This window comes from Brassicibacter mesophilus, from assembly GCF_050433385.1.
Classification (GTDB): Bacteria; Bacillota; Clostridia; order Tissierellales; family Proteiniboraceae; genus Brassicibacter; species Brassicibacter mesophilus.
In genome coordinates, this window is record NZ_JBNPXI010000002.1 from 1 (window position 1) to 115,343 (window position 115,343).

Consider the following 115,343-nt stretch of genomic DNA (forward strand, 5'->3'; position numbering starts at 1 on the left):
CTCCTCAGGTTCGCGAAGTGATGCGGGGTCAAAGCCCCAACCAGCTTAATCGAGGTAACAAGTCTAGCCTAGGCTTGAACACTTTAAACGACGGGGTCTAGGCCCCAACAAACTATACGTTCTTTACATAGTTTATATCTAGATTATTGACAAAAAAAGACTTATACCAAGACTAAACTGGTATAAGCTAATAATACGAACAATATATTTCCGTTCGCTACGCACATCTCTTCACTGGGTGCGAGCACCGCCAGGGAGAAGGGCTTCAAGGGTCCAGTTCAGAGATGTCGGAAATACGGAGCGTTAGGTGAAATTTTCTGCTTAGCCCCTACATCTAGATTCGAGATTGTAAGAATAAAGTTTAAAAAATAATATAGAAAAGAGGTTAAAAATGAATAAGGTAGACAATAAAGAAAAGTACTTATCACTGTTTAATGAGTATACACATAGTATCCCAGTGATATATTCATCTTTGGAGGGTCAGTATGATGGACAACTATTTGTTGATTCAGAGAATGACACTCATGTTGCAATACTGTTTACACCTTTTGCATTTCACTATGTAGCCGGAAATCCTGAAGCAGATAATATTATAGATATGTTGGATAAAATAATTTTCAAGCAATATTTAGCTGAAACAGGACAAAAAGAAGCAGTTGTATTTTGTCCTAATAAAAAGTGGGATATAGTACTTAATGAAGTATTTGCAAGACATAATGGATTAAAAGATAATAGAAAGGTATTTTGTTTAAACAGGGATCGATTTAAAGAAGTGCAAGCCGGACAGGTACCACTAGATGGCGTGGAAAATAAGTTGTTATATGAACAAGGTAACGGAGCAAAAAAAGAATATCCAGTAAGTCGTATTTTCGAGGGAACAGAATGTATAAGTTTCTGTTCAGGTTTTATGTTAGGCAAGGGACATGCAGAGATTGATGTTTCTACTGAAGAAGCATATCGTGAAATGGGATGCGCAAAAGAAACTTCAATCATTTTAATAAATGAGTTGTTAGAAAGTGGAATTGAACCGGATTGGTGTACATGGCCATACAGAATAGAATCCCAGAAGCTTGCACTTTCTTTAGGATTTGAATTTAAGGAAGAAGTCCCGGCATATATTTGGGTGGAAGAAGAATGCGGTAAAATTCAATTTTAATACTGAACTTATATACTCATATAATTGGTATTATTATTGATAAAGGTTCAGCTATCCTGGTTGATTTTGACTCCGTGGGGCAGAAACTTCACCTAACACAGGATTTACGGTTCCACTCCTATCGTCGTTCCACCCAAATTGATTCACCAAGCCAGATCTGTCTAAAGTTCATTAGCTTCGTAAACCCATAACCGTTATGTGAAATCAGCATGTCGGATTACTCTATAAGGTTGATAAGGGGAGGAGAGTTTTCTTTGATATCAAATAAAGTGAGATTATTTATTTTATTACTAGTCGTGTTGTTATTAGTTTTCGGTTGTAACAAGAATAATTCGGATAACACTAAGCATAACCTTTCAATATATTTAGTTAAAGATTTATCTACAAAAGAAGCTATGAGCAAAAATATTGATGAACTACCATTAGAGACTGTACCAGTACTAACTGATAAGGAAATTGAAATATACAATTGGAAAGAGCAAACTTTTTCAATTAAGGATGGTATTAGTCTAGAACAAAGATTAGAAGGAAAAGTACCATTAGACGGTAAGCCTTTTGTTTTTGTTGTGGACGGCACAAGAATGTATTTAGGAAGCTTCTGGACCTTAATATCTTCTCTATACTATCCTGATATTCCAACAATTAATTCCGTATGGTCAGGGAAAATAAACAAAAGTAAATATACAATCCGATACGGACTTGAACAGCAAGATTCTAGAAATGACAAAAGAATATATGAGGCTTTAAAAAGTTTGGGAAAATTAGATTAATAAGATACGTTATACTATACGGAGTCCTGATTTCACATAACAGCGTATTCCCAACGCTTAGCCAAAAGGTACCAAAGCTGTATTACGTGAAGCAATAAATAATCCAAATAGTGTTACTGCTGAGTCAATTCAGAATTTGGCTATTGAGCTAAACAAGGATATTGGAAGATATGGGGAAGACTTTAAAAAATACCCGGTGTTAGAAGTACATAATCATATTTTTCAGAAATACCTTTATGAATACTTTGATATTGAATTGACAAAATCTCATGAAGAAGTAGAGCGTATTTTTAAAAGTGCTGCCTTTACTGTAGAGTCAACAAAAAATATTGGCAATGTTTTGCTGTATCTTAAAAAGAATGAAATAAGGACAAGTGTAATAAGTAATGTATCTTTTAGTGGATCTGCGTTAAGGGAGAGTATTGATAAATATATTTCATCACATAACTTTGAATTTATAATAGCGAGCAGTGAATATGTGTTTAGAAAACCATATAAGCGAATATTTGAACTTTCACTTAGAAAAGCAAAGCTTGAATCAAGTGATGTTTGGTACTGTGGGGATAACGCAGTATTTGATGTTGATGGCGTAGCAGATTGCGGGATATTTCCTGTTTGGTATAAGGGGGCAATAAGAGACACAAATAAAACAGTGCCTAAAAGAAAATGCTTAGAAATAAATGATTGGAAGGAATTAATAGATATACTAGATACAATGTAATACTGACTGTTATTATGTAATTTATGTTAAATTGTTAGTATTAAAATAAAAAGGCTACTACCTCCATGAGATACTACCAGTCTGGAAGGAAATCCATCCAATAACAAAGTAGTCTCGATATCTTACTAGAGCCTTGTAAGATATCGAGACTACAAGGATTGTTATGTGACATGCTTAGTAAAAATTTAAAGCATTATAAAATAAATAAAAGAAGGTGTTTCTATAGATAGTGATCTTAGTTATTATTATGAATGGTTAGATAAATATGTTGAGCCATTAATGAAAACTCCAGAAGATATACGTGTGAATTATGAACTAAAATTAGAACACACTTACCGAGTTAAAGATAATATTTTAGAACTTGGTAGGTCATTGAATCTAGATAAAAAAAGCTTGATGCTATGTGAACTAATTGGATTATATCATGATTTAGGAAGGTTTAAGCAATATTCTGAGTATGGTACATTTTCTGACGCAATAACTGGGAGTCATGGGGAATTAAGTATACAAGTATTAATGGAGCAAGATGTGCTTAGAAGTTTAGAAAAAAGTGAAAGAGAAGTAATATTAAAGGCAATTAAATACCATAATTATTTTTTAGTGCCTGGTGATGAAACAGAAGAAATCAAATTATATAGCAGACTAATTAGAGATGCTGATAAACTGGATGCTTTTTTTTTAGAAACGAAGCAAGATGAAAGAAGAAAATATAATTTAGGAAATTTATCATTAGAAAAGAATTATTCACAAGAAATTATTAATGACATACTAAATAATAGGCAAGTGGATTTTAAAAAAATAAAGTATCAATACGATAGAAAATTATCTCTATTAGGATTAATTTTTGATTTGTTTTATGATGAATCATTCAAAATATTTGAAAGTAATAACTACATATATAAAATATTTAAAGATATACCAGATAACACACAACTAAAAGAAATCAAAGACCATTGTGAGAATTATATTAAAGATAGAATAAAATTAGTTAAGTAATCAGTATACATAGGCACGCCACATAACAAAGCATTGCAGTTCGTGCTGGCAAGGGTCAAGCTTTGGGGTAGTCCAGCAGACCTTTCAATTACTAAGCCAAGTCTGGCTAAGTAATTGAAAGGTCTGCAATGCGTAGACGTTAGATGAAATCCTAAAGGAAGAGAGTACTAATTTGAGGGATTAGAAAAAGAATTAGAGTTTCAATTGTAAGAAAGTGCGAACTAGAGATTATTTATATTATATGAAGGGGGACGATGATGAAAAAATCACTTAAGCTAATTATAGGAATTGTAATGGCTATATCATTTTGCTTAATTATTTACTCATATTTTAATGTTTCAGGTGACGAAATTACTGGCGTGTCAAATATCACAACATCAAGCAATGTAGTGATCAGAAAGAGTTATCAGGGTGTCGCAAATGAGCAAGAATATGTACTTAATGCTAATCAAGTTGAGATGTTAAAAATATTGATCCTTCAGTCTGATTTTACCAGAAATTTATCAACCATGGTAAGATTTAATGATAAAGATATGTATGAAATCATTATAAACGATAATGAGTCTGGTGTTTGGTTAAATATCGATTGTATTGGAAATGAGTGGATTTCAATTGCAGATCAATTTAATGGGAAACATCTAAAAATAAATAACCCAAATTGGAAAAACACTCTTGAAGAAATAATCGCATTATCAAATTGAATATTATGAGCATAATGTGTAGTTGAGTTATTTTACATTCTTTATTTATGAAGTAATGAAGTCTGAGGGATAATTATCTAGTGTGACGACGTCCTGTCGCAGATTATATAAGTAGATACTTTGAAGTCTATATTGGTTCATATTGATAGAATTATGAGAATTAAAGATATTTTATATTTCATGAGAAGTAGTCTTATAAAAACATCAAGAAAATGGGATCGTTTATGTATCCAATTGTCTAGTTATAGTCTTAGGTCTGTTATTTTTAGCGTCTTTTCTGAAGAAATTCTTATATGTTGTAATAGCATTCATGTTTATAGCATTCGCAATTAAATACACTAAATTAAAGTATCAATATTGTTTCTGGAGAGAAATTCCTACATAGTGGTCTAAAAGCATAAGAGTTCACTGTCTAAGATGTTGGAAAGTTATGGAATGAAACACATTATTTATAGATTGAGCAGTAAAGGCATGATATTATCAATCAAAGGAGGATTATTGTATGCAAGCTATCGGAGGAGTTTATTATTTATTAATGATTAGCAAAGAAATACTACAAGTATTGCTCTATATAGCAAGTATTGTAGTATTATATAAAGTTTTGCAAGCACTAAATGTATATATAAATAAAAATTCAAATTAAAAAGTGCATATATCTTCACAACTCAAATCAAGTAGATATGTTTAAGGGTACGACGTCCTGTCGTTACGGGACGCTTGGTTTCGGAGAACAATGTATTTGTGTAAAGGTGCACTAGGGCGTAATTCTAGGGCGATGTGCACCACTAAGAAAACGGTTGATGGACAGCCAATATGGTGGGATGAATATGCGATATTATCAGATGAATGGTGTGATTATGAGTATAAATTTACTGAATTCATATAAAAAAGGAATTCCACATCCTACAACAATGTATTATAGTCATCCTATGAAAAATATATACGACAACTATAATACGAGAAACGTTACTCGAAATCAGATGCAAAGGAATGTGCGTCCTTGTGCTTTATTGTCAGGACAGGCTCCCTGGAGTTTTTTTAATATAAGGAGAAATCATGGAAAGAAAATTTGTGGATAGACCTAACTGGAATAGGATATTGGAAAGAAGATTTAAGCTATCATATGTTGAAAACGACGACTTTGAAGGGGTATGTATCAGTTATTTATCTGGACAAAGTCAGAGAGCCGCTCATTGTAGAAGTTGGAGGGCGACCATTACACATAGTAGACAATAAATACATATGGTTGCAATGCTTACCGAATGATGAAAACTACTCTTTAACTATGATGTATAATTCCCAAGGCAATGTGATTTATTAGTATATTATGAAATTCTGTTAATTCATAATATTTCCTTATACTGCAATAAAATATTGGTATTGAATTAAACATGGGAAGATAATTGCCACAGCATATAACGCAGCATGTGAGTTCGCGCTGGTGAGGGTTAATCTCTGGGACAGTCCAGCACACATTTCAAAGACTAAACCAGGTTTGGCTAAGACTTTGAAACGCCTCAAATGCAGGACGTTAGAGTACAGATAGTGCATTATCACATGTCCATGCGCGGGGCTGATAGGGATTAACTATTTTATTTTTAATATCATATTTACTCTATATGATGGAAGAATTGAATTGTTTATTTTAGGGGGAAGACTATATGATTGAACTACGTTATCCAATAATAGAAGATGCGGAAGCATTTTTTAGGATACTTACAGAAGGAAAATTCGAATTTTATTATGCAACAATTCCTGAGAGTGTTGAGTTAGAGCGAGAATGGATTAAGAGACGGGAATATAAAAGGGAAAATAACCTTGAATACAATTATTCAATTATTTATAACGGTGATGTAGTAGGAGGGTGTGAGATAAGAATACTTCAAGATAATTCCCATATTGGAGAGTTAGGATATTTTATAGATAGAAATTTCTTTAATAAAGGCATTGCTACTGAAGTTGTAAAAAAGTTAGAGAAAATTGCATTTGATGAGCTGAAATTGATAAGACTTGAAATTCGTATGGATCCACAAAATAAGGCAAGTGAAAAAGTTGCTATAAAAAATAACTTTGTACAAGAAGGAATATTAAAAAAGGCAATAAAGTTTCAAGATAACTGTTTTGATAGCCTGCTGTATGCAAAAATTAGATGAAAAATATCATAGCATCTTCACATTGTTTAATAAAAGGAGTTTACGTCCGTGTCAGATTTTAGCTCTGCGGGTCACTATATATCCTCTAACACAGCATGACCGTTCATGCTGGAGGGATAGACTTTGGATTAGCACCAGTACACATGCCTCCACTAAGAAAAGAACTATCTTAGGCTCAGAATGTCGGACATGCAACAACGTTAGGGATATACCTTTTGATACATAGGGCATTTTATATAGAATAATACAAAAATAAAAAATCATGTGTAGAGTTATTGGAGGAAAAATGATTTCAAGTGAAGTTACATGCAAAATTGCAAATTCATATCCGTATGTGTTGACTCGAGGCAAAAAGTATAAAGTAATTGATGTAAATGAAGATAAGACATTAATAGGAATAGTTAGTGATAATGGGAGAAGAAGATGGTTTTCATATTATGATTTTGATTTAGAAGGTAAGGAAATACATATGCTAATTGACTGGAAGTTTGACGATAATATTGAACTGGTTGAAAGAGATGATTATTTAACATGGGTTGAGGTTAGTTTTAATCTAAGTGATTATACAAAAAGATGGTGTAAATTACTTACTCTTAAATTACTGTCAAAAATTTTAAATTAACCTAACGTTAATCTCCCAGGGATGCATATTCCTAATATAATATTGGTGAGAAGTTTTGAAATCCAAGGCGTTGATAAAGTTCTAAAAGACCTAGATGATAATAATGAACTGATAGAAGCATCATTAGAGTTCAAAATGGACGAGACTGAGTAAGATTATTTGTTTTTTATAGTTCAGTGAAAAGTGGAGGGTACACCGCCTAGCAATGTGTCCACATTCGTTGTGGCTGGCGAGGGTCAAGTTTTTGTAGAAGTCCCAACACATTTTCTGAGCACATGAATGGCTTGGAAAACGTCAGGGACACGTAAAAGTTAGGCGAAAGACCATGAGCAGATTTTGAAAGTAGTAATTAGAAGCTTTGGACAATGCATAATGTAAGAGTTTCAAATAAGATTATTTTGTAAAGGAGAAAGATATATGATTGTTACGCCGAATTTTCATTTTCGTGGGAATTGTAAGGATGCAATAGAACTGTATAAGGAAGTTTTTAACATTGATATTCTTTGCATGTTTAAAAATAAAGATGCGAACCCAATTGATTATGTTTCAGATAACAAATATTCTGGGCGTGTATATCATGCTGAAGTTATGCTCGGAAATACTCGTTTAATAATGTCTGATATTTCAGAGGAAAATGAACATATACCTGGGAATTCACTTTCACTGGTTGTTACTTTTGATACCGCTAATGAAGTTAAAAAGGCATATAGCCTCTTAAAAAATGATGCGATTATTCTTGCTCCAATGCAAAGTACTACTTATTCATCATGTTTCATTTCACTTATAGATAAGTTTGGAATGAGATGGGAATTGATGACGGAGCAAACTGAGCGATAATTTCAATTATTATGATCTTAGTCCGATTTAACTTAATAGGCACTTAAATAAAAGTCAAAGTGTTTGTATAAGACCACAGTAGCTGTGTTATGATCCATCGCCTAACAAAATGTTGCCGTTCGCCTTAGCAGGGAAAAGTGATTGAATCTGATAGGTATTATATTGAATAGTATCATTTAAATAATAAATTCTAAAAAAACGCCAAGGCACATTTCTTCACCGGTGCAAGCACATCAAGTAGTATTCCTTTTGGGTCCAGTTCAGGAACGTCGGTGGCATGGAACGTTAGGTGTAATTTTATAAAATAGAGTATTAGCTTGGAAGTTTTAAGATTAATTTTGCTGAGACATAATCGAAAAATATAGCGATACATTTTTACTATTGAAAAATTAGGAGGGTTAAATATGCAAAATTTGATATTAACATCTACTGGATTTACTAATAAAAACATTAAAGATAAATTTTTAGAATTAGTAAATATATCTAATGATAAAATTAAAGTTATTTTTATTCCAACTGCTGCAATAACAGAGGATGCAAAGGTGTGGATTCCAGCGTGTAAAAATGACCTTTTAGATGCTGGTATTTTGGAATATAATATAGTTACATATGATTTAGATAGAATTATGAGCTGTGATGAAATTTGTAATTTTAATGTGATATATGTTTGCGGTGGAACTACACAACATTTATTTAACAAAATGAATGAAACTAATTTTAACATTCCATTGAAAGAATTTTTACAAAACGGTGGGGTATACGTAGGAGTAAGTGCAGGGAGTGTTGTTATGTCACAAAATTTACCTAACAATTTAGGTTATATCAATTGTACACTCAATGTTCACGCAGAAGAAGGTACAGAATGTGGATATTTAAATACAAGCGACTGTCCGAATATTAAATTAACGGACAATCAAGCCATAATAATTAAAGATAATGAAATTGCTATAATAGAGTAAATGAATAATTAGTATTTTTCTTATAGTACGAAACAAATCAATAAGTATTTAGATTAGACTAAGCTTAAGGTGAAGTGGCGAAAACTACACCTAACATTACACTCAAGTTCGCTTTAGTAGAAGTGTGGTCAAGCCTTCGAAGAGCCAAAGCACATCCTTACGCCAAGTCAGATTTGGCTAAGGCTCAAGGACGTCTTGAGTGCGAAACGTTAGCTGAAATCCTTTAGAAAGAGGACAATGGTTTTTATGGATGGAAAAAGATTTAAATCGCAACAGTAAAATATTGTAAACTAAAAGATTATTTTAACTAATGGAGGGGTAATAATGAGATTAGGAACAATTGGATTATACGTAAATAATATGGAGGTTATGGTTAAATTTTACAAAGATGTAATGGGATTAAATATAAATTGGGATGGTAGTGGATTTACAGCCGTTGAAATGGAAGGACAAATTCATCATTTTATTCTATGCACAAGAGAAGGTTTTGAAAATTCTATACCTGAGGTATTTCATTGGAATAAAGGCATAAATGGTAATATGGAGTTATGTTTCGATGTTCCTAAATATTCTGATGTAGATATAGAATTTGAACGTGTCATAAAGGCAGGAGCAAAACCAGTTTATAAGCCTACTACTGAGCCTTATGGTATGCGTGTCTGTTATGTTGCAGACCCAGAAGGAAACCTAATTGAAATATGTTCAGGTAATGACGATACCAGCCATACAGAATAATTATAATTAGATGTTTAGTTAGTTTATTATCTTCATATATTGTGAAATAAAAATAAGTTTTAGGTAGTGCTGAATGCAACTTTGATGGTGTCGGATTCCAGCTAACCAAGTCAGAAATTTGAAAATCTAATATAAGAGCTATGTAAAGCTTTTTAAAATTCTTGTAAAGCTGGCTGACGTCTTGGATGTGGAGCCGTTATGCAATACAGATGCCTTGAGTATTTTTTCGAGTGAAACTAGGTTTTATTAATATATATTACTATTCATAAGTAGAATAGATTTAATGAATCATTGAATGTTTAGGAGGAAAACCTGAGATTGCGAAAAATAATAATCTGTTTTATTATGATTGTATTTATTATATTTACTGGGTGTAGCAGGAATACGCTTGAATTTGAGAATATAGCAAGTCATAAAGATATAGTAGAAGAATCAGAATATGGAAAAATAAAGATGGAATTCTCAAGGTTAGATGGCGAGGATATTAGATCATTTAATACTAAACAAGGAAAAACATATAAAATTGGATATAAATATCTAATTACAGAAGGAGCTATAGTATTACAATTTAGAGATTCTAAAGATAATATTATTACTGAAATTATTTTATCTGAAGATGAATATAAAGACGCAAAAAAAGAAACTGAAAAAGATGATGGAGAGCAAGTGAAAATACACGAATTTGGAAGCAATATAAAAATTAAGAGTAGTGACCAGAAAATTAAAATTGCTATTATTGGGAAAGAGGCTAGTGATAAGATTAAAATAACATGGTAGGTGTCTTTATTAAAGGTATGAGTGAATGCTTTGGTTACAAAGGCTTTGCATCTGCACCGTATAACACTGTAGTACTTATATTTTATAAGAGCCGAAGATAACTTCAAAGCCTTGCCTATGCCCATAGTTTCAATTCCTAAATGAGTTTTTTCACAGCAGCAGAATATTATAAAGGTCATTTGTATTTTATATTGGTTGGAGGTTTACAGATATGGATACCATTATCGACTTAGGAAAAGAAAACGATATTGATGAATTAGAGCAACTTTATAACGATTTGAATGACTATTTGGAAAAAGGAGTAAACTATCCTGGATGGAAAAAGGGTATATATCCTGTTAGACAAAATGCAATTGATGGAATAAAACATGATAATCTCTATGTAGCAAAGCACAAGGGTAGAATTGTTGGTTCAGTTATTTTAAGTCATGAACCTGAACCTGCATATTATAAAGCAAAGTGGGGAGTTGAGTCTGATTATTCAGATGTTTTTGTTGTACATACATTTGTAGTACATCCAAAATTTTTAAAATGTGGTATAGGTAAAGCATTAATGGACTTTTCAATTGAACACAGTATTAAGTCACAAGCTAAATCAATTAGATTAGATGTTTACGAAGGTAATATACCTGCAATTAGGTTGTACGAAAAATGTGGGTTTAAATATATTGATACAGTTGACTTGGGGCTTGAAAACTACGGATTGGACTGGTTTAGACTATATGAGAAATTGCTATGAGATAATGAGAATAATACTTTTAAATGAGTAGTAAATGTTGAAAATTCAGATTAATATCGAAGGGTATAATTTGAATAGACTGAAGCAAAGTGAAGTGAGCACTGCAACTAACACGGGATTTTCGTGTCTACAATATTATACTAACATCAAAGTGCATTTTATTTTTTGTGACTTAACCATTCATGATTAAAATTAAGATGCGATTTTCTTATATCTTGCAATAAAATATAAGTTTTTAATTTGTAGTATAAATAACATTATAGCTATTAACTTATTTCATAGAGAAAATCCTTCAATTACATAGTGAAAATAATATAAAATAATTCTAAGCAGCCAAGGCTCTAAATTTAAGAGACTTGGCTGCTAAATTTTTTTATAGACTAATAAAAAGAATGGAGATAGTAGTTTAAGTCTCTAGAAGCTTATTGAGTGTATGTATAACAATATTTTTATTCAAATAAGTTGGATCTTACGAACTTATGTTAGCACAAAAGTCAAAAAATTTATTCTATTGGCGTATATCCGTAGAATTCTCCTTTGTAGTAAGTTATCATATTAAGATATTGTCCAAATATTAAACTTAATCTATTTATGTTCATATAAAATGGAATTAGCTTTTTTCTCAAGATAGTTTACATTTTGATTAAGTATAACTTCTGATAAAGTCATTGAGTCCCTCCAATATATATGCGTTGTTATCATATTTTATATTAAAAATGGCTATTCATTTTCTTTATCCATATCTTCAAACTGTTCATTAATGAAATCTCAAGTTCTTAGAAGTTGCTTAAAATTCTTTTTAGGAGCTGATTTCAAATCATTAAAAAGGATGCTTAGGTCAGGATCTGATTGAATTTTCCTTAATAGTTCTAGTTCACTCTGAGTTAAATTAGAATCATTATTGTGGAGATGAATAATGTCACTATTTTCAAGTAGATAATTTGTAGTAATATCTAAAACTTCCGCAATTTTGTTAGCAATTTCAATTCGTGGCTTTCTTCCACCATTTATGTATCTAGAAATAGTTACTTCAATTAATACCCATTTTTTTAGTAAGTTATTTTTGGATTATGTTTTTTGCTCTAATAAAAACTGAAGTCTTCTTATAAACTTATCCATTTACAAAACCCCCTATTAACCATTATTATAATGGTTTTGTAGAAAAGTTAAAAAAATAACCAAAATTATAATTAATCTATTGACATTAACCAAACGGTATATTGACATATAGTTAATCGAGTGGTAAGTAAAAGGGAGGTGAAGTCATGAATAGTGCAAAACTAAGAGGTATAAGAGTTGAACAAGGTTATACTCAAGAGTAGCTTTCGATTAATCTAGGTATGTCGTTAAAAACTTATAATAGAAAAGAGGTAGAGCTAGTTGAATTTAACCGCAATGAGATATTAAAGATTGCTAAAATTCTAAATATGTCTTTGCAATTAGTTAACGAGATTTTTTTGAGAACAAACTTATCGATAGGTTAATAAAGAGTTAAATATCTTAATAGTAATATCTTATTTTCAAGCTTTGACATAACTCTCTTTAAGGAAAATTTTATCATAGTAAAGTGTAATGGGACAACCATTTGTTGCTAAGACAATCATATTTGGGTTTAATCATAGGACAATTTTTCGTTTTCATATAATGAACTAACAAAGAATTGGGGGTGGTTCCTTGGAAATAGTAGTACATTATCCAGAAACCGAAGAAGGAAAAAGGATGCTGCAAGAAAGAGTGACAGAACTTCATGCTCAATTAATAATAAACTGTATTGATAAATTATCTTGGGATAAAGATAAAAAGATGCGTTTATTTAATGAAGTAAAAAAAGAAATAAAGCGTAGAGCAAACAATGAGCAAATTTTATTAGATAAAAACTATTATGTGGAATGAAGCAACATATTTTGAAAGGAGGAAATACATTGACCATAGGCATCAATAAAGGCAGTACTTATACAAAAACAAGTAAGGGAGCAATTCTTAAAAGTACTGTTAGATCATACAATGACAGCGAGATGAATCTTAATAATGATAAGAAAATACAGGATCATTCTATACACAGAATGAGAAAGATGGATTAGTCATTGATATAGATGGACTAAGTGTTGATACTGCCTTATTCAAGGATGGTAAGTTAATTAAATATTCAACATACAGTATGGGAATGATGAAGCTGTATTCTAAGATAGCGAATGATATAAATTCTAAGTATGATTTATCATTAACAGAATGGAATGTTGAAGACATATTGAAAAATGGGTTATTTATTTACGGAAAAGAGACAGATATAGGAGAAGAAGAGCTCACAACTGCACATGTAAAAGCTATAATTGCCCTAGTATTAAATTAGCAGATAATCATGCTATAATAATTACAGATAATAATATTGCTATAATAGAGTAAATGAATAATTAATATTTTTCTTATAATACGAAACAAATCAATAAGTAATTAGATTAGACTAAGCTTAAGGTGAAGTGGCGAAAACTACATCTAACATTTTTGATTAGAGTTAATAAAAATTGGGGAGAATTTGCTCTTGTAAGAAAAATAGGAATTAATCTAGAAGATAATAATGTTTACTCAATTGCAGAATTTTTTGTTGTGAAAAAGTATAGAAAATTAGGAGTTGGCAAAGGAGTAGCAAAAATGATATTTGATAGATTTAAAGGAGAATGGAAGGTAGGGCAAATTGAAAATAATGCTCTTGCTCAGTATTTTTGGAGAAGTCAGAGAACCAGAATGGGATGGACCAATTCAGAAATCAATAATATATATAAAATATAAATGAAAAACTATATAATGAAATAAAATTAAATAGTACTTTTGGGATTAAAGCATGATCGCCTTCGTATAAAAAGATAGTACCGATATTTCATAGAAAACGCGGATAACATGGGTACTATCAAAAACGTTAGGTGAAATAAATGCTATAATCGTATTCCTTATGGGTCTGTTAAATTAAGGGAGTTATACTTAATTAGTTTATATAAAGAAAGAGGAAGTGAGTAGATAGATAAAATACTAGATATTAATCATCTATCTAAAGTTGAAATTAAAATTGCAATTGAAAAAAATTTTTTTGATTTTTTTATTGAGGTTAGCAAATTGAATAAAAATGAAGTATATATTGGTAATGATTATAAGTGGGTAAAAGGTAAAAATTTAAATTGGCCTACTGGAATTTTTGATATAAGATTAGAACAACAAAATATAGATGAAAAATTAATACAAATTGTAGACGGAATAAAATTTGGAAAATTACCGAAGCTAGTAATGACTGGGCCATCGACAAGACCTGCTGATATTGATTTATATTTAAAAAAATATGGCTTTATTAAGAAATCGGAAGCTATTGGTATGGCATTATATTTAGACGAGATTAATAATTCTAATTTTTGTAATGTGAGTTTGAAATAAAGGAAGTGAAAGATGAACAATCATTACTTCATTGGGCTGATGTTGTTTGTATAGGATTGTTTAATGTGAAGAAAACACAAATGAGAACTTTTTATGATACAATTAGAAATTTGAACTTCAATAATAAGTTTAAATTTTATCTAGGCACTTATAAAGGAAAGCCTGTTGCTTCATCATTATTATTTTTATCTAATGGAGTTGCCGGTATATATCATGTTGCAACTTTACCTGAGTATAGAAGCAAAGGGATTGGAAAACAAATCACATTAGCACCATTGTATTATGCTAAAGCAACTGGTTATAAAATTTCAACTCTTCAAGCTACTTCATTAGGAGAAGTAATCTATAAAAAGATAGGATTTAAACAATACTGTACATTAGGGAGATATAGAATTACTGGTTAATATAAATAGATTTTATAGGACATTTCTGAAAGGTCAGCGTTTACAACACTTAAACCAGCTAATGGCTGTCAAGGTTTTTTTGAAAAAAATAGAATATAATAAAAATAGGTATAATAAATAGACCTATAAAAAATAGGTTTTAAAAATACTACTGCATGGTAAGAATCAAGTAATAATTAATGATTTAAATTAAATGCTTTACCGCTGAATGGATAGGAGAAGCTCATATTGAGGAGAACGCTTAGCCAAAGTAATCATTTGATCCCGTACATCAGTCAATATACTTTGTATGCAAGTGAGTAAATTAATATATTGCTCTAAAGCATAAACATTAGACTGCAAGGACGTATTATTAGGTAAGCTTTCTTTGGCAGTTTCTATTATTAACTTAGCTTTTTCAGCAGGCCAGGATTTGGCTCTACCACGCACTCTTAGAGATTGTACAAGCTCTTTAAAATTAGCATTTAATACATCCTCAGGAGTTTTAAAATTAGAAAGAAAATTAAGAAAAATTTTACTGGAGACAGAAGAAAAGAGCTTATCGTAATTAGGAAAAATAACATCTAAAATATTTCTTAACCTAAGAATAGCTTCAGTGTAGAGAATATTAAAATCCTCATAATGCCGACAGACAGTTCTTTGATTGCTAATAATACTGTCAGGCAATCTAGCAGGCATGAAGCTATTAAAGTAATATACTTTAGGGATTCTATTAGCATCAACGGCTCCTCAGGTTCGCGAAGTGATGCGAGGTCAAAGCCCCAACCAGCTTAATCGAGGTAACAAGTTTAGCATAGGATCTAACACTTTAAGCGACGGGGTCTAGGTTACAACAATACATACGTTCTTTACATAGTTTATATTTAGATTATTGACAAAAAAAGACTTATATTAAGATTAAACCGGTATAAGCTAATAATACGAACAAACTATTTGCATACAGTCTACGAAAAACGTATGAATATTGCAACGATAGCATTATTGAATTTTTTTACTATTAAACTAGGCGAGTCGAAAGAACAGATGTAGGATTAATTAGACACTTTAGCGTTGAGGGTCATGCAAATGGTTTTTATGACTATAGAAAATTTTAAGCAATGTTTCAAGGAGGAATATAAAATGAAAATTATAAAAAGGGTGAGTGTATTATCAATACTTGTATTAATAAGTTTCTTATTTGTATGCTGTAATAATAAAGATGAGTGGATGAGTGAATTTAAAACATATTCTAATGGTAATTATACTATACAATATCCATCAAATTGGCTAGAACCTGAATTAGTTATAAATCAAGATGGTACAAATACAGTAGTTTTTTCAAAGGAGGATAATCAATTTTCATTGAAAGTAAAGGCAACTCGTTTCTATGAAAATTATCTTGAAGAAAGTGTAAAAGACATTGAAGAAGATTTTGAAGAATGTATTGTTGGCGGAAATAAAGGATATAAAATTAAACTTGAAGAGAATGATGAGATAATAAGCACTTTTTATTATGTTCAAGAAAAAGATATGCTTTTCGAAATGAATTTTGAATGTCAAGCTAATGACTATAATAATTGTCAATCTTTAATGGATCAAATAAAAAACACCTTTGAGTTTAATGACTTTGGGTCTTTGAGTGAATTAGAATATAGTAATAAATATACTAGCAGTCAAAAAGTTAATGGTGATAGAGACGCTAAATGGTTAGCTGATATTGAATTTATATGGGAACAATTGCCTATGAATCATAAGAATTTATTCTTTAAAGTAGAAAAAGAAGAATTTTTAACTAATGTAGAAAGTATAAAAGAAAAAATACCTTCACTAACAGATGATGAAATGATTGTTGAAGTGAGTAAATTGATAGCATCTGTAGGTGATGCACATACACGATTTGAGTTTAATCCCATAAAAGGATACCCTTTTATATTTTACTATTTTAATGATGGAATTTACTTATTAAACACTGTACCTGAATATAGTGAATTCATTGGCCTTAAACTAAAGAGTATAAATGGTAAAAGTGTTGAAGAAATTGTAAAGTTATTTCAACCCATAATTTCTCATGAAAATGAATATCTGTTTAAAAACTTAATTGCAAAAGAAATGATTATCCCAGAATTTTTAAATGGTTTAAAAATCACAAAATTAGAAACAGCAAAATTTATTTTTATAGACAAAAATGGAAATGAAAAAAGTGTTGAAGTTGAACCTAGCATATTTAATAAGACGGATTTACAAAATAGCTATATGGATAAACCTGAAAGAATGCTATATTTGAAGAATAGTGATAAAAATTATTGGTACGAATTTCTTGAAGAAGAAAAGTTATTGTATTTTCAATATAATTCTTGTGTAAATATGAACGGTAAATCTTTTTCAGATTTTAACAAGGAGCTCTTTGACTTTATTGATAACAATTCTATAAATAAGCTTGTAATTGATTTAAGGAATAACGGAGGAGGATCTTCTCCTATATTAGATCCTTTTTTTGTTGAACTTAAAAAAAGAGAGAGACTAGATCAACCCGAAAAATTGTTTGTAATAGTTGGAAGACAAACATTTTCATCTGCAATATTAAATGCTTTAACATTTGAAAATGAAACTAATGCGACTTTTATTGGAGAACCTACAGGTGGCAAACCAAACAGTTATGGAGAAGTTAAGAAGTTGAACTTAATTAACACTCATACTAAAATTAGTTATTCCACAAAATATTTCACACCCTCAAGTGAAGACCTAGACTCATTTGTTCCAGATATAATTGTTGAACCAAATGCAGATGATTATTTTAACAATATAGACCCAGTAATGCAAAGAATATTAGAAATTAAATAGTGTTATAGAGAAATTATTTGAGACTTCCACATCCCACCACATAAGTCCGTCGGACAGTTGGCATATTTGCCCTTATCAGGGCATGCGCGCCTCCTTCTAAGATGATGGGACATCGCAGATGCGAAACGTTTGCTGAAATTGAACAAAAAACTGAATACCATGCTTTTAAATTATAGAATGTAATAATGTTAGTCTAAAGTCGAATGGGGGCATAATGATAAATAGATATATATTGGTTGGTATATTAATTATATTTGTTATATATAGCATATTTACTTCTGCAATTCCAATAAATAAAGAATTACCTGCTGTGAAATATAAACTTGGAGGAGAAGGAATTATTCAAAATACTATTATAAAGATAGGTGGTAAGTATAGGAGAAGTATATTTTCATCTGATGTTTTTATTGACACGATCTATATTGAGGGTTGTTAGTTTACTAATGATAGTTCAGGTTTTTCAAACTTAAAGAATACCTTTAAGTAGCAGATATATTTAGTAAATATGGCCAAGCCTATAGAGAAAAATACAAACTGCCATTAAATATTCTAAAAGCTATGAGTGCAATAGAATTCTGCCGTACAGCTAAACTGGGTAGACATATAGATAAATGTAATGAATGTGGACATACAAGGATTTCGTATAACTCCTGTCGGAGTAGACATTGTCCAAAGTGTCAAAGTCTTAATAAAGAAAGATGTCTAGAAGATAACAAAGTTACATTTAAGTGGAGAGATTATTGAAATGATAACAAGAATAAGACTATGACTCTAGATGTATTTGAATTTATACGCAGGCTTTTACTGCATATATTACCTCGTGGATTTGTTAAGATAAGGCACTATGGAATATTAAGCAATAGAAATAGAGTAACTAACCTAAAAAAATGCAAACAATTACTTAAAGTATGTAAAAAGACAATGAATACAAAAGACAAAAAAAGCTGGCAGGAATTAATTCTTAGATTAACTCGAATTAATTTCACCATATGTCCATGTTGTAGTAAAGGACATATGGTTAGAAAAGAAAGAGTTAAACTAAGGTGTTATTCGCCGCCAGGCGTAAAGATATCAGTAGCTCCATTAAAAATATGAAAGTTTTAAAGGGGACAGGTCCTTAGGAGAAATATGTTTATTTTTAAGAAGAGCTGATGAATAAATAATAAATTATTGTAAAATTAAAGGAATAATACAAAAAATATCAAATATATTATCTAAACTATATAGAAGTTTGAAAGAAATAAAAGAATTTCTCAAATACAAAAAAATAGGAAGGATTGAAACCCCATAGCATGGTGATACGAGGCACCGTTAAACTGAATTGTATCTGAAATTGAAAAAAGTATTGAGTGGTTATAGCTCCTGATTAATAATCTAGAATATTGTAGGTTATTTATTTTGTATTTTCAACTTAAGATACAATCCTGAGAGTTTGGTGAAAAACAATGTATAGATGCACCGTCCATGGTGCAATTAGAAACGTAATCGTACTGATATTATGGCAAAATTGTTGATTCATGGTTGGAAAATTAAATGATATAAAAGGTTTTTAAGAAGTAGAAGGTGATGGCGATACAACAATAAATAGATAAAAAGGTGCTAAAGAAAAATCATACAAAAGAGGGGTATCTACATGAAAGAGAGGAGATATTTATGCTTAGAAATAATTACAAAATTCTTTTTTGCTTTTTATTACTACCGTTTTATTTTAATTTAATTATTTTATTAATAGCGTTTCAAGTAGGTTCACTTGAATGGGGGTTATGGTCTATAGACATAGTAACCAATTTTATTGGGGCATGGCTACTAAGTTCCAAAAAAAATATATTATACAATGCTATTGGTTTCTTATGTTTTTTATTAAAAGGAGGTTATTGGTTTTCAAGACTCTTTATTGAATCTATGCGTACTAGTGGTTTATGGATATACGAGGTTTGGATAGGTGTTTTTATTTTAGCAATTGGATTTATAGGATTTGTGTATGTAATACTAAGTCGAGTTCACAGCAAAAATATCAACTTATAGTCATGGTAAAGCGGTTTTGTGGAATTGAGTTTTCATTTTATAAAGATAAGTGGGTTATATTTATGGAACTTAAAATAAGAAAGTATTAAAACTTTAATAAATCCATATTTTAAAATTGAAGTATACAAGGATATTATATTTAAAGAATATAATACTGAGAATCGATTTATTATATACTTAATAAGAGATCAGTATAGCTAAGGTTAGGACCTGAAGTAAAATATTTGCCTCAGAGGCTGACGTCCATGTCATCCTCTGAGGATTGGGACATCGTCCATCACCTAACATACAGTTTCTAATATCATATAAAAAGCCATGTAGGACATCAGAAGCTGTAAGAACGTTAGGTGTAATTTTTAAAACATAGCAGCAGCTTAAAAATTTTTAGATTTATTTTTATAGAGATAAAATATTAATATAATACGAAAGGAACGTATTTTTATGTATGGATATAATATAAAAGAGGCCTTGCTTTCTCAGATAAAGTTACCAAAAGAAATTTTAATTAGACAATTTGTTGAAACGGATTTTCCTTTGGTCAAAACATTATATGCACAAGAAGGCTGGATGACTTTTATAAATAGAGAAGGCGATGCATTGGAAGCATGGAATAACTCAAATATTACTCTCGTTGCAGTTGAAGGTGATAAAGTGATAGGACTAGTTCGTGCATTAACAGATGGAAAAATAACAACATATATAGCAGAAATTATAGTTGATACTAGGTATCGTGGAAAAGGGATAGGTAAAGCATTACTTGATGTATGTCATGGGTTATATCCTCACACAAGATTAGATTTGCTATCAACTGAAGGGGCAGATGAGTTTTACAAAAACAATAAATTTAGGGAGATTACAGGTTTTAGAAAGAGTTATTATTAAAGTTAAGACACAATTTTTATGAAAACGAATAAATCAATAGATCTAGAGTCTAAACTTAAAGTAAAATGGTGAAAACTACACCTAACAAAGCACTCAAGTTCACTTTGGCATTAAAAAGACTGTCAAATCACATTCCTTCATCAAGTCAGGTCTGGCTAGGCTCAGGAACGTCTTGAGTGCAAGACGTTAGTATGCCAAGCGAAGCTTGGAACTTCTGATATGGTGAAAGTCCATATAAGTCAAGGTTTAGCCAACCAACTTTATCGAGTGTTGCGCTATGTCTGGCGGCAGTCATGGTGAAGTGTACACATAAGCAGTGAACTAAAAGTCGGCTTCTTAACTTTTAGGTGAATTGCTTAGTTTCTTTATCAGAGAATCATATAAACCATAGGGGAACCGTATCCCTGAAGCATATACAGCCTTGTTAATCGTGTCCCCTAGCACTCTGAGGTCAGGAGAACTGTCTACATATGTAAGCGGATAACAAATATACGTAGTTCTCAAAGAAAACTTTAGTCGGACATGTAGGGTTAGACAACTAAAGCAAATCTCACTGAGAAGAATAGCAAGAAAGTTATATAACATATGGTTTTAATTCATCTATTAATAAGATCAGTAATGAGAACGAAATTAAAGCGTATTATTGAAGTAAATAAATTTTGGAGGTAAAAAGATGAAAAGAAAATTAGTGTGTTTTTGTATAACGTTATTATTTTTGTTGGTTTTTTCTGGATGTGGTGTTTCTAAGAGTACAGGAAAAAACTATACGGCATTTACTAAAGAAAATAATTTGAATGAACAACACGGATTTAAGGTTAATTATGGGAAAAAGCACGTGAAATTGTCACTTCAAATTGAAATTCAAGAAGGAAAATTTATATGGGAAGTCAAAAATCCAAAGGACGAGATTGTTTGGAGTGGTACATCTGAGGGGGATAAAAACTTTAAAGAGACAAAACTATTTGAGACAGTTGAGGGTGATTGGTTGCTTTCAGTTAAAACAGAAAATTCAACAGGTAACTATGATTTTAAGTGGGATAATTAATAAAAATTAAATTATGTTATAACAAAAAAGAGTTTAGCATAATTAAACTTAGAGAAATAGCAGATAAAATAAATAGGCAGTTTGATTAAAATCGTTGTATATTATTTATTTTATGGAGTGTTATAAATGGCTATCTAGGAAGATCTATGATTAGATATGATTATGAAAACTGGAAATTGCATGATGTTAAATTAATTAAAATAGATTATATAGGGGACATTTTCGAAGTTTCAATCTAGCTTAAATGCGAAGTGTGTAGAAATATATAATAATAGAATTATTAGACTTATGGTTGGACAAGAACTAGGTTTAGAATATTTAATTCAATTAGCTATAGAAGTACTTGAGCAAAACAATCTAGCTGAAAGAGATTTTTATGCAGGGGATTTATTAAAAAGTGTATTATCCATTAATAAAGATTATTGGAAGATTAAAGAAGAACAAAAAGATAGATTAATGAGAGTAATAAACAGTCATATTAGAGAGATCAAAAGCATTATAAATGAATTTTTAGGAAGCAAATGAAACACATGCTAACATACTAGTTAGTCGATATGATGATGCAAATTTTAGGAGGGGTACTCTATGAACTGCTTTGGATTAACAGAGGTAGGAGCTTCTAGTATTAATGCTGATAGTTATTATATATCACGAGATAATAATGTATTTGCAATATCAGATGGAGCATCAGGTGCTTTTGATAAGGTTGGTGCAGGAGTTATATGTATGAATACAGTCAAAGAATTTGATTACTCTTACCTAAATCTGAAGCCACTTGATTACATCATTCACTGTATTAAGGAAGCTAACGATAGATTGGTTAAGAAATCTCAAAAGGATGGATGTTTATCTTTTGGGACAATGACTATGGCAGTAATTTCTAACCAAGGAAGAAATAGAAAAAGCTATTTTTTCTCTACCGAATGAAATGTGCTCTCTTTTTGATAATTTCCTGCCCATGATTATTCCCCAAATTGCATTAGAAGAATATTTGATCACATGCGGTGATGTTTTAATTATTTGTACTGATGGAGTTTCTGACTGGATAGACGAAAGTGAGTTTGTTAGTGCATTGAGAAATTCATATTCTATTGAAGACTACTGTAGAAATCTTTTCTCGATGGTAAAAAAAAGATGTCCTGCTAATAGGCTAGATGACATGACGATAATTGCAGCGGAGCTTTGAGGGCCATTACCACAATCGACTAATACAAATATTCTTCTAAAGGTGTAGCGGGAAAGGCTTAGGGGTGAGATCGTACCCCACTCCTAAGAGGCGCCGTTTTAAGGACCTTAGTGTCAGAAACATCAAAACATTAGTACGCCAAGCAAAGTGAAAGTCCTTGTATGAAAAGATCTATTTAACTACCATTTCAGAGGTGATGAGCCATCATTGGCTTTATGGTAACGGAAAAAAGCTAAAGTAGATAGGAAGTGAAAATAATTGGATTCAGTAACAATAAAAAGAAGTAATAAGATAAATAACATAATTGCAAGTATTCCACATGGTTCTTCACGTATAACAAGAGAAATGAAAAAGAAAATGAGAGAAAAAATAATATTGACAAATAATGACTGGTTCTTAAATGAACTATATAGTTTTTTAATTAAATTGGATATAACCAGTTTATCAACAAATTATAGTCGGTATGTTATAGATGTAAATAGAAATATAGAGAAAAAATTTAATTGTGGAGATTATAAAGAATCATTAATATATACGAGGACTACATTTAATAAAGATATTTATAATAAACCATTATCGATGGAAGAAATTGAAAATAGGATTAATGATATATACTTACCATATCATTCGTTGTTAATAAGTGAGATAAATAGGGTCTTACAAGAAATGAAAAAAGTATATTTATTTGACCTGCATAGTTTTTATGCACAGTCTACAGCCGATGTAGTTCTTGGAACGAAGGAAAGGAGTGCCTGTTCACACAATTTTTTAGATATTGTTTATAAAGCTTTTGTTTCAGAAAAATTTAAAGTGAAGGTTGATGAGAAGGGACTTAGAGGTGGTCATATTGTTTCTAAATATAGTACTTTAGATAATGTTGAGGCTTTACAAATTGAGTTAAGATATACTACTTATATAGAAAATCGTTTTTTTGGGGAGGAAGAGTTGAAAAGTAAAAATGATGTTTTATTTAATAATACTAAAGAGAGATTAGAAAGAGTTTTTAAAAAAATAAGAAATGAGTTAGGTAAGCAGAGTGTATATAAATAGAGTCCGCACTTCACTTAACATAGGGTTATAGTTTCGCTATTGCTTCACCAAAATTTATGATCCTAAGCCAAATCTGGCTAAGATTCATGAACTTTGTAAACTCTTGGGACGTTAGTGCGCCAAGAAAGCTATAAAAGAAATATAGCTGATTACAGAAATGAGTATATTTGAAGACCTAAGGATGAATTAAAAGAATATATCAAAGAGAATAGTAAAGTAGTAATTATACGTTAGAATGTATTTCTAAAGTATTAAAAGAAAGGTTAAATAAAATTTATGCAATTGGTAAGAATGGTGAGTTATTTTTGAAAGATAATTTAATTAAAACTTATAGTGAAGTAATTTTGATTGAAAATAATTTAAATGATTAGAATATTGAATCAAAGGAAAAATGTGTGGATTAATATTTATAAATATATGAATATTAAAGTTAATATTCGGAAAATATTCTCCATCTGCTAACAAAGCATTCAAATTCGCTTTGGTTTAAATAGGGTCAAGCCTTCGCAGAAACTAAATTACACCTTAACCCCTAAAACCAATTTGACTAAGGAATTAAGGCATCTTGAATGCGTAGGCGTTAAGTGAAATTTTTTTACTATTAAAATGCAGGTAGTATACTAGAATAAAACAATTAGAGGAAATGCTAATTTTACAGACAAAAGGAGAGATATTGATGCAAATTGGATGTAATTATTCTGTAGAACTTTTACAATTACTAGATGAGAAAAGAGTAGATGTAGATTATATTAAGATTGCTATAGATGATGTATGTAAAGATCATTTAGAGATTGCAAAAGCTGCTAAGCCTATAATGGTTCATTATATGGGTCATGAAGAACGAGCTACCATGAAAGATTTTAATAGAATAGACTTTAATTGGATTAATGAGAGATTAACATACTTAAAATCACCAATTAGTGCATTACACTGTTATGTTGAGAAGGAAGACTTCGATACAGAAGACCCATCTTATGAAGAAGTAATTGCACGTCTAGAATATGTTCTTGGGCATTGGAAAAACAAGCTCTGTGTTCCACTTACAATAGAAAATTATCCTTATTCAGCATATTACGACTCATTGGGAAATCATTCTCTGACTTCAGAGCCGCAATTGTTTCATGAAATGTGTGAACAAATAAACCTTAACATAACTTTAGATATTGGACATGCAAAGGTAAGTGCGTCACATAAGGGCAAAACATTAAAGTCATATTTATCAGAGTTTCCACTTAATCGAGTTATAGAATTACATGTTAATGGTACTTTCAATGACCCTGTACATGGGATAAAAGATAAACATTTAGAAATGGAAGAAGATGATTATGAAATTATTGAATGGTTACTAGCTAAGTGCCAGATAAAGTATTTAACTTTGGAATATGGTGGGGTAGGACGACCAAAGCTTTCTGGACGAAGTGATATTAATGCAATAGAAAGACAATTAAAACGGTTATATGGACTAGCTAAATGATGGAGAATAAAGAAACCTTACTTAACGTAGTATTGGCAGATAGTCCACGGAAAGCATATGAGAGGAGATTTTAATGAAAATTGATAAATATTCAGTTAAAGAGTTGAAATTAATTATAAAACATATAGAAGAGAAGAACTTACAAAACATTCATATTATGCAAAAAACACCCAAGACATAAAATAAGAGAAACAGCTGAAATATTTTCAAAAAAAAATAATGTCGAAGCTAAAATTAGTCCTGAACTAATATTGTTATCAATAATTATGTCTATCCATACAAATTATACAAAGCAAGTAGAACCTAACATAAATAGAACTAGAAAAAGGGGACTCAAAGTTTTAATGATTTGAGATTAAAGTTATCTAACTTTGAAGAATTTAGTACGTTTTTGAGATGAAATCACTAAATAAGTATAAAACTCTTCAAAAGTTAATGAATATAATAGATATAAAATGAAGTTTGAGTCTAGAGTTTTTGGTGATTATAAGGTTATGGAGTGGTGGCAAAAGAGCATAGTTATCATGTGCTGTTGCAAGCACGCCGAGCGAATATTCCTTTTGGGCCCGGGGGTGGAACTTTAAGAGATAGATTAAAAGAATTTAATAGTACTGAGTTTGAAAAGTGGGTGGAATATCATTTGATGACTTGCCAAGATGAAAGTTTAATTAGATATAGTCAACATGGTTTATATATATGTAAGAAAGTATAATTACACATCACCTAACAAAGCACTCCAATTCGTAGTAGCAGCAGGTAATCAAACATTCAAAAAAACGTAACATATTGCTTTTACCACCTAAATGTCATCAAGTACGTCGAGAGTATGAGAATGTTATCTGTCATCTAATCTAATAATGTTCAACAGAAATATAATAAATGACTTAAAATGTGAAAAAATTCTAGTGGAAAGCAGAGGGAAGAGGAATGGCTGTAAGAGAAATTTTATTATTAGGAAATGAAAAATTATATAATGTGTCTAGCGAAGTAAAAGAAGAAGAATTAGAGAATATTAAAGAAATTAAAGAAGATTTGCATGATACATTAATGAACTTTAGAAATGAATATGGAGCAGGTAGAGCTATAGCCGCACCTCAAATTAATGTATTTAAAAGAATAATATACATGAGCATAGAAAAGCCAATAATTTTTATAAATCCTATATTAGAATATATAGGGAATGAAAAAATAGAAGTATTAGATGATTGTATGAGTTTCCCAAAATTAAAAGTGAAGGTTTTAAGATATAGACAATGCAAGATTTATTATAAGGATTTATTATGGAATGATTGTATGATTGATTTGTCAGATGATTTATCAGAACTGCTGCAGCATGAATATGACCATTTAAATGGGATATTAGCAGTTCAAAAAGCAATTGATAATAAATCGTTTAAAATAGAAAAATAACATTTGTAAATTTATAGAAAATAGATAGAGAAAGACTACAGATAACAATGAATTGCAGTTCGTTGCGTTAGGTCATTTCTTAAGGGAGAATCTACAACACATGCCTTTGATCATGACAGGGTCAGGCACGTTTGCAATTCGAAATGTTAGTGCACCAAACAAAACTTGGTATTACTGGCAAGATGAAAATCTTTGTATGAAAAAGTTTAGTCTACCACCAATATTAAGTGTTGTGCTTAGTTTCTTCATCGGAGAATTATACAGACCATAGGGTAAACTGCAAACCCTGAAGTATATACAGTCCCGTAAATCGTGAAGGACTTTATTATCTACATACTATAATATACATAGTAGGAAAACCGTACATCGGGAACCGTGCAGGGTATGCCGGACGGCCATCATTACCTACCTTGACTGAGAAATTTAGTAAAGCTGGAGTAAGAGGAGGAATATAAGTAAAATGAAAAGAAATATATTGAATTTAATAACATTAATAATGATAATTACATTGTTAACATCATGCACTGAATCAGGAAATGAAAAACAGGTGCTAGATGACATGGATACGAATAAAAATATAGATGGGTACATAATCAGTCAATCTCAGGATGGAGAGAAAGAGATTTACTGTACTGAAGATAAAAAATTGGTTTTATTATATGATAAGCATAAAAAAGTTATATATGAAAATTACAGAGATATAACTACAAATCCATATTCTATATGGAGCTTCGATGAATATAAAGTTCAATGGAGTAAAGATAGTAATTATGTATATGTTATTGATAGTATATATGATATAAAAAACGATAAATTAATTCCTATAAAGGATTGTGTTGTTTTTTCATGGATTGAAAATAAAGGTGTATATTTAGCTGATGGTACATACTACGAAATATCTTATGACGGAGGACTTCAAAATGAGATGGCTGTAGGGAAAAAGATTAAAATTATAGAAAACGGCGAGGTGAAAGAAGAAACTAAACAGACGGATGATAGATATTTTGTGTTAGATCACTTTATTAGTGTAGAAAAATTATTTAGAGTCACTGGAGATTATATAACCATAAATGCGGCTTCATTAAAATATAAAGAAGATGAATTGCATGATATAATTAAAAAGGATTTCCGTTCAAATGAGTTTAAAGAGTTTTTAAAGCAAAATCATAATGAATCCTTAAATTTGAAATATATAGAAATTATTAATACAATAAAGAAATCGAAAGAGTTCCAAGACCTACAATATCAAATAAATGATTTAGAAAAAAGTTATCCGATAGAGTTTGAAGGAAACATTAAAGAAATAATGAAAATTATAAATGATACTACATATTTTAGTTACAATATTAGTGGAAAATACTACTTGAAAGATATAAACGAAGAAGAAGTGAAATTCAGGTAAAAGAATGAATTCCAAATAAACTTCTTATAACAGAGCCCTAACAGACGTCGGAAAGCAGCCAACTAGGGAAAATTCGATGTCGCTAAGTTTTAGGACGTCATATGACATTGTACACTAATCGTAAACATAGATTGTATATATTTTGGAGGGAGAATAGTGGCTTCAAGAATGGTCCATTTAGCTATAAATAAACAAATGGAAGAAGTTTTGGAAGTAAGGGATTCTAATAGATTTAGAGTTGGACATGTATTGCCGGATGCTATTATTCGCGGACATAAGGCGCATGCGGCTAGTCATTACAAGTTAACTGTTTGTGAAGGAAAGAAAAAAATGATGGATTTTACTGGCTTTTACAGACAGTTTTCAACAAAGTTATTAGAAGATAGTTTATACTTAGGATATTATTTTCACTTGATTGAAGATGCAATTTATAGAAAGTTTTTATATTGCGATTATCAATTGGGTGGTAATAGTGGACAGGAATTCTTGGAGGCACTACATAATGATTATGCAATACTAAATGGATATCTAGTAAAAACTTATAAATTAACCAATACTCTGAAGGTGCCGGAGCATTTTGCAGAGGATGAAATAAATAAGATATATCCGTTTATATTGGAAGAGTTCTTATTAGATATGACTAATGATTTTACTTCTTCATTAGATGAAAAAGCTAAATATTTCACAGAAGATATGGCAGAAGAATTTATTAGGAAATGTATTAACATTTGTATAACGGAATTTGAAAAAATTCAAATCGGTAAATCATGTCTTAATCCATTTGAGTTTGCCTGGGACAAATAATGAGTATTGATTATGATTGTTGAAAATTTCCATTGAGGAGCCCAATGATGGGATATGCTCCAGAGCGATGGATGACTATCGGCTTTATGGTAACACTGAAAGCTTATGCAAATTAAGTCATAGAAAGAATAGAAGAAAATAAAGGGGAGGAGTATCCATGGATAGTAGACGATCTCTATGGAATGAGCAGCAGAGTCACTTAAGAAAGATATTATTAAAACCAGATAAATTTGACGAGGCAATAAAGTTATGTTTAGAGCAGCATTGCATGGTACATTCTTCAGAAATGAGTGGAATAAATGTCGAGACTTTTGAGGATGAACTATGGAAAAACCTTGACGATAAAACATTTCGAGCTGCAATTGGGGTTAAGGGACGTACTATCGCATATGGGATATGGCATTCATCACGAATAGAGGATATTACAATGAATATTTTAGTTGCAGACAGTAATCAGGTTATCGATTCAGATAATTGGCTTATTAGGATAAACTCTAATATATATGATACTGGCAATGAGATGAAACCAGATGAAATACTACAATTTAGTTCAAATATCAACATGCAATAATTGCGGAACTACAGAATTACTGTGGGCAGAAGAACTAGAGAGATTATACAAGGGTTTAAACCGAGTGATTTAAAAAGAAGGTTTGATGATATAAAACTAAAAAAAATTTTTGATATAGGTGCGGTTTCAAAGGATGAAGCAGCAGGTTGGTTAGTTGATTTTTGGGGTAGGAAGAATGTTGCAGGAATATTACTAATGCCAGTTACCCGCCATCATGTTGTGCATATAAATGAGTCTCTTAATACCAAGAGCAAAGCGAGTTCAAGACATAAATCGAAAGATTACTAGTATATGATAGGAAATGTCTCCGTGGGGGAGATATCAGTTAACAAGCTATTTGCAGACAGTTAACAAAAAACTTGTTGACCATCTCAAGATATCAAAGACGCTATGTGCTATTTTACACAAACAGAGTGATAACTTTAAGATGAAGGAATAGTTATTTATATAGTATCATAATAAGAGGTGTTAAGAATGATTATTAAAGAAATTGCTCCATGGGAGTTATTACAAAAGAAAATGACATGGGAGCAACTAAAATTCATACATAATAAAAGAGTTTTGGATTTTGGGAGTGGAAATGGTATGACAGCTGACCATTTTGCTATAGACAATGAGGTTATAGCAATTGAGCCAGATGAAAAGATGCTTCAGGATAGATTTACTGAAAATGATTATATACAAATAAAAGGAGATATGAGGGAACTTAAGAATTTTGAAGATGAATCATTTGATGTGATATTGTGCCACAACGTTTTTGAGTATGCAGATGGTAGCGCTACTGAATAATTTTGAGCATGCAAATGAATTATTAAAAGGTGAAAATGGACATGCTCAACAGTTTGGTACAATTAATTACTATGAAAATACAGAAATCTTAGAATGGTCAGATAAATTTAAAATAGAAAGAATCATGGGTATGAGAACATTTTGGGATTTGCAGCAAAATCAAGAAATACATAAGGATAAAACTTGGCAAGAACAGATGTTGGAAATGGAATTAAAGGTAAGCAAAATAGAAGCCTATAAAGCTGTGGCATCCTTTCATCATGTTATTTTACGAAAAAAGTAATGAAAGTTATGAGCATATTCGTTAGTGCACATTCTCTTTATAATAGGAATAAATAAAAATTAGCTAATGTGAACTAAATATTTGAAGAAAGCGAGCTGAGAAGCGAATGGTAAAAACGATTGTCGGAGTATTTGCTCATCCTGATGATGAGATTAGTGTAGTTGGATTGTTAGGACGAGCAGCCTTAATTCTAACAGAGGGGAAAATTGCCTATATGTAGGGGTATAAGTGAGGAGAGCATAAATGGACAAAACAAGTAAAATAAAATTAGTACAAGAGCGACTCGCTATCATTGGAAAATACGATTCCAATGTTTTTAAATATGATAAGAATATATTTGTTAAATCAACAAATTCTTTTTTTGAAATAGTTACATTTGGTAGAAATGCAGTAATTAGAGCGGATAAATTAATATATGATTGGTGTGTAGAACATTTTTCATCAATGCCAGCGTGTGAAATTATGGATGGAGAAAATCTATTTCTAATTGAAATGAAACTACGAGAATATAGTAAAAAGCTTGCTGGAGAACATGCTAGATATTTGTATTTAGATAAGAATAAAACTGTCCATCAACCTTCTGGCTTTGAGTATAAACTTTTTAATAAAAGTAATATAAATGTTTTGTACAGGAACCAAGGGTTTAATAATGCGTTAAACTACAAAAATGATGTTATTGCCATTGGTGCATATCATGAAAATCAACTTGTTGCCTTAGCTGGAGCTGATGATAGTTTAGTAGACTTATGGCAAATTGGCATAGATACTTTATCATCATATAGAAACAAAGGACTTGCACCTTTCCTTGTCAAAACTTTAGCGGATGAAATTGAAAAACGTGATATATTACCATATTATACTACATGGAGTTCCAATATTGCATCAACAGCAGTTGCTCTTAAAGCAGTTTTTTTTCCTGTGTGGGTTGGATACTATGCAGAGGATATATAAATGAGGTTGTTTTAATTAAATGGTTATAATAAGTGCTGTGGCACATTTTATATTTACATATATTAGAATAGAGTCTGAATGTAATTGTAGCTAGCAAAGTTTTAAAACGTTTAAATACAAAAGAATCTAAGGATATACTTCGAAGTTGAATGAGTAACATGTTATAACAATATGTTTGCGCAAGGTTGCCTAGAAGAAAGTTTTTGGGTCTTGCCATTTGGCACCATATTTTTTCACTGAAACGGAGTACTGTCGAGGCAGTATGTCCAGTTCAGGAACGTTGCAAAAACGAGACGTTAGGTGACATTTTAAAAAGGAAAGTGAGGCGAAAATATGGCTGAATATCTTATAGGCATGCATTGTCAATTTGATGATGAAAAATATAAAAGGGATTATATATATGATGAATTTACTGGAATAGAGTTTTGTAATTTTGTAAGTAGAGCAGAAATAGAAAAAATGACTGCAATTGCAAGAAAAGATAAATTTAAAATTGGTATTCATTTTCCCTTAGATAGATCAAATTACATGCATAGAGACCCATTATTAGTATCTCTTAATGAAGGGGGTAAAATTTTATGAAGAATTTTAAATTGAGTAGAAATTTATGGCTATTTTCTGGATTTTGTTTTTTATTAGCTTTTATATTTAAATTGCCATACAATAAACTATCAATATTACCTATTTTAAATGGAATTACATGTATTCTCTGTTTTGTTAACGCTTATATTAGCCATAAGAAAATTATCAAAGATAATAAAGACTAGATTAATGGACAATATTATTTAAAGCGAATTAAAAGACGCTAAAATGACTTACCTTAAAAATTAATATATTTTCACCATTGTTTTAAAACATTGCTTTTTATTAAATGATTATAATGTAATGGTGCAAAAGGTATTTAAAAATACATTATTAATTATTATGGAAAAGAAAATTATTGATGCAATCATCTAATCTTCATAAATTATCAGGAAACTATAGACATGAAATACTAGGAAAAGACGCTACTGCACGTCTATGCAGGGCGGATAATTCCGATATTTTTATAGGGTTTAGTACTTGATGTTAATTCTAGGCTACATGAACAGTTAAAGCTAAAGAAAATTTGAAGTAGTCCAATATAATGATATTAAGGAGAGCCTCTGTGGGACAGGCTGAACAGTTAACAAAGTATTGTACAAGAATGCACATGGAAGTATCTTAGGGCCATGTGCATCACGTCATTTTACCGGAAGCAAAGCTCTACCAATAGATACTCAATTAAAGTCGGGTTTAGGGACATTGTAAATATTTGAACGCTATATGCCATTTTTCTGAAAATATATTTGTAATAGCAAAAATTTATAATTTTTATTTAGGGAGTGTTTGATGTGGTCAAAAAATGGTTATAATTTCTCTATTTTACGAGGTCAATAAATAAAGGAGTGTTAGATATGGTGAGCATTACTTATAAAAATATAAATAAGTTTAGTGAAGTAGATATAAAAAGCTTATATGAAGATGCTGGCTGGACAAGTTATACAGAAAACATACCTAAGTTGCTGGAAGCAATCGAAGAATCTCTAATGGTTGTTTCAGCATGGAGTGATGACAAACTTGTTGGTTTAATAAGAGTTGTAGGAGATGGACTAACTATAATATATATACAGGATATTTTGGTATTAAACAAATTTAAAAGAAATGGCATAGGATCACAACTCTTAAAATATGTTTTAGAAGCGTATAAAGATGTTCGTCAAAAGGTTCTATTAACAGATGATAGAAAAGCAACAAGAGGTTTCTATGAAGCAAATAGATTTTTTTCATGTGATAAGGGAGATATAGTTGCATTTGTTAGGGTTGACTAAAACTAGTTCTTTTATTTTGACTAAATGTATGGTTGTAGGAACAGCATATAACACAGCATGACCATCTATGCTAGTAGGAAATGCTTTGAAGCAGGATTAGCACATGCGTCTTCACCAGGATAAGAATTATCTAAGGTTCAAGCGTATCGGTCATACCAGTACGTTATATGCCATTTCTAAGTAAGCGTTTAAATTTAAAAATAGTATATTTATAGAACAGCTGTAATTAATTCTTATTACATCATAGGGGAGAGTTGACATGGGGACAATAGTAGCAATCGGAGGAGGGTAAATGCGTAATCTTGAGATATTTCCGATAGATGAGTGTATTGTTAAATTATCAAGTAAAATACAGCCTAAGGTACTTTTTATATCTACTGCAAGTGGAGATGCGCAAGGATATATAGATTAGTTCTACTAAATCTATGAAAAAAAGTTAGGATGTGAAACTGATACATTACTTTTGATAAATAGTACATTATCAAATACAGAAATAAAAAATAAAATTTTATCTTCAGACATAGTGATAATAATTTATCACGAAATAAAGATGTTGGTGGGATTATAAACGTCCTATTGGTCTAGGGATTATCAATGCTATTTATTGTCCACATTATAATCATGAGGATAAAGAAGGTTTTGGTGAAATGATGAGTACAGTGGATGAAGTAGGAATTGCAATTGAAGATAATTATGCTGTTGTGGTTAGGGAGAACAGTTTTAAGATATTAAAAAGTGATAAAAATGCAAATGCGTATAAAATATTCAAACCAAATGACAAAATACAAAAACAACCTTTAATAAACTATGAATTTATTAATATCGCTAAGTTATTCAAGCGTTGATAATAGAAGAATAAAATATTATAAGTATTGCATTTTTCAAACTCATGAATGGCATGAAGAAAATGTCAGGGATGCGGAACATTAGAAAACAGTTATTATAAGGGGATTATTGTAAAACTGATTATCAAAGAGGGAGAAAACATAATGAGTAAAATTAATTTTGAATTTGACAAATTTCCTCAGCTTGAGAGTAAAAGATTTATTCTAAGGGAAGTTAAGGAACGAGATTATATATCACTATATGAAATATACTCAGATGAAGATGCAGTAAGATATCAGCAAATAAGTACTATGAAAACAATTGAACAAGCGCAGAAATCTGTACAAGCTTTTTTACAAGGATTTAAGAATAAAAAATTTATTAGATGGTGTATAGCTACAAAAGAAAATGATAAAGTTATAGGATTAATTACTCTTCATGATTTTAATATTTGGAACTCTCAAGCAGAAATAGGATTTATGCTTAATAAAGGGTATTGGAGAAAGAATGTTATGGGAGAGGTAGCACATGAAATCATTAGATTTGCATTTGAAATAATTGAGTTAAATAGGATAGAAGCATTAATACACCCAGATAATATCGCTTCAATAAAATTAAGTGAGAAGTTAGGGTTTCATAGAGAAGGACTTAAAAAGGAAGCTGCTTATAATAGGCGGACTGATGAATATGAGGATAGATTAATATTTGGTATAACTAAAAATAATAAGAAATAAACTTTAATTTTTAATGGCACTATCTTCTAACAATAAACTCAAGTTTACCTTGGCTTTAAAAGATAACTAAAGCATATTTCTTTGCCTAGCTAGGAACTAGCACGACTTAGGAACGTCTTGAGTGCGAGACATTTTCACAAGTATTAGAAAAAGAATTTGAAATCACAATAGGATGGTGAATAAATGAGAATAGGAGTTTTTGATTCAGGTATAGGTGGACTAACAGTATTAAATGAAGCAATGAAAATGATGCCGAATGAGGAATATATATATTTTGCAGATACTTATAATGTACCATATGGAACAAAGACAAAAGACGAAGTAAAGAAGTCAATATTTGAAATTACTGATTTTCTATGCTCAAAAGGCATCGATGCTTTATTGATAGCATGTAATACTGCGACTAGTATTGGTGTAGATGAGGTTCGACAAAAGTATAGTTTCCCGATTATAGGAATGGAGCCAGCTGTTAAATATGCGCTTAATTATAATAAAAATAAGAAAGTCCTTGTACTGGCAACATCTTTAACTTTGAAGCAAGATAGGTATACAAAATTAGTCAATAATATTGATTCAAAGAGGATAGTCGAGTCTTTAGCTTTACCGGGGTTAGTTGAATTTGCTGAGAACTATATTTTTGACAGAAATGTAATTTTGGATTACTTAAATAATGAGTTTTACCATTATAATCTTGAAGAATTTGGCGTTATTGTTTTAGGATGTACCCATTTTATTTATTATAAGGACTATATAGAAGAACTTATTCCAGAACATGTTTGTGTTGTAGATGGAAACTATGGAACAGTAAATCATATGATCAGTATTTTGAAGGATAAATTGTCTAGTAATCACGGAGGACAGATTGAGTTTTATCAATCTGATAAAGACGGCATAAGAGTAGCACAATTCAAGAAGTATATGCAATTATTAAAATAAAGTTGTGATAACAAACAGGTTATTGTCAAAATTATCAGTATCATTTTATTGAAATCAGAAGAAGAATGGCTGATAATTTCGTTAACAACGAAGACTTTACTTGGAACGCATGATTACGAGAGGCGCTAGACGTCATCTAAGGAGGTAAAAATATGTTAATTAAAGATTTTGAGAATTTTATTGTTGATATATTTACAAAAGAAAAATTAGAGGTTGTAAAAGAAAAAAATGAATATGGGTTCACGAATACAGGAATAGAAGAAATTCTAAAAGTAGGTTATTGTACCAATTTAACTATTGAGTCTGCACAAGAAGCAGTAAAAAGTAATGTTAATTTGTTAATAACTCATCATGATGCTTGGGAGTGGATGACAGGAATAAAGGAAGAAGCGCTTGAAATTTTAAAACAAAGCAATATAACACATTTCTATATTCATTTACCATTAGATGATGCTGAATTTGGAAATAACACTTCAATATTGAAGAAACTTGGATTTAAAGTTATAGACAAATTTTCAAATGATGAAGGAATGTATTGTGGAAGAATAGGAGAAGTAGATAACCCAATAGAGTTTGAAGAACTTGTAAAAAGAATAGAAATTCTGTTAGAAGAGCCAGTCCGAAAATGGAAAAACAATGAACGATTAGTTAAGAAAATAGGAGTAGTAACGGGTGCAGGTTTTTCTGCTATAGATATAAAAGATGCAGTAAACTTAGGTTGTGATGTGTATTTTACCGGGGAAAAGATACTTTATACTGTTCAGTATGCGAAATACAGTAAAATAAATCTAGTTGTTGGAAGTCATACATTTACAGAGATATTTGGATTGGAAAGCTTAGTTAAAATACTAAATAAAAGATATCCTTCGGTAGAGATTATTAGGATTAATGAAGAGCATATTGAGTAATCATGGCATCTAATATGATATGACAAGAAGTTATTTAACAAAAAGGAGTAGTTAGGATAGCTTTGGAGTCTATTATGTTTAATGTAATTAGGGGTCAAAGTTATGATATGTTGAGGAGAGATAAAAAATGAAAAAATTTAGAGTAGTTTGTTTCGATATGGATGGAACCTTGATTACAAATATTAATTCAGTAGAGTATCTTTGCATTTTGAATGGGAAAGTTGATGAAGTCAGAGATATTGAAATAAGAGAAGAAAACGATGAGATTTCTTGGATAGATGCAGATTACATAAAAGCTAAATTATTTAGCGGATTAGAAATTAAAAAAGTAGAGGAAGAATTTAAAAATTACATAAAATTCATTAATAACATTGGAGAAGTATTAACAGAATTAAGAAATAATAAAATTTTAACCATTTTAGTAACTGCTGGACCAATACAAGTTGCAAAAACTTTAGAAATGATGTTTAATTTCGATAAGGTCTACGGAAGTGTATATGAGGTTGAAAACGGAGCTTTTACTGGGAGAATATTAAATCATCTTGGAGATAGTGGAAAATTAGAGAGCTTGATGTCATTTTGTAATGAAAATAATATTGCATTAGAAGAGGTTGTTTCAGTCGGAGATAGTGCATCAGACATAAAAATATTTGAGAAAAGTGGAAAATCAATAGCGATTAATTATTCAAATAAATTAATTGGAAAAGCTGATGTATACATGAGAACTAGTAATTTATTTGATATCATAGAACATATAGTTGCATGACGCTTTTGTAGAAGTGATAACTTCATATATTACATATATTCTTGCAAGGAAGCTGAGTGAAAGGTTTTGAGTGTGAGCTAACTACACTAGAATTATTAATCATATTTAGGCTTATTTAGATGTATTGTAGGGGTGATTATAATATGGCGATTATTGTATGTCATAGAAAAACAAATAAAAAATACATATTGTTAGGAGCAGGATTTGGAGCTTATAAATCTTCAAGGCCTAGTTTTCTAGGTGGTAATATTTTTCCTAATGAACAAGAAGGAACATTTAAAATGGTATCAGTTTGTGATAGATTTGGAAACATAAAATGGTTTGAGTATAGCAAGTTAAAAGTTATAGAAGTAGATGGTGTTAGGGTGTCAGAGTATAAAATTCTTTATGAAGAGAATGAAACAAAACATCAAGGTAATACTCCGCAAGATATTGAGATGTGTCCTGCGTGTGGTTATAAAGTTCCAATAGACCAAATGAAATGTCCTAGTTGTGGGCTTACTCTAGTTGATAATACATATAAAGAACTTTCAGATTTAGCAAAGCGAAAGAGAAGGTAGTACTGTTTTAAATTGTAATGACTAAGAGTTATAATGAGGTAATAGTGATTACTTCACTTAACATGGTATTTTAACAAGGAGGCTTGTGGGGCATTTTTAGGACAAAATCAGCGCGCCACATCCCTTTACCGGAAGCAAAGGTTCCGCATGATGGGGTATTCCTTTTAGATATTAAATAAAAACTAGGATGATTTTAAGTAAATAATTGAGACATAAGAAAAGAAGAGAGTTATATGATGAAAGTTTTAGTTGAGAAATTGCATTATGAAAAGAAATTAGTTCTAAATCATTTAATGGAACTCTATAACTATGATTTTAGTGAATTCGAGAATACTGATGTAAATGAATTTGGCTTATACGGATATAAATATATAGATCAATATTGGACTGATGAGGATAGATATCCTTATATTATTAGAGTAGACGGAAAAATTGCTGGATTTGTTTTAGTGCGTATTATAGGCATAAACTCAAATGGAATAAAACAATATTCAATAGCTGAATTCTTTGTACTAAAAAAATATAGACGTAAATCAATAGGAAAAAAAGCTGCTTTTGAAATTTTCAATACATTTTATGGCGAATGGAAGATTGGACAAATTGAAAGTAATATCACAGCATATAGATTTTGGGTAAATGTTATTAGTGATTATACAAATGGAAATTTTAATGAAATTAGAGAAGTGGATTGGGATGGACCAATGCAAATTTTTATGTCTAAAAAATAGTATAGAAAGTTACAATTCAAGTGTTATTGATTTGATATTAAAAATAAGAGGTGTTTTTCCAATGGAGAAAAATGTAGGGGTGTGCGGATGTATTTGTAGTGATTGTAGGCTTTACGGGTTAAATTGCAAAGGATGTCATGCTATAGAAGGAAAAGCATGTTGGTTGAATGAAGTAGGACTTGATATCTGCGATTTTTACGAGTGCAGTGTAATTAAAAAAGGATTAATCCATTGTGGTGAATGTACAGAAATTCCCTGTCAAAAGTTTTGGGAGAACAAAAACCCTAAGTGGACAAAAGAAGAACATAAAAAAATAGTAGAAGAGAGGGTTGTCTTACTAAAAGGATTAAGACAGAGCAAAAAATAGGTCATTAGAAAAACGGCGTATTTCTGTCATGATAATTACAGAGAGCAATGTAGCAGATTCCCAGTTCATTAAGGCGATTTAGTGTGATAAAGCGGAGTAACCTCCTGAGAAAGGAAAGCAAAAGAGCAGTCCGCAACATAAAGTGAATTCTGTAGCGTCGTAATGTTAATCCGAATTGGAGGTTAAGTATGATCATTGAAGACAAAAGAATAGAAGGAAAAAATATAACATGGGTACTTCGCTGTCCAATAAAATATGATACAATTGAATTATCTAAATTAAGAGTCAAAATTGATGGAGAAACAGAAAATCTTGATAGGGAACCTGGGGCGAAGATTTATTGACACCAGAAGATTTTGAAAAACTTATTTATGAAGATTCAATAGCAGAAAAAACTATATTTTTAGTTGCAGAAGTAGAAGGTAAAATTGTAGGATTTACCCGTTGTAAAGGAAGCAGACTAAGTAGATTTAGACATAAAGCAGAATTTGGAATATGTATATTAAAGGAATACTGGGGTCATGGAATTGGTAAAGTACTACTGGAAAATATTCTGATGTGGGCAGATACTGTAGGGATTGAAAAAATTTCATTAACTGTGGTGCAGACAAATACAAAAGCAATTCAATTATATAAAAATTATGGATTTGAAGAAGAGGGATTATTAATAAAAGATCGTATTCATAAAGATGGAAACTACTATAATACAGTAATAATGGGAAGAGTATTAGAAGAATAGATTAACAACAAACATAATATTCTTTTATTTATATCAAATTTCTGGCTAATGAAGAGGCTACACTTGTCAATGCACATAGCATTGCAGAATTGTTTGTGCTGGTGTAGTTTAAGCCTTAGAAGAAGCAAAGGTTGGCATTTTTTGCGAGGTGAAAGGTAGGGGTTAGCCGACCATCCATACGGAGCGTTGTGCCGCTTGATGAAACAAATGAGCGAAGCGTTATTTGGAATAGAGGTGAACTAAAAAATATTGGGATATTACAAATAATAGGACATACTCCTTGTAAAGAAAATGAGCCTTTTTATGATGAAAAAAGTAATACTTGGAATATAGATACAGGAGGAGGGTATGGAGGAAATTTGACAGCACTACGATTAAGTGTTGATAGTTCACAATATCGTACTAAAAGAATGTAGGATATCGTGAACTGTAAGAACGTTAGTGAAAATAGTACATCAATTAAAGTTTCAGTTTAGCTCTAAATTTTTTATCAATGTGAATTTGTATAGCCTGATGTAAAAATGAAATACTATGGACACTTTGTGAAAAAAACAGTTGTTGCCAACGAGACTATTGAAGAAAATGTTAAATTATTGAAATGGGGGAGTTATATGGAAAAGTCAATAATAAGAAGTTTTGAAATATTAAGATTAGAAGAAAATTTAAAACTAGGAAGTACTGAGGCTTTGGAAAGATTTTGGGCGAATATTGAAGAAAAAGGCTCACCAATAATAGAAACCTTACCAGAAGATTTAGAGCATAGCCTAGTGACTTTTATTTATAAGGAAGATGATAAAGTAGAAAATGTTTTACTTATACCTGAAATTGAAGATTGCAAATTTTTAGACTATAAATTGGAAAGATTGTTAAATACAAATCTATGGTATTTAAGCTGTAAGATTAGAAACGATATACGCTTTCAATATTGTTTTTCTGTAAATGATCCACTTGATGATGATTGGGATAGTAGATTTGAAAAAATTATACATGATAATCTTAATAAAAATTTTTTATTTATTGAAGATGAAGAAGAAAACGAGATATTATCATATGTTGTAATGCCTCATGCAGAAGAATTTTTTTGGGTAAAGGAAAATATTGATGTTCCTAAAGGGGATTTGAACGAATATAGATATAAAAGTGAAAGTTTAGATGAAGAAATGAGACTAAGAATTTATATTCCACATGGATATAAAGAAACTAATAAGCCGTATAAGTTTTTAGTATTAACAGATGGGGATGAATATATTAACATACTTTCAGCAAAATTAGTATTAGACAACTTAATATCAGATAATAAAATACCACCTATTGTTGTATTATTTATTGATTCTACTGATTCAAGAGAAGAAGAATTATCTTGCAATGACACTTATGTGAATGCTATTGTTAGTGAAGTTATTCCTTGGTTTAGGAATAATTATAACATATCAACCGAAGCTAAAAATGGAATAATTGGAGGACTTAGCTTAGGAGGGCTTACTGCTGCATATGTAGGTTTAAAACATTCAGAAATTTTTGGCAATGTGCTTTCTCAATCGGGATCATTTTGGTACAAGCCTGATGAATATAAAGAACCCGAAAGTACTTGTTGGATTAGTTCAGAATTTAATAAGCTAGAAAGGTTGCCTCTTAAATTTTATTTAAATGTAGGCATACTAGAAGAAAAAGACAATATGATTGGTGTGAATAAAATATTAAGAGATGTGTTAGAAACAAAGGAATATGACGTTGAATATGAAGAATTTAAAGGTGGACATGATTACTTATGTTGGGGAGAAACTTTGGCAAATGGTTTAATCTCACTTATTGGAATAAAATAAAATTTTAAAAATTCTCATATAACAAACAAAAATCAAAAATAGTTATAGGTACAGCCAACGAATAAAGGATAGTACAAATATGCTACTCCTATTAACAAAACCTTGCTGGCTACGCTAACGCTAGGCACTTTCGAAAGCTAAATTTTATACGTAATTTGAGATTAAACAAGTGTAGCTTAAATTTTTTGAAAGTGGTGATATTATTGAAGCAAGTATTTGTATCAAGCTTAAGGGAAGAATCAACTAGAATATTTGAAATTGCTGAGGAATTTAATTTAGGAGTTGAGATATTAGGATTTATACAGCCTTACATGATAGAGAACTATAGAGAGAAAATTGAGATAACTAAAAATAAATTGATTAATGTTAAACAATGTTCCTTGCATGGACCGTTTCTTGACTTATCTCCAGCTAGCAAAGACCCAGAGATAGTTGATGTAGTAAAGAAAAGATTTATGAAAGCCTACAATACCGCTAAAAGGTTAGATGCTAAGCACTTGATATTTCATGCAGGATATATTCCTAAAGCATATTTTCCAGAAGATTGGTTAAAGGCATCAATAGATTTTTGGAAGGATTTCTTATGCCAACTTGATGGTAATATTGAAATACATATAGAAAATGTATGTGAAGATGATTATTTGCTAATTAACGATTTGATAGAAGCTGTAGATAGTCCGATATTTTCAGCTTGTCTTGATATTGGCCACGTGAACGTTAATTCACAAAAAACAATTGTTGATTGGATTAAAGGATTGAATACAAAAATAAAGTATGTTCACCTTCATAATAATGATGGTATAAATGATGGTCATTTTGGATTATGTAGAGGAATGATTAATATCTTTAATGTATTGGAATCACTCGAAATATATGCACCTAACTCAAAATGGTCACTTGAAACGAAACTTAGTGAAACTGAAGAATCTGTTTTATGGCTCGAGGCAAATAGCTTTATTAAAAGATAGTATTTGTGTTCATAAATAATGTCTCTGAATACTCTTCTATTCTGGAAGAATAGTAAAGAATACTAGATTAGCCTATGCTTTAATTGAAATGACTAAAACTGTGCATAACAATTCATTCCAATCCGCTAAGGCTTGTGGGATGTCTTGAACGGGAGACGTTGAATGAAATTTGTAGTTCGTTAATATAGATTAGTTGAAGAGGAGAAGAAAATGATAGAATTAAATACTTTCGGCAAAGAAATAAATGGTGGTTTTAGAGAAAGAAATAGAGCTGCAGGCGTAGTGTTAAATGATAAAAAAGAAATAATTCTAATGAATTTAACAAACATGTATTTTCATATGTTACCAGGAGGTGGAGTGGATTCAAATGAAAATATGGAAGAAGCATTGTATAGAGAGTTAAAAGAGGAAACAGGCGCAAATATTAAAATTATTAGTGAGTTAGGGATAGTTGTTGAAAACTTAGAACAAAGGAAAATGAAGCAAATTACATATTTTTATCTTACAAAAGTAGTTGGAGAAATTCATGAGCCTAATTTCATGCCAGATGAATTAGAACAAGGGTATCAAGTAGAATGGTATTCCATAGATAAGGCTATAAAAATCCTCGAGGAAGAAAATGAGTATGAGGAGTACATAAAACAAAGAGAATTAGAGGCAATCAAAGAAGCAAAAAAATACTTAGAGGAAAATAATTTATAATTTAAACTTTGTCAAACAAGGCAGCTCCGTTCGTTTCGTACTGAAAAAATGTGGCATACAATTGCTTCATTGGGTGAAATGCACCTCTTACGAATAGGGGTTATATGAGTCCAGTGCAGAAATGTTAGAGATGCTAAACATCAGTGCACTAAACAAAGCTTGGTATTATTGACAAGGTGAAAATCCTTGTAAGGAAAGATCTAGATATTTACCATACATTAACTTTATATGAAGTAACTTAAATTAAAAGGGGTATATTAATATGAAATATGATAATAAACAAGGTGTACCATCACTGGAAGAAGCAAAGGTAACTTTAAAAGAGGCTGAGAAATTAAATCATGGTGGTTGGTTCAAGCATTCAATTGCACGAAATGATTGATAAAGACGGAACTCCAATTAAGGAATATGTTAATAACTAAATTATGGATTATCGTAATTCTTTAGGAATATAAATCAAAAAATAATATAGAAACAACACTGAATACATTTCAAACTTGAAAGAATCATTACTAAAATTGTTAAGCCATCCATAGACAAGAATAGGAACAATAGTAACTACAAACATAGTTAGGTTATATCTACGAACTGTTTTAAATTTTTTAATAAGTTTTGCTTTAAGTTTAAATTGTTTATCTAATAGAAAAACGATTAAAACTGGTAGTACAACAAAGAGAAAATTCATATGTACAACACATCCTTATTAACTAATTACCAAAATATTATATAAGTAAAAGAATAAGTTGTCTACATTAAGTTTACAATTAGCGCCAAATAGCTTAACTTCTCCTATTTTGCATGCATTTAATTATAACATTTTGCAAGTAATGCAAATACTAATTAAAATTGATTTCGGAGGACTAAGAAAGAACAAAGAAGTTGTCTCTGAAAAACAAACTATATATTCAATAGCTTTATTTATAGTAGCTGAGACTTTTGTACTTTCAAGGGGGATGGAGGTTAAAAAAGGTTTTTGGATTGCAATAATTTTTGGAATGCTTATTTCTGCGCCGCTTATGTTAATATTTGCTAAACTTCTTACATTAAAATAAAGAAAGTATTTCCTTCAATAGAACTTAAATAAGACATAAAAACAGATGGTACAAACGAATATATAAGAGTGATCCAGGACATTACTTGCAAAGCTTTTCGCTAGCTACAGATATTTTTCATGACATTGGAAAAGCAAAGATCGAAAAAAGAATTCTAGGTAAAAAAGGAAAGCTTACAGAAAAAGAAAAAAACTTATTGATATGCACCCAATCCATAGTGAAAAATACCTAGAGAATGTAAATAACCTTAAGCATTTAAAAAATGTAGTTAGGGCACATCATGAAAGATGGGATGGGAATGGATATTAGAAGTGATTTCATAGCGTAGTTTTTTAGGAGGTATTTTAATTGACAGGCAAAACACATATTACAGTAGGAATTGTAGCAGGATTAACATTAGCAACAGGATATTCATTAGAAAGTGGAATAATTTTGACAGCAGCTTCAGCTATTGGATCATTAATACCAGATCTAGATCATCCAAGAAGTAAAATAAATCAGCGGGTACTTTTATTTAAAAATAGGCTGTTTAAAATAATCACCTACTCGTGCACCGGTGCAGGGTTAATATATTTAGGAAGTTTATTAGATCCATCAATTAACAAAATGTTAAGACTTTTAGGTTTTGCATTAATTCTTGTAGGCATATCACGTCACAGGGGATTTACACATAGTCTTTTAGGACTTGTTCTCTTTTCAACTGTAGTTTATATTGGAACGTCAGAAATTAACGTACACGAGGCTTATGTAGGCTTTATAGTAGGATATGTTTCACACCTTGCTTTAGATATTATAACTACACAAGGAATAGAGTTGTTATTTCCAATAAAGAAGAACATAAGACTGCCATTAAACATAAGAACAAACCCAGCAATAGAGCGGATTATTGTGGCCACTTCAGGCATTTATTTAGGATATGTTTTGTTGCAGTATATATAAAATAATAGTAATCTGAGACCAAAGGTTAGAAAAAGAGCCTTTGGTTTTTTTATGTCATAAAACAGCAGATATCATATGAAATGTCATCATAAATGATAATAAGTTTTTTTAAAATACCATATCTATTTAATAAGCATTATTACTACTTTTATATTAAAACTAGGTAAAACTATAAAACATAATAAGAAATGGAACAGGAAAAGAAAGAGGATGGCGGTAATGGCGTATCCTGATTGTGATGGAGATTCTTTTATTTTCTAAAAAATTAAGGGGTTGATACACAGCTAACTGTTAAGTTAGTTGTGCAACAACCTCCTAAATAGAGTGGCTTACCACTCTATCACTAAAATATTCTTACTTCAGGCATTCCCTCATTGTAATCTGAGTACTGTAAATGTTGGATAAGCCATTTTTCATTTTTTCTCACTAAAACTCCTGAGAATCTCATTGGTACAATAATGGTTTCTCCTTTTTCAATATGGTAAATATATTCTATAGTGTCATAAAGAGCTGTCAATAGCTTTTGTTTTGGTGACTCCTCGGAATTAAATGTATATTCATTTGAATTATTAATCCATTCAAGTATTTTTTTATCAGGTGCAATTCTTTTTAAAAATGCTTTCGTAGTAAAATAAGCAACATCACCACTAACAGATATTAATGCGTTATCTACATTAAAGTTAAAGTCCCCCCAGTATTTCCAATCTGATTCAACAATTCCTTTAGCAGCATCAACACCAAAGCAAAGCTCACCTGCATCTGTTCCTATCACTAGTAGATCCTCATTTAAAAGAAAAACTTCTTTCATATATTTATCAACATAATTTACATCCCTATTTATATATCCATCTTGAAATACCTGAAGTGTTTTTCTTACTTCTTCATACGCTTCATTTGAATTTACTTTAGGCATTTCAAATATATGTTTATCATAGGTTTTATCATTTAATCTATATGGCCATGTCTCTGAATCAAAGGAGAACTGCATTTGATGAAATTTCCAAGTATCATTTTCCTTTATAAGTACGCAAGTAAACCTAAAAGGCCATGTATAATTTTCACCATATTCTGCTTGTCTTAATGTATTAGCCATCTTGCTTGCTACTTTAAGTGCACTTGTCTTACACTTTTTTTCTCCACCTAAGATTTCTTTTACTTTCTCAATAGTATCTTTAATGTGTTTATCTTCAGGTATTGTATTTTTAATAATTCCAATTGAAACAACCCAAGCTACATTTTCATTTGCAAAAACCTTAGCTTCTTCAAATTTGAAATTTATATCTTTCCAGTAGTTATTCTCATTAGCCAGATGAGAATTTATAAGTGTTTTTATATCATCAGTATTAAAACACCACTGTTCCATGCTACTTCCAAATACTACAAGTCCATCCTTTGAAGAAAATACTTTATTTACATAATTATTGATCTTTCTCATATCTTTTTCCTTGTACAATTCTTGTAAACCTCCAAGAACTTCTTTTACTTCATTGATTGAATTTATATTTTTATATCTTTCCATAATTAATTCCTCCAAATTATTTTTTTGATTTTCATTACATGCCTTCATATTTCTTACTGCAATACAAAAAAGGACTGCCGATAAAATTACCTTATCTACAGTCCTTTTTATTAATATAGAGGTAGAGAACAATTTAAATAAAGGTTATAATTGTTTTTCTCATAACTCTATATTAAATTAGAAAATAAAAAAGCTGTACCACAAAGACAGTACAGCACTATTTCCCAAATAAAACAATTAGGATTTCCTTAAAAGGACTGTAAATGTTGTTGTTCTTAATTTTAAATCTAAAAGGTTAAATTTACCCACAACAAAAAAAGCTAACTAAAAAGTAACTTTGCAAATTAAGCGGATAACAAGTCGTGAATAAAAATCACACTTAAAAAATTATTTAGTTTAACATACATACCTTTGTTGTATCTGTAGTATATGTTTTTATAACTAAATTTCAGATTTAAAATTATAACAACCTCATCATCATTTCAGCAATCCTCCAAAAATCATTTGTTCGATATAAACTACACTGTATAATTTAACATAATTTAACACTATTGTCAATGTGTTAATAATAGTTCATTAAAGGTATTGGAAATTCCTCAATAATATCATTTGATGTAATAGATAAACAAACAGATCATAGGGTTCTTCTATCCTTAACAGAAACAGTATCCATGAGACTAAGAGACTCAAGATGCTTATGTCAGTTAGTTTCCGTAAGTATAAAAAACAGTGGATTTAACTCCTACACACATCAAAAAAAGCTTAATTATGCCACAGATTGTACCAAAGAGATATACGAAGTTGCAAAAACACTATTTAACGAAGCATGGCAGGGTGAGCCTATCAGGCACTTTGGCGTGAGAGTCTCAGAGCTGTGCTCAAATGAGTTTCATCAAAAATCATTATTTGAAGATAAAAACAACGAAAAGAACAGAGCGTTAGATGCAGTAAAAGATAAAAAATCTAAGATAATATCTTGGTCTTCAAATACTAATAGCCTAAAAAATTAATAAATAATACAATTTAGAAGGAATTTATTAGGTTTTGTTGAAACTTAAACTTGAGATAAAAACAGGAGTGATTTTATGTGTATATATAGTGTTATAAATATAGATATGATTAATTCAAGAAAATTACATAATAGATCAAGTATGCAATCTGCTATTAAAAATTATGTACAAACAGTGAATATGCAAGAACAAGAACATCTTTTGGCTCCGATAACCTTTACATTAGGTGACGAGTGGCAAATTGTTTTAAAAGATTCTTCTGATAGCTATAGATTCATTGAAAAATTTCAGGTGTTTCTTAAGAAACATGGAATTGACATTTATGCAGGGATTGGAATAGGAACATTGAGTACTAATATTTATGAAGATACAAGGCTCATGGATGGAGATTGCTTCATTAAAGCTAGAGAAGCCTTAAATATAGTGAAAGATAAGAATAGATTTTATAATGAGAACTTAAATAGCAAAGAGAATAATGTTTATTTCAAAGCAAATGAGATCTTTATAAGAAAACAATTAGATTGGAGAAGTGACGATAGTGAAGTAACTTCTTTAAAAGAAGTTGCTGTTGCAAGAGATGTAACTACTGCATTTGAATGCTGTAGAGGGGTTAGCGATTACAATAATGAATTATCTATAAATAGAATTATCAATGCATTAATTGAGAATACAGAAGTATTGAAAAAGAGAATTACTAATAAACAAGCAGAAATGATAGAGCTTTATCGGCAAGAAGGTTCATATGGTAATATGATAAGAAAAAGACCTGAAATATCAAAGGCAAGTATAAGTCAAAAAATAAATGATTCAAACTATTTTCTTATAGAAAGTAATAAAGCTATAATAGAGAAGCTTTTTAAACTGTATTGTGAAATTAGGAAGGACAACTAAGATGAGGTTTAGAGTTCTATTATTACTAATTCTTGGCCATTTAATAGGAGATTTCATTTTACAATTCAAATATATTCTTAATAAAAGATTTAGCAACAACAAAATAGATGTTTTGTTTGGTAATTTGATACATAGCTTAATACATCTAGCTTTAGTTTTTGTGTTTCTGCTATTTTACTTATTGCTAGATAGTTTTTTTGAAATTTCAAGGTATCTTAAGACCTGTGTTTTACTAGTATTCTTTCATTTCTGCATAGACACAATAAAATCATTCCTTGTTTTAAGGTATCCTTCTTTTGACAATAACATTTTTATATTTATTTTAGACCAAGTAGCTCATATTATAGTGATAGTTTTGGTATTGTTTAAGTTTGATATTAATGACATTTTAACAAAGGCATCAATTTTTATTGATGCATATCCTAGCAATATAAATATATTTGATAAATATCTAATAATATCTATAATAGTATTATTAACTACATGCGTAACTGGTATTTTCATTAAAAAGTTCATTAACTATGTTCTCTTTAAAAATGCTACAACTTTTATAAACAGAGGAAATATAATTGTGAAATCCAATGACAATATTACGGGTATTAATAATGGTGGCTATATTATTGGTATATTAGAAAGAATCATAATACTACTCGGCATGGCGATTATGCAGCCAGGAATAGCAGGATTTGTTCTTACAACAAAATCAATTGCCAGATTTAAAAAATTAGATAACAACAGTTTTGTAGAATACTTTATAATAGGGACCTTTCTCAGCTTTATTTCTGCTATAATTGGAGGAATAATTATTTATTCTTTAAATATCATTCCAGTCATCAAATAAGATAACCATAGGTGAATCCATAGACTTAGCTAATTCTATTGCTTTTCTTGCTCTATAGAATGATGGGCCGTCTAGTTGATTTACTGTCAATTCAAAATTATGAATACAAACATCACCTATTCCAATTCCTATATAGAATTTTATGCCTGGAATATTCTCTTTGAAAAAATTTATTATTTTGAAGTAATCGCACGGGTATTTTAATAACCCTTGCCATTCATCTCCAATAGTAATAAGAAAAGGTGATATTATTAAATCTTTAAATATTCTGTTTGTTTCTTTTAGCATGTCAATAATCTTATATTGTATTTCTTCTCTATTTTTGATTTTTCTCGATGATCTAATGTCGCATATTATTGTACAATAGGCCATATTATCCTCCTATCTACAAAGTTAAGTAAAAAACCTTAACTAATATGGAGTTAAGATTAGAATATTAACTGACAAGGAGTTAAGGTTTTAAGCTTAATCTGTATAATAAAAAATTATCTGTATTATTTCCACATAAAACTATTTTAGACAAAAAATATTATAATATTAATTCAGATACTTAATAATATGAAAATTAAACATATATTGTGAATATAACATAGCTATAATTAATAGAAACTTCAAAAACAATTAGTCTGGTCAAAATTATGCAATATTATAGCAAAGAATAGTATCTCTAATGTCACTTATAAGGTATACAGTTATATACATATAGATGAAACAAGTTCTATAAATATATAAATTAGTATAATCATGCCAAATAATGATAGTCATTTCCATGATTATACATCCTTAAAAACCGCAAAAAGCTTATAGTGTTTTAGAGTTTTATTTCCTCGTTAATTAACTATTTAAAATGGAGAAACAGAGAAGAAATAAAGGGTATAGTAGATGGATATTTTTACGTCTGAGGAAACATATCAAGGACTTAAGTATGTGTGGTTGTGTTGACAGATTAGATAACAGCTGTTTTTTTTAGGGGTTGAGAAGCATAATAAATCATATGATGATGGATTTGCAAATAACTTACCATGTGTTATAATTTTGGTTATAGATAAAGCATTGTGGAGGTGGCGACTTGGCACAGCAATATACCAGAAAAATGATTCGCGATGTATTCATCAAGATGCTGAATGAGCGTCCACTTAACAAAATCACAGTTAAGGATATTGTTAGAGCATGTGGGGTCAATAGAAATACTTTTTATTATTACTACACAGATGTATATGCAATTCTGTCAGAGATCTTCCAAACAGAACTTCAGACAGCTATTGATGAATATAATGATACACTCTCCTGGGAAGAGGGCTTCCTTGTGGCTACTAAATTTGCTTCAGAAAACAGAACAGCTATTTATCATGTGTATGATTCCATGCAGAGAGAAGAATTAGAGAACTATATATACAATGTATCAGGAACTGTCATGATCCGATATGTTGAAAAAGTAAACGATGGTATCTCAGCCTCTTCGGAAGACAAAAAACTAATTGCTTCCTTTTATCAGTGTGCCCTCACTGAAATGGTACTACGCTGGATTGCTTCCAGAATGAAGGAAGACCCTGATACTATCATCAGACGAATCGGGCAGCTTTTTGATGGAAACATTGCCCTATCCCTTAAGCGAAGTGCTAGTTTAAATGATTCCTGATAAAAAAAGGAATCTCTGATTGCTTTTTTATCAGATATTTTAATCTTAATGCCTAAAAATTGACAAAAGATTAGACAAATTAACTGCGGTGTTCGAAATTCGAACACCGCAGTTAATTTGTCTAATGCAAAAGACATAAAAAAGCGATATTATAAGTTTAAATAAATCTTACAAACTAGCAAGTATTCACAAAGTTAAAGGAGGATTTATTACATCGCTATGTTGGCACACTAATAGAGTGAACATAAAAAAACTCTAAATATAATAGTCGGATTTAGAAGGCTATAAAAAATTAAGAAAGAGGGAGATAGTAATGAAATTAAAAACACATGATGATAGACTTACTCTTACAAATGGAAGTTATCATGCTTTAGTAAATGCAAGAAAGCCTAAAGGAATTGAAGATAAAAAAGCTTATTTAATTGGTACTGGAATTGGAGCTTTGGCCGCTGGTTGTTTTTTAATTCGTGATGCTCACATGGATGGTAGTAAGATTACTTTTCTAGAACAATTAGATATTCCAGGGGGATCATTAGATGGTCAAGTTCGTCAGAATATGGGGTATGTAGCACGTGGTGGACGTGAAATGGGACATCATTTTGAGGTTTTATGGGGCTTATTTAGTTCATTACCATCTACAGAAGATCCTAATATGACTGTTTTAGATCATTTTTATTATACAAACTACGATGATCCAAACTTTAGCAATTGTCGTATCACTAAAAACCAAGGTGAGCGTTATGACAATGGAAAGTTCAATTTGGGTCAAGACTTAGCAAAAGAATTGGCTGCTTTTGTAAATATACCAGATGAAGAACTTGAAGATAAAACTATAGAAGATATTTTTTCTGAAGAACTTTTAAACACTGATTTCTGGACATATTGGAGAACAATGTTCGCTTTTGAGAATTGGCATAGTGCTTTAGAGATGAAATTATATATGAATCGTTTCATCCACCATGTTGGAGGTTTACCAAATCTTTCAGCTTTACAGTTTTCAAGACATGATCAATACACTTCATTTGTAAAACCTATGGTTAAATATTTGGAAGACCATGGTGCTAAATTTGAATATGGAGTTACTGTTGACAACGTTGAGTTTTCAATTTCAGATGATAAAAAGGTTGCAAAGAAAATAGTTGCAACAGATAAAAATGGAAAAGATATTTCTATTGACTTAACAGAAAATGATTTAGTATTTATCACGAATGGTTCTATGACTGAAGGTTCTGGATATGGTGATGACAATACTCCTGCTCCATTTAACAAGAAACCAGAGGGATGCTGGAAGTTGTGGAGAAATATAGCGGCTCAATCAGATGAATTTGGAAATCCAGATAAATTCTGTACAGATCCAGAAAAGTCTAATTGGGAGTCTTGTACAGTAACTTGTCATAATGAACGTGTTCCTGAGTACATTGAAAAGATTACAAAACGTTCACCATATGGTGGATGCACTGTAACCGGCGGTATAGTTACAGCTGTTGACTCTTCATGGTTGATGAGTTGGACAATAAACCGTCAAGAACAATATTATGGACAACCAGAAAAAGATGTTGCTGTTTGGGTATATGGGTTGTTCTCTGATGTTCCTGGAGACTACATTAAAAAACCTATGAGAGATTGTACTGGTAAGGAAATTACAAAAGAATGGTTATACCATATAGGTGTTCCTACAGATCAAATCGAAGAATTAGCAGAATCATGTACAGCAGTTCCTGTTATGATGCCATTTATCACATCTATGTTTATGCCTCGTGCAGCTGGGGATCGTCCATATGTTGTACCCAAGAATGCAGTAAACTTTGCTTTCCTTGGACAATTTGCTGAAACATTGGATGATCCAGGACGTGATACTGTATTTACTATTGAATACTCAGGACGTACAGCCATGGAAGCAGTATATGTTTTAACCGGGGTTGAAAAAGGAGTTCCTGAGGTATATGCTTCAAGATATGATATCCGCTATTTATTAAATGCAGGTACAATGTTACTAGATGGCGAAAAACCAAAACTTGATTTACCTCCATTGGCTAAACGTAAAATTTTAAAACAAGTAGCAGGAACAGACATTGAAGAGTTATTGAAAGAACATGGAATAATTTAATGACATCTAGTATTAGATAATTTGATTAAAATCCCGAGTTTAAAAAAATCGGGATTTTAATTTATATATATTTATTACTCATATTACTACTTAATATATTGTTAATATAATAGAACATCATACAAAGGAGGAAACTTCTGTGAAAGAACAAACTAATCTTAAGCAAGCTTATATTCCTACTATAGAAGAAATGCAAAGTTGGTATGAAGATGATTTACGTAGGGAAGCCTTAAAATCATCGGAATATGATAATAGTAAAAAAATAGAAGAACAAGGATTATTTTTTAAGGCTTTTAGAAAATATAAAGTAAGGGACAAAAAATTTCCTTATGATTCTAAAAAAAATAATATTTATTACGAAAAATATAGAGTATATGTAGAAGAAGAAACAGCAAATAAAGGTAAAAAAATACATGAAATTGAAAATTTAATTGAATATGAAAAATTTTTTCTTCGTTGGGAAAGAAAGGTCAATAGTGAGGAGAATAATTACGGTCATTTTGGTAGTAATTCAGCTACAAGATATCGAGTTGATTGCATAGAAAAATTGGAAAAAGAGTTAGAGAAACTCTTAGAAAACTCTCCGGAGGCATGGGAATTTTATTATAAACGTCAATTGATAAGTGACATAGACACCCAACACCAACAGCGTTTGGTAACCGTCCCTTATGTAGTTAAAGCAAAACAAAAAGTAATTGATTCGTTGAATTTAGGTGTTCCTGTATATATTGTAGGACACTTAGGAAGTGGGAAAACACAATTAGCAACTGAAGCAGCTTTAGATTTTACTATTCAAAATAAAATACAAAGTGAATTGAAAGACAAAATGGAGGATTGGTTTTCTGCAAATACCAACGCGACAGAAAAAGATGCTATTCAAAAATTTAGTAAATTTAATGAAGAAAGAAAGCTTTACTATAAAAATATTTTAACTAATGGAAGTAAAGAGGAAATAGAATCTTTACAGCCATTGTTTATATCTGGTTCACATAATTTAACTTATGAAGATATGTTTGTAGAGAAAACTTTGTCTCTTAAACACAGTTTTTCCCGAGGTTCTTATGCGGATTATCTGAATATGATTATAGAAGATTTTTATGAGTGGATGGATGAGCATAAAGCAAGACTAGAGCAGATGACTGATGAAGAGCAGTTGCAGCTTAAGATTCAAATATGGAAAAGCTTCTCTGACTTATTGGTAGCAAGTAATAGTGCTTTTGGAACTGAAATCAAAAAAATAGAAAGAGAAATTTTGATTGCGGTAAAAGAAGGTCGTCCTGTAATAGTAGACGAATTAAATACTATTGCTATGCAAAACTTAATTGCTTTAAATGATATCTTGCAGCGTCATGCGGGAAATACAGCATATATTACAGGAGTTGGTCCTGTTTTGATTAAACCTGGATTTGGATTCATTGGTACAGGAAACCTTTCAACTCAAATGGTCAATTATGAAGGAACAAATGAGTTAAATCCAGCCTTTAAATCGCGCTTCGTAACGATTGAATACAATTATGTACCTCAAAAGATAACGGGTTCGCTAGAAGACCAAGAGTTTCCAGAAAAAAATGAGCTTTTTAGAGTAATAATAGCACAATTAGCTGATAAAAATGGTAATATTCACATTCCTGATTCAAAAAGGACACTAGAAGAATTATTTCGATTTTCTCAGTTGTGTAGGGTAACTCAGAACGTTTTTATGGGTAGGTGGAAAGATAAGGAAGTTCAAAAAGATTCTGGAATGGATGAACTAGAGTTGAGAGAATCTGTATTATCAATTCGTAATATTTTGCACGTTTTAGATAATTGGAATCAAGGTGAAGAAAAAGATTTGAGCAAAGCTTTGTGGGATGGTTTTATTAGTTCAATCACTTATCCTGACGATCAAAACTATATCCTATCACAAGCGGTGCGTTTTGGATTTTTTCCTATAGGAGAAGGATGGAATATTGAGACGAAAGGGATAGGAGAAGCAACTACAACATATGAAGAAATTCGTACTCGACCATATCACTATGTTCGCTCATCAATAGATATTTTAAGTCATTTAGATGTAGTTCATTTGTTATTTGGGAAAGGAACTCTTAGAAAAAATTTGCCAAAAGTACTGAAAGAAAATTTTGAAGCTGATATTGATGATTCATCACGAATTGATATGAAAAAATATCAAAAACTAGACCAACAATTATCTCATTTAGAGCATTCAAAAGATCTACTTGAATATATAGAAGATAATGGAGAAGAAAAATGAAAATGAACTTGTCAGTAGACGGAAAGGATTTTAAGAGTCAAGTTAAAGATCTAAGAAAAAAACTGAATGAATGCCAAATGAATGGAATTTTGTATGATGGTTTTGAAGAACAATTAGACAAACTTTTAAAAGTAGAAGAAGAGTTATTGACTGATTTAATTCCATATTATCGAGTTTATGCAAATGATATTAAGAAGACTTCAATGAGGATAAATCCCATAAAACAATTAGGAACTTTTAGTTTTGATAGTTTTTTACAAACTACATTGAGGATTAATAAAAATCTTTTTATTACAAGTAGTATAGATAGAAAAGTTCAATTTTTTTATATAGATATTCCAGATGATTTTTCTGATCATAATCAAATTGAAGGAGAGTGGAGTCCTCCTATTAAAGAAATAAAAGAGACAATTTTGTTTATATATAAATTAAATGATAAAGAAATTTTGCTTTGTGGGGTCAGAGGAGGATACTACCTGCTTTCAACCAATAATTTTGATAAACTGCCTAATGCTAATGGACAGATTAAAGTTAAAAGGATTCAGACAGATCATGATTTTAATGGATTTGGAAGGTGTTTAGCAATTAATGATGGTTTATTTGTAATGGAAAATGGAGATGAAAAGCTAAATTTATGTGAAATAATAAAACAAAAAGATGAATACCATTTGGTTTTTCATAGAGATATATATTGCACTATTCTAAATTGGACTGCATTGGAAAAAATAAATGACGATTATTTTGTAGTTGGAACGAAGACGGGACAATTATATTTTATCAAATATGAGAAGAGACAATTTACTATTGCAGAAAAAATTGATTTTTTAAATGATGAAATAAGGGGAATTAGATGCTTAGAGGGTGAAAATGGTAATAAAAATTCTCTTATGGTGATAGGAAATAAAGGGAATCTTAAGATAATTTTTTTAGATGAAAATTCAAAAACCATAAAAATAGAATTGAATAATTTAAAAGGTAATTTGTTTGATGTTCAGTCTAAAAAAGGAACAGCTGTAGTTTTAAGTGAAGATGGAATCATATACTTACTTGAAGAGAATTTTGGGAATTGGTATCTAAATGAAGAGGCGGCGATAAAAGATATCTTTTTTACTAATGTCCTTAAATTAGATATTTCAAAATATTTACTCATGGATATAGAAGGTAAATTAAATCTGTTAGACATTGATCGAATTGATACACCAAAAGACTTGTGGGATCTGCCACTGTATCACTAGGAGGGGATGAGTATATTTGACTTTGATGAACAAACTCTAATTGAAGAGTCTAAAAAACATTGTGATGAATTTTTGCAAAAAGAACAACGCTCATTAGCCACATTTACAGGAGATTCTAGTTTAATGTATATTCCTAATTCAAAACTACAAAGATTTCTATTAGATCCTTCCAAAGGAGTATTGTACTTGCCATTAGAAAGTTTTTTGGACGGAAAATTAGATGAAAATCAAATTATGTGGCATATCTACTATGAACTAGCCTTATACTCTGATTGGAAGAAGCAAACTAAAAAATATCTGAGTAGAAAAAAAGATTGGCAGAAAGAAATTGATCGGATGACAAGTTATATTCTAGCTAGAATAAAAAAAGAAGGACTGGAAAATGATCCTGCATATCAGCCTAAAATTATTTCGAATTATGTAAGAAAAGAAATCCTTGATTTGCTACATATATTGGATAAGCAGACATCATTTCTGAGAGTTTTGCAAATGTGTCCTATATACAGGGATGAAGAAAATTTTGAAAAAATTGTTTCATATATGAAACAAAGAGGCAAGACCGCGGAGTCGATTTCTCAACTACCTAGACATAAAGCTTTTGCAAATAGTTTCTTAATTATTGAATTATATAAAAAAGTGCCTATAATAGAAGAATGCATGGAAAATCCCTTTGATAAGAAAATTTTCAAGCAGCCTTTTTTTGACTTTATTCATTATCAATTAGTTAGACAGATAAATAATGATGAAGGAATTATAGAAAGAGATTCATTTACTCGTTCTTTTATTTTTCCAGTTTTTAATGAATTATGGAAAGAAGAAATTGATGAAATGTTATTTTATAAATCAAAAGAACAGAAAGAAGAGCAAGTCAAAAGAAGTGAAAATCCTTTTGAACAATCTAAAGCAGATGAGATACCAGATTCATTGGAATCTACACAAGAAGAGGTAGAAAAAATTCTAGAAGAAATGCTAGATCATCAAGACCAAATAAGTACGAGTGTACAAAATATTATGCAAGGTAAGGTAGATTTAGAGCCTTATGGGATTAGCCAAACAGATCAACAATTCTTTCAATATTATTCAAATAAAATGAAATCAGAAAGAGAACAAATGCGTCAATTCTGGAAGAGGTTGATAGGAGATGCGAATAAAGAAGTAAGTGTAAAAAAAGATAGTCAAATAAAGGGAAAATTAGATATAGATAGCCTTATTAAATTTTATCCAGATTTTGTAGAAGCCGAAAAAAAGGGGAATTATAAAAATCTCCCTATTTTTAATAGATACTTACTAGAGACTCAAACAGATATATTGCCTGAAAGAATAGAGATTTCTTTTGTGATAGACAATTCAGGATCAATGAATGCGTCCAAAATTGAAGCAGCAAGAAAAGCTTTGGCAGTGACCTTGCTGTCAATAGATGATTTTAATCGATATCTGAAAAGCAATGCAGAACAATTAAATCAAAAAATAGAAGTCCTAACCGAAACTTGGTTTTTTGGCAATAAATATTATAATGTTAAAGAATTTAATGATAAGAATGTGAAGGAAAAAAGCGATATAATTCGCTCAATCGTAAAGCTAGATGCAACAGATGGAGCAACTGACGATGCAAGTTGCCTTAGAGAAATATCCGATAGAATTACGCCAATACAGGAAAACGAACTCAAAAAAGGAATACAAATAAAGATAGTCTTCGAAATTACAGACGGTGCATCAAGTTTTCCAGGATTGGCAAAAGAAGTTGTACAAGAATTATTATCTAAAAATGTTGAAATCTATGCATTCCAAATAGGAAAAAATAGCGAAGCAGATGAAAAAATCTTTAACTTCGTATGGAATGAAGGATATAAGCAACCACGCGGAGTAATGATTGGTGAACAAGTAGAAAAACTACCACAAGAACTGTTAAAAGAAGTAGGAAAAAATATGCAGTCTATTTTTAATAAAGGATTAGTACATTGAAATGATATGTCAAAACAATTTTTGGTTATGTAAATAATTTTGGGAAATCCCATTTTTAAAATAATAACTGGTTAGTATAAAAAAACTTGGATCTAGAGTAGTTGTCCACTTAAAGTGGAATATAGGACTAAAACTACATTTGGCAGTGAAACATAAAATATAACAACCAGGGTCGGCTACTCCAAAGGGATAATACATTTCACAACCATTCGACCAGAATCTTTATTTTAGGATGTTCGAGCACCTCCATATTTCTGACTAACATTAACTTAGTTCATTTAGCAAGATCAGTAAAATATACACTTGCCTTTGGATTTTCTTTAAACTGTGCCACTCTTTTGCTTGAAGTATTTTTACTAAACCAAATTTTATTAAGACCTTAAGTTTCAATTTTTATCATAGCCTTAATGTTTGGAAATCCATATTCTTCATTTTTAATTGTTTTAAATTATTGTTAAAGAAATATTGGTTGAAACTAAAACCAAGGTTTTATTGATATAGGTTGGATAATGTGTTAAAATTTATATGTTTAGCGCTAATAATAGCACAAGTGAGTCCTTTTGGTTGTGCTGGGCCTATATACTTAACCATAATAAATTAAAGGAGGGCTGAAAGCTTATGCTTAATCCTATCGTTATCGTTGCATAGCAAAGGCTATTGCAACAAACAAAATTTAATTAATAAAACTAGCCTTTGCTATTCCTAATAAGAGTATTATTTTAGGAGGGCAAAATGAGCTATAAAAAAGCAAATGAAATCTTCCCTACTGAATTACTTGAATTAGTGCAGTTATATGTAGATGGAGAATACATTTACATTCCAAGAAAATCGAGTAATAAAAAAGAATGGGGAACCGAAACTACTACTCGTAACGAGTTAAGAATTAGAAACAGGCAAATTTACCAAGATTACCAACGTGGATGCGATTTGGAATATTTGTCTCAGAAATATTATTTGTCTTTGAAAAGTATTCAAAGAATTATATTACAAGGTAAAAAGAAGCAAGATTGAGATGAGCCGGTATAGTTTTTATGACTATATTGGCTCATTTTCTTTTACCAAATATGTTTAAGGTAGAACCTTTTTCTAGTGAATGCTATTATAAAAGTGGTTATTTTATTGTGATATAGAAAAAGGAGGATAAGTATGGACGGTTATAAGGAATGGGCTCAAAATTTCAGCATGGAATGGCTTAGTGAATTATTGAATAGCGTTGAAAAGAATTGCTCTCAAGAAAAATGTGCATTGCTTTTAGATCGATGTGGTGCATGTCATTATAAATCAATGGAGGACATGCTAGAAAAATATGTTGGAGATTTGCAAGGATTCATTAATTTCATGGCAAAAGAACATGGACAAATTATTACATATGATGAGACTAATAATATAATTCTTGTTGACGAGAACAAAAACTATTGCGTATGTCCAATAACACAATGCATGAATGGTAAAAAAGTGTCTCCAGTTCTTTGTCATTGTTCCGCAAGTATGACACAAAAAATGATTTCAAAGATTACTGGTAAGGAAGCAAAAAGTCGGGTTGTCACTTCTATTTTAAGAGGAGATAAATCCTGTGTGTATGAGATTAAACTCTAATAAAGAAAAGGAGCATTATTCCAGCACTGCATCAGAAATATGATATCAAGTCTACACAAGACATTCGAGATGTTTTGAAATACCTTTTAAGTGATACTATTATCATTTTATGGTGTTACTCAGAATCGTACAATAAGTAACAGAGACTTTCTTTAAAGATGTTGATATGACTGGTTTTAAGGGAGATAATAGTATTCTAAATTGTATCATGTCCTAAAAAAATACAATACTGTATAAAGATGCACTGTATGCTATTGTAAGAATAACTAGGAATGAGAAACTGGCAATAGAGGAAGTGAGAGGAGATTATTAAAATATAACATCAAATGATATAGAAATATTGAATAGTACGTGGAATTCTGGCCTCATTTTTATTTATGAAATAAGAATGAGGTTTTATGTAGTATATAGAGCTGTTAAAATATATATAGAAAAAAGATTGGAGGAATTTTTATGACAATAGATATTTTTAATGCATAGCAGAGGCTATTGCATTAATTGTAAAAAGTTTGATGGAATAGCCTTTGCAAGTCCTAAAAAATAAATAACTAGGAGGAGCAAAATGAGCTATTTAAAAAAATATCAATGGGAATTAATCCCTGATAGTTTACCAATAGTAAAGAGAAGTTGTCCTAAATGTAATGAAAAAACGAACTATATAAATAGTGAAAAATTTAGAATAAATGCAAATAAAAATAACATTGATATTTGGTTAATTTATAAATGTGAGAAATGTAAATCAACTTGGAATATGACGATATATGAAAGAATAAAGCCTTGTAATATTAGTAAACATGAGTATGATAGATTTCTTTCCAATGACAGAGAATTAGCCAGAGAATATGCCTTTAATTTAGGCATATATAGTAAGAATAAAGCTGAAGTTATTCTAGAACATATAAACTATACATTAGTTCAAAGAAAATTAGAAACATACTATATAAGAGAAAATGAATTTGTTATTGAACTTGTTTGCAAGTATCCAATAGAATTGAGAGTCGATAAGCTTTTAAGTGATATACTTGGAATTTCAAGGAGCAAAATAAAAAGTATGCATAAAAAAGGAGTAGTATTTATTGAAGATGATAAAAATTCATTAAATATAAAAGCAAGGGATGGAATGGAGATACATGTTTTAAAGACAATAGATAGTATTGAAGTTTTAGAGGCTATAATATGAGCCTCTTTTTTCTTGTACAACGAAAACCCCCTGGTTCTACCTGGGGGTTTCAAAAAGCTTTAGCTATGAGTTGAAAAAGCAACCTTATCCTGCTATGTCATCATTTTTTCCAGAGGGTACACAAGCATTGGAAGAAATTTGTTGTTTCATAAAAAATGAGCACATCAACGATTTAAATTGAAAATATATCAAAAACCGCCAATATAACGATAAGATGAACTGTACCATAAAGGATGTAAACTTCCTCATGAAGTATTAGTATGATTAATATTTAACGGGAATAAGGTCTAAAAATAGTAGCTATCCGATTGCACCTGAGGCTACTATTCATTATATTTTTTCTATAAACAGCACTAATTAAGTACATATAATTGAAACGAGAGGTAGCGAAAAAATATTGGATAAAATACTAGATTTCAAAGGTTGTATTAGACAAAGATTCATAATAATTTCCCCATTTAGCAGTGAAACATAAAATGCAATAATCAGGGTCGGTTACTCCAAGAGGATAATACATTTCACAACCATCCGACCAGAATCTTTGTTTTATTTCAGGATATTCTAGCACCTCCATATTTCCAACCAGCATTAACCCAGTCCATTTATCGAAATCAGTAAAATATACACTTGCCTTTGGATTTACTCTAAATTGTGCCACTCTTTTGCTTGAAGTATTTGTACTAAACCAAATTTTATTAATACCTTCAGTTTCGATTTTTATCATAGCCTTAATATTTGGAAATCCATCTTCTCCATTTGATCCTACCATAGCAAATTTACAACTATTCATTAGATCTAATGACTTATTTATAATATTTTCGTTATTCAATTTAATTTCCTCCTATTTTAAAAAAATTTCTAATATCAGGTATTTAAAGCATTTATTTCTTAATTTTGTATACATAATGATAAAAGTTTGATTTTAATTCATCAATTAATTGGTTACTGAATAAAGTATCGTTTATGTATTTATTACAAACTAAATACAAGTTTTTTCTCTGATACCAATCTAGTATATATTCAGGGTTATTTTTATCAAAAACTCTTTTATATTTGTTACCTTCAATAACAAATACATTCTGCTTAGAAGAAAAAGATATTATTTTTTAAAATTTTTCAAAGGAGGCATCAATACTTTCCCTAAATAGTTCCATGGTATGTGAGTCAGCAGAAAAAAACCTTAAAATATTTTCAACTTTCATTGAGCATATGATTATTCGTCTTTCTTAAAATTATCTTCGGATTGAGAAATATTTTGATAAATTCGTTCAAGATAAGCTTCAAACGTATCAATCTCATCTTCAGTAAATCCTTTATAAAATAAATCTAGCATATCCTTAGAAACTTTTTTATAAGCATCTTTAAGTTTTTCATTTTTAGATATAAGCTTTACTATTGTCTTACGACGATCATCTGTAGAGGGAATTCGCTGTATATGACCTGAAGTTTCAAGTCTTTCGAGCATGCGAGTAAGAGTTGACTTTTCTAGTGATGTTTTTTTTGATAATTCTTGGATTGAAATTCCATCATTTTGCCATAGCACAAAGATTATTCTACCTTGTGCTGAATTTATTTCGTTAAGATCATGGTCTTTAAGCTTTTTAGTGAAAATACGCCCTGCCAATTGATGTATTTTAGAAACTAAAAAGCCACCTTGTCTCCTTTGTATCATAAATCCTCCTTTATTGATTTAAATATACTAAACACTTAGAATGGTTGTATATACAACTAATTATTTATCTCAATTATATGTGTGCATGCAGTTAATGTCAATAGTATTGTGTGAATCAGTTCTTATAATTGTTTGTAGAGTATAGATAGAATAAAATAAGGATTTAGCTTAATATTAAATGTCACAAGGGGGCAGGTACCTTGTCCCATGAAAAAATAATATACTGCAGATGAGGTGGTACATATATCAAGACAAGCCCTGGAAAAAAGCAGCAGCGGGATATAGCATATCATGATTCGAAGAATAAACAGATAAAACCTATTTGAAGAGGATGAAGGTCGTCAGGAATTTATTGAGATCCTTCATTACTATAAAACTGTTAGTGAATATGTGGTTTACGAGTACTATTTCATGGACAATCACGTCCATATGCTGATTCAGGAGAAAGAGGGGTCAATATTCAATGCAATAAAGTGGGCTGGCAACAGTTATGTCTATTGGTTTAATAAAAATGTCAGTGACAGGGACACCTATTTCAAGAACGATTTAAGAGTAAAGCCGTAGAAACAGATGCATATTTTCTTTCAGTTCTAATATGACTAAAAGAAAGAATTATTTTATGGATAAGTAAAAATAGAAATTGGTCAGTGATGACGTTTTGATAAAGTACAAGTCAAATCATTTTATAAAAATTTTAGAAAAAGCAGAGTAGCTAACAAACTTTGATATGGATTTATATTTTAAATTTTTGAGAAGATGACATCGGTTAAAGGAAAGAAGATTATTGCAGCTTTTTTAGATGGGACAGAAGTTAAATGTAAAATTAAATAAATAATTGATATGCCAGTTAAGATAAGCTTGCCTAAATCGTTTTTTTTTTTGATTATTTTAAAAGCATTAGAAAATTTTAGTCGGGTAAAATAAATTGTAAGTCACTTATAAAAATTTAAAAATCTACATTATGTATTGACAAATCGTATAAAATTCATTATAATTCAATTAGTAATTTAGTAATTTAGTAATTTAGTAATTTAGTAAAATAAACGGAGGTAATAAAATGAAAATACCAACTACTTTGAAGCACAAACCAGTTATTGTGTCTGAAAACTATGAAAATGTTGATGGCAGATATGCTTATAAAACAGATGCTAAAGGACTCTCATTAGGATTAGCACAGTGGAATGATAGAGGAAAGGTAGACATTTCAGCTAAAGTTTGGAGACATACTGGAGATAAATGGTCAAGACAGTCAGAAGAATTACCTCTCCATCGAGTACTTGATCTAGCAATTCTTGTTTGTAGAGCTAAACTACACTTTCAAGAAGCTTATAGGTATGAAAACTTATACGATATAGAAAATCCCGTCATAGATAGAGTAGGATTACAAGGAGATGCAATGACAGTGGCTGTATGTACTGACAATGAAAAAATTAAAGAGGATATTAAGTTATTTAGTCAAGCACTTAGTGATGATGGAGAACTGATTGGAGAACGCTTACAAACTCTATCACGGATATTAAAGGAAATGGGGTATTAATTAATGGATAGAAGAAAAGAACTTAAAGAATTATATAGGAATATGAAACCGGATATGGGTATATTTACTATTAAATCTAATTTAAATAATAAGTGTCATATAGAAGGGTCTCAAAATTTGAAAGGTACCATAAATCGCGCCAAGTTTCGGCTAAACTTCGGTAACTATTCTAACAAAGAGCTTCAAAATGAATGGAAAGAAAATGGTGAAGAAAGTTTTACAATCGAGATACTTGAGAATCTAAAATACGATAAAGATGAATCAAAAACCGATTACAGTGAGGACTTAGCAATATTAAAGATGATTTGGGAAGAGAAGTTATCTAAACAAGGCATAGAATTTTATAAAAAATAGCTTTACTTTCATCGAAACTAGTTAAAGTTATTTCATGATATATATGTAAATTGAAAGTAGAAAAGGAGAATAGTATTATGAATGTTGTAATAGAAAATATTATTACAAGAAGAAGTATACGAAATTATCGTAGAGAACAGATATCTGCTGAAGATTTAAATGCAATTCTTATGTCAGGTAGTTATGCTCCTAATGGGATGGGCACTCAGAGTTGGAAGTTTACAGCGATTCAGAATCCAGAAACAATACGGAAAGTAAATGAATCACTTCGTCAAACGCTTCTTTCTATTCCAGTTGTTGCTGAAACTCACCCATATATTGTTAGCTTAATTGAAAAGGCTAAGGAGGAAAGTGCGAATTTTTTATACAATGCCCCTACATTTGTAATTGTTTCGCACTTAAAAGATAATGGAAACGCTATGCCGGACTCTGCATTGGCAATAGGCAACATGATGCTGGCTGCTCACTCCCTTGGAATTGGCTCCTGCTGGCTGAATCAGTTGCCAGGATTAACTCATATGCCAATAATAAGAGAACTATTAACAGAATTAGATATCCCTGAGAATCACATTGTATATGGTTCGGTTGTTTTTGGATATCAGGAAGATGAACCAAAACCTGCGGCACCTCGTAAGGATATTATAAACATTATATAGTGGTTTAAGATATTTCCCATAGATGCAATAATAGAAAATAACGTGAAGTAATAACATTTGAACTAAAATTTTCGGAGCTACATAGTGAAAATTATTATCTTTATCGAGTATTTGACTTTTAAAGAGAAGGTAGTATATATAGTTAATGGTGATTTTTCTTAAAAGCTTTAGCTAAAAATTCAACAATATGTTGTAAATGAAATTAATATTGATGATAGGCCAGAGTAGTTAGCATATTACTCACTAAAGTATGTAAACAGTCGTGTATGATACAATATCTCAGAAGAATTAATGAATAGATAAGTTTATATCAACCAACATTGTAGTAGTATCTAGACCATAAATAGCGGCGGTTTTTCCAAAAAGGCTTGATATTAATAGTATTAGAATGATTAAAACAATATAATAAATTGAAAGAATTCCCCAAAGGAGGGTATACCTTTGAGGAAAACACAAGAATGCAAAACAATTTAATTTACATGAAACTATTCTTTTGCAAAACATAAATGACTATGAAGATGTAGCGTGGGCTAGTGTTACCACTAAACAGTTTCATTTTCCACAATCCTTGTCAAGGGCTCAATCATTGAAGACTTTATTTTATTTGAGTAAAGTTCTTTTCTTATAGGAGGAAATTTACTCATTAGTATTAATATAGAATTCATTATTCTAGTCTTATAATTTTTTTGTGGAAAATCATATATATTAAGTGCCTTATAAGCCTTATGATCAGCCATAAATGGAAATCTTATCTTTCCCCATATTTCATCTCTAAATATCTTCATACCTGCTACACCAAGAAAAGTGGCAGGTTTGATATAATTTACAGTTGATAGTTTAATAAGGTTGTATGAGAAAGCATGTAATTGTTTATCGATTTCTATACTGCTATCATACTCGTCAGTTATGAAACCAACTAAATTGGATCTTTGCCATTGAGTATAGGATTCTAATATCTGTCTTAAATTAGGTATTTGATTTAAAGCACCAGCTATTATAAACCCCACTTGTTTACCTGAAAGTGATGGAGTGTGAGTATTAAAAAATCCTCTGTCAAAGAATCTTTTCCATATAGAAGATAAATATCTGTATTTAATAGTACCAGCAAAAACTATTATATCCGCAGTTTTTAATTTACTATTATAAAAGTTAATAAAATCATCTTTACCAGTATAAGCACATTCATAGTTATAACCACATTTTAAGCATCCTACGCAGCTTCCTTTCGTGTTTATATCTTGAAGATTGACTAACTCTATACTTTGGGAAAATGAACTTCTAAATTTATATATCATGTTTTTTAAATTAATATTTTCTAAAGAATCAGCTACAACAACTATTTTTTTGTTTAAAACATCTATTTTATTATTTGTAAATTCAGGAATATATGATATCGGATAATATTTTACTGGGCTATAGTTTTTTAAAGTAATTACTTCATTTTCTATTGCATCAAAATAGTTTTGGGCAAATTTTAATAGATTATTTCTTATTTCTTCTTTCTCTAAATCGTACATGTGTAGTGAAAAATAATCTACATAATTCATATTTAAATCATCGCAAATAGAATTCATGTAATTTATTGCAGTATGGTCAAAAAAGTGAATTGATGTAGCTAGAACTGAAGTATATTTTTCTTTAAAAGCATCTACAACATTTCTTTCAAAAATTAATTCTATAAATTTCTGATAATTTGAATGAACAGTAAATACGTAAAGAGGAAATGCCCAGATAACCCCATCACTAGATTTAACATCACTAATTATACTGTGAAAAGCTACTTTATCCCTTTCTATTTGATTAATTCTTTGAGAAATATTAATTATTTTAAATTCATGATGCTTAAATTTTTTTTGAATATAGTTTATGTATTGCATAGTAACGCTGTTATCACCTTTAGGACTTCCATTTAAAACTACTATTTTCATTTAAATCATCTCCCTTACTTATTTTATTAAAAGCTTAGTAGATCTTGTTTTTAATAATTTGGCGAAGCTTCTTAAGGTATATTTATTGCGAGAAATGTTGACGCTGTAAACATTAATTTGATTATATAACACTAAGTTTACATTGTCAACATTTGATGATATAATTTTCGTTAGAAAATAGTTTAGAATATATACCATGCTTAGGGAGGTATGCAGTTGTGGATAGAGAAAAATATCATCATGGTGATTTAAAACAGAAACTAATACATAATGGATTGTTATTGTTAAATAAAAAGGGTATTGAGGGATTCTCATTAAGAAAAGTTGCAAGTATGTGTGGAGTAAGCCATAGTGCACCCTATAAACATTTTAAAGATAAGGATGAACTTATCAATGAAATAATTAGAGAGGTTTGGAAAAAATTCCATATAGCACTATTAGAGGTAACTGAGCTATATCCTAATAAACCTAAATTACAAGTTGTTGAAATGGGGAAAGCATATGTGAAGTTTATGATGGAAAATCCAGAGTACCTAAAGTTAATGTTTTTATCAGATAATACATATCCTATTAGAATTGATGATGATAAATTTTATAGCGATAAAGATAGTGCATTTGGAGTTTTTAAAGATAGTTCGGAAAGGTATTTTAAGGAAATAGATTTAAATAAAAATTTATATATGCAAAAGACATTAACAATGTGGAGTATGGTTCATGGAATAGCAATACTAATTATTAAAAAGAGTATTGAATATAAAGGAGATTATTTAGTGCTAGTTGAAAGAATGATTGAAACTAGTATTTAATAGTGTTCAATTCTGTGATTTATCTCATATTTAGTAAAAAAACACCGTTGCAAATAGTACGGTAAACCCTACCATGAATAGCTACAGTTTTTTATCATATGATAAAACAGTACAATTATGAATATGCTACTTAGTAGGTTAAGACTATATTACTTTTAAGGAGACAATTATATGAAAATATCACATGAATGCATTTATTGTCTTGCTAGACAAGCAGTAGAAATAGCTGAAGAAGTTACAAGCAATGTATCAATGCAAGAAGAAATAATAAAAAGATCTTTGAAAGAATTATCAGAAATGGATTTCAATGAAACAGCACCTGAGATAGCTTTTAGGATGCATCAACATGCTAAGAATATTACTGGTATTAATGATCCATATATAAGATTGAAAGAACAGTACAATGAAATTGCTAAAGAGATTTATGAGAGAATTATTGAGGAAAAATGGCTAGATAAGGCAGAAGATCGATTCGACATGGCTTGTAGGTTAGCTATTGCAGGAAATATTATAGATTTTTCAGTTGGACTAAAGCTAGAGAATTCAGATATTGTTAAGTCAGTTGAAGACAGTATTAAACATGATATTTTTGGTACTGGAACAGCTGCTCTACGAGAAGCAGTAAAAAAGTCAAAGAACGTTATGTATATTGCTGACAACTCTGGTGAAATTATATTTGATAAGTTCCTATTAGAGAATCTTCCAGTAGATAAGGTTACTTATGTAGTAAAGGGAGGTCCAATAGTTAATGATGCAACTATGCACGATGCAATAAGTACTGGTGTTGTAGACTTAGTAAAAGTTATTGACAATGGACATTCTTCACAAGGAACGATATTAAAAGATTGTTCAAGTTCATTTAAGAGTGAATTTGGTAAAGCAGATATTATTATAAGTAAAGGACAAGCAAATTTTGAAACATTGAGTGATATTAAAGATAAGACTATATTCTATCTTTTGCGAGCAAAATGCAGTTCTGTTGCTGCTGCTATTGGATGCAGACAAATGGATTATGTGCTTACAAGTTACTAGAATAAATTTTTTAATTAGATGCTCTAGAAATATGGTGTCAGGCATAGCATTTATCACTTACTTTGTAGCCGCAATACTTATAGTATGTGGAACTGTACCATAAATAGACGCAGTTTTTTAGAAAGTCTACTAAAGAGAATAATAAACTATATATAGTTAGAAAATGGTGGGAAAAAGTGAAAGATAAACTGTCAATTGGCGAATTTGCGAAACTAATAAATATTACTACTGAAACATTAAGATACTATGATAGAATAAATTTACTTAAACCAATTAAAATAGATCCTAAAACTGGATATAGATACTATTCTATTTTACAGTACGAAAAATTAGGAACGATTAAAGAACTTCGCCAGCTAGGAATGAGTATTGATGAAATTAAGAAGTACTTTAATAATAGAAATTTAAAGCAGTCCGTTAATATATTAAAAGATAAACATGATGAACTTATAAAGAAAATAAAAGAATTACAAAAATTAGAAAAGAGTATTAAAGAAAAGATAAAACATCTACAAGATATTTCTCAAGTATCAGATTTTGAAAGAACCGTTATTAAAGAAATTGAAGAAAGAGAAATTGTTACCTATGACAAATCCATAAAAAATGAAATTGATTTAAATTACGCATACCTTGAATTAGAGAACACATTAAAAGAAATAGCGCCTATCGTTGCAAGTAATCGATATGGAGCAATTATAAAACAAGAGGACATAGGGTTGAAAAAGTACCAAGAATCAGTTGTTATATTTCTTTTCATCAAAGATAAAGAGAATATTGATGAAAATCATATTAAAAAGATTCATAAAGGGACTTATGCTTGCATGTATTACAAAGGAAATATTTGGGATATAGAAGTTCATTTTAAAAAAATGATTGAATATATTAAGAAAGAGGGATATAGAGTATATGGTGATATTCTTCAAATTGTTCAAATAGACATTAGTGTTACAGATAAAAAGGAAGAAGAATTATTCGAAATACAAATACCTATAAAAAAATATTGACTTTTGTGTAACACAAAAGTTTATAATCTACTCTATAAAAATAAAACATATTCACGATATGATTACTGTATGTTTTGTTATTTTTGGGAGGTAGATTAAATGAATGAAAACATATTAGGAACAGAAAAAATATATAAATTGTTTATAAGATATTCAATCCCAGCAATAATTTCTATGGTAATAGCAGGTGCACAAACCATAATAGATGGAATATTTTTAGGGAATTTTGTTGGCAAAAATGCACTGGCTAGTGTAAACATAGTACAACCATTTATGCAAGTTATAATGGGTTTTAGTATGATTATAAGTGTAGGTTCTCTAAGTTTTATAGGGAGAAGTTTGGGAGAAGGTAAAAAAGAAGAAGCACAAAATGCATTTAAAACAGCTCTTATACTTATTACAATAATATCTTTAGCTATATTATTAATTGGAAGGTTATTTAATGAAGAAATTGCAGTATTATTAGGTGCAAACAAAGTATTATTAGAAGGTGTATCAATATATATTAGGACTATAGCTATATTTGCACCATTAATGTCTTTAATGTTTCTATTTGGATTTATCAATAGGGTAGTAGGAAAGCCAGAATTATATTTAAAAAGTATGATTTTAAGTGTAATTGTTAATGTAAGTTTAGATTTCATATTTATAAAACAATTAAATTTAGGAGTAGGGGGAGCAGCATTTGCTACAGGGACAGCATATGGAGCAGCATTTTTTATAGTTATACGTCCCATGCTAAATAAAAAGAATATAGTAAATATATTTCGAGGGAAATTTGATAAATCAGTAATAATACCTATGGCATACAATGGCTCATCAGAAGGAGTTACTGCAATCGCAACGGGTACAACTGCATATTTGTTTAATATTACTTTTATGAAAATAGCTGGGGAAGCTGGTGTTGCAGCATTTACAACAATAAATTATATATCTCAATTTGGAATACTTATTATGTTTGGTATATCAGATGGAATAGCACCTATACTTAGCTATAACTATGGATATAAAAAGCATGATAGATTAAATGATACATTAAAGTTAGCTTCAAAGGTAAATTTAGTTGTTGGAGCAATATTGTTCATTGTATTGTTTGTATTTGGAAAACAACTTATTTCATTATTTGCAGGTGGAAATAATGAGGTTTTAAACTTAGCTGTAAGCGGATCAAGGATATATTCATTTACCTTTTTACTGTGTGGATTTAATATAATCAATTCAGGATATTTTACAGCAATAGGAGAAGCTACTGGATCTATTATAATCTCGGCAAGTAGGGGGATTGTATTTATAATTTTAGGGATAAAAATACTTCCCATGATTATAGGAATGACTGGCGTATGGCTTACAGTACCATTTGCTGAATGTATGACATTTATTATAGGGATGTATATATTTAAAAAAAATAATAATTTATGTATAGAAGTAGTTTAAAATTCTTATCCATCCTCAAATGATGTTAAAATATTACCGAAGGTGAAGGCAGCAGATATAAAAGCTAAGCAGATTGCTGTGAGAATATATACTTCTCACAAAGCTTAATCAATTCTGTCCAGTAAGCTGGCCTATGAGGTGATTGCTTAGCTCAGATGCAACTAGACTTAAAATAATCGTCTAGAAGCCTCTTATAGTCCAGTTTCTGGATTTTTCAAAAATAGGTTTTTGTTCTACTTGTAGCTTACGATATTCTTTATTTAATAGTGTATCTATTTTAGGAAATTTGCAGTCTTTATCAAGAATTACTACCAAGAGATAAGTAATTATTTTTTCTTGAATATTTATATAAAATAGTAAGCATTTAATTATTGTGCTTAAAATTTTTTCTACATTTCTTTTAGGAATTTTGATGAATGGTGCCAACAAAATCATACATATTTTTAAAGATATGGAAAATGTTGATATAATTTTAGTAAAATCAAAGGGTCTAGTTAAAGATTATACAAAAATCTTTGACAATATCGATTAAGGCTGGGGAGGTAGTCAAATGAAAAGATTAATAGTAGTTTGTTGTACAATTATCACATTATTATGTACTGGTTGTGGAATAAATTACATGAGCTCACTATATTCAAACGATAGTAAGATCTCAAGTGATACAAATTCATTTAATTTAGACAATGAAGAACAATCAATAGATGGACAAGAGTACATAGGTAAATTAGAGTTTGAGGGAATGGATACTATATGGAGATATAATGCTGAAAATGACATGGATATTAAACTATCATATCTATTATCAGTAAATAAAGGTAAAGCAAAATTAGTTTTGATTAATTCAGCAGGAGAACTTGAAACACTTGTTGAGAATAAGGATAATATTATTCAAAATGATATGGAAACAATCACAGTTCCTTTAAAAAAAGGCGAAAACAGGATTAAAATAGTTGCATTAAATAAAGCACAAATTGAGCTTAAGTTTAATGCAAATGTAGGTGAGTTCAATAAAATTGGGTTTGATAGATAAGTAGATATATCTGTATTTCTCAAGATATGGTGAGATTGCAAGTCACTACTAAAGCATTATATTTAGTAACATTTAAGCTACAAAAAAATTGAATATGTCTATTCGTAATTGGGGGAAGGTCTATGGAGAGTTTTCCATCATGTTTGAAGGACGGTTGTAACAAGGCAAATAACACCCGCATAATTACGGGTGTTATTTGCTTTTAAACATATCATATAGTTAAGATAGGCAAGAATACTAGAAATCCTAGTACTCATGCCCAAAACTTATAATAGAAAGCTTAATCTACAGAGATTATTATACACTCTCATTAATTCAAATTATGCACCACCTAATGTAATTGTTCCTGAGGCTAAAAATAACATAATCAATAAATCCTGTAAAAAATGTATGGTCCATGCCCAAAAGATTCCTTTAGTTTCAATAATACTTTTTCCAAGAAACCATCCTAGAAAAGCTGCCATCAATACACCTGTAATACCATACGGTGCACCATAATAATGTCCCATTGCAAAAACAAATGTAGTTAGATATAGAGCTTGTTTTTCACTAACTATATCCTTTAATAAGGTTAAAAATGAAATTCTATAAATAATATTTTCACTAAAGGAATTCATTAATGCCAAAATGACTACATAAGGGACAAGTGGAATAGTATTTAATAATTGTTTGTATGATGGGACACCAGCTATTAACAAAAAGACTAAAGTGATACCGCATATCCAAAATGACATTTGGATTCCTACTTTTTTCCATGGAGTTGGTTTATCAATAACGAATTTTACGGGTTGTGCTATTGCATTAATATTTCCTTTTCTTAAATAGAACTCATGCCTGCTCTTCTTAATAGACCATAAAAATCCAATCATTATAATAGCTATAATAAGGCGAGGAAGTTGCATTTTTGTTAAGTAATTAATAAAATGATGATTATTATAAAATAACTCTGTAAGTAGATTCTGATTAATAAAAATTAGTGATTTAAGGATAGCTATAAATAATACATATGTAAAAAGATATCTATATTGTTTACATATTAAAGTAAAAAAAAGTATGCCGATAATAACTAATAATATTATTTTATTAAACCAAGTAACATCTTTTATTTTAAATATTTCTTTTATTATAATCATAGGTAATTCTGAAATAATAACTGTAAATAGCCATGTCATAACCAAGGTGCTTGATATTTTAGCACTTGTATTCTTCATTATTGTCTTTCTCCTTACTTGTATTGTTTTTCATGTTTTCGAGTATCATCAAACATGTAACACACCAATCGATATCTGCCTCAACTTCATATTTTCCTTTTAAAACTGTCATTAGCTGGAAATTCAGTTCTTGTTCTTTGTGACGATGTGTTATCTTTAATTCCTTTAGCATGGACTCTATGTCTGTTAATGTATCTAACAATAATTGTTTTTGTCTTTTTTCTTCTTCTATTCTTTGTATATTTTCTTCAATGGATAGAAGATTTCCAAAAAAAATCTTTAATAATAGCTCATCTCTAATTTTTTCTGGTTCTAATTTTTCTTTTAGCCAATTTAACAAGGTGCATCGCCCTTGTTCTGTAATGGTATATACCTTACTATTAGGTTTATTAGCATTGATTTTTTCTTCTTTAGTAACCAAACCATTTTTATAGAGCTGATTTAAAGTAGGGTATATGGCACCATAATTTTCTGTCCAAAAATATGAGATACTTTGTTCAATATATTTTTTAATATCATATCCGGACATTGGCATAATGTTAAGTAAACCTAAAATAGCATACTGAGTCTTTTTTCCTTTTGGCAATATAATCATCCTCTCTTATTAAACACTAAATATTAATATTATTATATCAAACTGATATATATAATACAATTATAAGATCGACAAAGTATAATTGGATTGAGTTTATTGTTTAGACTATTGCTATTAGTAAACTTTAAATTAATAGACTTAGAGAAATCTTAGTATCTGATGAAGATATAAATACTGAAGATAATCAATAGTGACGTAATCAATCTTCATGATTCATATTTTTAATTTCCTTAAATGTAAACAGTATTGAAAGCATATCAATATTAGTTTTTACTAAGCAAATTGCATTAAGCTACAATTTCATTTTCATTGTTTTTATTGAGAAGTATTCCTTTTATGGTAAGTCTAGCTACAATTCCTAAATTACATAAGATAGGCATTTTTATAATGGCAGACTTAGCAGCTTATCGCATAGAGTCACTTAGATATAAGTTAGAGAGTCATGAAAAATTGATTTAAAAATATGCAAAGGATATAGAAGATTTAAGAGTAAGAGCAAGTAATTATATAAACATGAAAGGTAAAGGATGATAAATAATATGAAAGTAGTAGCAAAGCCAATTCAAATGGTTACATGGTTTGAAGAAGATGGAACATCACATCCCATAAAATTCAGATTTAGCTAAGCTTAATACAGCTTTATAAAGAAATATATATAAAATTATAAAGTATAATAATAATTTCTATTTTATAAAGAATTAGAGACTCTAGTTTTAGCTAGACTAGAAGTCTCTAGTTCTTATTTTATAGATATAGTTTATATGTAATGTTGAATATAATTAATAGTATTTATATGCTTCATAGCATTATTTATGTTTTATTCCGCGTTTCTATTCAATCATCCAAGAACAAAAAATTTATGTAAATTAAGTTTTTTTATTCTTGTATGTACTATTTATGATATCATAATAAGTTTTTTTGAATATAAGACTCTTTGAATGCTGAGTAAAATCCAAGTTCAATCTTTTAGATTGAGTGAGCGACATATAATATATTTATAATATTCTCCGCATAGAGCAGTTCTATTAGTGCATTGGGTTTTTTGAAATATGTTATCAATATGCTTCCTTAAGGTAGAAATGCTAATATGTAGTTCATTGCATATATCTTTATCTTTTTTACCTTCAGATATGAATCGCAATATTTGAAATTGTTTTTTGCTCAAATTATACATATCTGTAGCATTAACAAATTCCTGATTCAGTTCATTTTTAATAGAATATAACTGGTATTTCATAAACAGATATTTTGACAAGGTTTCTAAAAATGGTAAAAGCTCCATGTTTAGCTTATCTCGACTATAAAGTAGTAGATTGCCTATTATTTCTCCACTTTGCTTTGATATTGGGGAACACAAATATATGGATTTTTTGTTTGTAATCACTTTAGTACTTGTCTTTCTTAGCTTTATAATATCCATCACTTCGGGCATATCTGAGTTATCATGCACCGCAGAAAATATACCATGATATCTAAACGATTTACAACTTAGAACTTTATTTTTATCAGTTAAAATTAGTAATTTATTATCAAATAAATTATCCATTAAAAATATTGAATTAAGGCTGTTTAAAGTCTCATCAAAAGCATTTGCTAATAAATCTAGTTTAATAACAAAAACCTCCTTTGATAGAATATTTGCCAGTTTCTCATATACAAAATATTACCATATAATAAACAAAATAACAATAAAAATATACTTTATACCAATTATATCATATATTACTAAATATTATAATTAAAGGGAATCTAAGAAGAAATGGAGGTTTTATAATTAAAAAAATTTTGGGCTTTAATCTTAACCTTGGTTCTATGCATGAGCTTCACAACAACTTCTTTAGCCGACTATGACTTAGAAGAAAAATTATTAGATGCAGGATGGTCTGGAGAGAAATCAAGTATAACCATCGTTGTTGAACAACCGATTTCAGGTACAAGAAATGCAGTATCTGAGTATCCAGATACAAATGTTGGCCATACTTTTATTCGATTAGAGAAGAAAACCGCTACTGGGGCTGGCAGCTATGTTTCCTATTTTGGTTTCTATCCGAAAGATGGAGTAGAGAAAAAGGATGTTGCATTCAGTAAAAACGTACCTGGAAAAGTATATTGGGTTACAAGTGAATTTGATCATGGTTGGAACATAGCAAGAACTTATGCAATTACGCCTGAGAAAGCTGATGAGGTCATGAACTGGGCACGCAATTACTCTACAAATTATAATATTGAAACCAATAATTGTACCACTTTTGCTTATAATGCATTAATTAAAGCTGGAATTTCGAGCAGTAACACTGGAATAAGTAAACATAGTTGGACTCTTCCGCAATCATGGAAAGATGAAATACCAGTATTTAGATCATGGTATGGATATACTCCTGGAGATGCAGGAGAAGATTTAAGAGGTAGAACTAATGTATTTACAAACTAAAAAAGAGGGGATATAAATCCTCTCTTTTTTAATATTTGTGAATACACTATAATTAATTTAAGTATTTAGAAAATTCAACTAAGAAAAGGAGGACATATAATGAAATTATCTAAGACAATTATTATTGTACTAATAGTTGTCGTAATACTATTAATGATAAGACCTTTATATAATTGTTTTATACTTAAAAAAGCTTTTGATAATGCAGGTATAGTGGCTTTAGGTAAAACTTTGAATGTAGAGATAAATGAAGAGGGTGTAAGAGATTATACATTCGTTCAAAATAATATTGAACTATCTAAATGGAATGAAAAGGAAAAAAATGAATTTATGGATTATATGAAAAATAACAACCTCACATTAAAGCCCGGAGAATATAAAATTAATCAAGGAACTAAGTGGGAAAAGGCATTACAAATTTTTGAATTTGAATAAACGAATTTTCTATAAGTATTGCTGGAATTCTGTTAAATAAACTAGCTATAGTTCCGGTATATTCATAAACTTTTAATACCTCCAATCTATTTATCTCTGTATCTTTATTATATAATGATTGTATTTCTTTAAATTTTATAAAATTTACTAAACTTACACATCTACTAATCATAAAATTTCATCCAGCAGTAAAAAATCTCGGTTTTTGAACCTTAAAGAAGAACAAGAACTTTATTAGCAAGAACAATTAGTGTATGAAACAAGAGCATATGATTTTTATCTTGGGATAAATAATTTAGAGAATCTTCAAATTATTGTTTATGAAATTGAAGAGATGAATAATAGGTTAAAAGGCTTGAATGGGAGTCCGATGACGATGCTCAAACAGTACCAGAATTACAAAAACTCATGACAAGAATAGATAAAAATATAGATTTAACTTCAGAAGGTTCAAAGATATATAATATGTGTTCATTTAATCCGCAGGATTGTTGTGATGATTTTTTACAAGAACACATTGCAGTAGCGTATGAGGAAAATTTAGACTATTATGCAGAATTAGCTTCTGATAATGTTTTTACAAAATTTGAGGAACTAGCACGAGAAGCCGAATCGGATGTTGAAACAATGGATTGGTTTTAAGAAAATTAAAATAAGAACTTATTGACTTATCAACAAGTTTAAATTCCATTTCTTTAGTAAATTCAAGAATTGATAATACTGAGGAAGCTTAATAGATTCATTTACTATTAGTAAGCAAAAATGGTTACAGTTTCTCCTATGGAGTCATGTGAACCACCTAAAGAATGTAAAACAAATAACTTTTTTTGGTTTTAGACTTGATCACATTGTAAAAACTGAAACATAGTGACTAGTTTTTACTTAGTAAGGATAGCTTATGAATTTGGTTGAAATTTTATATTTTAAACTACCCATTAGGCTAATAATCTGAAGTTGATTATATGGAATGAAATATTTATAATGGGAAGTTGAGTTACTATAAAAAAGTATAAAATATTGAGAAAGGTTTAGAATAATCAATGGTGAACCGTACCATAAGTGATATTATCCCTACTAGGTAGACATATACAGAAAAACTGTATAGTCTAATCAGTCTAATCTAGGAGGGATTTTCTTATGAAAAAGGAACAGAAAGCAAATAAATACTCAAAAGAATTTAAGTTAAAAGCAGTACAAATGATCATGGTGGATACTTGGCTGTTTCAAATAAAATAGGATTGCGTAGTGATAGACAACTTCGTGACTGGGTAAAATTATATAAGCAATTAGGTCCTGACGAAGCATTTCAAGACAATAGGGGTAAAAATTTAATAGAGCGTAATAAGCTACGTAAGATGAGCTTAGAAGAAGTGGCATATCTTAGAGTGGAAAATGATTGTTTAAAAAAGTGGTTAAAGAAGTAGTTAAAGAAGTAATTAGTGCTGTAAAAAAATATATACATTTTTATAATAATGAGAGGTTTCAATCAAAGCTAAACAACCTGACTCCTATTGAATATAGAAATCAGGTTGCATAATACGGTTTTTTATGTGTACGCTTGACAGGGGTATGATCAAAGTAGGCGCGGTTTTTTAGTTGAAGAGAGATGTAAGGTTTTTTTAGTTCTTTTTAAAAATGTTATAATATATGGTAAAGAATAAAAAGAATACTAGGATTGGGGGATTGAGCTTTGAATAAAGAGGCAGAAATTAAATATTATAAAATTGGAAAGATATCTAAGATATGCAATATACCTGTTAGGACCTTACATCACTATGATGATATTGATTTATTGAAACCAGCTAAGATTGATTCCATAAATAATTACCGTTACTACTCTCATAATCAATTACTTGAGATAAATACCATTAAATATTTTAAGACAGCTGGTTTCTCACTTAATCAGATTAAAAAGCTTCTGAAAAGAAATGATTTAGAATATAGCCAACAGATGATTAAATGTAAAAGTGAAGAGATTGAAACAAATATTTTGAAACTCACATCATTAAAGAATAAGCTAAACGTATATCTTGAAAAGATGACTAGTGATGGTCAAAACTTGACTAAATCTGTTGACATTTGTGTGAAAGATATCCCTGTTTCATATGTTGCATATTCAAGATATACTGGACTTTGCAACCAAGATGAATTTTATTTAAGGTTTACCAAGTTGAATAATATAGCGGAAAAGAATAATCTTCAAATGACTGGTACAATGATGGCTATTTACTATGATGATTATAGAAATTTTGATTATTCACAAGCAGATATAGAAGTATGTGTTAAGGTTGATGAGCATAGAGAATGTAATAATGCTGTAAGGAAATTTGGAGGCTTTCTTGGAGCAGTAGCTTATCATTACGGAAGTTATAATACAATGAATCAAACATATAAGAAAATGCTAGATTGGTTAGATAAGAATAACTTAGTTTTTATAGGGGGAGCTGTTGAGAATTATATAATAGATGCTATAACTACTAGTTGTGAGTATGAATACATAACAGAAATAATATTACCAGTAAAAAAGATAAGTTAATTTCTTGACTCTACAGTAACTGTAGAGATTATAATTTTGGTATAAAATATTTTAAGGGGGAAATATAAATGCCATCAATAAAAATTATTTCATTAGTAATTTTACTAATTATCGTAGGAATAATGTTATTTTTAAATTATGTTGGGTTCTTTTTAAAAATTGTTATTCAGGAAAAAGAAATGGGACCTTATGTTTTAGTATACGAAGAACATAAAGGAGACTATAAGGGGATACGAAAGATACAAGACAATATTTACGATTCACTTTTAAATAAATATGGCATTGAAACTTTTAAGGGATTTGGAGTATATTATGATGACCCTAAAAAGGTTTCTAAGGAAGAATTAAGAAGCATAACTGGTTGTATTTTAGAGGAATCTGATTATAAGAGTATTGATATGTTAAAAGAGAATAATTTTAAAGTTAAAAAAATAAAAAAACAGAAATCTATAGTAGCAGAATTTCCTTTTAAAAATACGTTTTCAGTTATTGTTGGAATTATGAAGGTTCATCCAGAAATTAATAAGTTTGTTGAAAAGAACGAGTTAAATCAAAAGGAATTAATGGAGATTTATGATATTCCAGCTAAAAAGATTATTTATATAATGAACAAACAATAATAAAAACCGCCGCTACACCATGTACGGTGAACCGATCATAGGTAATATGGCTTTGTCAAATTAATTTCCCATTATCCTATAATAAGAGCTTATGTAGTGTAATTATAAAATAATGATATACTAGTTTCAATTTAACAAAGATAAAGAACTGTACATAATTTAATATAGACTTGTATACAAATGAATACAAAAAATACTTTCTTAAGAAGAAATTAATGAAGGTAAGACTATGGCATTTAATCCAAGATTAAGTATTGGATAAGTTGTTTCAAATAACAATGTAAGAAACATCTTTAAATGTGGTAACATGGGGAGTATAAGAAAGTCAAATACAACAAACACATTAGTAATCGTATCTGATCATACTAAATGGTTATATGAAGATCGTTGGGAAGGTGATGTTCTTCATTATACAGGCATGGGTAAAAATAATTACCAAGATATAAATTTCTCACAAAATAGAACATTAAACGAGTCAAATACGAACGGTATAGATGTATTCCTTTTTAAAGTAGTAAAGGAGAGAGAATACATATACTTAGGACAAGTTATACTATGTGGCGATCCATATCAAGAGCAGCAACCAGGCGAAGATGGTCAAATGAGAAAAGTGTGGATATTTCCTGTTAAGCTCATAAATAATGAAGGAGTATTTCTACTTACAAAAAACTTAATAAAGCAAAATTATATAGAGAAGCAGAAAAAAGCTAAACGTATGTCTACTACAGATATAAAAAACAAAGCTATTCTAAAAGGTAAAAAGAATATGAGCAAAAGAAATTCAGTCGTCAAAACATATGAAAGAAATCCTTCTGTAATAGAATTTGCTAAAAGAAGAGCAAATGGAGAAGAGGACACTATTGAAAATACTGTAGTTTTATGTTCTAACTGTATATCTTGTTAATTATCTTGTATCTCATCAAGTTGTTCTAAAAGCTCATAGTGTTCCCTTGAAGGATATAGGATTAGTTTTTTCCAACGGAGTATAGTTTTTTTATGTACATCTACAAGTTTACCAAGTTACTCTTGATTCAGAGTTAATTTTTTACGAATATTTCTTATTTTGTAACCATAATCAGAAACAAAAAATGATAAATAATCATCATAGAGTAGAGATGGATCTACTTTAAGAGCTTTCACAATTTTATTACATATTCCTAAAAAATGTAATCTGTGGTTATTTTCATATTTTTTTACAGTACATATATCAATTCCAGTTATAGCAGCAACTTCCTCTTGTAAAAGTCCACGGGGTAACCTATAGAATCTAATACGGTTACGTTATAAAAGTGTGGTATAATATGTAATTAGTAAAAGTCATATATAAGCGATATTTGCGACACTATTGTTGTGTAATATACTATAATGATATAATTACCAACATAGTTTGTTAGTAATGAAACATTATATGTAATGCTGCAAAAAGGCTGTGTATCTTGTGCGGATTTTGCTGAGAAAAGGCTTTGTAGCAATTTCATATTGGTATGAAGTACCAATTAATAGAGGAAGGGGTTATCTTTTTGAAAAAAATAACTTATATAGTCGTTTCAGTTCTTGCGTTAATATTGTTTCTTTCATCTTGCTCTTCCCAGAAAACAGTTTCTTCTAACAAACCTGATGAGAATAAAGAAAACTACTCAGATATTCTTGTCCAATCACCTATGACGATATCGAATAATGATTTATTCCCTGTTAATGGAAAGCATCAATATTTAAGACTAAGAATGTCAAAAGGTAAATATTATGAGGATTGGAATCCAGGAGCATACCAGGGAACACTTTTGGAGGGGTATTTCATTATTGAATTAGCTGATGAATTTGGTAATACTATTACCAAAACTGATTTGAGTACAATATACAAAGAGCCATTAATTTTTAATTCTTCGTTTGAGTTTCAATTTGATGATTATAATGATGATGGTGATTTGGACTTTACAATAGGTCAGTATACATCAAATAATGGTAGAGACTATAAGCTTTTTACTCTAAGAGAGAATGGAAAAATAGAGGTATTACCTATTAGAGATTATTCCTCACTGTTCATAAGCAAAGTGACAGGCTATTATTCTACAAAGCTTACGAAAATAGACAATGTCACGTTTAATATAGAGTATTACGACAATATAAAGGAGAAGAATTCTGAAGACGTTTATAAGTGGAATGGAAAAGAATTTGTTAAGGATTAATATAAGGCAATTTGGTATTAGGATCTTTGTAGTTAGTCCGGAAGATATTTTAAGATGCCACCATTATGTGAAATTTTTCACACATAAAAATACTTAGAGATTTGTTGAGAAAAGAGGCAACATTTAAGGATGCAATTAATTTGTTTATGGACCAGCATGCTAGAGTACATGCTTCTGATATATCTGAAATTGGATGTACAACATTTGAGGACGAGTTATGGGAAGGCATGGACGAAATAGCATTCCGAAAAGGGCAGAATAAAAAGGGACGAACAGTTGCATATGGCATATGGCATGTGGCATTCAGCACGTATTGAAGATATTACAATAAATCTTCTTGTGGCTGGTGAGAATCAAGTAATTGATGAAGATAATTGGATGAAGAGGACAAATTCATCAATCTATGATACAGGTAATGCATTAGACTCAGATGACATATTAGAGTTTAGCCAAGCAATAGATATGCATGCTTTGAGGGACTATCGAAAAGCAGTTGGGAAAAAAACTCGTAAGATTGTTTGTTCACTTACATATAGTGATTTAAAGATAAAGGCTTTAGAGACTGGACTGGAAAAAGCTGTTACATCAGGAGCAGTGGCGAATAACGAAAATGCTTTATGGTTTATTGATTTTTGGAGAAAAAAAACTATATCAGGTATATTACTTTTTACAACTACACGTCATCACTTAGTTCACATTAATGAATCGATGGAAGCTAAAAAAAGAGGGCTTAAGCTAAATAAAAAATAGAAATTGCTATACAGATAATGGACTTAAACGAACATTATTTATAAAGGGTTGTAGGTGGACATATTGATAGCAAGGTGAAGTATGAACTTCTTGAATTTATAGAGGTAGATAGGAAGTTAATAAAGAAGTTAGAAACAAATTTTGTTTATTTGCATGGAGATTTTAACTCAAATAACATTTTAGTAGATAAAAAAATAGTAATGTTTGGTTTATAGATTTTGAGTATAGCTTGGCAGCATCAATTTACTACTTGTTCATTTTTTTCACTAGATGAGGATGAACAGTAACACAACTTTTTGTCACTGATAAACATAATTCAATAATTTTTTTAAGTGTGAAAAATATAATGAAAATCTAATTGAGAATCAGAAGATTATCATTGCAAATAGAGCAAAGTATTTACATAAGTTTGTAGAAATAAAGTAGAGGGGCAATAAAAATATAATGCATATGTAAATTTATATAAACAGAGTAACGTCTCAAAAAATTTTAGATTATTTTGTTGAAATATAATTTAGAAAATGTGTAATGAGGATTATTGTATTAATTGTAGGAGGTGGAATTATGGCTGTATGGAATCCATGGAGAGGATGCCATAAAAAGAGCGAAGGGTGTAAGAACTGTTATATACATAGGGCAAATGCGAGAAAAGGTATTAATACAGACATCGTATATAAGACAGAAGAATTTTATAAACCTATAGAAAAAGATAGTAAGGGAAACTACAAAATGAAAAGTGGACAAACAGTGTTTTTATGTTTTAATAGTGACTTCTTGATTAAAGAAGCAGATGAATGGCGAAATGAAGCATGGAAAATGATAAGAATTAGAAACGATCTAAATTTCATGTTTATAACGAAGCGTATCGAACGTTTCACGATAGGATTACCAGATGATTTTGAATGCGGATACGATAATGTAACGGTTTGTGTAACAACTGAGAATCAGCTTAGAGCAAATGAAAGAATTCCTATTTTTAAAGAACTACCAATAAAACACAAACTAATTACGATTCAGCCCATGCTTGAGAAAATAGATATATCAGGTTATCTGGATAATACAATTGAGTGGGTGGTCGTAGGTGGAGAATCTGGAAATAATGTTAGACCTTTATACTATGAATGGGTTCTAGATGTTAGAGAACAGTGCGTAAAAAATAATGTTAATTTTGAATTCAGGCAGGTTGGTTCTATATTTATTAAAGATGACATTACATATAAAGTTCGGAAACAATATTTATGTTCTCAGGCTAGAAAAGCAAATATTAATTATAGGAAATGATGTTTTTTCTGGAATTCTATATAAAAATACCAAGAGGATAAATAATGGAAAAGAAAGCAAGTGAAGTACACAACCAAATAGAAAAATAAGAGTATGCTATAGAGTGTGAGGGGATAGTGTTAAACAAATTGTTAGAAGTGATATTTCCGAGGAACTGTAGTGTCAAAAACAAGGAATGTATTATCAATGTTAGTAAATATACTGCTTGAATATCTTAAAAAGGAATAAGTGATTTTGAAAATACTTGATAATACAATACTTGATTCATATTTTAATGGAACGCTCAAAGAAAACGTTGAAAACGAAGTAAAAATATTGGAATGTTTTTTATCAGAAAATAATCAATTGTTTTTCTAGAATGACTAGGTTGTACGAACATAACAATCTTGATGATATTTCTAAATATTTAATGAATGAAGTATTACGAACAAAAAGATTAGTTACTAACTATAAGACATTACTATAAGAAAAAAAAGAGAGCTAATTATAATTTCATTACTGCTATGCTTAGATATATGCACTGTATTAAAATGAAAATCAATATATAGCTTAAGCAAGAAAGCTACAACTATTTGGGAGGATAGTAGAATGCTATACAAAGAAGATATTATTAAAATACTTAAAAAAATGAACTTACCTTTAAGTGAATATTGGATTACTTCTGGTGCAGGATTAGTAATTCATGGAGTCAAAGAGAGGACAAACGATATTGATTTAGGGGGTACTACGAGTCTAGTTGAACATTTTTTGAAAAAAGGTTGCAAATACAAACTAGCAAAAGATAATTCAAGGATTGTGGAGATAGACGATAAAATAGAAGTACTCGAAAACTGGTTTGTAGATGAAATAAAGCTCATAGACGGATTACCTGTAGGTAGTTTAAAAAGTATTAGAAAACAAAAGTCAGAGCTCGGAAGAGAAAAAGACATCAATGATATTAAACTTATCGATGAATACATTAAAAAAAGCAATGAGTAAAATTGACAAATTGTGAAACAGCTGGATACAGAAAATACTGAGGTAAAGTGTATACGGAGAATTATATAGACCATAGGGAGATTTTAATCTCAGGCATATTTAATCCAGTAAATGTTGATGAAATTAGAGGGGTTTTCTAAGCATTACAAACAATTTATATATTTAAAAGGGAGGTAATGTAATGAAATTTAGCGGATCATGTATAATTACTGATAATGTTAATGCTATGAAGGACTTTTACGAAAATGTATTGAGGGTAAAAGCTGAGGGAGATGAAAATTATGCGTTGATATTTTCAAAAGATGCCAATCTCTCTATTTTTTCAAGAAAAAGTATGAAAGAAATGGCACCTAGCTGCTTGACGAAAACTGGATATAGTAGTTGTGTAATTGAGATTGAAGTTAATGATGTAGATTTTGAATATGAGCTATTGAAGAAAAAAAATGTTACAATTGTTAAGTTGCCTACTACGCAACCGTGGGGTGTTAGGTCAGTGTGGTTTAAAGACCCAGATGGAAACATTATTAATTTTCATACAAATGTATAGTAGTACTGCTAAAGGGGGTAAGAAAATGCATGCTTATAAAGCAATTGCATTAGAGTATTTCAATAAACTTCTTAATGAAAAAGATATATCTATTTGTGATAAGTTACTTTCAGATGATTATAAAGACAGTGATGCACCAGAAGGTACTTCACCTGGGCCAAAAGAACCGAAAGAATATGTAAGCAACTTTATAAGAACATATCCAGATATAGAAGTAACAGTGAAAGATGTTATTACAGAAGGCAACAAGGTTGCTTTAAGGATTGTTTGGCATGGAACAAATAAAGAAACTGGAGAAAAGTTTCATAAAATGGGGAACATAATCCTGATTTTTAATGATAAAGGTCAAATTAGACAACGATGGTCAGCTTATGTGGACTTATAGGAATATAGCGACATGAGCAATACGTACCATACTCATTAAATGGAATTCTTTTATTAATTAGTTCTTCAATATATCAGCTATGCTTAGATATCTTATGTATTTTATCTGTAAACCACTTAACAATAATGGCAATAATAATATAAATAGGAAAAGAATATATGATCTTCCATGATATAGGCACATAAATGTTCATCCATACCAACATAGGTTCGGCAATAAATACAAATAAGGAGCTTAATAGTATGTGAGCCAATAGAAAGGATTTCCATTTAGTGAAATATTGATAGATAATCATATATATAACAGGTAGTACTGTTATATCTATTGCATCTAATCGATCCAGTACTTGAAGTAACTGATATGGATATGCCCATAGTAATGATGCCACACCAAGGTCATCTAATATAGAACTTAATATCATAATAATAACACCATATAATAAAATTTCTTGAAGTCTTTTTTTATCCACAAATTTCCACCAAATCAGCCACGGAATAATAAATAAACAAAGAAGAATCCACCAATTGAAAGTAAATAAGACATTATCCATCCAATACTTATGTTCTAAGTTTGTTAATTGTTGCTGTAGTTCAATTATTCTTTCAAAAATATCCATTCTAAATCACCACATTTTAGAAATTTTGTTTATTGTATATATGTACGTAATATATAAAAACTGCTTTATCAATGGGTTTGGTGCACAAAAAAGTATCTCATACGTCGGACATTTATATGTAATGGTAGAATGAAGCCATTGATAATTTACTTGTTTTATACGGCCCGACACATCTATCTTGTTACAATGATATTATTAATCTATTATAGCCTATACTAAAATTTTAATAATACAATTTTCCAAAATTAAGATATAATTCTAATTAATAGAATGATAGAACACTAGGGAGTATAGAACAATAGTTTCGATAATTATTAAGACTAGATAACTTTTTGAAAAAAATAATTTTATAATTACTTCTAATTGTAATTGTAATTGTAATTGTAATATTTCTGTCTGAGAAACAATGGACTATAATATAATATTTATATCCTCCAGGAAAGTAGGTGGATTTTGTTGAATCGACAAACAAAAGGGTAATATAGCACATGCGATAGAAGTATGAAATAACCTACTGTAAATTTATCTCTCATACCTAATAATATTCTTGACGTTTATTGTGAAAAAATGTGGCGAGGTAACACTAAATTAAAGGATATTTATAGAAAACTATTTTGTTAAGCTGTAAATTAAATGTAGCATGTCTTTTCCTTTATAATGCTTTATATATTCGCTTTCTATTTTCATTCCTAATTTCTCAGCTACTTTTTGTGAACTTGAATTTTCAGGCCTGATTTGTGCTATAATTTTATCTGCATTAAGAGTTTTAAAAGCATATTCAACACTTGCTCTTACACCTTCTACAGCGTATCCTTTATTCCAATAACTTTTGTTTAAGATATATGCTACACCCATATATTTTCTATTCTCTATTTCCTCTATTAACGGACCTATTACCCCTATCAGTTGATTTGTCTCTTTTTCAACTGCTGCAAAATAACCAAATCCATCGGTTTCATATCTTTCAATATTTTTACTAATCCATTTACTTACTTCTTCATCAGAAAAAGCATGCTCCCATGCATACATTACTTCTACGTCTTGCAATATATCTCTGATTTCATTGAAGTCATCAGATGTTATTTTTCTTAGTTTAAGTCTTTGGCTTTCAATAATGTAATCCATTTTTTCACTCCTTGTAATATAAGTAATCCTAGATATACAGAACAATAGTACAATATTTTTGATTTGTATTCAATACTAAATAAATAGCCTAATATTATTATTTTCCATAGTATTCCCTTAGCTTTTCATAAAATAACTATCAACATTTTAAAGCCAAATAAATGTAAATGACCAAAGTATATTTCACTAACTGGTATGTTATGGAAAAGTTTTATAAGAATCTTTTAAATTATTTTTGTATCCATCAACAATTTTACCTAATTTTGTTTGAATTTTTAATGTCTGACTTTTTGTCAATCTATCGCTATCTTATATTATTTAATTAATACAATTGAAGAAATGCATATAAGTCTATATATGGGGTTGCTTTAGAAAGGATGCACAATAGCAGAAGGAATTAGTAAGTGAATGTTGAATTAAATGTCATTACCTGCTTATCAGGCAATATATAATCGAGGGGGATATGATATGAATTCTTTTAGCAATAATCGTTCTTTTATGAAAAGCGGATTTGATCTTCCTGAGCGTGAATTTGTTTCTGATCAAGAACGTGGACTTTTGCCGCCATCTGTTGAGAAAACAATTGACAGCAATTTAAGAATCATTGAGCTTCCAGCAGTAGATAGAAATATTATAAGATACAATGACTTATACTCTTGCATTAATAATCGTAGAAGTAGACGTAATTACTTAGATAAGCCAATTACATTACAGGAGCTGTCCTTTCTGTTATGGTCAACTCAAGGGGTGCAGCAAATTATACCAGCATATAAGAAAACAGGTTATATAACCTTGCGACCAGCCCCATCTGCTGGAGGCAGACATTCATATGAGACATATCTTGCGGTTAATGATGTAGCAGGGTTGGAAAAAGGCATTTATATTTATTTGCCATTAGAGCATAAGCTTGCATTTTGTCATTCTGATGATAATCTGTCTGATAAACTCATCTATGCATATGGTGGTGAAAATTATCAAGACGAAGCTCAGTGGCTAGGGAAAGCACCTGTTGTATTCTTATGGGCGTGCATTCCATATCGTGGAGAATGGAGATACCATTGTGAAGCACACAAATTAATGCTGCTAGATATTGGTCATGTATGTCAAAATTTATATCTAGCTTGTGAGGGTATCAGATGCGGCGTTTGTGCAATTGCAGGCTATGTGCAAAAAGCTTTTGATGAATTACTACGTATAGATGGTGAAAATGAATATGTTGTTTATATTGCTGGTGTTGGGAAAGTAGAGTGAAAGGGTGAACTCTACTTATTTTTTTATCTCATAATAATATTTTTTTATCTCATAATAATATTTTTCTAACAAGATAACATTATCACAAATAAATGCAGAATGTATAACTATAGATTGACATAGTATAACCAGTTATTTATAATTATGGTATATTTGAGAAAGGAATGATTGAGATGATTAAAATCTATCTTGATAGATTGATGCTATATAATAGATAATAACTACTAATACTATTAGTTTTTTTCATTAGTCTATTTAGCAAAACAATCTTTGCTAGAGGACCACCTTTGATTCTTTTTTACAAGAAGTAAAAAAGAAATCGGAGGGATTATGATGAAAATACTAGTAGGTAATCAAATAACAGAAATGAATAAAACTGAGTTTAAAAACATTGCAAGACAATATAAATCAGTTGCTGTTGATATTGGCACTGGCGATGGACAGTTTATTTATAAAAGAGCAAAGCGAAATTCTGATGAACTATGTATAGGTATAGATTCATCAGTAGACAATATGCGTAAATATTCTATGAAGACCATTAAGAAAGCTTCCAAGGGTGGATTAGAAAATGTACTATTTGTTGTTAGTAGTGTAGAAGATTTACCAGATGAAATGATATGTATAGCAGATAAAATAACTATAAATTTACCTTGGGGTAGTTTAAGGGATGGGATTGTTAAGGGATGGGATTGTTAAGGGAGATAAAGCTGTATTATATAACCTTAAGAAAATTTCTAAGGTTAAGACTGAGCTAAGTATATGTGTCACTTACAGTACTAAGTATGAAAAATATGAAATTGATGTAAGAAAACTACCCGTATTATCTATAGATTTTATTAAGACATACTTAAAGAAACAATACAGTATTTATGGAATAAATATTGAAGATGCATATCTATGGAACAATGATATGCTTAAAAATCTAGACACAAAGTGGGCAAAAAAACTGGCTTTTGGCAAAGAAAGAGAAATTTTCTATCTGAAATGCAGTATAATAAATTAAATAGTAGAAATTAAGATTTTTTGAGAGAAAGATAATGAAAAAAGGTGACATTATACCAAATGGATACAATTGTATCTTTTGATAGTTGACAGATTAACCCATCCATGATAGAATTTTCGCAATACATAAAGACTATGAAGAGAAGAGTAAATAAGTAATCTATTATTACAGAGAGCTCCCATTGCTGAGAAGGAGTATAAAGATGCTTGTTGAAAAAAAGACTCTGAGTTTCACACTGGATATTATTTTGGAGTGATGGTGTGACGGGAGCTCCCGTTATAGAGATAGAGTATAAGCTTTTTACAGCCGTACTTAAAGAGACTAATATGGTGACATATTAGTAAACTAGGGTGGTACCGCGAAGTCAAATGACTCTCGTCCCTAAGACAATTAGTCTTGGGGGTGAGAGTTTTTTTATTGTTTGAAATTGGGTAGACATAGGATAGTAAAAATATATTTAGGAGGTAAAAGACATGTATAGAAATTACGAAAATACTGAGAACATACAACAAATAATGAGTGATACTAATAATCATGTGATTGAGCGTGTAAAAAAAGTAAATGATTTAATCGATATGGGGATTAATCCCTATCCATATAATTATGGTAGTGTAACACACTCTAAAGATATTATAGATAATTTTAATAATATATTGGAAGAGCAACAGTTTGCTATTGCAGGAAGAATAATGTTATTTAGAAAGATGGGAAAGATAACTTTCTTGAACATACTAGATCAAGAAGGAGATATTCAAGTATATCTTAGTAAAAACTCAATAGGTGAAGAAAAGTATGAACTACTAAAACTATTAGATATCGGAGATATAATTGGCGTAGAAGGAACAGTTTTTAAAACAAAGACAGGTGAGATAACTATAAAATCAACAGATTTTTCCATACTGTCAAAATCAATAAGACCTTTGCCTGAAAAATATCATGGCATTCAAGATGCAGACTTACGACAAAGGCATCGTACTCTAGATATGATTATGAATACAGGAGTAAGAGAGAGGTTTATTAATCGTTCTAGAGCAATGATGGCTATCAGGTCATTTATGAACTCAAGAAATTTTATTGAGGTAGAAACTCCAATTCTTGATACAAAATATGGTGGTGGGGAAGCAAAGCCATTCAAAAGTCATGTAAATGCTTTAGGTATTGATGCTTTTATGAATGTGTCACCAGAGCTATATTTAAAAAGACTTATGATAGGAGGAATAGAGAGAGTATATACTATCGGAAGATCGTTTAGAAATGAAGGTATTGATAGAACTCACTATCCAGAATTCACTCTTTTTGAATGCTATATGGCATATGCTGACTATACTGATATGATGGAACTGATGGAAAACTTTTATGAATATGTTTTTAACCAAGTAAATGGAACAACAAAAATTGTATATGATGGTATTGAAATAGATTTCAAAGCTCCCTGGAAAAGAGCAAGAATGTGTGATTTAGTAAAGGATGAAACAGGGATAGATGTTGAGAATTTATCAAGAGAAAGAATAGTTGGAGATATTATTCTGAAAGGTGTGTTATCAGACGACCTGATTAATGCGCTGAACATTGAAGAAGCTTCAAAGGGAGAATTAATTGTAGATTTGTTTGAGAACTGTTGTGAAAAACATCTTATACAGCCAACCTTTGTAATAGATTTTCCAGTTGAAACTTCACCTTTATGTAAGATACACAGAAATAACGGGGAATTAATAGAAAGATTTGAACCCTATGCATATGGTGTAGAATTAGGAAATGCATACTCAGAGCTAAATGATCCAATAAGACAAAGAGTATTGCTGCATGAACAGGCTAATCAGCTAAGGGGAGGACTAGAAACAGCAAGTCCCATGGATGAAGAATTTGCTTTAGCAGTTGACATAGGAATGCCTCCTGCTGGAGGACTTGGTATAGGAATAGATAGGATGATTATGTTTCTAACTGGAGCACATTCAATAAAGGATGTCATAGCTTTTCCTTTAATGAAAAGATAATAATACCTTAAAAGTCACTTTATTAATAAAATGTTACAGTTAAATATTATAACTGTAACATTTTTGCTGCAAATTATATAAAGGAAACCACCAGCTATGAACTGCTTTCACAAAAAATTGACACCAATCTAATTTTTGAAGGTGCACTTTTTATACTAGATAATGTAATTACTGAAGAAGACCGCTCTGATTACAGCCACTATGTATCGTAGAACCTAATATTATTCTAGAGTTACCAACTGTTTTCCAGCAATTCTTGCAAGCATAAGTTTCATAAAAATTAACTTGATATACTTCACATATTTTTTCTCTATCGGTGGGTAATTGATATGGGTTTCCTAACAAGGGATCTTCATATGTATGTTTATATTGTAAGCGGTATTGCGTTTCTCTGTAGGTTCGTATATTTTTCTTTTCACAACTTTACCTCCTTACTTTATACATTCTATATTTACTACAAGAATCTATTTTTTTATGTCTTCTATATAAATTGTAAATTACATTTTTGATGAACATATATGATAAGTTTTCCTCTTGCGGAGGTTCAGGATGAGCATAAATAATATTGTAGAACACTCATCATAGTATTGTATCTTTAGCCTCATGTATACATACAAGTGATGTAGTATGATTACATCATGAAAAATGAGATAGAAATATATAGTCAGATGGTCTAGTGAAAGAAAATATTCCATTCTACTAAATGATAACATCAATACCAAATGTATATGATGCTTTAAAATTTCCAGAAGTATATATACCAAACTAAAATTTAGTTTTTCATTTAACAAAACATGAAAAGACACTATATGATTATAGAACATTTTAATGATATATAGTAGAATAGCGGAACACCAGTAGCTGTTAACTATAAAAGTATTGCTAAGGCTAAAGTAATAAAAGAATAAAGAAAAAATGTAAACACTTTATAGACGTTCCTAATAATGTCTGGTATGCTAAAAATATAAATAGTTTGTAAGAAAAAGGTATAGCCAAAGATTATTTGGATAAATATGAAAATAGACTTGTTGATCCAGATAACATTATTACGAGAGATGTATTAGATAGACTATGTGAAGGGGAGGATTTATGATGCTTAACGATTTTTTAACTATTGATATGCTTAGGGTGTTTCTTGTTGCAGTATCAGTAACAGTAATACTTACGGAATTCTTTAAAGAAGCTGTTGACTGGGTATTTGCAAAAATAAAGATAAATATCCCTACTAAGTATGTAACTCTATTTTTTGCACTATTAGTTGTATTTTTGCCAATAATTATTGATGGATTAATTACGGTAGAGATAATAGCAACTGGTATACTTAATGCTATATTATTAAGCTTAACAGCTATGAAGTCCTATGAAACTATATTAGAAAAAGCTATATCTAAAATAGAAAAAAAACAAGATTCATCTGATAGTGTGACCGGCAAGTAAATTCTTGGTATTCATAGGATAATATAGGTAAGATTATCTGTTAACTTTAAAAGGATATTAATTATTAGATGTGGACATATTTATTACTGTTTTAGCTTATATTAATATAATTTTATAATGAATAATTAAACAAGGAAAATAAAATATACAGTATTAAATTTTTTACTGAAATGTATCATAAATAATATCTTTTTAGTTGTATTGATTATTATATTGCACACGTTGAGTGTGTGATTCTGATGAAGCATTGTAGTCAGAATGATAAATAACACACTTAAACCATAATATATAGTGGTTCGAGAGTAAGACATGAGTAAAAATCGGGTGAAAAGAATAACTGTTTTTGCCTGCTTTCTAGCATTTTATAAGAGATAAAATTTTTACTTTACATAAAAGAACATCACGTTACTATTATAAATTACTTGAAAGATAATTTTGGAAGTGCTATTATAAATTGTATAAATTGAACACTAAACCATTGATTAAGAGTAGTAGTTATAATATCGAAATATCAGAGAGTTACCGATGGTGTGATGGTAGCATTTCAAGTTGTGACGAATGGACTTATGAGGGCAACCCGAAATATTAGTAGGCGTTGACGGAAACTCTAGCCGTTATGATGAGAGCATGTGCTGGCATGTGATAACCATTTAGGTGGCTTGCAGAATTTTACTTCTGTTCCTTTTGGGAACAGAAGTTTTTATTTTATAGAGTAGCTGATTTTATCAATGATGTTTGGTTGTCAAAAAACAGATAGAAAGGATTTTTAGTATGGAGAAAAAAAGAATTTTAACTGGTGACAGAACCACGGGTAAACTTCATTTAGGACATTTTGTAGGCAGCTTACAAAATCGTGTACGATTACAAGACGAGTATGAAACTTTTATCTTACTTGCTGATGTGCAAGCACTGACAACACATCTTAGTAATCCAGATCTGATTAATGACAGCATATATCAAGTGGCAATTGATAATTTGTCTGTTGGACTTGATCCAAATAAAGTAATCTTTGTTCAACAATCACAAATTACAGCAATAGCAGAACTTACTGTTTTTTATTCAATGCTTGTTTCTGTTAATTCTTTGCGGCACAACCCAACGATCAAAACAGAAGCAAAACAATATGGTTATAATGATTTAAGTTATGGCTTTTTAGGATATCCTGTCAGCCAAACTGCAGATATTACATTCTGTGATGCTGATTTAGTTCCTGTTGGTAACGACCAGCTTCCACATATTGAACAAGCAAGAAAAATCGTAAGACGGTTTAACGAACTTTACGGAAAAGGCGAAACAATAATAAAAGTGCCACAAGCACTTTTAAGTGAAACTCCTCGTCTTGTAGGACTAGATGGAAATGATAAAATGGGAAAAAGTCTTGGCAATGCAATATATCTCTCTGACGATGAAAACACAGTAGCAACAAAAATTAAGTCTGCTATAACCGATACAAACAGAATCACAGTATCAGATAAAGGAAATCCTGATATATGTATGGTTAGTTTTTATCAAAAAGTGTTTAATAATAACGAATATAATAACATATGCGATATGTGTCGTAATGCCCAAATTGGATGTGTCGTATGTAAAAAACTTTTAACTAAACAAATAAATAGTTTACTTGAGCCAATTCGTGAAAAAAGGTGCTATTATGAGCAAAACAAGAACAAGGTAAAAGACATTATTATTGAGGGAAGTAAAAAGGCAAATGAAATTGGAAATAAAAAAATGGAGCACTTAAAAAGTACTATGAGAATATCGTTGTGATACTATGTATTTAGCTTCAGATAATAAACAGGAGGTTATTTGAATAGGATGTCAATTATTATAAATTATAATGTAATTAATATCAAGTAATAGTAATTATATCAATATGGTATTAGTTAACTAAAAGGAGATTCTATGGTGAGTAGAAAAATTATAATGAATTTGGCAATGAGTATTGATGGTTTTATTGCTGATGAAAATGGTGGTTTTGATTGGATTGTCGGTGATGGAAATAACAAACTTAATACTGAAAAGCAATGGGATTATGATAATTTTTTAGAGAGAATTGATACGGTTGTTATGGGGAAAAACTGCTATGACCAAAAATTTCATAAGGAGTTTAAAGAAAAAACTGTATTTGTTGCTACCTCTAAGTCTCTGGATGATCATGAAAACATTAACTTTATTAATGATGATATTTGCAAAGTTATTCTTGATGAGAAGAAAAAAGAAGGTAAAGACATTTTCTTATTTGGTGGTGGCATTCTTATAGATAGCTTTATCAAAGCAGACGTAATTGATGAATTTATTATAGGTATTATCCCAGCTATCTTAGGAAAAGGTAGACCATTATTTTTGGGAAACAATCCTACTATAAAATTAAAGCTTAAAGAATACTATATTGATAATGGAGTTACAATTCTGCATTATAAAAAACGTTAAATTCTTGCTAAAAAAATGCTCCTTAAATCTTACTGAGCAAATTGATCAGGATTTTTTTGTCCTAAATGGGATGAACATTTCAGTGATAATTCACTATCTATGACTGTTGCATATATAAACGAAATTGGATTGTCTGAATTAAAAAACGAAATAGAACTATGTGATGAAAAGTAATTACTACACCTATTCTTTATAAGAAAATCAATAAACTAGGTTACTTTAATTAAGCAGAACTTAATTTTTTACATAAATTTGGGGATTAAGTCGTCAAAGAACAATCTAAACATCAGATTGCTCTTTATAAATGTCAACAACTTTTCTGCAAAAAAGAAGGAAAAAACAATAAATAACTAGAATATTTTGAGAACAAATAGTTTTTTCCAATCAGCGACTCAGGAGAATTGAAAATAAGAAGCGTTGTGCAAAACTCAATTTGATATGGGTCAGTGATTAAAAAGGTAATGTAAAAGAATTCGAATATTATAAAAATATGTAGTAAAGAAACTATGTATTTTGTGATGTGAAATAGCTTCAAGTAGGGGCGTAGTTAAGTGCGTGAGGGCATATGCCATTTATGTATACATAAATAGCTGAAATTGATGAAATATATGGAGGAGAGATATGAAGTGAGTCGAAAAGAACAGGCTATATTTACAAATATGTGCATGATATATAGTGATGAGTATATTCTAGTAGAAGACAGACGCAATCCTGATTGGCCAGGAGTTACATTCCCTGGCGGTCATGTTGAAAATGGTGAATCTTTTGTCGAGTCTGTTAAACGTGAGGTTTTTGAGGAAACTGGACTTGTTATTGATAATCCTATTTTATGTGGAATAAAACAATTTCAGACAAAGCAAGGTGAACGGTATGTCGTTTTATTTTTTAAAACTGATCAATATAAGGGAACTTTAAAATCTTCAAAAGAAGGAGATGTATTTTGGATAAAAAAAGAGGAGTTGAAACAATATCAGCTTGCTAATGATTTTTTAGAAATGTTTGTTGTTTTTGAATCTGATAACGTCAGTGAATTCTATTACTACAAAGAACAAAATAATTGGAAGAAAAAACTTCTATAAGTAAATAAAATTTATATAATTGGAAGAAGTGAAATGATAATGATATTTACTATAGGAATAGTTACTATTGGAAAAACTACATTAGCAAAAAACTGTTATCAGAACAGATATTCTCTATTATGATCTGTTAGTAATCAAACTAAGGCACAGCATTATTGTATTGTGACTTAACAATATAACTATGTAAAATAAAGGTTATTTTGACATATTATATACGGATATATAGGATGAAACATTCATCTAGATTATTGATAGATCATTAATACGTAGATAGGGGAGATAAGAATGAATGACAGAAATTTTGAATATAAAATTATTGGTAACGGGAATTCAACACTTATTATTGAGACAGGCATAGGTAATTCATTTTATGATTGGTATCCAATCATTGAAGATATAAAGGATTATTTTACAGTTATTGTTTATCATAGACTAGGATATGGTAAGAGCGATCCTCCAAGACACTCTAGAACTACGAGAAATATTGCCACTGAATTAAATATGCTACTCAGAAAAATTGGAATTAAAGGAAAGTATATTTTAATGGGGCACTCATTCGGTGGCTTGTGTGTGCAGCAATATGTGAAAATGTATCCCAATGAAATTGAAGCTGTAGTTTTATTAGATTCTACTTCATATAATTTAGAGCAATTAGACAATCTTGATACTTCAGTAATAAACTCCAAATGTTCAATAGATAAGATGATTGACTTATGTAAAGGCCTATTGCTGAAGTCAAAAAAAGAGCTTATAAATGGAAATACAGATATAATTTCAAAATATGAGAAGCATATGACAAATGAAGAATTGCAGGATGTTGTCGAATTTTTTGGCAATCCAGAATTTTATAAGACAGTATCTGATGAATTTGCTAATTGGGTACATGATGGAGAAGATATTAAGAGTATGCCTGCATTTCCTAATATTCCACTAAGAGTAATTGCTCGTGATAAGATGTTTGCTGTTAAAAACTGGGTAAAAAATGGGATGCCTGAAGAAGAAGCAATTAAGCACGAAAATAAGTGGCGTGAGTTGCAAGAAGAACTATCATTATTATCAAGTAATAGTAGATTTACGATCGCCTCATATAGTGATCATCTTATATATATAGATAGACCAGATGTAGTAATTGATTGCTTAAAATCATTGATTTAACGAGGCTGTTTAGCCTGTGGGTTATCTAACTCTACATGGTCGCTCATGTTGATAAAGATTAAACTTTGGGCTGACCACCACACATTCCAAAAACTAAGTCAAGTTTAATTAAGTTTTTAAATATCTTTCATGAAAAATGTTTGTATAAAAAAGTAAGTAAAGCGAGGTTAAAGAAATGAGGTACCCATTTGATTGTATAAGTGAATTAATTTTTGTTAAAACAGAAATACAAGTTGCAGATATAATTTTAGTGCCAGGAGGAAGCCATCCGCAATTAATGGAAAAGGCAGTAGAATTATATAAGCAAGGGCTGGCACCATATATATTACCAAGTGGTTCATATAATCCTAAATTACCGGAATATAATTCAGAATGGGAATTTTTAAAATCAATAGGAGTAAAATTAGGTATTCCAGAAGAAAAAATACTAAAAGAAGATCAGGCAAAACATACTTTTGAAAATGCTAGATTTTCATGGAAACTAATAAAAGAAAATAAACTGCCTGTAAAAAAAGCTATCTTGGTTTGCAAAGCATATCATTCAAGACGTGCACTATTAACATATCAATCAGTATTTCCAAATGATATAGAATTTTGTGTTGCGTATGTACCTGACAAAAGAGAAATCAGAAAAGATAATTGGTTTCTAGACGAAGAGAAGACAAAGATTGTTATGAGTGAAGTTGTAAAAATTGGTAAGTACTTTGAACCTTTTATTAAAAAGTTTGAAAAAGAATAGAGCTCATATATAGAGAGATAAGTTTATTTTAAGAATAAGGTAAAGCATAATTTTACTACATATGCTTTGTCAAATAAATATTTATTAGTTGAGGTGTTCAATTGACAATAGAGAAGTATATTAAACAAATGAGAACAAGTATTTCAGATAATAAATCTTATTATGAGTATAAGAAAATAATATTCAAATATATTGAATTTCTTAAAAACATTTTAGTAGAAAATCCTCAGAATATTAAAGCAGTATGCCAGTTAGCTATTATGTACATGGAAGCAAGAGAGCCTGTTGAAAAATCTGTTGAATTAATGGAAGATACATTTAATAAATTTAGTGATGAAATAAACCACGATGAATTAGCTGAACTTCTGAATAATTTAGCATTTTTTTATGCTAAAGAAATGTATAATATTGACAAATCAAAACAATTACTTGTAAAAGCTATAGAAATTAACACAAAAATTCCAAATACATACAATGCTTTAGGAATGATATTTTTAAATGAAAATAATATTATAGATGCACTCAAAATGTTTAGTAATGCAACCTATTTGAGCAAGGATATTAAGTATCAGAACAATTATGCTGTAGCTCTTTATTATGCAGGACAAATAGATAAAGCAATAGAAATTTTTAAGAACATCAGTAAAAAATGGCAAAATAATGAAGTCGCAGCAAAAGCATATTATTCTTATGGTATGAGTAAAAGTTTTCTTGGTGATATTTCTACTGCAATTGAAGTAGCCAACAGTCTTCATTCAAGATTAGATCATAAAGTATATGTTGATGCGTATAAAATTGCTGATTTATATTATATGTGTAATGAATATAAGAAATGCATTGAGTTGTATGATTATGAAAAGCTTTATCCATCTGCTGATTGGCTAAGTATCTATTTTTATTCTTTTCAAGCTCTAAATTTAAAAGAAAGACTAGCCAGAGTCTTCAATGATATTATTATTCAAAAGGAAAGCGATCTAAAAGAAGCATATATTGATAATGATGAGAGTTGGACTGTTGAAGAAAGAAAATCATATATTGAAGACTTGAATAAAGAAATAAAGGATTTTGCTGATTTATATAATTCAATATTGGTCAAGAGATGCAAGCCATGTATAGATTTTAAACCTGAGCTCATATACGGATGTTATTTAGTTGATTGCCCTAGACATAGCAATTGAAAAGTAATACTCTTATTACAGTAAAATATTTTATTCAGTAAAGCTTAAAGGAGGATAACTTAGAGAGTAGTGGCAATAAATTTAAGATATCATTAGCAATTTTATGAGGTTATTCATCAATGCTATAAAGTATCAAACGTTAATGCCCTAATCACACAAATCTAGCAAAGAGGCCCCATATAAGTAAAACGATGGATGTCAAAGTCTGTTTGGAATACAAACTGTAAGAGATAAATTACTATACTAAAGGAGGGTGGAAATATGCAGTAAAAATCGATTATGAAATACACGGAAATTCTGTGCCACATTTGCATGTTCATTTATTTCCAAGATATCTTGATGATGATTTCCCGAGTATTTCTATAGACTACCACAAGACAGAGCCATCACCATATGAAGATGAAGGTGAATTTCAGTGGTTTGTTGAACGGATGAGAAACGAATTATAAATATGAAAAACATTTCCTTAATTTATATTAAATCCACAAGTAACACGTAGACTTCTGTAAAATAGCTAGTACTTTGAGTGAAATAATGCATATTGAGATGGATTAATTCATCTATTCCTAAAGAAGTTGCGCAAAAATTTGAAAATGGTACAAATCTAAATCAATATTAGGAGAGTAAGAATTAAGTGATAATAAATGAAGTTTTAGAAAATATAAGGCTATTACAATGGGAGTTACAACAAATAGATTCATCAATTCAGAATGAAATTATTAGCGTAATTATTGATGGAAGTATTATACGAGGGGATTTCATTGAAGACTCCAGCGATATTGACATGACAATTACAACGTTAAATAAAAACGTTGATTTTCAAATTAAGATATATGTAGAGAATGCTATAAGAAAAATTGAAAGTAGATTACCTAAAAGAGAGTATCCAAGAAAGCCGCTAATTTATGATGTTCAATGGCAAGATATTAATACTGTAAAAGAATGAGGACAAAGACTATTAAGTGAATGGAGTCAAAATAATATTCCATCAGGATATCCCAAGCTATGGCTATATGCTTTTGACAGTACAAAATATCATACTGTAATATATGGAGACGATGTCACATGTTTATATACTAAAATTGCTCCCCAATGTTTTGTTCCTATCCGTATAGAGAGAATATTAAAATCTGTTATAGATATAGGTGATAGGATTACTGACTATGAAGTGAACAACGGAGCGATAACTCAAATAAAAAATGCTTGGGAGGCAGTTCGTTGTATATGTATTGAAAAGGGACTATTTAGTATAAGAAAAAATGATATATTTACGTTTTGTAAGAGTTATTTTGCAAATACAGATGACTTAGATGTAATTGAGGATTTATTTTATTTTTATATAAATAAGCAAAACACTAAACTTCTAGAGGGGAATTTTAGAAAGAAGCTATATGATTTTACTCTCAGTTTCATTCATAAACATCATATGGACGAACAATATTAGGATATATACTTGGGAAGATTTATTTGAAAACAAAACATTAACTCCACACATCATTACAAAAGATAAAACAGTTTATAGCAAGTAGAAGTATTTCACAAATTTGTAGAACATTGTAAACGATATTTAATAGTATTTTGAAGAGGTGATTATATTATGGCAAAAGAATTATCTAAAATGACTAATGAAGAACTTTGGGAACTGTTTCCTATTGTGTTGAGTGAGCACAAAGCTATATGGAAAGAAAACTACCTAAAAGAAAAGGTAATTTTGGAGGGTGTTATTGGGCAAGAGAATATTGTTAGAATTAATCATTATGGAAGTACTTCAGTTCCAAATTTAATTGCAAAACCTACTATTGATATTCTTATTGAGATAAGAGAGGATACTGATATTTCAATGTTAATAACAAATATGGAGTCAAATGAATACATATATAGCAAACAACCTAGTAATCCAGCACCACACATGATGTTTATGAAAGGCTATACTCCTGAAGGATTTAAAGGACAAGTCTTGCATATCCATGTTAGATACAGCGGAGATTGGAGAGAACTATACTTCAGAGATTATCTACTAGCACATAAAGATATAGCCAATGAATATGGAAAATTAAAACTAGAATTGAAGAAGAAGTATGAACACGATAGAGATGGATATACTTATGCAAAAACTGATTTTATCAAGAAGTACACTGAGTTAGCCCTTGAAGAATTTAAGAATAAATATAAACCAAAATTATAAATAATATCTATAGAAACTATTTTGATGTAATAATTATGTCAATTTGATACATCTTTTTTGTAAGTTGTGATTACAAAGGAGGTGTATTTTTATTTTGTAAAATGAATCGAAGATGAGCAATAACAAAATTGTAAACCTAACAACTTTAATAATAGTAGTAAAACTTATTTAAAAGAAGCATCAGAGCTTTAGCAGGAAAATCCCCAAACTAGTACTTGAAGTTATTACATGAGAAGTTGTAAAACAAGCTAATAATGTTACGAGAATGTCAAGATTTACTAGAGTTAAATAGTTTCAACTGAAATACTTGTAATAAGGCAAAATACATTATACACTAATACATAAGAGAGATAATATTTTATATATTACAAAGAGTAAGAGTAGGTGAGACCATGTTTTTTATAGGAATGTTTGGAATAGAGCAGAAGGAAAAGAAAATTAAAGAAGCAGATAGTTTTCTTTGTAAAGAATGTAGCTCAGAAGGAACTGGTCAAATTATGAAATCTTATAATTATTTTCATTTCTTTTTTATTCCTTTATTCAAATGGGATGAGAGATATTACGTCACTTGTGATACCTGCAGTGCTATATTTGAACTGTCAAGGGAAAAGGGAAAGCGTATAGAAAAGGGAAGCAATGAAGGTATCACTTATTGGGACATAAAAGATGCGTATAAAGTAAATCAAAGTAAGATATGTTCTATATGCAGGAATAAAGTTGAAAATGAGTTTACTTACTGTCCACACTGTGGGAATAAGTTAAAATAATCAGTTAGGAGAGATTTTGATGGAGAATAAGAAAATTAGTGAATTTTTAGTTGATGATCGCATTGAAGGATTTTATGTGATTAAGTCTATAGAATACAAAACTGCTTCAAATGGAAACAAATTTATTGATATAACATTGTCTGATGATACGGGGGAAGTAAATGCAAAGCTATGGGATTGTAAAGATGATGATATGATATTTACTCAGAATAACCTAGTAAAGATTAGAGGGGATATTGTTGAGTGGCAGGGCAAGAAGCAAATTCGTATAGCTAAAATGAGGTATGCAAATGAGGAAGATGGCATAAGTATAGAGGACTTAGTCCAATCAGCTCCATATAAGCCAGAAGCAATGTATAACACAGTATTAGATTACATAGATACAATACAAAATGAAGACATAAAAAAGATAGTTAAGCATATCTTATATGAAAATAAGGAAAAAATAATTTATTATCCTGCAGCAAAGCAAAATCATCACGCAATACGCTCTGGACTATTATATCATATACTTAGAATGCTTATGACAGCAGAAAGACTTGTTGAAGTTTATCCTAACGTTAACAGAGATTTGGTTTTTGCAGGGGTAATATTACATGATATAGCAAAGCTAGACGAGATGGATGCAAATGAATTAGGTATAGTTTCAGAATATACAGTTGAAGGACAGCTACTAGGACACATTATCCAAGGGATTAAATCTATTGATAGAACAGCAAAACTGCTAGAAATAGATAATGAAGTATCTATGCTATTGCAGCATATGATTTTATCTCATCATTATAAAGCAGAGTTTGGAAGTCCTAAAAAACCAATGATACCAGAGGCAGAGCTGCTACACTACATAGATATAATAGATGCTAGAATGTATGACATGGAGAAAGCATTGTTTAGTGTTAATAGTAATGAATTTACTGATAAAATATGGTCTCTAGACAATAGAAAACTATATAAAACATCATTGGAGTATCAAACTATAGATGCAAATAAAGACGATATCTTTAATGAACCCAAAAAGATATGCGTACTTGATAAATACGAGATATTTAAGGATAAGTCGTTAATATAATTTAATTGTTGATAATTTCTTATGTTTTAAATGTACCCTTAAGGTAGACTTTTTAAAAGAGTCTACCTTAAAACACTTGTAAGAAGCTATGAAATAAGGGAGAAGATTGAAATGATTAAAAAGTTAAATTTGAATGATACAGAAACAGTGAAAAGAGTATTAGAACTACAAATTGCTTCATATAAAGTGGAAGCCGATATTTTAGGTTTCTATGAAATTCCACCTTTAAAAGATACAATAGATAGTTTAAAAAAGTGTGATGAAATTTTCTATGGATATCATATAAGAGATGCTTTAGCAGGAATAATTTCGTATAAGACTATTAATGATACTTTAGATATACATAGGGTTGCAGTACATCCTAATTTTTTTAGAATAGGTGTTGGGGGAAAACTAGTTGATTATGTAGAAGGAAATGAGAGAGCTATAAATAGAATAATAGTATGTACTGGAAATATGAATATTCCTGCTGTCAGTTTATACTTGAAAAAAGGATATAAAAAGATAAATGATATTGAAGTTAGTAAAGGTATATATTTAACACAGTTTGAAAAAATACTAAATTTTAAGGCAATATAAGGACAAAAATCATTTAGTTAGTTCAGTTTCTATCCAAATCTTCAATATATCTGTCAAGATTATTTTAATTACTTTCAGACGATATTCCTTGTTCGATACTTTGAAAATTCTTTTATCAATAATTTCTTCTAATATGTCACTATCAATAGTATCTACTTCACGACCTAGTAATTTGTGATATTTATCTTCAACATATTTTTCGATTGTAATTTTATCTATGTCATCACCTTCATGCACTAATAGTATTTCGATGTCTTTAAGGATTAGCTTTTTGCTATTTATCGACTGCTCGAGTTTTTTTAATCTTTCATCTCTTTCTTCTATTGCAATGTTAAGCTTTTGTATTTCTTCATAGTACTTGTCAATTCTATAACTAACTAGTGCAATAATAATTGATGACCCGATTATAACCCCAATAATAATGCCTGCTATTATTGAAATAAAAAATTTTATCTTTACAGACTTTATTTTTCCCATAGTGTTCCACTCTTCCACAATAATTTAATAATCAAATAACCAAGATTTGCTCCTATAAGGGCAGATATAATATATGCTACTTGTTTTACTACAGATTTAATTTCTCCTTTCAATATTCCTTGTTCAATAATTTCAAAGGATGAAAAGGTTCCTCCAAGGCTAACAGCTACTGCCCAAACCTTAATTGAACTAGATATATCAATCATGGTTTTAAGCGGAGGGTGATTGTTAATCAAAGCACCGATTCCTGCAAAAAAGCTGGCACCAACTATTACTCCCAATGCAATTAAAAACGTATATATTATATTATTAATAAATAACATATCTATAACCACCTTTGCACTTTTTACTAAAATATGCACACAAAATTAGTTTTATTTCAGTAAATCATACAAAAAGATGTGGTGTGAAAAATTATTAAGAGAGAATTACTCTTAATCTTTATATATTAAAAATGTATCTAAGGTTATTGTATGAAGAGGTTTAGATAAGATAGATAACCTCTGAAGTGCAATTCAAACCGTACTATAAGTAAGCGCGCTTATTAAAATGGATAGTCTATTTTTATATCTATGTGAGATGGTAGAGTGCTAGTAGTTTTATAAGATTACGTTGTAAAACACGATATGGTATTATACAATGAAAATGAGATAAAGCGTATTATAATAATTTTTAGGAGTGAAGAAATGTATTTAACAAAAAGGACACAGAAGTAAGCCTTCTATACTTATTTGAGGTAGATATAATTATATAATATAAAAAAGTATAGGAGGCATTTGATATGAACAATAATGTTTTTGAAACTTGGATGAATGGTTATATTATAAAGGACTATATTACAAATAAAAATATTGAAGTTGGTGATTATACATATTATTCTGGATATTATCATGCTAGACATTTTGAAGACTATTGTGTAAGGTATTTATCTCCAGATAGAGATGATGTCGACAAGCTTAAAATAGGTAAGTTTTGCTCTATAGGTTCAGGAGCCGTATTTATTATGGCAGGAAATCAAGGTCATAGATATGATTGGATTACAAGCTATCCTTTTTATTATTCAACTATTAATGAGAATGCAAAAGATGGATATATACCAGTTGGAGACACTGTGATAGGAAATGATGTATGGATAGGAACCGAAGCAGTTATAATGCCTGGTGTAAAAATAGCGGATGGTGCTGTGATAGGAACAAGAGCACTAGTTACTAAAGACGTAGAACCATACACTATTGTTGGAGGAAACCCAGCTAAGCCCATAAAAAACGTTTTTCACAAGATGAAATTGGAATGTTGCTAGAAATCAAATGGTGGGATTTGCCTATTGAAGAGATCAAAAAAAGCATTCTACTTTTATGTAGTGGTAATGTAAGATTGTTGTATAAAGAATTTTTGAACAAATAGTTATATTTAAGATAATGTAAGGATTAAAAGTCTTTCTTGCTTATGAAAAGAGCAGAAAGGCTTTTTATCAAAGAATATAAATAGGAGACTACTATGTTATTATTACAATAATAATTCATAGTTCATATCTATTTGTTTGCTCAAATATGTATAATATAAGTATAATCTTATTTATATTATTATTGTATTGAGGATAAGATATAGATTAATGTTGCTATTTTAAAGATTGAGGAGGTATAAATTGATTGATTCGAAGAATGTATATCAAAGAAGAGTCGATTATTATGGGCGTTTGTTGGATAGGCTATCTAGAAAAATAAATTCTATTAGCAATCTTAGACTCCTAATTGTAGCTGCTATAATTGTTGCTTTTGTATTTACATATAAGTTAGAAAAAGATGTGATTTCCTGGAGCATATCTTTATTTGGAATTCTAATGTATATTTATCTAGCTAGCAAACATAGAAGGCTTAAGGAAGCATATAAATATATAATTAACCTTAAGCAGGTAAATCATGAGTCAATCATGAGGATAGAAGGAAGATGGACTGAGTTTGATGATAATGGAGATGATTTTAAAGATGAAAATCATAATTTTTCATATGACCTTGACCTTTTTGGACAGGGATCCTTATTTCAATGGATTAACTCAGGAAACACATATATGGGAAGAGCTAAGCTTGCGGATATTCTAATCCATCATATTAGCAATAAAGATGCGATACTTAAAAGACAGCGAGCAATTAGTGAGTTATCAACTAAGAGATGGTGGAGACATAGGCTCCAGGTAGAAGGACGAATGATCGTAGAAAAGAACAGTGATATCGAGGTTTTGATAAACTGGGCAAAAAAGAGAAATCCCCTATATTCAAATTATTGGTTTATTATAACAATTCGATTACTGCCTATTGTTACAGCCACTACTTTTTTGTTAGCCTATGTAGGGAATAGTATCCCCAATACTATTCCAATACTTCTAATTATATTTCAAGTTATACTGCTTTTTATAAACATAAAAAAGCGGAATAAAGAATTTGCTTTAGTGTATAAATACTTCAATAGTATAAAGAGATATAGAAGAATATTAAGACATTTTGAAAAAACGAGCTTTCGTTCTGAATACCTTAGTGAATTAAAGAAAGGACTCAGCAACAATAAAGATTTATCAGCAATGAAACAACTGAAAATACTAGAGACATTAGTTGATAGGATTGGAAACCGAAATAACATGATATTTATCCCAATCAATGTTATTTCACTTTGGGATTATCAATGCTTAATTGACCTAGAACACTGGAAAAGTGAATCTGGATTAATGATTGAAGAATGGTTGCAAAAAATAGGTGAAATTGAAGCATTGTCAAGCTTAGGGACTATAGCATATGATTATCCAGGTTGGGGAGTTCCTGAGATTACTGAGGAGCCCTTGATAATTCAAACTAGAAAAATAGGACATCCTTTACTTACAAATAGACAGGTATGTAATGATATAAACATTCAAGCTCCTTATCGTGTACTATTAATTACTGGGTCAAACATGTCTGGAAAGAGCACATTTTTGAGGACGATTGGAATCAATTTAGTTCTTGCCTATGCAGGAGCACCAGTCTGTGCAAGATACATGAAATGTTCTATTCTCAGTATTCATACGTGCATGAGAATAAGTGATAATCTCGATAAAGGGGTATCCTCTTTCTATGGAGAGTTATTGCGGATTAAAGAAATTATAGAGGCAACTAAGAAGGATGAACAAGTATTTTTCTTACTTGATGAAATATTTAAAGGGACAAATTCCTATGACAGACATATAGGTGCAAAAAAATTAATTAAGCAGTTAGAGCGTAATGGAGCCATAGGACTTGTATCAACTCACGACCTTGAATTAGGAATCTTAGAAAAGGAAAATCAAAAATCCATAAAAAACTACCATTTTCTAGAGTATTATAAGGAGGGGCAAATCTATTTTGATTACAAACTGCGAACAGGTATTTCTACAACAAGGAACGCACTATATCTCATGAAGATGATAGGAATAGAAGAATAATAGTTTAATGAAAGTAGGTTAGTCCTAATTCAAGTTTTTTATTTTAATTCTATTACTAAATAACTATATTTATTTTTACGGGGGGGTATTTGCATGAAAACTGTACAGAAGCCTTGGCTCAAGTTAAAGGAGACCATTGATCATGAGGACTATTACTTAATTAATAAACTTCAAGACCAATGTGTTAATGAAGATCAGACGGCCCTAAAGCTCGAACTTGATTATAAACTGGGAGTGACTTCTGAAAGTAACAAAATATCCAGTATTAAAAACATAAATGAATTTATGTATTTTGACGGGCAACATATTATTGGATATATTGGGATTTGTAGCTTTGGAGGAGGCGGGTCACCCATAGAAGTAAATGGTATGGTGCATCCTCAGTACAGACAACAAGGCGTTTTTAAGACATTGTGGGAACTAGTTGAAGTAGAGTGGAAGCGGAGAAATTCAGGCAGTATGCTTTTATTAAGTGACAGAAAATCAAGCTCAGGACAGAAATTTATCAGAGAAACTGGAGCACAGTACAAACAATCAGAATATGAAATGTATCTAAAAGAAAATAGTCTGGAGCATCTTCAAAGACATTTACATGGAATAACTTTTAGGAAAGCTACAAATGCAGATGCAAGAGAGATTGCTCGACAGAATGATATTTATTTTAATGATGATCTTAATGATTTCAAAAATACTCTGAATGATAATAAACCAGACACCATTCCACCTGAAGCGGAAAAGATCATACCTGATGAAGATGTGATGTTACCAGAAGAGGAAGAAAAGAGAGGGATGACGATCTATCTTGCAGAAAAAGATCAGCGAATCATTGGAAAAGTTCATCTTCAACTAATTTCTGGAATAGGTGGTATCTATGGATTAGGAGTATTACCTGAGTATCGCGGGCAAGGATACGGACGATCAATTCTAATAATGGCTATAGAAAAGCTAAAAGAAGCTAATGCAAGAGAGATTATGCTGCAGGTAGCTGCTAAAAATTCAAAAGCTCTTAATCTTTATAAGTCGTGCGGCTTCATGGAGACTTCAACAATGGATTATTATGAAATTAGAGCGTAGGGTGCTGGAACACTTAGACTTATGGGGTCAAAAGAGAGTATTTCTTTTGACCCTTTTGACATAAAAATCGTGGTTATAAAAATACCGTGAACCATATTTTTTGTTAAATAATGATATTTAAAGATGATACACTTTAGTGAAAAATGCCTTTTTATGAGAGGATAACGAACAGATAATAAATTGCTGTGAATTAAAGGAATTATAGAGAAAATATCAAATATAATTATAAATTACAGTGGATAAATGAAGACAAAATATTGATAGAATATATGGAAATTATATTGTACCAATTTCCGCTCATATTTGTGCTGGTAAAAATAAAAAAAATATATATTTCTAATTTTTATTACAAGAATTAGAATTGTAAAGTTGTCTACCAAAACTTAAGTACCGTTAAAATGGTATTTTGATGTAACTCAAAAACGCCATAACAAATATACGGTTGTGAGTTTATATTAAGAAAGGAGCTATGTTGTTATGCTAGGGTTACCAAAAGGATCAGTAAGACTTGAAGCTTATGATTTTCAATGGATTTCAGCATATGAAAATGAGAAGTCCATTATTCATGACTATATTGGAGATTATATTATCGATATTCAACATGTAGGGAGTACGTCAATTACAGGACTGGTATCTAAGCCGATAATAGATATAGCTGTTGGCGTGGCATCACTTAGCGAAGGTCATAAGTGTGTTGAACCACTTGAACAAGTAGGATACGAATATAAAGGGCATGCTGGAGTCAGTGGCCGGCTTTTCTTTACTAAAGGTGATGAGAATAATAGGACTCATCATATACATATTGAGGAAGTAGGCAGTACCAATTGGTGGAATCACATACTATTTCGTGATTATTTAAGATTTCATGAGAATGAAAGGGATGAATATGCTGAATTAAAAAAGATTCTAGCACAGGAATATGCAAATGATAGAGAAACATATACTGCAAAAAAAGTTGATTTTATTTTAGATATTGTAGAAAGAGCTAAGGTGCAGTTTTTTATCAAAGAAGAGGGAAATGATAACAGCATCTAACTCAATATGTATCATTATTGTATTTTAAATCACAAAGCTCAAGCAGATAGATATTACAATAACTTCAAATTAGAAGATTTTTTATTGAGTAGGAATGAGTTGTCATAAAATTTAGTGAAATATGTATAATTACTAAAAACATAGTTTATTTAAAGAAATTTTATAAAGAGATACTACAGGTTAAAACTGAAAGCAAAGATGATTTTATAAGACTTTTAATAGATGAAGGGAATATTGATATATTTTTTATACAAGTTATGGAAGAGCTATCTCTGGGGAATATGTTTTATATGAGAGATGAAGGATATGTGATTGAAATTGAAATTCATGGTTAAGATCACCTATATGGGTTAAGTATTTACTTATCGTTGTTAACGATAGAAATATTGAATGGAATTTTTTGGAGGGTAACTATGGATATTAACAAACAGGTAAACACGGCGGGGGCATTCATTCTATTTAATGATTTATTTGTTTTCATGGTAGGTCCAAATCAAGAAAATGATTTGTATGTAGTACGATTAGGTGGTCATAAGGAGAATAATGAAACAGCAGTAGAATGTTTGAAAAGAGAAATAAACGAAGAGGCATCAATATCAGTTATTCCAGTAAATTCTCCAATCACATATTACGTAGAGTCATGGAATGAAGAACCTTGCCTATTAAGTAAAAGTCTTAAAGGAGATTTATGCCCAATAATTATTAAAGGCAAAGAGAATGGTTCATTATCATTATTATATTTTGCATATTCAGATGAAGAACCAAAACCTGATTCTGAGACTCATGGTATTCTATTTTTAACATTAAAAGATATTGATTCGATTAGTAATGAAATGATAACAATAGAAGACTTTCTGAAAAGTGGGGGCAAGGCTTTATTTCGAAAAGAATTAAGAAAAGATGTTACTTTAAAGCCAGGAGCACATTTAAGCTTCTTGTCAATGTTATGCAAGAGACATCCTGATCTAGTAGATAATTTTATAAGAAAGCAGTTGAAATAAAGGAAGTTATAATGGACTACACCTTATGCATAGTTACTTTTACAGAAATCATGAAAGGAAGTGAATCACTATAAATAAAATCAATGAAATATTAAAAAAGAATAAAGTCAAAGGACTTAGTCTCAGTACAGTAAAAAACTTTGCGATTAATAATTCTTTTTGTTATGGAACCAAAGAAGGAATTACAAAGATTAGTAATAATACTATGTTTAGTGCTTGCTCTATTAGTAAACTTATAACAAGTATATTAGTTTTAATGGCGAAGGATGAGGGACTATTGTTTCTTGATGACGATGTAAATAAACATCTTAAAAACTGGGAACTTAAATCAGATATTGATGGAAAATTCGCAACAATAGAAGACTTATTAACTTATCAAAGTGGTATAGTTGATGATGAAGATTCTTATAATGTCTATGATCTGAAAACAGGGAAGCATAGTGTTTATGATTTAATTGACGGTAGAACAGGATATGTAAAAGAAAAAATAACAATAAAGCGGGAGCCAAAATCTAGTTTTGCATATTCAGATAGTAATTTTTTAATATTAGAAAAGTTACTTGAAGATTTATATAAAATGCCTTTTAGGAAATTAGTTAAGCAAAAGATATTTGATCCACTTGAAATGAGAAAAAGTAAGTATATTGATTACCATAAACTAGATAGTTTAGATGTAGCTTTTGGTCACGACAACAACGGCAATCAAGTTGAAAAACATAAAAATATATATCCTTATGATTCAGTAGCTGGATTATGGACTACGGCTTTAGATCTTAGTAAATTATTGGTAGAACTTTTAAAGGGATATAGAGAGGAAAAAAATAAATTGTTAAAAAGCACAACATTAGAAGCTATGATGACAGCTCATGGATGCGTAGACTATGCGGGTTATGGAGTCTTTGTATATAAGCTAAGAGGAAAAAATGTATTCTATACTCAAGGTTGGGGAGTAGGATTCCAAAGTTATATGATGGGATTTCTTGATGATGGAGATGGTATAGTAATAATGATGAATCAAAATCCAGAAATGGAGCAGCTAGAGGGACCAATTGGAGATATAGTAAGAAATTTTATTGATGAAAAAATTTTTGTTAATAGCTAATAACTTAAAGTATGAAAAACAATTGTAGTAGGTAGGTGATTATAATAGATTCTTACAATAAAATAGCTTTTAAAGAACTAAATAATTGGAAGAAAAAAATGAGAAAAAAACCGTCATTAGCACAGAAAACATCAAAAAATATTCAAAATAAATTTAATGAGTTATTACCTGAAAGATATCATGAATTTGTAACTTCAGCTATAAAAAACATGACTAAGGTAGCTTTATTTGGCTCAAAATATGTTACTAAAGCACCATATATAAATCTATCACTGCAAGAAAGAGAAAAGCTAGTTGCTCAAAAATCTAAGACTTATAAAACTACTGCGCTGGTAGAAGGAGTTGGGACTGGTGCTGGTGGAATAATGCTAGGTCTTGCAGATTTGCCTTTACTTTTAAGTATTAAAATTAAATTGCTTTATGATATTGCAACTATATATGGTTTTGATGTTAATGATTATAAAGAAAGAATTTATATTCTATATATATTTCAACTTGCTTTTTCAAGTAAAAGTAATGTAAATAAGGTATTTGCTAAAATAGAAGACTTTGAGAATTTTTTTAATACATTGCCTAAAGATATTAATTCTTTTGATTGGAGAGCTTTTCAACAGGAGTACAGAGATTATATAGATTTAGCAAAACTGTTGCAGATGGTTCCTGGGATAGGAGCTTTTGTAGGTGCGTATGTTAATACTAAGCTTATAAATAAGCTTAGTGAAACTGCTGTTCAAGCATATCGTATGAGGTTATTTTAATATTAAGTATACTTTACTAGGAGTAAAAATTAAAATGTATTCTCTGATGAGGATATTTATAAAGAGCATATGTAAGTTAAAAAGATGATTTCTGTATTGTTAGCCGTAAATAGATATGAGTCACTTCAAAAAATGGTGACTAATAACTAGGTTATAGTTCATCGAATTGAAGTCATCTTTTTTATTTTTTGAAGATATTCTCACGTTATGAAAAAATAGCAAAAATATGTTGATTAACAATATAAAAATATCAATAAACATTAAAAAATTATTGAAAAACGATAAAACCTATGATATATTATAGTAAATGATATAAGAATATTCATCATAAGTTATTATGATAGAAAATTGTTATTTTTCTTTTAAAATCATTATTATATATGGAGGTTATGTAATGAAAAAATATCTTTTTACTTTAATACCATTTTTTATAGGGGTCAGTTGTATGGTTACCTATAACATCATAGGACAAGAAGTTGCTCCAGATGGTACTCTTGTCGAACCATTTTTCTTAATACCATTAAGTTACTTGTTTATTGCTATTGGTATAGTCGTTGGTCTTTCAATAAGTATAGTTTCATTCTATCGTAACACTAAAAAAGTTTATAAATAGATATTTGAGC

General features: G+C 30.0%; 136 protein-coding genes, 3 pseudogenes and 1 other annotated feature. Of the genes and pseudogenes, 124 read left to right on the forward strand and 15 right to left on the reverse strand.

Annotated elements, in window-relative coordinates:
* Window positions 1-391: 391 nt before the first annotated feature.
* The 15 genes from HNR33_RS02350 (at window position 392) to HNR33_RS02420 (ending at window position 11,166) form a co-directional block, all read left to right on the forward strand.
* Window positions 392-1,156: a GNAT family N-acetyltransferase gene (locus tag HNR33_RS02350; RefSeq protein ID WP_429079565.1), complete on the forward strand. Its 765-nt coding sequence runs from the start codon at window positions 392-394 to the stop codon at window positions 1,154-1,156.
* A 254-nt stretch (window positions 1,157-1,410) separates the two neighbouring features.
* Complete coding sequence (locus HNR33_RS02355; protein WP_429079567.1) at window positions 1,411-1,926, forward strand: hypothetical protein; 516 nt, start codon at window positions 1,411-1,413, stop codon at window positions 1,924-1,926.
* A gap of 136 nt (window positions 1,927-2,062) precedes the next feature.
* Window positions 2,063-2,647, forward strand: coding sequence for an HAD family hydrolase (locus HNR33_RS02360; RefSeq protein ID WP_429079569.1), 585 nt, complete (start codon window positions 2,063-2,065; stop codon window positions 2,645-2,647).
* A gap of 279 nt (window positions 2,648-2,926) precedes the next feature.
* Window positions 2,927-3,643 (forward strand): HD domain-containing protein, encoded by a 717-nt coding sequence (locus HNR33_RS02365; protein ID WP_429079571.1) that lies wholly within the window; start codon window positions 2,927-2,929, stop codon window positions 3,641-3,643.
* Window positions 3,644-3,900: 257 nt separating this feature from the next.
* Entirely contained in the window at window positions 3,901-4,344 is a 444-nt protein-coding gene (locus tag HNR33_RS02370; RefSeq protein WP_429079573.1) for a hypothetical protein, read from the forward strand.
* Window positions 4,345-4,846: 502 nt separating this feature from the next.
* Window positions 4,847-4,987 (forward strand): hypothetical protein, encoded by a 141-nt coding sequence (locus HNR33_RS02375; RefSeq protein ID WP_429079575.1) that lies wholly within the window; start codon window positions 4,847-4,849, stop codon window positions 4,985-4,987.
* A 96-nt stretch (window positions 4,988-5,083) separates the two neighbouring features.
* On the forward strand, window positions 5,084-5,230 hold the full coding sequence (locus tag HNR33_RS02380) for a hypothetical protein (protein ID WP_429079577.1): 147 nt from the start codon (window positions 5,084-5,086) through the stop codon (window positions 5,228-5,230).
* 170 nt (window positions 5,231-5,400) lie between these two features.
* Window positions 5,401-5,580 (forward strand): hypothetical protein, encoded by a 180-nt coding sequence (locus HNR33_RS02385; RefSeq protein WP_429079579.1) that lies wholly within the window; start codon window positions 5,401-5,403, stop codon window positions 5,578-5,580.
* A 425-nt stretch (window positions 5,581-6,005) separates the two neighbouring features.
* Window positions 6,006-6,497, forward strand: a complete 492-nt coding sequence (locus HNR33_RS02390; protein ID WP_429079581.1) for a GNAT family N-acetyltransferase — start codon at window positions 6,006-6,008, stop codon at window positions 6,495-6,497.
* A 286-nt stretch (window positions 6,498-6,783) separates the two neighbouring features.
* Window positions 6,784-7,119: a hypothetical protein gene (locus tag HNR33_RS02395; RefSeq protein WP_429079584.1), complete on the forward strand. Its 336-nt coding sequence runs from the start codon at window positions 6,784-6,786 to the stop codon at window positions 7,117-7,119.
* A gap of 417 nt (window positions 7,120-7,536) precedes the next feature.
* Complete coding sequence (locus HNR33_RS02400) at window positions 7,537-7,956, forward strand: VOC family protein (RefSeq protein ID WP_429079586.1); 420 nt, start codon at window positions 7,537-7,539, stop codon at window positions 7,954-7,956.
* 404 nt (window positions 7,957-8,360) lie between these two features.
* Window positions 8,361-8,915: a Type 1 glutamine amidotransferase-like domain-containing protein gene (locus tag HNR33_RS02405; protein ID WP_429079589.1), complete on the forward strand. Its 555-nt coding sequence runs from the start codon at window positions 8,361-8,363 to the stop codon at window positions 8,913-8,915.
* Window positions 8,916-9,239: 324 nt separating this feature from the next.
* Window positions 9,240-9,650: a VOC family protein gene (locus HNR33_RS02410; RefSeq protein ID WP_429079591.1), complete on the forward strand. Its 411-nt coding sequence runs from the start codon at window positions 9,240-9,242 to the stop codon at window positions 9,648-9,650.
* A gap of 345 nt (window positions 9,651-9,995) precedes the next feature.
* The gene (locus tag HNR33_RS02415; RefSeq protein ID WP_429079594.1) at window positions 9,996-10,427 is read left to right on the forward strand and encodes a hypothetical protein; all 432 of its coding nucleotides are present in this window, start codon (window positions 9,996-9,998) and stop codon (window positions 10,425-10,427) included.
* A 211-nt stretch (window positions 10,428-10,638) separates the two neighbouring features.
* Window positions 10,639-11,166 carry a GNAT family N-acetyltransferase gene (locus HNR33_RS02420; protein ID WP_429079596.1) on the forward strand — a complete coding sequence of 176 codons (528 nt, stop codon included), beginning with the start codon at window positions 10,639-10,641 and terminating at the stop codon, window positions 11,164-11,166.
* Window positions 11,167-11,934: 768 nt separating this feature from the next.
* Here the strand turns inward: HNR33_RS02420 and HNR33_RS02425 are convergent.
* The gene (locus HNR33_RS02425) at window positions 11,935-12,201 is read right to left on the reverse strand and encodes a helix-turn-helix domain-containing protein (RefSeq protein ID WP_429080685.1); all 267 of its coding nucleotides are present in this window, start codon (window positions 12,199-12,201) and stop codon (window positions 11,935-11,937) included.
* A gap of 639 nt (window positions 12,202-12,840) precedes the next feature.
* On the opposite strand from HNR33_RS02425, the gene HNR33_RS02430 reads away from it, so the two are divergent.
* The 6 genes from HNR33_RS02430 (at window position 12,841) to HNR33_RS02455 (ending at window position 14,990) form a co-directional block, all read left to right on the forward strand.
* A complete protein-coding gene (locus HNR33_RS02430; protein WP_429079598.1) occupies window positions 12,841-13,059 on the forward strand; it encodes a hypothetical protein in 219 nt (72 codons plus the stop codon).
* 29 nt (window positions 13,060-13,088) lie between these two features.
* Complete coding sequence (locus HNR33_RS02435) at window positions 13,089-13,247, forward strand: hypothetical protein (protein ID WP_429079600.1); 159 nt, start codon at window positions 13,089-13,091, stop codon at window positions 13,245-13,247.
* A gap of 77 nt (window positions 13,248-13,324) precedes the next feature.
* Window positions 13,325-13,516, forward strand: coding sequence for a hypothetical protein (locus HNR33_RS02440; RefSeq protein WP_429079603.1), 192 nt, complete (start codon window positions 13,325-13,327; stop codon window positions 13,514-13,516).
* 152 nt (window positions 13,517-13,668) lie between these two features.
* Window positions 13,669-13,953: a hypothetical protein gene (locus tag HNR33_RS02445; protein WP_429079605.1), complete on the forward strand. Its 285-nt coding sequence runs from the start codon at window positions 13,669-13,671 to the stop codon at window positions 13,951-13,953.
* 321 nt (window positions 13,954-14,274) lie between these two features.
* The gene (locus tag HNR33_RS02450) at window positions 14,275-14,586 is read left to right on the forward strand and encodes a hypothetical protein (protein ID WP_429079607.1); all 312 of its coding nucleotides are present in this window, start codon (window positions 14,275-14,277) and stop codon (window positions 14,584-14,586) included.
* Window positions 14,587-14,591: 5 nt separating this feature from the next.
* Entirely contained in the window at window positions 14,592-14,990 is a 399-nt protein-coding gene (locus HNR33_RS02455; RefSeq protein WP_429079610.1) for a GNAT family N-acetyltransferase, read from the forward strand.
* A gap of 198 nt (window positions 14,991-15,188) precedes the next feature.
* Here HNR33_RS02455 and HNR33_RS02460 read toward each other — a convergent pair whose 3' ends face one another.
* Window positions 15,189-15,656: a hypothetical protein gene (locus HNR33_RS02460; RefSeq protein WP_429079612.1), complete on the reverse strand. Its 468-nt coding sequence runs from the start codon at window positions 15,654-15,656 to the stop codon at window positions 15,189-15,191.
* A 453-nt stretch (window positions 15,657-16,109) separates the two neighbouring features.
* Here HNR33_RS02460 and HNR33_RS02465 point away from each other — a divergent pair, with 453 nt between their 5' ends.
* From HNR33_RS02465 to HNR33_RS02660, 41 genes and pseudogenes are all read left to right on the forward strand, one after another.
* Window positions 16,110-17,810, forward strand: a complete 1,701-nt coding sequence (locus tag HNR33_RS02465) for a S41 family peptidase (RefSeq protein ID WP_429079614.1) — start codon at window positions 16,110-16,112, stop codon at window positions 17,808-17,810.
* 214 nt (window positions 17,811-18,024) lie between these two features.
* On the forward strand, window positions 18,025-18,246 hold the full coding sequence (locus tag HNR33_RS02470; RefSeq protein ID WP_429079616.1) for a hypothetical protein: 222 nt from the start codon (window positions 18,025-18,027) through the stop codon (window positions 18,244-18,246).
* 56 nt (window positions 18,247-18,302) lie between these two features.
* On the forward strand, window positions 18,303-18,554 hold the full coding sequence (locus tag HNR33_RS02475; protein ID WP_429080688.1) for a transposase zinc-binding domain-containing protein: 252 nt from the start codon (window positions 18,303-18,305) through the stop codon (window positions 18,552-18,554).
* A 15-nt stretch (window positions 18,555-18,569) separates the two neighbouring features.
* Window positions 18,570-18,905 (forward strand): annotated as a pseudogene (locus HNR33_RS02480) (transposase); the annotation flags it as partial.
* A gap of 501 nt (window positions 18,906-19,406) precedes the next feature.
* Window positions 19,407-19,835 (forward strand): hypothetical protein, encoded by a 429-nt coding sequence (locus HNR33_RS02485; RefSeq protein WP_429079619.1) that lies wholly within the window; start codon window positions 19,407-19,409, stop codon window positions 19,833-19,835.
* 441 nt (window positions 19,836-20,276) lie between these two features.
* Entirely contained in the window at window positions 20,277-20,717 is a 441-nt protein-coding gene (locus tag HNR33_RS02490; RefSeq protein WP_429079622.1) for a GNAT family N-acetyltransferase, read from the forward strand.
* 673 nt (window positions 20,718-21,390) lie between these two features.
* Window positions 21,391-21,762 carry a hypothetical protein gene (locus HNR33_RS02495; RefSeq protein WP_429079625.1) on the forward strand — a complete coding sequence of 124 codons (372 nt, stop codon included), beginning with the start codon at window positions 21,391-21,393 and terminating at the stop codon, window positions 21,760-21,762.
* A 279-nt stretch (window positions 21,763-22,041) separates the two neighbouring features.
* The gene (locus HNR33_RS02500; RefSeq protein ID WP_429080691.1) at window positions 22,042-22,287 is read left to right on the forward strand and encodes a contact-dependent growth inhibition system immunity protein; all 246 of its coding nucleotides are present in this window, start codon (window positions 22,042-22,044) and stop codon (window positions 22,285-22,287) included.
* A gap of 60 nt (window positions 22,288-22,347) precedes the next feature.
* Window positions 22,348-22,689, forward strand: coding sequence for a hypothetical protein (locus HNR33_RS02505; protein WP_429079627.1), 342 nt, complete (start codon window positions 22,348-22,350; stop codon window positions 22,687-22,689).
* Between the two features lie 31 nt (window positions 22,690-22,720).
* Entirely contained in the window at window positions 22,721-22,948 is a 228-nt protein-coding gene (locus HNR33_RS02510) for a SpoIIE family protein phosphatase (protein WP_429079630.1), read from the forward strand.
* Window positions 22,949-23,206: 258 nt separating this feature from the next.
* Window positions 23,207-23,998: an N-formylglutamate amidohydrolase gene (locus HNR33_RS02515; protein ID WP_429079631.1), complete on the forward strand. Its 792-nt coding sequence runs from the start codon at window positions 23,207-23,209 to the stop codon at window positions 23,996-23,998.
* A gap of 676 nt (window positions 23,999-24,674) precedes the next feature.
* The gene (locus HNR33_RS02520; protein ID WP_429079633.1) at window positions 24,675-25,472 is read left to right on the forward strand and encodes a multinuclear nonheme iron-dependent oxidase; all 798 of its coding nucleotides are present in this window, start codon (window positions 24,675-24,677) and stop codon (window positions 25,470-25,472) included.
* Between the two features lie 532 nt (window positions 25,473-26,004).
* Complete coding sequence (locus HNR33_RS02525; RefSeq protein WP_429079636.1) at window positions 26,005-26,184, forward strand: hypothetical protein; 180 nt, start codon at window positions 26,005-26,007, stop codon at window positions 26,182-26,184.
* Window positions 26,185-26,399: 215 nt separating this feature from the next.
* On the forward strand, window positions 26,400-26,882 hold the full coding sequence (locus tag HNR33_RS02530; protein WP_429079638.1) for a peptide deformylase: 483 nt from the start codon (window positions 26,400-26,402) through the stop codon (window positions 26,880-26,882).
* 100 nt (window positions 26,883-26,982) lie between these two features.
* Window positions 26,983-27,153, forward strand: a complete 171-nt coding sequence (locus HNR33_RS02535) for a hypothetical protein (protein WP_429079640.1) — start codon at window positions 26,983-26,985, stop codon at window positions 27,151-27,153.
* Window positions 27,154-27,342: 189 nt separating this feature from the next.
* Window positions 27,343-28,284, forward strand: a complete 942-nt coding sequence (locus HNR33_RS02540; RefSeq protein ID WP_429079641.1) for a hypothetical protein — start codon at window positions 27,343-27,345, stop codon at window positions 28,282-28,284.
* A gap of 156 nt (window positions 28,285-28,440) precedes the next feature.
* Window positions 28,441-29,088: a hypothetical protein gene (locus HNR33_RS02545; RefSeq protein ID WP_429079643.1), complete on the forward strand. Its 648-nt coding sequence runs from the start codon at window positions 28,441-28,443 to the stop codon at window positions 29,086-29,088.
* Window positions 29,089-29,245: 157 nt separating this feature from the next.
* Entirely contained in the window at window positions 29,246-29,659 is a 414-nt protein-coding gene (locus HNR33_RS02550; protein ID WP_429079645.1) for a hypothetical protein, read from the forward strand.
* Window positions 29,660-29,680: 21 nt separating this feature from the next.
* Entirely contained in the window at window positions 29,681-29,947 is a 267-nt protein-coding gene (locus HNR33_RS02555; protein WP_429079648.1) for a hypothetical protein, read from the forward strand.
* Between the two features lie 186 nt (window positions 29,948-30,133).
* On the forward strand, window positions 30,134-30,448 hold the full coding sequence (locus tag HNR33_RS02560) for a class I SAM-dependent methyltransferase (RefSeq protein WP_429079650.1): 315 nt from the start codon (window positions 30,134-30,136) through the stop codon (window positions 30,446-30,448).
* Window positions 30,429-30,731, forward strand: a complete 303-nt coding sequence (locus tag HNR33_RS02565) for a hypothetical protein (RefSeq protein ID WP_429079652.1) — start codon at window positions 30,429-30,431, stop codon at window positions 30,729-30,731. Before HNR33_RS02560 ends, HNR33_RS02565 begins: the two co-directional genes overlap by 20 nt.
* Window positions 30,732-30,974: 243 nt before the next feature.
* Window positions 30,975-31,682, forward strand: coding sequence for a GNAT family N-acetyltransferase (locus HNR33_RS02570; RefSeq protein WP_429079654.1), 708 nt, complete (start codon window positions 30,975-30,977; stop codon window positions 31,680-31,682).
* A 333-nt stretch (window positions 31,683-32,015) separates the two neighbouring features.
* Entirely contained in the window at window positions 32,016-32,264 is a 249-nt protein-coding gene (locus tag HNR33_RS02575; protein WP_429079656.1) for a hypothetical protein, read from the forward strand.
* An 854-nt stretch (window positions 32,265-33,118) separates the two neighbouring features.
* Entirely contained in the window at window positions 33,119-33,532 is a 414-nt protein-coding gene (locus HNR33_RS02580; protein WP_429079659.1) for a GNAT family N-acetyltransferase, read from the forward strand.
* Window positions 33,533-34,182: 650 nt separating this feature from the next.
* On the forward strand, window positions 34,183-34,377 hold the full coding sequence (locus HNR33_RS02585; RefSeq protein ID WP_429079661.1) for a hypothetical protein: 195 nt from the start codon (window positions 34,183-34,185) through the stop codon (window positions 34,375-34,377).
* A gap of 144 nt (window positions 34,378-34,521) precedes the next feature.
* Window positions 34,522-35,091: a GNAT family N-acetyltransferase gene (locus HNR33_RS02590; RefSeq protein WP_429079664.1), complete on the forward strand. Its 570-nt coding sequence runs from the start codon at window positions 34,522-34,524 to the stop codon at window positions 35,089-35,091.
* A gap of 183 nt (window positions 35,092-35,274) precedes the next feature.
* Window positions 35,275-36,027, forward strand: a complete 753-nt coding sequence (murI, locus tag HNR33_RS02595) for a glutamate racemase (RefSeq protein WP_429079667.1) — start codon at window positions 35,275-35,277, stop codon at window positions 36,025-36,027.
* 152 nt (window positions 36,028-36,179) lie between these two features.
* Window positions 36,180-36,935 (forward strand): Nif3-like dinuclear metal center hexameric protein, encoded by a 756-nt coding sequence (locus HNR33_RS02600; RefSeq protein ID WP_429079669.1) that lies wholly within the window; start codon window positions 36,180-36,182, stop codon window positions 36,933-36,935.
* Between the two features lie 127 nt (window positions 36,936-37,062).
* Window positions 37,063-37,701, forward strand: coding sequence for an HAD family hydrolase (locus HNR33_RS02605; protein ID WP_429079671.1), 639 nt, complete (start codon window positions 37,063-37,065; stop codon window positions 37,699-37,701).
* A 143-nt stretch (window positions 37,702-37,844) separates the two neighbouring features.
* Window positions 37,845-38,261 carry a hypothetical protein gene (locus HNR33_RS02610; protein ID WP_429079674.1) on the forward strand — a complete coding sequence of 139 codons (417 nt, stop codon included), beginning with the start codon at window positions 37,845-37,847 and terminating at the stop codon, window positions 38,259-38,261.
* Window positions 38,262-38,494: 233 nt separating this feature from the next.
* Complete coding sequence (locus tag HNR33_RS02615) at window positions 38,495-38,989, forward strand: GNAT family N-acetyltransferase (RefSeq protein ID WP_429079676.1); 495 nt, start codon at window positions 38,495-38,497, stop codon at window positions 38,987-38,989.
* A gap of 61 nt (window positions 38,990-39,050) precedes the next feature.
* Complete coding sequence (locus tag HNR33_RS02620) at window positions 39,051-39,356, forward strand: DUF3795 domain-containing protein (protein ID WP_429079678.1); 306 nt, start codon at window positions 39,051-39,053, stop codon at window positions 39,354-39,356.
* A 188-nt stretch (window positions 39,357-39,544) separates the two neighbouring features.
* Window positions 39,545-39,700 carry a hypothetical protein gene (locus tag HNR33_RS02625; RefSeq protein WP_429079681.1) on the forward strand — a complete coding sequence of 52 codons (156 nt, stop codon included), beginning with the start codon at window positions 39,545-39,547 and terminating at the stop codon, window positions 39,698-39,700.
* Window positions 39,697-40,095 (forward strand): GNAT family N-acetyltransferase, encoded by a 399-nt coding sequence (locus tag HNR33_RS02630; RefSeq protein WP_429079683.1) that lies wholly within the window; start codon window positions 39,697-39,699, stop codon window positions 40,093-40,095. Before HNR33_RS02625 ends, HNR33_RS02630 begins: the two co-directional genes overlap by 4 nt.
* Window positions 40,096-40,283: 188 nt before the next feature.
* Window positions 40,284-40,511, forward strand: a complete 228-nt coding sequence (locus HNR33_RS02635) for a hypothetical protein (protein WP_429079684.1) — start codon at window positions 40,284-40,286, stop codon at window positions 40,509-40,511.
* 195 nt (window positions 40,512-40,706) lie between these two features.
* Window positions 40,707-41,918, forward strand: coding sequence for an alpha/beta hydrolase-fold protein (locus tag HNR33_RS02640; protein ID WP_429079686.1), 1,212 nt, complete (start codon window positions 40,707-40,709; stop codon window positions 41,916-41,918).
* A gap of 203 nt (window positions 41,919-42,121) precedes the next feature.
* Window positions 42,122-42,886 carry a sugar phosphate isomerase/epimerase family protein gene (locus HNR33_RS02645; RefSeq protein ID WP_429079688.1) on the forward strand — a complete coding sequence of 255 codons (765 nt, stop codon included), beginning with the start codon at window positions 42,122-42,124 and terminating at the stop codon, window positions 42,884-42,886.
* Window positions 42,887-43,096: 210 nt separating this feature from the next.
* Entirely contained in the window at window positions 43,097-43,588 is a 492-nt protein-coding gene (locus tag HNR33_RS02650) for an NUDIX hydrolase (protein ID WP_429079691.1), read from the forward strand.
* 743 nt (window positions 43,589-44,331) lie between these two features.
* A complete protein-coding gene (locus HNR33_RS02655; RefSeq protein ID WP_429079693.1) occupies window positions 44,332-44,640 on the forward strand; it encodes a hypothetical protein in 309 nt (102 codons plus the stop codon).
* 195 nt (window positions 44,641-44,835) lie between these two features.
* On the forward strand, window positions 44,836-44,949 hold the full coding sequence (locus tag HNR33_RS22800) for a hypothetical protein (RefSeq protein WP_488167835.1): 114 nt from the start codon (window positions 44,836-44,838) through the stop codon (window positions 44,947-44,949).
* 39 nt (window positions 44,950-44,988) lie between these two features.
* Complete coding sequence (locus HNR33_RS02660; protein ID WP_429079695.1) at window positions 44,989-45,579, forward strand: metal-dependent hydrolase; 591 nt, start codon at window positions 44,989-44,991, stop codon at window positions 45,577-45,579.
* Window positions 45,580-45,922: 343 nt separating this feature from the next.
* On the opposite strand, the gene HNR33_RS02665 is transcribed toward HNR33_RS02660, so the two are convergent.
* Window positions 45,923-47,098: a nuclear transport factor 2 family protein gene (locus HNR33_RS02665; protein WP_429079698.1), complete on the reverse strand. Its 1,176-nt coding sequence runs from the start codon at window positions 47,096-47,098 to the stop codon at window positions 45,923-45,925.
* Between the two features lie 584 nt (window positions 47,099-47,682).
* Between HNR33_RS02665 and HNR33_RS02670 the strand changes: the two genes are divergently transcribed.
* From HNR33_RS02670 to HNR33_RS02680, 3 genes are all read left to right on the forward strand, one after another.
* Window positions 47,683-48,108, forward strand: coding sequence for a DinB/UmuC family translesion DNA polymerase (locus HNR33_RS02670; protein ID WP_429080693.1), 426 nt, complete (start codon window positions 47,683-47,685; stop codon window positions 48,106-48,108).
* 75 nt (window positions 48,109-48,183) lie between these two features.
* On the forward strand, window positions 48,184-48,999 hold the full coding sequence (locus HNR33_RS02675; RefSeq protein ID WP_429079700.1) for a SatD family protein: 816 nt from the start codon (window positions 48,184-48,186) through the stop codon (window positions 48,997-48,999).
* 1 nt (window position 49,000) lies between these two features.
* Entirely contained in the window at window positions 49,001-49,840 is an 840-nt protein-coding gene (locus HNR33_RS02680; RefSeq protein ID WP_429079703.1) for a DUF3307 domain-containing protein, read from the forward strand.
* Here HNR33_RS02680 and HNR33_RS02685 read toward each other — a convergent pair.
* Entirely contained in the window at window positions 49,814-50,212 is a 399-nt protein-coding gene (locus HNR33_RS02685; RefSeq protein ID WP_429079705.1) for a SatD family protein, read from the reverse strand. The genes HNR33_RS02680 and HNR33_RS02685 overlap by 27 nt on opposite strands.
* A 697-nt stretch (window positions 50,213-50,909) precedes the next feature.
* Between HNR33_RS02685 and HNR33_RS02690 the strand changes: the two genes are divergently transcribed.
* The 8 genes from HNR33_RS02690 to HNR33_RS02730 all read left to right on the forward strand — a co-directional run bounded on the left by HNR33_RS02690 (window position 50,910) and on the right by HNR33_RS02730 (window position 61,810).
* Window positions 50,910-51,479, forward strand: a complete 570-nt coding sequence (locus HNR33_RS02690; protein WP_429079708.1) for a TetR/AcrR family transcriptional regulator — start codon at window positions 50,910-50,912, stop codon at window positions 51,477-51,479.
* A gap of 313 nt (window positions 51,480-51,792) precedes the next feature.
* Window positions 51,793-53,586, forward strand: a complete 1,794-nt coding sequence (locus tag HNR33_RS02695; protein ID WP_429079710.1) for an oleate hydratase — start codon at window positions 51,793-51,795, stop codon at window positions 53,584-53,586.
* 139 nt (window positions 53,587-53,725) lie between these two features.
* A complete protein-coding gene (locus HNR33_RS02700; protein WP_429079712.1) occupies window positions 53,726-55,837 on the forward strand; it encodes a P-loop NTPase family protein in 2,112 nt (703 codons plus the stop codon).
* A complete protein-coding gene (locus HNR33_RS02705; protein ID WP_429079715.1) occupies window positions 55,834-57,072 on the forward strand; it encodes a hypothetical protein in 1,239 nt (412 codons plus the stop codon). Before HNR33_RS02700 ends, HNR33_RS02705 begins: the two co-directional genes overlap by 4 nt.
* A gap of 6 nt (window positions 57,073-57,078) precedes the next feature.
* Window positions 57,079-59,034 carry a vWA domain-containing protein gene (locus HNR33_RS02710; protein ID WP_429079717.1) on the forward strand — a complete coding sequence of 652 codons (1,956 nt, stop codon included), beginning with the start codon at window positions 57,079-57,081 and terminating at the stop codon, window positions 59,032-59,034.
* 732 nt (window positions 59,035-59,766) lie between these two features.
* The gene (locus HNR33_RS02720) at window positions 59,767-60,045 is read left to right on the forward strand and encodes a CD3324 family protein (protein WP_429079720.1); all 279 of its coding nucleotides are present in this window, start codon (window positions 59,767-59,769) and stop codon (window positions 60,043-60,045) included.
* A 135-nt stretch (window positions 60,046-60,180) separates the two neighbouring features.
* Window positions 60,181-60,630 (forward strand): hypothetical protein, encoded by a 450-nt coding sequence (locus tag HNR33_RS02725; protein ID WP_429079723.1) that lies wholly within the window; start codon window positions 60,181-60,183, stop codon window positions 60,628-60,630.
* A gap of 562 nt (window positions 60,631-61,192) precedes the next feature.
* Window positions 61,193-61,810 (forward strand): DUF1062 domain-containing protein, encoded by a 618-nt coding sequence (locus HNR33_RS02730; RefSeq protein WP_429079725.1) that lies wholly within the window; start codon window positions 61,193-61,195, stop codon window positions 61,808-61,810.
* A gap of 409 nt (window positions 61,811-62,219) precedes the next feature.
* Here HNR33_RS02730 and HNR33_RS02735 read toward each other — a convergent pair whose 3' ends face one another.
* Window positions 62,220-62,639, reverse strand: a complete 420-nt coding sequence (locus HNR33_RS02735; protein WP_429079728.1) for a pyridoxamine 5'-phosphate oxidase family protein — start codon at window positions 62,637-62,639, stop codon at window positions 62,220-62,222.
* Between the two features lie 384 nt (window positions 62,640-63,023).
* Window positions 63,024-63,482 (reverse strand): MarR family winged helix-turn-helix transcriptional regulator, encoded by a 459-nt coding sequence (locus HNR33_RS02740; protein ID WP_429079731.1) that lies wholly within the window; start codon window positions 63,480-63,482, stop codon window positions 63,024-63,026.
* 342 nt (window positions 63,483-63,824) lie between these two features.
* Here HNR33_RS02740 and HNR33_RS02745 point away from each other — a divergent pair.
* The 4 genes and pseudogenes from HNR33_RS02745 to HNR33_RS02760 all read left to right on the forward strand — a co-directional run.
* Window positions 63,825-64,046 (forward strand): annotated as a pseudogene (locus HNR33_RS02745) (transposase); the annotation flags it as partial.
* Window positions 64,047-64,539: 493 nt separating this feature from the next.
* A complete protein-coding gene (locus tag HNR33_RS02750) occupies window positions 64,540-65,019 on the forward strand; it encodes a DUF6530 family protein (RefSeq protein ID WP_429079733.1) in 480 nt (159 codons plus the stop codon).
* 3 nt (window positions 65,020-65,022) lie between these two features.
* The gene (locus HNR33_RS02755) at window positions 65,023-65,373 is read left to right on the forward strand and encodes a GIY-YIG nuclease family protein (protein WP_429079735.1); all 351 of its coding nucleotides are present in this window, start codon (window positions 65,023-65,025) and stop codon (window positions 65,371-65,373) included.
* Between the two features lie 77 nt (window positions 65,374-65,450).
* A complete protein-coding gene (locus HNR33_RS02760) occupies window positions 65,451-66,029 on the forward strand; it encodes a nitroreductase family protein (RefSeq protein ID WP_429079738.1) in 579 nt (192 codons plus the stop codon).
* A gap of 542 nt (window positions 66,030-66,571) precedes the next feature.
* Here HNR33_RS02760 and HNR33_RS02765 read toward each other — a convergent pair.
* Window positions 66,572-67,957 (reverse strand): NAD(P)H-dependent oxidoreductase, encoded by a 1,386-nt coding sequence (locus HNR33_RS02765; protein WP_429079740.1) that lies wholly within the window; start codon window positions 67,955-67,957, stop codon window positions 66,572-66,574.
* Between the two features lie 218 nt (window positions 67,958-68,175).
* Here HNR33_RS02765 and HNR33_RS02770 point away from each other — a divergent pair, with 218 nt between their 5' ends.
* The 5 genes from HNR33_RS02770 to HNR33_RS02790 all read left to right on the forward strand — a co-directional run bounded on the left by HNR33_RS02770 (window position 68,176) and on the right by HNR33_RS02790 (window position 73,263).
* A complete protein-coding gene (locus HNR33_RS02770; protein WP_429079743.1) occupies window positions 68,176-68,763 on the forward strand; it encodes a TetR/AcrR family transcriptional regulator in 588 nt (195 codons plus the stop codon).
* A 171-nt stretch (window positions 68,764-68,934) separates the two neighbouring features.
* Entirely contained in the window at window positions 68,935-69,795 is an 861-nt protein-coding gene (locus HNR33_RS02775; RefSeq protein ID WP_429079744.1) for a damage-control phosphatase ARMT1 family protein, read from the forward strand.
* A 176-nt stretch (window positions 69,796-69,971) separates the two neighbouring features.
* Window positions 69,972-70,799 (forward strand): MerR family transcriptional regulator, encoded by an 828-nt coding sequence (locus HNR33_RS02780; RefSeq protein ID WP_429079747.1) that lies wholly within the window; start codon window positions 69,972-69,974, stop codon window positions 70,797-70,799.
* Window positions 70,800-70,898: 99 nt separating this feature from the next.
* Window positions 70,899-72,233: an MATE family efflux transporter gene (locus tag HNR33_RS02785; RefSeq protein WP_429079749.1), complete on the forward strand. Its 1,335-nt coding sequence runs from the start codon at window positions 70,899-70,901 to the stop codon at window positions 72,231-72,233.
* Between the two features lie 550 nt (window positions 72,234-72,783).
* Window positions 72,784-73,263 carry a hypothetical protein gene (locus tag HNR33_RS02790; protein WP_429079752.1) on the forward strand — a complete coding sequence of 160 codons (480 nt, stop codon included), beginning with the start codon at window positions 72,784-72,786 and terminating at the stop codon, window positions 73,261-73,263.
* Between the two features lie 320 nt (window positions 73,264-73,583).
* Here HNR33_RS02790 and HNR33_RS02795 read toward each other — a convergent pair whose 3' ends face one another.
* The 3 genes from HNR33_RS02795 to HNR33_RS02805 form a co-directional block, all read right to left on the reverse strand.
* A complete protein-coding gene (locus HNR33_RS02795; RefSeq protein ID WP_429079755.1) occupies window positions 73,584-74,474 on the reverse strand; it encodes a CPBP family intramembrane glutamic endopeptidase in 891 nt (296 codons plus the stop codon).
* Complete coding sequence (locus tag HNR33_RS02800) at window positions 74,455-75,060, reverse strand: PadR family transcriptional regulator (protein ID WP_429079757.1); 606 nt, start codon at window positions 75,058-75,060, stop codon at window positions 74,455-74,457. The genes HNR33_RS02795 and HNR33_RS02800 overlap by 20 nt, the downstream gene beginning before the upstream one ends.
* A 967-nt stretch (window positions 75,061-76,027) precedes the next feature.
* Window positions 76,028-76,615, reverse strand: a complete 588-nt coding sequence (locus HNR33_RS02805; protein WP_429079760.1) for a response regulator transcription factor — start codon at window positions 76,613-76,615, stop codon at window positions 76,028-76,030.
* Window positions 76,616-76,885: 270 nt separating this feature from the next.
* Here HNR33_RS02805 and HNR33_RS02810 point away from each other — a divergent pair, with 270 nt between their 5' ends.
* The 8 genes from HNR33_RS02810 to HNR33_RS02845 all read left to right on the forward strand — a co-directional run bounded on the left by HNR33_RS02810 (window position 76,886) and on the right by HNR33_RS02845 (window position 81,995).
* Window positions 76,886-77,500 carry a hypothetical protein gene (locus HNR33_RS02810; RefSeq protein ID WP_429079762.1) on the forward strand — a complete coding sequence of 205 codons (615 nt, stop codon included), beginning with the start codon at window positions 76,886-76,888 and terminating at the stop codon, window positions 77,498-77,500.
* Window positions 77,501-77,599: 99 nt separating this feature from the next.
* Window positions 77,600-77,935, forward strand: coding sequence for a hypothetical protein (locus tag HNR33_RS02815; RefSeq protein WP_429079765.1), 336 nt, complete (start codon window positions 77,600-77,602; stop codon window positions 77,933-77,935).
* A gap of 250 nt (window positions 77,936-78,185) precedes the next feature.
* Window positions 78,186-78,347, forward strand: coding sequence for a hypothetical protein (locus HNR33_RS02820; RefSeq protein WP_429079767.1), 162 nt, complete (start codon window positions 78,186-78,188; stop codon window positions 78,345-78,347).
* Entirely contained in the window at window positions 78,344-78,577 is a 234-nt protein-coding gene (locus HNR33_RS02825; RefSeq protein ID WP_429079769.1) for a hypothetical protein, read from the forward strand. The genes HNR33_RS02820 and HNR33_RS02825 overlap by 4 nt, the downstream gene beginning before the upstream one ends.
* 754 nt (window positions 78,578-79,331) lie before the next feature.
* Complete coding sequence (locus HNR33_RS02830; RefSeq protein WP_429079770.1) at window positions 79,332-79,472, forward strand: IS3 family transposase; 141 nt, start codon at window positions 79,332-79,334, stop codon at window positions 79,470-79,472.
* 153 nt (window positions 79,473-79,625) lie between these two features.
* On the forward strand, window positions 79,626-80,471 hold the full coding sequence (locus HNR33_RS02835; protein ID WP_429079772.1) for a MerR family transcriptional regulator: 846 nt from the start codon (window positions 79,626-79,628) through the stop codon (window positions 80,469-80,471).
* 68 nt (window positions 80,472-80,539) lie between these two features.
* Window positions 80,540-81,091: a hypothetical protein gene (locus tag HNR33_RS02840; protein WP_429079775.1), complete on the forward strand. Its 552-nt coding sequence runs from the start codon at window positions 80,540-80,542 to the stop codon at window positions 81,089-81,091.
* 289 nt (window positions 81,092-81,380) lie between these two features.
* Window positions 81,381-81,995: an SRA domain-containing endonuclease gene (locus HNR33_RS02845; protein WP_488167836.1), complete on the forward strand. Its 615-nt coding sequence runs from the start codon at window positions 81,381-81,383 to the stop codon at window positions 81,993-81,995.
* A gap of 116 nt (window positions 81,996-82,111) precedes the next feature.
* Here HNR33_RS02845 and HNR33_RS02850 read toward each other — a convergent pair whose 3' ends face one another.
* On the reverse strand, window positions 82,112-82,363 hold the full coding sequence (locus HNR33_RS02850; RefSeq protein WP_429080698.1) for a helix-turn-helix domain-containing protein: 252 nt from the start codon (window positions 82,361-82,363) through the stop codon (window positions 82,112-82,114).
* 248 nt (window positions 82,364-82,611) lie between these two features.
* Here HNR33_RS02850 and HNR33_RS02855 point away from each other — a divergent pair, with 248 nt between their 5' ends.
* The 8 genes from HNR33_RS02855 to HNR33_RS02890 all read left to right on the forward strand — a co-directional run bounded on the left by HNR33_RS02855 (window position 82,612) and on the right by HNR33_RS02890 (window position 87,218).
* A complete protein-coding gene (locus HNR33_RS02855; protein WP_429079779.1) occupies window positions 82,612-83,277 on the forward strand; it encodes a hypothetical protein in 666 nt (221 codons plus the stop codon).
* 146 nt (window positions 83,278-83,423) lie between these two features.
* A complete protein-coding gene (locus HNR33_RS02860; RefSeq protein ID WP_429079780.1) occupies window positions 83,424-83,594 on the forward strand; it encodes a hypothetical protein in 171 nt (56 codons plus the stop codon).
* Window positions 83,560-84,027 carry a hypothetical protein gene (locus HNR33_RS02865; RefSeq protein ID WP_429079782.1) on the forward strand — a complete coding sequence of 156 codons (468 nt, stop codon included), beginning with the start codon at window positions 83,560-83,562 and terminating at the stop codon, window positions 84,025-84,027. The genes HNR33_RS02860 and HNR33_RS02865 overlap by 35 nt, the downstream gene beginning before the upstream one ends.
* Window positions 84,028-84,089: 62 nt before the next feature.
* The gene (locus HNR33_RS02870) at window positions 84,090-84,242 is read left to right on the forward strand and encodes an aminoglycoside phosphotransferase family protein (protein ID WP_429080700.1); all 153 of its coding nucleotides are present in this window, start codon (window positions 84,090-84,092) and stop codon (window positions 84,240-84,242) included.
* 349 nt (window positions 84,243-84,591) lie between these two features.
* Entirely contained in the window at window positions 84,592-85,308 is a 717-nt protein-coding gene (locus tag HNR33_RS02875) for a DUF5131 family protein (protein ID WP_429079784.1), read from the forward strand.
* A 588-nt stretch (window positions 85,309-85,896) separates the two neighbouring features.
* The gene (locus tag HNR33_RS02880) at window positions 85,897-86,286 is read left to right on the forward strand and encodes a hypothetical protein (RefSeq protein WP_429079787.1); all 390 of its coding nucleotides are present in this window, start codon (window positions 85,897-85,899) and stop codon (window positions 86,284-86,286) included.
* A 181-nt stretch (window positions 86,287-86,467) separates the two neighbouring features.
* On the forward strand, window positions 86,468-86,833 hold the full coding sequence (locus HNR33_RS02885; RefSeq protein WP_429079790.1) for a VOC family protein: 366 nt from the start codon (window positions 86,468-86,470) through the stop codon (window positions 86,831-86,833).
* 25 nt (window positions 86,834-86,858) lie between these two features.
* Window positions 86,859-87,218, forward strand: coding sequence for an ester cyclase (locus tag HNR33_RS02890; protein ID WP_429079792.1), 360 nt, complete (start codon window positions 86,859-86,861; stop codon window positions 87,216-87,218).
* Between the two features lie 73 nt (window positions 87,219-87,291).
* Here the strand turns inward: HNR33_RS02890 and HNR33_RS02895 are convergent, their stop codons facing one another.
* Window positions 87,292-87,834, reverse strand: a complete 543-nt coding sequence (locus HNR33_RS02895; protein WP_429079794.1) for a CBO0543 family protein — start codon at window positions 87,832-87,834, stop codon at window positions 87,292-87,294.
* 609 nt (window positions 87,835-88,443) lie between these two features.
* The gene (locus HNR33_RS02900) at window positions 88,444-88,959 is read right to left on the reverse strand and encodes a GNAT family N-acetyltransferase (RefSeq protein ID WP_429079796.1); all 516 of its coding nucleotides are present in this window, start codon (window positions 88,957-88,959) and stop codon (window positions 88,444-88,446) included.
* A 468-nt stretch (window positions 88,960-89,427) separates the two neighbouring features.
* On the opposite strand from HNR33_RS02900, the gene HNR33_RS02905 reads away from it, so the two are divergent.
* The 18 genes from HNR33_RS02905 to HNR33_RS02990 all read left to right on the forward strand — a co-directional run bounded on the left by HNR33_RS02905 (window position 89,428) and on the right by HNR33_RS02990 (window position 105,825).
* The gene (locus tag HNR33_RS02905; protein ID WP_429079799.1) at window positions 89,428-90,210 is read left to right on the forward strand and encodes a SagB/ThcOx family dehydrogenase; all 783 of its coding nucleotides are present in this window, start codon (window positions 89,428-89,430) and stop codon (window positions 90,208-90,210) included.
* A gap of 333 nt (window positions 90,211-90,543) precedes the next feature.
* The gene (locus tag HNR33_RS02910) at window positions 90,544-90,906 is read left to right on the forward strand and encodes a class I SAM-dependent methyltransferase (protein WP_429079802.1); all 363 of its coding nucleotides are present in this window, start codon (window positions 90,544-90,546) and stop codon (window positions 90,904-90,906) included.
* The gene (locus tag HNR33_RS02915; protein WP_429079804.1) at window positions 90,878-91,213 is read left to right on the forward strand and encodes a hypothetical protein; all 336 of its coding nucleotides are present in this window, start codon (window positions 90,878-90,880) and stop codon (window positions 91,211-91,213) included. Before HNR33_RS02910 ends, HNR33_RS02915 begins: the two co-directional genes overlap by 29 nt.
* Window positions 91,214-91,338: 125 nt before the next feature.
* Window positions 91,339-91,599 (forward strand) — a binding site (T-box leader).
* 87 nt (window positions 91,600-91,686) lie between these two features.
* Window positions 91,687-93,207: a lysine--tRNA ligase gene (gene lysS / locus HNR33_RS02920; RefSeq protein WP_429079807.1), complete on the forward strand. Its 1,521-nt coding sequence runs from the start codon at window positions 91,687-91,689 to the stop codon at window positions 93,205-93,207.
* Between the two features lie 1,092 nt (window positions 93,208-94,299).
* Window positions 94,300-94,644, forward strand: a complete 345-nt coding sequence (locus HNR33_RS02925; protein ID WP_429079808.1) for a hypothetical protein — start codon at window positions 94,300-94,302, stop codon at window positions 94,642-94,644.
* 771 nt (window positions 94,645-95,415) lie between these two features.
* Complete coding sequence (trpS, locus tag HNR33_RS02930) at window positions 95,416-96,411, forward strand: tryptophan--tRNA ligase (protein ID WP_429079810.1); 996 nt, start codon at window positions 95,416-95,418, stop codon at window positions 96,409-96,411.
* Between the two features lie 138 nt (window positions 96,412-96,549).
* Window positions 96,550-97,074 carry a dihydrofolate reductase family protein gene (locus HNR33_RS02935; protein WP_429079812.1) on the forward strand — a complete coding sequence of 175 codons (525 nt, stop codon included), beginning with the start codon at window positions 96,550-96,552 and terminating at the stop codon, window positions 97,072-97,074.
* 626 nt (window positions 97,075-97,700) lie between these two features.
* On the forward strand, window positions 97,701-98,153 hold the full coding sequence (locus HNR33_RS02940; protein WP_429079813.1) for an 8-oxo-dGTP diphosphatase: 453 nt from the start codon (window positions 97,701-97,703) through the stop codon (window positions 98,151-98,153).
* 285 nt (window positions 98,154-98,438) lie between these two features.
* Window positions 98,439-99,308 (forward strand): alpha/beta fold hydrolase, encoded by an 870-nt coding sequence (locus HNR33_RS02945; protein ID WP_429079814.1) that lies wholly within the window; start codon window positions 98,439-98,441, stop codon window positions 99,306-99,308.
* Between the two features lie 175 nt (window positions 99,309-99,483).
* Window positions 99,484-100,047, forward strand: coding sequence for a YdcF family protein (locus tag HNR33_RS02950; RefSeq protein WP_429079817.1), 564 nt, complete (start codon window positions 99,484-99,486; stop codon window positions 100,045-100,047).
* A 101-nt stretch (window positions 100,048-100,148) separates the two neighbouring features.
* Window positions 100,149-101,225 (forward strand): tetratricopeptide repeat protein, encoded by a 1,077-nt coding sequence (locus tag HNR33_RS02955; RefSeq protein WP_429079819.1) that lies wholly within the window; start codon window positions 100,149-100,151, stop codon window positions 101,223-101,225.
* Window positions 101,226-101,524: 299 nt separating this feature from the next.
* Window positions 101,525-101,674, forward strand: a complete 150-nt coding sequence (locus HNR33_RS02960) for a hypothetical protein (RefSeq protein ID WP_429079821.1) — start codon at window positions 101,525-101,527, stop codon at window positions 101,672-101,674.
* 185 nt (window positions 101,675-101,859) lie between these two features.
* Complete coding sequence (locus HNR33_RS02965; RefSeq protein ID WP_429079823.1) at window positions 101,860-102,171, forward strand: hypothetical protein; 312 nt, start codon at window positions 101,860-101,862, stop codon at window positions 102,169-102,171.
* A 222-nt stretch (window positions 102,172-102,393) separates the two neighbouring features.
* Window positions 102,394-102,669: a hypothetical protein gene (locus tag HNR33_RS02970; RefSeq protein ID WP_429079824.1), complete on the forward strand. Its 276-nt coding sequence runs from the start codon at window positions 102,394-102,396 to the stop codon at window positions 102,667-102,669.
* Between the two features lie 153 nt (window positions 102,670-102,822).
* Window positions 102,823-103,410, forward strand: coding sequence for a GrpB family protein (locus HNR33_RS02975; RefSeq protein WP_429079826.1), 588 nt, complete (start codon window positions 102,823-102,825; stop codon window positions 103,408-103,410).
* 392 nt (window positions 103,411-103,802) lie between these two features.
* Window positions 103,803-104,177, forward strand: coding sequence for a zinc ribbon domain-containing protein (locus HNR33_RS02980; protein ID WP_429079827.1), 375 nt, complete (start codon window positions 103,803-103,805; stop codon window positions 104,175-104,177).
* 19 nt (window positions 104,178-104,196) lie between these two features.
* The gene (locus HNR33_RS02985) at window positions 104,197-105,246 is read left to right on the forward strand and encodes a 3'-5' exoribonuclease YhaM family protein (RefSeq protein ID WP_429079829.1); all 1,050 of its coding nucleotides are present in this window, start codon (window positions 104,197-104,199) and stop codon (window positions 105,244-105,246) included.
* A 111-nt stretch (window positions 105,247-105,357) separates the two neighbouring features.
* Window positions 105,358-105,825, forward strand: a complete 468-nt coding sequence (locus HNR33_RS02990; protein ID WP_429079831.1) for a GNAT family N-acetyltransferase — start codon at window positions 105,358-105,360, stop codon at window positions 105,823-105,825.
* Between the two features lie 9 nt (window positions 105,826-105,834).
* Here HNR33_RS02990 and HNR33_RS02995 read toward each other — a convergent pair whose 3' ends face one another.
* Window positions 105,835-106,302 carry a sporulation membrane protein YtrI gene (locus HNR33_RS02995; protein WP_429079833.1) on the reverse strand — a complete coding sequence of 156 codons (468 nt, stop codon included), beginning with the start codon at window positions 106,300-106,302 and terminating at the stop codon, window positions 105,835-105,837.
* Window positions 106,290-106,625, reverse strand: a complete 336-nt coding sequence (locus HNR33_RS03000) for a YtrH family sporulation protein (protein WP_429079835.1) — start codon at window positions 106,623-106,625, stop codon at window positions 106,290-106,292. The genes HNR33_RS02995 and HNR33_RS03000 overlap by 13 nt, the downstream gene beginning before the upstream one ends.
* A 458-nt stretch (window positions 106,626-107,083) precedes the next feature.
* Between HNR33_RS03000 and HNR33_RS03005 the strand changes: the two are divergent.
* The 8 genes and pseudogenes from HNR33_RS03005 to HNR33_RS03040 all read left to right on the forward strand — a co-directional run bounded on the left by HNR33_RS03005 (window position 107,084) and on the right by HNR33_RS03040 (window position 115,333).
* Window positions 107,084-107,706 (forward strand): annotated as a pseudogene (locus HNR33_RS03005) (CatB-related O-acetyltransferase).
* A gap of 241 nt (window positions 107,707-107,947) precedes the next feature.
* The gene (locus HNR33_RS03010; protein WP_429079837.1) at window positions 107,948-109,750 is read left to right on the forward strand and encodes a MutS family DNA mismatch repair protein; all 1,803 of its coding nucleotides are present in this window, start codon (window positions 107,948-107,950) and stop codon (window positions 109,748-109,750) included.
* A 93-nt stretch (window positions 109,751-109,843) separates the two neighbouring features.
* A complete protein-coding gene (locus HNR33_RS03015) occupies window positions 109,844-110,824 on the forward strand; it encodes a GNAT family N-acetyltransferase (protein ID WP_429079840.1) in 981 nt (326 codons plus the stop codon).
* 477 nt (window positions 110,825-111,301) lie between these two features.
* Complete coding sequence (locus HNR33_RS03020; protein WP_429079843.1) at window positions 111,302-111,859, forward strand: GrpB family protein; 558 nt, start codon at window positions 111,302-111,304, stop codon at window positions 111,857-111,859.
* Between the two features lie 413 nt (window positions 111,860-112,272).
* The gene (locus HNR33_RS03025; protein ID WP_429079846.1) at window positions 112,273-112,860 is read left to right on the forward strand and encodes an NUDIX hydrolase; all 588 of its coding nucleotides are present in this window, start codon (window positions 112,273-112,275) and stop codon (window positions 112,858-112,860) included.
* Window positions 112,861-112,948: 88 nt separating this feature from the next.
* Complete coding sequence (locus HNR33_RS03030) at window positions 112,949-113,962, forward strand: serine hydrolase domain-containing protein (RefSeq protein WP_429080702.1); 1,014 nt, start codon at window positions 112,949-112,951, stop codon at window positions 113,960-113,962.
* 35 nt (window positions 113,963-113,997) lie between these two features.
* Window positions 113,998-114,720, forward strand: coding sequence for an EcsC family protein (locus tag HNR33_RS03035; RefSeq protein ID WP_429079849.1), 723 nt, complete (start codon window positions 113,998-114,000; stop codon window positions 114,718-114,720).
* A gap of 394 nt (window positions 114,721-115,114) precedes the next feature.
* The gene (locus HNR33_RS03040; RefSeq protein WP_429079851.1) at window positions 115,115-115,333 is read left to right on the forward strand and encodes a DUF3955 domain-containing protein; all 219 of its coding nucleotides are present in this window, start codon (window positions 115,115-115,117) and stop codon (window positions 115,331-115,333) included.
* Window positions 115,334-115,343 lie beyond the last annotated feature (10 nt).

Excerpts from the sequence above, each read along its gene's own strand:
- HNR33_RS02985 (WP_429079829.1), top strand. The coding sequence starts at position 104,197 with ATGGAGAATAAGAAAATTAGTGAATTTTTAGTTGATGATCGCATTGAA.
- HNR33_RS02575 (WP_429079656.1), top strand. The coding sequence starts at position 32,016 with ATGGCTGAATATCTTATAGGCATGCATTGTCAATTTGATGATGAAAAA.
- HNR33_RS02695 (WP_429079710.1), top strand. The coding sequence starts at position 51,793 with ATGAAATTAAAAACACATGATGATAGACTTACTCTTACAAATGGAAGT.
- HNR33_RS02815 (WP_429079765.1), top strand. The coding sequence starts at position 77,600 with ATGAAATTATCTAAGACAATTATTATTGTACTAATAGTTGTCGTAATA.
- HNR33_RS02875 (WP_429079784.1), top strand. The coding sequence starts at position 84,592 with ATGGCTGTATGGAATCCATGGAGAGGATGCCATAAAAAGAGCGAAGGG.
- HNR33_RS02585 (WP_429079661.1), top strand. The coding sequence starts at position 34,183 with ATGAGTACAGTGGATGAAGTAGGAATTGCAATTGAAGATAATTATGCT.
- HNR33_RS02980 (WP_429079827.1), top strand. The coding sequence starts at position 103,803 with ATGTTTTTTATAGGAATGTTTGGAATAGAGCAGAAGGAAAAGAAAATT.
- HNR33_RS02750 (WP_429079733.1), top strand. The coding sequence starts at position 64,540 with ATGAAAATACCAACTACTTTGAAGCACAAACCAGTTATTGTGTCTGAA.
- HNR33_RS02895 (WP_429079794.1), bottom strand. The coding sequence starts at position 87,834 with ATGGATATTTTTGAAAGAATAATTGAACTACAGCAACAATTAACAAAC.
- HNR33_RS02600 (WP_429079669.1), top strand. The coding sequence starts at position 36,180 with ATGTTAATTAAAGATTTTGAGAATTTTATTGTTGATATATTTACAAAA.
- HNR33_RS02775 (WP_429079744.1), top strand. The coding sequence starts at position 68,935 with ATGAAAATATCACATGAATGCATTTATTGTCTTGCTAGACAAGCAGTA.
- HNR33_RS02565 (WP_429079652.1), top strand. The coding sequence starts at position 30,429 with ATGGTAGCGCTACTGAATAATTTTGAGCATGCAAATGAATTATTAAAA.
- HNR33_RS02400 (WP_429079586.1), top strand. The coding sequence starts at position 7,537 with ATGATTGTTACGCCGAATTTTCATTTTCGTGGGAATTGTAAGGATGCA.
- HNR33_RS02880 (WP_429079787.1), top strand. The coding sequence starts at position 85,897 with ATGCTATACAAAGAAGATATTATTAAAATACTTAAAAAAATGAACTTA.
- HNR33_RS02725 (WP_429079723.1), top strand. The coding sequence starts at position 60,181 with ATGGACGGTTATAAGGAATGGGCTCAAAATTTCAGCATGGAATGGCTT.
- HNR33_RS02650 (WP_429079691.1), top strand. The coding sequence starts at position 43,097 with ATGATAGAATTAAATACTTTCGGCAAAGAAATAAATGGTGGTTTTAGA.
- HNR33_RS02540 (WP_429079641.1), top strand. The coding sequence starts at position 27,343 with ATGAAAAGAAATATATTGAATTTAATAACATTAATAATGATAATTACA.
- HNR33_RS02790 (WP_429079752.1), top strand. The coding sequence starts at position 72,784 with ATGAAAAGATTAATAGTAGTTTGTTGTACAATTATCACATTATTATGT.
- HNR33_RS02405 (WP_429079589.1), top strand. The coding sequence starts at position 8,361 with ATGCAAAATTTGATATTAACATCTACTGGATTTACTAATAAAAACATT.
- HNR33_RS02885 (WP_429079790.1), top strand. The coding sequence starts at position 86,468 with ATGAAATTTAGCGGATCATGTATAATTACTGATAATGTTAATGCTATG.
- HNR33_RS02520 (WP_429079633.1), top strand. The coding sequence starts at position 24,675 with ATGCAAATTGGATGTAATTATTCTGTAGAACTTTTACAATTACTAGAT.
- HNR33_RS02795 (WP_429079755.1), bottom strand. The coding sequence starts at position 74,474 with ATGAAGAATACAAGTGCTAAAATATCAAGCACCTTGGTTATGACATGG.
- HNR33_RS02615 (WP_429079676.1), top strand. The coding sequence starts at position 38,495 with ATGATGAAAGTTTTAGTTGAGAAATTGCATTATGAAAAGAAATTAGTT.
- HNR33_RS02350 (WP_429079565.1), top strand. The coding sequence starts at position 392 with ATGAATAAGGTAGACAATAAAGAAAAGTACTTATCACTGTTTAATGAG.
- HNR33_RS02905 (WP_429079799.1), top strand. The coding sequence starts at position 89,428 with ATGAATTCTTTTAGCAATAATCGTTCTTTTATGAAAAGCGGATTTGAT.
- HNR33_RS02760 (WP_429079738.1), top strand. The coding sequence starts at position 65,451 with ATGAATGTTGTAATAGAAAATATTATTACAAGAAGAAGTATACGAAAT.
- HNR33_RS03000 (WP_429079835.1), bottom strand. The coding sequence starts at position 106,625 with ATGTTATTTATTAATAATATAATATATACGTTTTTAATTGCATTGGGA.
- trpS (WP_429079810.1), top strand. The coding sequence starts at position 95,416 with ATGGAGAAAAAAAGAATTTTAACTGGTGACAGAACCACGGGTAAACTT.
- HNR33_RS02625 (WP_429079681.1), top strand. The coding sequence starts at position 39,545 with ATGATCATTGAAGACAAAAGAATAGAAGGAAAAAATATAACATGGGTA.
- HNR33_RS02890 (WP_429079792.1), top strand. The coding sequence starts at position 86,859 with ATGCATGCTTATAAAGCAATTGCATTAGAGTATTTCAATAAACTTCTT.
- HNR33_RS02915 (WP_429079804.1), top strand. The coding sequence starts at position 90,878 with ATGGGATTGTTAAGGGATGGGATTGTTAAGGGAGATAAAGCTGTATTA.
- HNR33_RS02590 (WP_429079664.1), top strand. The coding sequence starts at position 34,522 with ATGAGTAAAATTAATTTTGAATTTGACAAATTTCCTCAGCTTGAGAGT.
- HNR33_RS02415 (WP_429079594.1), top strand. The coding sequence starts at position 9,996 with ATGATTGTATTTATTATATTTACTGGGTGTAGCAGGAATACGCTTGAA.
- HNR33_RS02470 (WP_429079616.1), top strand. The coding sequence starts at position 18,025 with ATGATAAATAGATATATATTGGTTGGTATATTAATTATATTTGTTATA.
- HNR33_RS02370 (WP_429079573.1), top strand. The coding sequence starts at position 3,901 with ATGAAAAAATCACTTAAGCTAATTATAGGAATTGTAATGGCTATATCA.
- HNR33_RS02535 (WP_429079640.1), top strand. The coding sequence starts at position 26,983 with ATGCCTTTGATCATGACAGGGTCAGGCACGTTTGCAATTCGAAATGTT.
- HNR33_RS02410 (WP_429079591.1), top strand. The coding sequence starts at position 9,240 with ATGAGATTAGGAACAATTGGATTATACGTAAATAATATGGAGGTTATG.
- HNR33_RS02710 (WP_429079717.1), top strand. The coding sequence starts at position 57,079 with ATGAGTATATTTGACTTTGATGAACAAACTCTAATTGAAGAGTCTAAA.
- HNR33_RS02825 (WP_429079769.1), top strand. The coding sequence starts at position 78,344 with ATGACAAGAATAGATAAAAATATAGATTTAACTTCAGAAGGTTCAAAG.
- HNR33_RS02950 (WP_429079817.1), top strand. The coding sequence starts at position 99,484 with ATGAGGTACCCATTTGATTGTATAAGTGAATTAATTTTTGTTAAAACA.
- HNR33_RS02665 (WP_429079698.1), bottom strand. The coding sequence starts at position 47,098 with ATGGAAAGATATAAAAATATAAATTCAATCAATGAAGTAAAAGAAGTT.
- HNR33_RS02765 (WP_429079740.1), bottom strand. The coding sequence starts at position 67,957 with ATGAAAATAGTAGTTTTAAATGGAAGTCCTAAAGGTGATAACAGCGTT.
- murI (WP_429079667.1), top strand. The coding sequence starts at position 35,275 with ATGAGAATAGGAGTTTTTGATTCAGGTATAGGTGGACTAACAGTATTA.
- HNR33_RS02840 (WP_429079775.1), top strand. The coding sequence starts at position 80,540 with ATGCCATCAATAAAAATTATTTCATTAGTAATTTTACTAATTATCGTA.
- HNR33_RS02995 (WP_429079833.1), bottom strand. The coding sequence starts at position 106,302 with ATGGGAAAAATAAAGTCTGTAAAGATAAAATTTTTTATTTCAATAATA.
- HNR33_RS02860 (WP_429079780.1), top strand. The coding sequence starts at position 83,424 with ATGGACCAGCATGCTAGAGTACATGCTTCTGATATATCTGAAATTGGA.
- HNR33_RS02610 (WP_429079674.1), top strand. The coding sequence starts at position 37,845 with ATGGCGATTATTGTATGTCATAGAAAAACAAATAAAAAATACATATTG.
- HNR33_RS02570 (WP_429079654.1), top strand. The coding sequence starts at position 30,975 with ATGGACAAAACAAGTAAAATAAAATTAGTACAAGAGCGACTCGCTATC.
- HNR33_RS02865 (WP_429079782.1), top strand. The coding sequence starts at position 83,560 with ATGGCATATGGCATGTGGCATTCAGCACGTATTGAAGATATTACAATA.
- HNR33_RS02675 (WP_429079700.1), top strand. The coding sequence starts at position 48,184 with ATGTGTATATATAGTGTTATAAATATAGATATGATTAATTCAAGAAAA.
- HNR33_RS02620 (WP_429079678.1), top strand. The coding sequence starts at position 39,051 with ATGGAGAAAAATGTAGGGGTGTGCGGATGTATTTGTAGTGATTGTAGG.
- HNR33_RS02740 (WP_429079731.1), bottom strand. The coding sequence starts at position 63,482 with ATGATACAAAGGAGACAAGGTGGCTTTTTAGTTTCTAAAATACATCAA.
- HNR33_RS02510 (WP_429079630.1), top strand. The coding sequence starts at position 22,721 with ATGATTATTCCCCAAATTGCATTAGAAGAATATTTGATCACATGCGGT.
- HNR33_RS02385 (WP_429079579.1), top strand. The coding sequence starts at position 5,401 with ATGGAAAGAAAATTTGTGGATAGACCTAACTGGAATAGGATATTGGAA.
- HNR33_RS02810 (WP_429079762.1), top strand. The coding sequence starts at position 76,886 with ATGAGCTTCACAACAACTTCTTTAGCCGACTATGACTTAGAAGAAAAA.
- HNR33_RS03040 (WP_429079851.1), top strand. The coding sequence starts at position 115,115 with ATGAAAAAATATCTTTTTACTTTAATACCATTTTTTATAGGGGTCAGT.
- HNR33_RS02495 (WP_429079625.1), top strand. The coding sequence starts at position 21,391 with ATGAAAAGAAAATTAGTGTGTTTTTGTATAACGTTATTATTTTTGTTG.
- HNR33_RS02945 (WP_429079814.1), top strand. The coding sequence starts at position 98,439 with ATGAATGACAGAAATTTTGAATATAAAATTATTGGTAACGGGAATTCA.
- HNR33_RS02505 (WP_429079627.1), top strand. The coding sequence starts at position 22,348 with ATGAACTGCTTTGGATTAACAGAGGTAGGAGCTTCTAGTATTAATGCT.
- HNR33_RS02580 (WP_429079659.1), top strand. The coding sequence starts at position 33,119 with ATGGTGAGCATTACTTATAAAAATATAAATAAGTTTAGTGAAGTAGAT.
- HNR33_RS02720 (WP_429079720.1), top strand. The coding sequence starts at position 59,767 with ATGAGCTATAAAAAAGCAAATGAAATCTTCCCTACTGAATTACTTGAA.
- HNR33_RS02605 (WP_429079671.1), top strand. The coding sequence starts at position 37,063 with ATGAAAAAATTTAGAGTAGTTTGTTTCGATATGGATGGAACCTTGATT.
- HNR33_RS02550 (WP_429079645.1), top strand. The coding sequence starts at position 29,246 with ATGGATAGTAGACGATCTCTATGGAATGAGCAGCAGAGTCACTTAAGA.
- HNR33_RS02785 (WP_429079749.1), top strand. The coding sequence starts at position 70,899 with ATGAATGAAAACATATTAGGAACAGAAAAAATATATAAATTGTTTATA.
- HNR33_RS03025 (WP_429079846.1), top strand. The coding sequence starts at position 112,273 with ATGGATATTAACAAACAGGTAAACACGGCGGGGGCATTCATTCTATTT.
- HNR33_RS02490 (WP_429079622.1), top strand. The coding sequence starts at position 20,277 with ATGTATGGATATAATATAAAAGAGGCCTTGCTTTCTCAGATAAAGTTA.
- HNR33_RS03020 (WP_429079843.1), top strand. The coding sequence starts at position 111,302 with ATGCTAGGGTTACCAAAAGGATCAGTAAGACTTGAAGCTTATGATTTT.
- HNR33_RS02805 (WP_429079760.1), bottom strand. The coding sequence starts at position 76,615 with ATGGATAATTTATTTGATAATAAATTACTAATTTTAACTGATAAAAAT.
- HNR33_RS02365 (WP_429079571.1), top strand. The coding sequence starts at position 2,927 with ATGAAAACTCCAGAAGATATACGTGTGAATTATGAACTAAAATTAGAA.
- HNR33_RS02910 (WP_429079802.1), top strand. The coding sequence starts at position 90,544 with ATGAAAATACTAGTAGGTAATCAAATAACAGAAATGAATAAAACTGAG.
- HNR33_RS02900 (WP_429079796.1), bottom strand. The coding sequence starts at position 88,959 with ATGGATTACATTATTGAAAGCCAAAGACTTAAACTAAGAAAAATAACA.
- HNR33_RS02395 (WP_429079584.1), top strand. The coding sequence starts at position 6,784 with ATGATTTCAAGTGAAGTTACATGCAAAATTGCAAATTCATATCCGTAT.
- HNR33_RS02640 (WP_429079686.1), top strand. The coding sequence starts at position 40,707 with ATGGAAAAGTCAATAATAAGAAGTTTTGAAATATTAAGATTAGAAGAA.
- HNR33_RS02390 (WP_429079581.1), top strand. The coding sequence starts at position 6,006 with ATGATTGAACTACGTTATCCAATAATAGAAGATGCGGAAGCATTTTTT.
- HNR33_RS02730 (WP_429079725.1), top strand. The coding sequence starts at position 61,193 with ATGAGCTATTTAAAAAAATATCAATGGGAATTAATCCCTGATAGTTTA.
- HNR33_RS02465 (WP_429079614.1), top strand. The coding sequence starts at position 16,110 with ATGAAAATTATAAAAAGGGTGAGTGTATTATCAATACTTGTATTAATA.
- HNR33_RS02440 (WP_429079603.1), top strand. The coding sequence starts at position 13,325 with ATGGGAATGATGAAGCTGTATTCTAAGATAGCGAATGATATAAATTCT.
- HNR33_RS02420 (WP_429079596.1), top strand. The coding sequence starts at position 10,639 with ATGGATACCATTATCGACTTAGGAAAAGAAAACGATATTGATGAATTA.
- HNR33_RS02705 (WP_429079715.1), top strand. The coding sequence starts at position 55,834 with ATGAAAATGAACTTGTCAGTAGACGGAAAGGATTTTAAGAGTCAAGTT.
- HNR33_RS02975 (WP_429079826.1), top strand. The coding sequence starts at position 102,823 with ATGGCAAAAGAATTATCTAAAATGACTAATGAAGAACTTTGGGAACTG.
- HNR33_RS02530 (WP_429079638.1), top strand. The coding sequence starts at position 26,400 with ATGGCTGTAAGAGAAATTTTATTATTAGGAAATGAAAAATTATATAAT.
- HNR33_RS03015 (WP_429079840.1), top strand. The coding sequence starts at position 109,844 with ATGAAAACTGTACAGAAGCCTTGGCTCAAGTTAAAGGAGACCATTGAT.
- lysS (WP_429079807.1), top strand. The coding sequence starts at position 91,687 with ATGTATAGAAATTACGAAAATACTGAGAACATACAACAAATAATGAGT.
- HNR33_RS02685 (WP_429079705.1), bottom strand. The coding sequence starts at position 50,212 with ATGGCCTATTGTACAATAATATGCGACATTAGATCATCGAGAAAAATC.
- HNR33_RS02755 (WP_429079735.1), top strand. The coding sequence starts at position 65,023 with ATGGATAGAAGAAAAGAACTTAAAGAATTATATAGGAATATGAAACCG.
- HNR33_RS02375 (WP_429079575.1), top strand. The coding sequence starts at position 4,847 with ATGCAAGCTATCGGAGGAGTTTATTATTTATTAATGATTAGCAAAGAA.
- HNR33_RS02925 (WP_429079808.1), top strand. The coding sequence starts at position 94,300 with ATGCTTAACGATTTTTTAACTATTGATATGCTTAGGGTGTTTCTTGTT.
- HNR33_RS02990 (WP_429079831.1), top strand. The coding sequence starts at position 105,358 with ATGATTAAAAAGTTAAATTTGAATGATACAGAAACAGTGAAAAGAGTA.
- HNR33_RS02680 (WP_429079703.1), top strand. The coding sequence starts at position 49,001 with ATGAGGTTTAGAGTTCTATTATTACTAATTCTTGGCCATTTAATAGGA.
- HNR33_RS02560 (WP_429079650.1), top strand. The coding sequence starts at position 30,134 with ATGATTATTAAAGAAATTGCTCCATGGGAGTTATTACAAAAGAAAATG.